This window comes from Pseudoalteromonas sp. JC28 (assembly GCF_013319255.1).
In the GTDB taxonomy this organism is placed as follows: Bacteria; Pseudomonadota; Gammaproteobacteria; order Enterobacterales; family Alteromonadaceae; genus Pseudoalteromonas.
In genome coordinates, this window is the sequence record NZ_QOKX01000004.1 from 117844 (window position 1) to 233186 (window position 115343).

93 protein-coding genes and 1 tRNA gene (1 of these 94 running past the window's edge) are annotated in these 115343 nt (G+C 42.8%); 43 read left to right on the forward strand and 51 right to left on the reverse strand.

The window, feature by feature from the left end; translation table 11 throughout:
• The first annotated feature begins 143 nt into the window (after nt 1-143).
• Nucleotides 144-671, forward strand: coding sequence for a chorismate lyase (locus DS891_RS10395; RefSeq protein ID WP_254605827.1), 528 nt, complete (start codon nt 144-146; stop codon nt 669-671).
• Nucleotides 664-1527, forward strand: coding sequence for a 4-hydroxybenzoate octaprenyltransferase (gene ubiA / locus DS891_RS10400; RefSeq protein WP_174169750.1), 864 nt, complete (start codon nt 664-666; stop codon nt 1525-1527). The genes DS891_RS10395 and ubiA overlap by 8 nt, the downstream gene beginning before the upstream one ends.
• A gap of 54 nt (nt 1528-1581) precedes the next feature.
• Here the strand turns inward: ubiA and DS891_RS10405 are convergent, their stop codons facing one another.
• The 3 genes from DS891_RS10405 to DS891_RS10415 all read right to left on the reverse strand — a co-directional run bounded on the left by DS891_RS10405 (nt 1582) and on the right by DS891_RS10415 (nt 4573).
• Complete coding sequence (locus DS891_RS10405; RefSeq protein WP_010607627.1) at nt 1582-2484, reverse strand: LysR family transcriptional regulator; 903 nt, start codon at nt 2482-2484, stop codon at nt 1582-1584.
• Between the two features lie 108 nt (nt 2485-2592).
• Nucleotides 2593-4116, reverse strand: a complete 1524-nt coding sequence (locus DS891_RS10410) for a DUF3369 domain-containing protein (RefSeq protein WP_010607628.1) — start codon at nt 4114-4116, stop codon at nt 2593-2595.
• A gap of 58 nt (nt 4117-4174) precedes the next feature.
• Nucleotides 4175-4573, reverse strand: a complete 399-nt coding sequence (locus DS891_RS10415) for a DUF2721 domain-containing protein (RefSeq protein ID WP_010374626.1) — start codon at nt 4571-4573, stop codon at nt 4175-4177.
• Nucleotides 4574-4682: 109 nt separating this feature from the next.
• Between DS891_RS10415 and DS891_RS10420 the strand changes: the two genes are divergently transcribed.
• Genes DS891_RS10420 through tsaD form a run of 3 tightly spaced genes read left to right on the forward strand, consistent with a single transcriptional unit; the run spans nt 4683 to nt 6670 of the window.
• A complete protein-coding gene (locus DS891_RS10420; protein ID WP_010607629.1) occupies nt 4683-5030 on the forward strand; it encodes a DUF2007 domain-containing protein in 348 nt (115 codons plus the stop codon).
• Nucleotides 5014-5607 carry a YjaG family protein gene (locus tag DS891_RS10425; RefSeq protein ID WP_174169751.1) on the forward strand — a complete coding sequence of 198 codons (594 nt, stop codon included), beginning with the start codon at nt 5014-5016 and terminating at the stop codon, nt 5605-5607. The genes DS891_RS10420 and DS891_RS10425 overlap by 17 nt, the downstream gene beginning before the upstream one ends.
• 49 nt (nt 5608-5656) lie before the next feature.
• Complete coding sequence (tsaD, locus tag DS891_RS10430; RefSeq protein WP_010607631.1) at nt 5657-6670, forward strand: tRNA (adenosine(37)-N6)-threonylcarbamoyltransferase complex transferase subunit TsaD; 1014 nt, start codon at nt 5657-5659, stop codon at nt 6668-6670.
• 261 nt (nt 6671-6931) lie between these two features.
• Here tsaD and plsY read toward each other — a convergent pair whose 3' ends face one another.
• Entirely contained in the window at nt 6932-7522 is a 591-nt protein-coding gene (plsY, locus tag DS891_RS10435) for a glycerol-3-phosphate 1-O-acyltransferase PlsY (protein ID WP_029215929.1), read from the reverse strand.
• A gap of 124 nt (nt 7523-7646) precedes the next feature.
• Between plsY and folB the strand changes: the two genes are divergently transcribed.
• From folB to DS891_RS10450, 3 genes are read left to right on the forward strand one after another with little or no spacing between them, the layout of a single operon-like run.
• Nucleotides 7647-7997, forward strand: a complete 351-nt coding sequence (gene folB, locus DS891_RS10440) for a dihydroneopterin aldolase (RefSeq protein WP_010607633.1) — start codon at nt 7647-7649, stop codon at nt 7995-7997.
• A gap of 7 nt (nt 7998-8004) precedes the next feature.
• Nucleotides 8005-8493, forward strand: a complete 489-nt coding sequence (folK, locus tag DS891_RS10445) for a 2-amino-4-hydroxy-6-hydroxymethyldihydropteridine diphosphokinase (RefSeq protein WP_095729838.1) — start codon at nt 8005-8007, stop codon at nt 8491-8493.
• Complete coding sequence (locus tag DS891_RS10450) at nt 8490-9290, forward strand: undecaprenyl-diphosphate phosphatase (protein ID WP_010607635.1); 801 nt, start codon at nt 8490-8492, stop codon at nt 9288-9290. Before folK ends, DS891_RS10450 begins: the two co-directional genes overlap by 4 nt.
• A gap of 67 nt (nt 9291-9357) precedes the next feature.
• Here the strand turns inward: DS891_RS10450 and DS891_RS10455 are convergent, their stop codons facing one another.
• Nucleotides 9358-10314, reverse strand: a complete 957-nt coding sequence (locus DS891_RS10455; RefSeq protein ID WP_174169752.1) for a methylenetetrahydrofolate reductase — start codon at nt 10312-10314, stop codon at nt 9358-9360.
• A 271-nt stretch (nt 10315-10585) separates the two neighbouring features.
• Between DS891_RS10455 and DS891_RS10460 the strand changes: the two genes are divergently transcribed.
• Nucleotides 10586-13462, forward strand: a complete 2877-nt coding sequence (locus DS891_RS10460; protein ID WP_174169753.1) for a pitrilysin family protein — start codon at nt 10586-10588, stop codon at nt 13460-13462.
• Nucleotides 13463-13537: 75 nt separating this feature from the next.
• Here the strand turns inward: DS891_RS10460 and DS891_RS10465 are convergent, their stop codons facing one another.
• A complete protein-coding gene (locus DS891_RS10465) occupies nt 13538-13945 on the reverse strand; it encodes a diacylglycerol kinase (protein ID WP_010374636.1) in 408 nt (135 codons plus the stop codon).
• Between the two features lie 243 nt (nt 13946-14188).
• Here DS891_RS10465 and cysE point away from each other — a divergent pair, with 243 nt between their 5' ends.
• Nucleotides 14189-15010, forward strand: a complete 822-nt coding sequence (cysE, locus tag DS891_RS10470; RefSeq protein ID WP_010607638.1) for a serine O-acetyltransferase — start codon at nt 14189-14191, stop codon at nt 15008-15010.
• A 48-nt stretch (nt 15011-15058) separates the two neighbouring features.
• Here the strand turns inward: cysE and xseA are convergent, their stop codons facing one another.
• Complete coding sequence (xseA, locus tag DS891_RS10475; protein WP_174169754.1) at nt 15059-16396, reverse strand: exodeoxyribonuclease VII large subunit; 1338 nt, start codon at nt 16394-16396, stop codon at nt 15059-15061.
• Nucleotides 16397-16527: 131 nt separating this feature from the next.
• On the opposite strand from xseA, the gene guaB reads away from it, so the two are divergent.
• Together guaB and guaA are read left to right on the forward strand one after the other, a co-directional pair.
• The gene (gene guaB / locus DS891_RS10480; protein WP_174169755.1) at nt 16528-17997 is read left to right on the forward strand and encodes an IMP dehydrogenase; all 1470 of its coding nucleotides are present in this window, start codon (nt 16528-16530) and stop codon (nt 17995-17997) included.
• A 105-nt stretch (nt 17998-18102) separates the two neighbouring features.
• Nucleotides 18103-19677 (forward strand): glutamine-hydrolyzing GMP synthase, encoded by a 1575-nt coding sequence (gene guaA, locus DS891_RS10485; RefSeq protein WP_102057462.1) that lies wholly within the window; start codon nt 18103-18105, stop codon nt 19675-19677.
• A 412-nt stretch (nt 19678-20089) separates the two neighbouring features.
• Here the strand turns inward: guaA and DS891_RS10490 are convergent, their stop codons facing one another.
• The 3 genes from DS891_RS10490 to DS891_RS24710 form a co-directional block, all read right to left on the reverse strand.
• Nucleotides 20090-21925, reverse strand: a complete 1836-nt coding sequence (locus DS891_RS10490) for an ATP-dependent endonuclease (RefSeq protein WP_174169756.1) — start codon at nt 21923-21925, stop codon at nt 20090-20092.
• On the reverse strand, nt 21922-23574 hold the full coding sequence (locus DS891_RS10495; RefSeq protein WP_025768383.1) for an ATP-binding protein: 1653 nt from the start codon (nt 23572-23574) through the stop codon (nt 21922-21924). The genes DS891_RS10490 and DS891_RS10495 overlap by 4 nt, the downstream gene beginning before the upstream one ends.
• 286 nt (nt 23575-23860) lie before the next feature.
• Nucleotides 23861-23989: a hypothetical protein gene (locus DS891_RS24710; RefSeq protein WP_010374643.1), complete on the reverse strand. Its 129-nt coding sequence runs from the start codon at nt 23987-23989 to the stop codon at nt 23861-23863.
• A gap of 555 nt (nt 23990-24544) precedes the next feature.
• Here DS891_RS24710 and DS891_RS10500 point away from each other — a divergent pair.
• The 3 genes from DS891_RS10500 to rimI all read left to right on the forward strand — a co-directional run bounded on the left by DS891_RS10500 (nt 24545) and on the right by rimI (nt 25418).
• Nucleotides 24545-24621: transfer RNA gene (locus tag DS891_RS10500), tRNA-Trp, on the forward strand.
• Nucleotides 24622-24685: 64 nt separating this feature from the next.
• Entirely contained in the window at nt 24686-24982 is a 297-nt protein-coding gene (locus DS891_RS10505; RefSeq protein WP_174169757.1) for a hypothetical protein, read from the forward strand.
• On the forward strand, nt 24972-25418 hold the full coding sequence (rimI, locus tag DS891_RS10510) for a ribosomal protein S18-alanine N-acetyltransferase (protein ID WP_010605967.1): 447 nt from the start codon (nt 24972-24974) through the stop codon (nt 25416-25418). Before DS891_RS10505 ends, rimI begins: the two co-directional genes overlap by 11 nt.
• Here rimI and DS891_RS10515 read toward each other — a convergent pair.
• The 3 genes from DS891_RS10515 to DS891_RS10525 form a co-directional block, all read right to left on the reverse strand.
• Nucleotides 25410-28091, reverse strand: coding sequence for an ATP-binding protein (locus tag DS891_RS10515; protein WP_174169758.1), 2682 nt, complete (start codon nt 28089-28091; stop codon nt 25410-25412). The two genes, rimI and DS891_RS10515, sit on opposite strands and share 9 nt — an antisense overlap.
• Before the next feature lie 185 nt (nt 28092-28276).
• Nucleotides 28277-31240: a TonB-dependent receptor gene (locus DS891_RS10520; RefSeq protein WP_174169759.1), complete on the reverse strand. Its 2964-nt coding sequence runs from the start codon at nt 31238-31240 to the stop codon at nt 28277-28279.
• 463 nt (nt 31241-31703) lie between these two features.
• On the reverse strand, nt 31704-32804 hold the full coding sequence (locus tag DS891_RS10525) for a tRNA nucleotidyltransferase (RefSeq protein WP_174169760.1): 1101 nt from the start codon (nt 32802-32804) through the stop codon (nt 31704-31706).
• Between the two features lie 90 nt (nt 32805-32894).
• Here DS891_RS10525 and DS891_RS10530 point away from each other — a divergent pair, with 90 nt between their 5' ends.
• Nucleotides 32895-33809, forward strand: a complete 915-nt coding sequence (locus tag DS891_RS10530) for an ExeA family protein (RefSeq protein WP_174169761.1) — start codon at nt 32895-32897, stop codon at nt 33807-33809.
• Nucleotides 33810-33817: 8 nt separating this feature from the next.
• Nucleotides 33818-34801 (forward strand): general secretion pathway protein GspB, encoded by a 984-nt coding sequence (locus tag DS891_RS10535; RefSeq protein ID WP_174169762.1) that lies wholly within the window; start codon nt 33818-33820, stop codon nt 34799-34801.
• Here the strand turns inward: DS891_RS10535 and DS891_RS10540 are convergent.
• On the reverse strand, nt 34798-36009 hold the full coding sequence (locus DS891_RS10540) for an HD-GYP domain-containing protein (protein WP_010605973.1): 1212 nt from the start codon (nt 36007-36009) through the stop codon (nt 34798-34800). The genes DS891_RS10535 and DS891_RS10540 overlap by 4 nt on opposite strands.
• Nucleotides 36010-36137: 128 nt before the next feature.
• On the opposite strand from DS891_RS10540, the gene DS891_RS10545 reads away from it, so the two are divergent.
• Entirely contained in the window at nt 36138-37451 is a 1314-nt protein-coding gene (locus DS891_RS10545) for a M20 family metallopeptidase (RefSeq protein ID WP_010605974.1), read from the forward strand.
• Nucleotides 37452-37511: 60 nt separating this feature from the next.
• Here DS891_RS10545 and DS891_RS10550 read toward each other — a convergent pair whose 3' ends face one another.
• On the reverse strand, nt 37512-38852 hold the full coding sequence (locus tag DS891_RS10550) for a peptidoglycan DD-metalloendopeptidase family protein (RefSeq protein WP_174169763.1): 1341 nt from the start codon (nt 38850-38852) through the stop codon (nt 37512-37514).
• A 151-nt stretch (nt 38853-39003) separates the two neighbouring features.
• Between DS891_RS10550 and tyrS the strand changes: the two genes are divergently transcribed.
• Nucleotides 39004-40203, forward strand: coding sequence for a tyrosine--tRNA ligase (gene tyrS / locus DS891_RS10555; RefSeq protein ID WP_102057449.1), 1200 nt, complete (start codon nt 39004-39006; stop codon nt 40201-40203).
• Between the two features lie 62 nt (nt 40204-40265).
• Here tyrS and DS891_RS10560 read toward each other — a convergent pair whose 3' ends face one another.
• The 7 genes from DS891_RS10560 to DS891_RS10590 form a co-directional block, all read right to left on the reverse strand.
• A complete protein-coding gene (locus DS891_RS10560; protein ID WP_174169764.1) occupies nt 40266-41222 on the reverse strand; it encodes a cobalamin biosynthesis protein in 957 nt (318 codons plus the stop codon).
• Nucleotides 41222-41929: a 5'-methylthioadenosine/S-adenosylhomocysteine nucleosidase gene (gene mtnN, locus DS891_RS10565; protein ID WP_010605978.1), complete on the reverse strand. Its 708-nt coding sequence runs from the start codon at nt 41927-41929 to the stop codon at nt 41222-41224. The genes DS891_RS10560 and mtnN overlap by 1 nt, the downstream gene beginning before the upstream one ends.
• A gap of 108 nt (nt 41930-42037) precedes the next feature.
• The gene (locus DS891_RS10570; RefSeq protein WP_010605979.1) at nt 42038-42628 is read right to left on the reverse strand and encodes a DUF2726 domain-containing protein; all 591 of its coding nucleotides are present in this window, start codon (nt 42626-42628) and stop codon (nt 42038-42040) included.
• A gap of 144 nt (nt 42629-42772) precedes the next feature.
• Nucleotides 42773-43279, reverse strand: a complete 507-nt coding sequence (locus DS891_RS10575) for an NYN domain-containing protein (RefSeq protein ID WP_010605980.1) — start codon at nt 43277-43279, stop codon at nt 42773-42775.
• 40 nt (nt 43280-43319) lie between these two features.
• Complete coding sequence (locus DS891_RS10580) at nt 43320-44009, reverse strand: hypothetical protein (protein ID WP_174169765.1); 690 nt, start codon at nt 44007-44009, stop codon at nt 43320-43322.
• Nucleotides 44010-44081: 72 nt separating this feature from the next.
• Complete coding sequence (locus DS891_RS10585) at nt 44082-44594, reverse strand: NUDIX hydrolase (RefSeq protein WP_010605982.1); 513 nt, start codon at nt 44592-44594, stop codon at nt 44082-44084.
• A gap of 86 nt (nt 44595-44680) precedes the next feature.
• The gene (locus DS891_RS10590) at nt 44681-45733 is read right to left on the reverse strand and encodes an aldo/keto reductase (protein WP_174169766.1); all 1053 of its coding nucleotides are present in this window, start codon (nt 45731-45733) and stop codon (nt 44681-44683) included.
• Between the two features lie 152 nt (nt 45734-45885).
• On the opposite strand from DS891_RS10590, the gene dinB reads away from it, so the two are divergent.
• The 3 genes from dinB (at nt 45886) to DS891_RS10605 (ending at nt 50420) form a co-directional block, all read left to right on the forward strand.
• Nucleotides 45886-47010, forward strand: coding sequence for a DNA polymerase IV (dinB, locus tag DS891_RS10595; RefSeq protein ID WP_174169767.1), 1125 nt, complete (start codon nt 45886-45888; stop codon nt 47008-47010).
• Nucleotides 47011-47132: 122 nt separating this feature from the next.
• On the forward strand, nt 47133-48818 hold the full coding sequence (locus DS891_RS10600; RefSeq protein WP_010374688.1) for a carbon starvation protein A: 1686 nt from the start codon (nt 47133-47135) through the stop codon (nt 48816-48818).
• A gap of 69 nt (nt 48819-48887) precedes the next feature.
• Entirely contained in the window at nt 48888-50420 is a 1533-nt protein-coding gene (locus DS891_RS10605; protein WP_174169768.1) for a leucyl aminopeptidase family protein, read from the forward strand.
• Between the two features lie 222 nt (nt 50421-50642).
• Here the strand turns inward: DS891_RS10605 and DS891_RS10610 are convergent, their stop codons facing one another.
• The 4 genes from DS891_RS10610 to DS891_RS10625 form a co-directional block, all read right to left on the reverse strand.
• Complete coding sequence (locus tag DS891_RS10610; RefSeq protein ID WP_174169769.1) at nt 50643-52793, reverse strand: M3 family metallopeptidase; 2151 nt, start codon at nt 52791-52793, stop codon at nt 50643-50645.
• Nucleotides 52794-52910: 117 nt separating this feature from the next.
• Entirely contained in the window at nt 52911-53828 is a 918-nt protein-coding gene (folE2, locus tag DS891_RS10615; RefSeq protein ID WP_174169770.1) for a GTP cyclohydrolase FolE2, read from the reverse strand.
• Between the two features lie 285 nt (nt 53829-54113).
• Nucleotides 54114-55448 (reverse strand): dihydroorotase, encoded by a 1335-nt coding sequence (locus tag DS891_RS10620; protein ID WP_174169771.1) that lies wholly within the window; start codon nt 55446-55448, stop codon nt 54114-54116.
• A gap of 11 nt (nt 55449-55459) precedes the next feature.
• The gene (locus tag DS891_RS10625) at nt 55460-55951 is read right to left on the reverse strand and encodes a Fur family transcriptional regulator (RefSeq protein WP_227386879.1); all 492 of its coding nucleotides are present in this window, start codon (nt 55949-55951) and stop codon (nt 55460-55462) included.
• A 66-nt stretch (nt 55952-56017) separates the two neighbouring features.
• Here DS891_RS10625 and DS891_RS10630 point away from each other — a divergent pair, with 66 nt between their 5' ends.
• Entirely contained in the window at nt 56018-58411 is a 2394-nt protein-coding gene (locus tag DS891_RS10630; RefSeq protein WP_174169772.1) for a TonB-dependent receptor, read from the forward strand.
• 140 nt (nt 58412-58551) lie between these two features.
• Nucleotides 58552-59958 (forward strand): alkaline phosphatase PhoX, encoded by a 1407-nt coding sequence (locus tag DS891_RS10635; RefSeq protein WP_174169773.1) that lies wholly within the window; start codon nt 58552-58554, stop codon nt 59956-59958.
• A gap of 131 nt (nt 59959-60089) precedes the next feature.
• On the opposite strand, the gene DS891_RS10640 is transcribed toward DS891_RS10635, so the two are convergent.
• Nucleotides 60090-61061: a YihY/virulence factor BrkB family protein gene (locus DS891_RS10640; RefSeq protein WP_174169774.1), complete on the reverse strand. Its 972-nt coding sequence runs from the start codon at nt 61059-61061 to the stop codon at nt 60090-60092.
• A 134-nt stretch (nt 61062-61195) separates the two neighbouring features.
• Here DS891_RS10640 and DS891_RS10645 point away from each other — a divergent pair, with 134 nt between their 5' ends.
• Complete coding sequence (locus DS891_RS10645) at nt 61196-62305, forward strand: mechanosensitive ion channel family protein (RefSeq protein WP_174169775.1); 1110 nt, start codon at nt 61196-61198, stop codon at nt 62303-62305.
• Between the two features lie 100 nt (nt 62306-62405).
• Here the strand turns inward: DS891_RS10645 and DS891_RS10650 are convergent, their stop codons facing one another.
• Entirely contained in the window at nt 62406-62837 is a 432-nt protein-coding gene (locus tag DS891_RS10650) for an Lrp/AsnC family transcriptional regulator (protein ID WP_128725236.1), read from the reverse strand.
• Between the two features lie 168 nt (nt 62838-63005).
• Here DS891_RS10650 and ctlX point away from each other — a divergent pair, with 168 nt between their 5' ends.
• From ctlX to DS891_RS10665, 3 genes are all read left to right on the forward strand, one after another.
• Nucleotides 63006-63917, forward strand: a complete 912-nt coding sequence (gene ctlX / locus DS891_RS10655; RefSeq protein WP_174169776.1) for a citrulline utilization hydrolase CtlX — start codon at nt 63006-63008, stop codon at nt 63915-63917.
• A gap of 82 nt (nt 63918-63999) precedes the next feature.
• Nucleotides 64000-65430, forward strand: coding sequence for a sodium:alanine symporter family protein (locus DS891_RS10660; RefSeq protein WP_174169777.1), 1431 nt, complete (start codon nt 64000-64002; stop codon nt 65428-65430).
• A gap of 204 nt (nt 65431-65634) precedes the next feature.
• Nucleotides 65635-66297 carry an outer membrane beta-barrel protein gene (locus DS891_RS10665; protein ID WP_102057433.1) on the forward strand — a complete coding sequence of 221 codons (663 nt, stop codon included), beginning with the start codon at nt 65635-65637 and terminating at the stop codon, nt 66295-66297.
• A gap of 149 nt (nt 66298-66446) precedes the next feature.
• Here the strand turns inward: DS891_RS10665 and DS891_RS10670 are convergent, their stop codons facing one another.
• Complete coding sequence (locus DS891_RS10670) at nt 66447-67058, reverse strand: TIGR04211 family SH3 domain-containing protein (RefSeq protein ID WP_227386883.1); 612 nt, start codon at nt 67056-67058, stop codon at nt 66447-66449.
• A 298-nt stretch (nt 67059-67356) separates the two neighbouring features.
• Between DS891_RS10670 and DS891_RS10675 the strand changes: the two genes are divergently transcribed.
• On the forward strand, nt 67357-68877 hold the full coding sequence (locus DS891_RS10675; RefSeq protein ID WP_174169778.1) for a CYTH domain-containing protein: 1521 nt from the start codon (nt 67357-67359) through the stop codon (nt 68875-68877).
• Nucleotides 68878-68987: 110 nt separating this feature from the next.
• Nucleotides 68988-69833, forward strand: coding sequence for an HDOD domain-containing protein (locus DS891_RS10680; protein WP_174169779.1), 846 nt, complete (start codon nt 68988-68990; stop codon nt 69831-69833).
• 62 nt (nt 69834-69895) lie between these two features.
• On the opposite strand, the gene metK is transcribed toward DS891_RS10680, so the two are convergent.
• A complete protein-coding gene (gene metK, locus DS891_RS10685; RefSeq protein ID WP_010606001.1) occupies nt 69896-71047 on the reverse strand; it encodes a methionine adenosyltransferase in 1152 nt (383 codons plus the stop codon).
• A 260-nt stretch (nt 71048-71307) separates the two neighbouring features.
• Between metK and tkt the strand changes: the two genes are divergently transcribed.
• Nucleotides 71308-73302, forward strand: a complete 1995-nt coding sequence (gene tkt, locus DS891_RS10690) for a transketolase (protein ID WP_010606002.1) — start codon at nt 71308-71310, stop codon at nt 73300-73302.
• Between the two features lie 116 nt (nt 73303-73418).
• Here the strand turns inward: tkt and DS891_RS10695 are convergent, their stop codons facing one another.
• The 7 genes from DS891_RS10695 to lptD form a co-directional block, all read right to left on the reverse strand.
• Nucleotides 73419-75434 (reverse strand): methyl-accepting chemotaxis protein, encoded by a 2016-nt coding sequence (locus tag DS891_RS10695; RefSeq protein ID WP_174169780.1) that lies wholly within the window; start codon nt 75432-75434, stop codon nt 73419-73421.
• Nucleotides 75435-75857: 423 nt separating this feature from the next.
• Nucleotides 75858-76655, reverse strand: coding sequence for a symmetrical bis(5'-nucleosyl)-tetraphosphatase (locus DS891_RS10700; protein ID WP_174169781.1), 798 nt, complete (start codon nt 76653-76655; stop codon nt 75858-75860).
• Between the two features lie 99 nt (nt 76656-76754).
• The gene (gene apaG / locus DS891_RS10705) at nt 76755-77144 is read right to left on the reverse strand and encodes a Co2+/Mg2+ efflux protein ApaG (protein ID WP_010606005.1); all 390 of its coding nucleotides are present in this window, start codon (nt 77142-77144) and stop codon (nt 76755-76757) included.
• Nucleotides 77128-77934: a 16S rRNA (adenine(1518)-N(6)/adenine(1519)-N(6))-dimethyltransferase RsmA gene (rsmA, locus tag DS891_RS10710; protein WP_010606006.1), complete on the reverse strand. Its 807-nt coding sequence runs from the start codon at nt 77932-77934 to the stop codon at nt 77128-77130. The genes apaG and rsmA overlap by 17 nt, the downstream gene beginning before the upstream one ends.
• Nucleotides 77931-78923 (reverse strand): 4-hydroxythreonine-4-phosphate dehydrogenase PdxA, encoded by a 993-nt coding sequence (gene pdxA, locus DS891_RS10715; protein WP_174169782.1) that lies wholly within the window; start codon nt 78921-78923, stop codon nt 77931-77933. Before pdxA ends, rsmA begins: the two co-directional genes overlap by 4 nt.
• Before the next feature lie 5 nt (nt 78924-78928).
• Nucleotides 78929-80221 carry a peptidylprolyl isomerase SurA gene (surA, locus tag DS891_RS10720; protein WP_010606008.1) on the reverse strand — a complete coding sequence of 431 codons (1293 nt, stop codon included), beginning with the start codon at nt 80219-80221 and terminating at the stop codon, nt 78929-78931.
• Between the two features lie 15 nt (nt 80222-80236).
• Nucleotides 80237-82483, reverse strand: a complete 2247-nt coding sequence (gene lptD / locus DS891_RS10725) for an LPS assembly protein LptD (protein WP_174169783.1) — start codon at nt 82481-82483, stop codon at nt 80237-80239.
• 112 nt (nt 82484-82595) lie between these two features.
• Between lptD and DS891_RS10730 the strand changes: the two genes are divergently transcribed.
• Genes DS891_RS10730 through djlA form a run of 3 tightly spaced genes read left to right on the forward strand, consistent with a single transcriptional unit; the run spans nt 82596 to nt 85127 of the window.
• Complete coding sequence (locus DS891_RS10730) at nt 82596-83591, forward strand: aminoglycoside phosphotransferase family protein (protein ID WP_174169784.1); 996 nt, start codon at nt 82596-82598, stop codon at nt 83589-83591.
• Between the two features lie 8 nt (nt 83592-83599).
• Entirely contained in the window at nt 83600-84292 is a 693-nt protein-coding gene (gene murU / locus DS891_RS10735) for an N-acetylmuramate alpha-1-phosphate uridylyltransferase MurU (RefSeq protein WP_174169785.1), read from the forward strand.
• Entirely contained in the window at nt 84282-85127 is an 846-nt protein-coding gene (gene djlA / locus DS891_RS10740; protein ID WP_174169786.1) for a co-chaperone DjlA, read from the forward strand. Before murU ends, djlA begins: the two co-directional genes overlap by 11 nt.
• Before the next feature lie 9 nt (nt 85128-85136).
• On the opposite strand, the gene DS891_RS10745 is transcribed toward djlA, so the two are convergent.
• The gene (locus DS891_RS10745; RefSeq protein WP_174169787.1) at nt 85137-85982 is read right to left on the reverse strand and encodes a DUF3530 family protein; all 846 of its coding nucleotides are present in this window, start codon (nt 85980-85982) and stop codon (nt 85137-85139) included.
• A gap of 120 nt (nt 85983-86102) precedes the next feature.
• On the opposite strand from DS891_RS10745, the gene DS891_RS10750 reads away from it, so the two are divergent.
• Complete coding sequence (locus DS891_RS10750) at nt 86103-87038, forward strand: DUF368 domain-containing protein (RefSeq protein ID WP_010606014.1); 936 nt, start codon at nt 86103-86105, stop codon at nt 87036-87038.
• Between the two features lie 37 nt (nt 87039-87075).
• Here DS891_RS10750 and DS891_RS10755 read toward each other — a convergent pair whose 3' ends face one another.
• Entirely contained in the window at nt 87076-87765 is a 690-nt protein-coding gene (locus tag DS891_RS10755) for a 2OG-Fe(II) oxygenase family protein (protein ID WP_174169788.1), read from the reverse strand.
• A 146-nt stretch (nt 87766-87911) separates the two neighbouring features.
• Here DS891_RS10755 and nhaD point away from each other — a divergent pair, with 146 nt between their 5' ends.
• Nucleotides 87912-89360: a sodium:proton antiporter NhaD gene (nhaD, locus tag DS891_RS10760; protein ID WP_029215836.1), complete on the forward strand. Its 1449-nt coding sequence runs from the start codon at nt 87912-87914 to the stop codon at nt 89358-89360.
• A gap of 58 nt (nt 89361-89418) precedes the next feature.
• Here the strand turns inward: nhaD and DS891_RS10765 are convergent, their stop codons facing one another.
• The 4 genes from DS891_RS10765 to DS891_RS10780 form a co-directional block, all read right to left on the reverse strand.
• Nucleotides 89419-90429: an ATP-dependent 6-phosphofructokinase gene (locus tag DS891_RS10765; RefSeq protein WP_174169789.1), complete on the reverse strand. Its 1011-nt coding sequence runs from the start codon at nt 90427-90429 to the stop codon at nt 89419-89421.
• Nucleotides 90430-90579: 150 nt separating this feature from the next.
• The gene (locus tag DS891_RS10770) at nt 90580-90975 is read right to left on the reverse strand and encodes an MmcQ/YjbR family DNA-binding protein (RefSeq protein ID WP_010606018.1); all 396 of its coding nucleotides are present in this window, start codon (nt 90973-90975) and stop codon (nt 90580-90582) included.
• A gap of 822 nt (nt 90976-91797) precedes the next feature.
• A complete protein-coding gene (locus tag DS891_RS10775; protein ID WP_174169790.1) occupies nt 91798-94035 on the reverse strand; it encodes a bifunctional diguanylate cyclase/phosphodiesterase in 2238 nt (745 codons plus the stop codon).
• 264 nt (nt 94036-94299) lie between these two features.
• A complete protein-coding gene (locus DS891_RS10780; protein ID WP_174169791.1) occupies nt 94300-96969 on the reverse strand; it encodes an insulinase family protein in 2670 nt (889 codons plus the stop codon).
• A 286-nt stretch (nt 96970-97255) separates the two neighbouring features.
• Between DS891_RS10780 and sixA the strand changes: the two genes are divergently transcribed.
• From sixA to DS891_RS10805, 5 genes are all read left to right on the forward strand, one after another.
• Complete coding sequence (gene sixA / locus DS891_RS10785; protein ID WP_010606021.1) at nt 97256-97717, forward strand: phosphohistidine phosphatase SixA; 462 nt, start codon at nt 97256-97258, stop codon at nt 97715-97717.
• Nucleotides 97718-98274: 557 nt separating this feature from the next.
• Nucleotides 98275-100557 (forward strand): TonB-dependent receptor, encoded by a 2283-nt coding sequence (locus tag DS891_RS10790; protein ID WP_174169792.1) that lies wholly within the window; start codon nt 98275-98277, stop codon nt 100555-100557.
• Nucleotides 100558-100640: 83 nt separating this feature from the next.
• Nucleotides 100641-100940, forward strand: a complete 300-nt coding sequence (locus DS891_RS10795; RefSeq protein WP_010606023.1) for a hypothetical protein — start codon at nt 100641-100643, stop codon at nt 100938-100940.
• Nucleotides 100941-100967: 27 nt separating this feature from the next.
• A complete protein-coding gene (locus DS891_RS10800; protein ID WP_010606024.1) occupies nt 100968-101621 on the forward strand; it encodes an HAD family phosphatase in 654 nt (217 codons plus the stop codon).
• A gap of 187 nt (nt 101622-101808) precedes the next feature.
• Nucleotides 101809-102648, forward strand: coding sequence for a DNA ligase (locus DS891_RS10805; RefSeq protein WP_174169793.1), 840 nt, complete (start codon nt 101809-101811; stop codon nt 102646-102648).
• 80 nt (nt 102649-102728) lie between these two features.
• On the opposite strand, the gene yeiP is transcribed toward DS891_RS10805, so the two are convergent.
• Together yeiP and DS891_RS10815 are read right to left on the reverse strand one after the other, a co-directional pair.
• Nucleotides 102729-103298, reverse strand: a complete 570-nt coding sequence (gene yeiP, locus DS891_RS10810) for an elongation factor P-like protein YeiP (protein ID WP_010606026.1) — start codon at nt 103296-103298, stop codon at nt 102729-102731.
• An 83-nt stretch (nt 103299-103381) separates the two neighbouring features.
• Nucleotides 103382-104713 (reverse strand): tetratricopeptide repeat protein, encoded by a 1332-nt coding sequence (locus tag DS891_RS10815; protein WP_174169794.1) that lies wholly within the window; start codon nt 104711-104713, stop codon nt 103382-103384.
• Nucleotides 104714-107088: 2375 nt separating this feature from the next.
• Between DS891_RS10815 and DS891_RS10820 the strand changes: the two genes are divergently transcribed.
• Nucleotides 107089-107688, forward strand: coding sequence for a glutathione S-transferase N-terminal domain-containing protein (locus DS891_RS10820; RefSeq protein ID WP_174169795.1), 600 nt, complete (start codon nt 107089-107091; stop codon nt 107686-107688).
• A gap of 526 nt (nt 107689-108214) precedes the next feature.
• Here DS891_RS10820 and yghU read toward each other — a convergent pair.
• Entirely contained in the window at nt 108215-109087 is an 873-nt protein-coding gene (gene yghU / locus DS891_RS10825) for a glutathione-dependent disulfide-bond oxidoreductase (protein ID WP_130163505.1), read from the reverse strand.
• Nucleotides 109088-109450: 363 nt separating this feature from the next.
• Nucleotides 109451-110629 (reverse strand): multidrug effflux MFS transporter, encoded by a 1179-nt coding sequence (locus DS891_RS10830; protein WP_174169796.1) that lies wholly within the window; start codon nt 110627-110629, stop codon nt 109451-109453.
• 164 nt (nt 110630-110793) lie between these two features.
• Between DS891_RS10830 and DS891_RS10835 the strand changes: the two genes are divergently transcribed.
• Nucleotides 110794-111264 carry a hotdog fold domain-containing protein gene (locus DS891_RS10835; protein ID WP_174169797.1) on the forward strand — a complete coding sequence of 157 codons (471 nt, stop codon included), beginning with the start codon at nt 110794-110796 and terminating at the stop codon, nt 111262-111264.
• On the opposite strand, the gene DS891_RS10840 is transcribed toward DS891_RS10835, so the two are convergent.
• From DS891_RS10840 to hppD, 4 genes are all read right to left on the reverse strand, one after another.
• The gene (locus tag DS891_RS10840) at nt 111261-111656 is read right to left on the reverse strand and encodes a polymer-forming cytoskeletal protein (protein ID WP_174169798.1); all 396 of its coding nucleotides are present in this window, start codon (nt 111654-111656) and stop codon (nt 111261-111263) included. The two genes, DS891_RS10835 and DS891_RS10840, sit on opposite strands and share 4 nt — an antisense overlap.
• A gap of 37 nt (nt 111657-111693) precedes the next feature.
• Complete coding sequence (locus tag DS891_RS10845) at nt 111694-112776, reverse strand: M23 family metallopeptidase (RefSeq protein ID WP_174169799.1); 1083 nt, start codon at nt 112774-112776, stop codon at nt 111694-111696.
• A gap of 141 nt (nt 112777-112917) precedes the next feature.
• Nucleotides 112918-114231 carry a fumarylacetoacetase gene (fahA, locus tag DS891_RS10850; protein ID WP_130125832.1) on the reverse strand — a complete coding sequence of 438 codons (1314 nt, stop codon included), beginning with the start codon at nt 114229-114231 and terminating at the stop codon, nt 112918-112920.
• A gap of 132 nt (nt 114232-114363) precedes the next feature.
• Nucleotides 114364-115343, reverse strand: the 3' portion of a protein-coding gene (hppD, locus tag DS891_RS10855) for a 4-hydroxyphenylpyruvate dioxygenase (RefSeq protein WP_010606040.1). 67 nt of this gene lie beyond the right edge of the window; only the last 980 of its 1047 coding nucleotides appear in the window; the start codon falls outside the window, past its right edge — the gene reads right to left on this strand; the stop codon is at nt 114364-114366.

The window sequence follows — 115343 nt, forward strand, 5'->3', positions numbered from 1 at the left end:
CCTAATGCAAGTTACTTTTTACTTAGTTTATACATAATTGCGTTGATTTTACAGTTGGCTTCAGCACAAACATAAACTTTTTAGAAAGCCTCTGCTCTGCTATTATGACCGCGGATTTTTAAAACGGAAATAGAACGTTGCCTTTGCAATTACCCTTAGAGCTCCCCTGGCTGAAGAGCACACAGTTGGTGGATGTTGAGCCAGCACTTTCTCCTTATTTACTAGAGACCCAATCTCTAACCGCAAAATTGAAAGAAACTTGTGATAAATTTTCTGTGACTGTGCTTGCTAATGAACTCAGAAACGCTCCAGATGCGTTACGTACAGATCTTTCTGAGCAGGTTTGGTGCCGAGAAGTAACGCTAAATTGTAGCGGTAAAGCAGCTGTATTTGGACAAAGTTGGCTCAATGAGGAGGCATGTACTGTCGGAATGGATACAATTGGTGAGACGCCGTTAGGTGAGTTACTGTTTACTGATTCAAACTGGCAGCGCGGGACCCTTGAGTATCTTCGTTTAGCTACTTCCGACTATCCGACGCTGATTGAACTTATTGCACCCACCACTGGCGTCGTCCCAGAGCGTTTATTTGCCAGAAGAAGCTGGTTTAAAAACGGTAAAGCAAAGATTTTAGTTTGTGAAGTCTTTATATCGGAAAGCTTTTATGATTGAACACCAGAAATGGCAGGCTTACAGCCAACTTATGCGATTAGATAAGCCAATCGGAACTTTACTATTATTGTGGCCAACACTTTGGTCACTGTGGTTTGCAGCTGAAGGTATTCCAAGTATCTGGCTTATTGTTACTTTTGCACTTGGTGTATTTCTAATGCGAAGTGCGGGCTGTGTTATCAACGATTTCGCCGATCGCAAGGTTGATGGGGCTGTAAAGCGTACGGCGACAAGACCGCTTGCAAGGGGGGCCGTGACGAGTAAAGAAGCGCTAGGACTATTTGCTATTTTGGTAACGCTAGCTTTTATTCTGGTGCTTTTTTTAAACTGGCAGACTATTGCATTATCGTTTGGTGCACTTGTGTTGGCTTCTGTCTATCCTTTCATGAAGCGTTATACAAACTTACCTCAAATCGTACTTGGGGCTGCTTTTAGCTGGGCGATACCGATGGCCTTTATGGCAGTAAATCAGAATGTGCCAGTACTTGCTTGGGTGTTGTTTGCTGCGAATTTAATTTGGACGGTCGCTTATGACACCATGTACGCCATGGTAGATAGGGATGATGATTTGAAGATTGGGGTAAAGTCTACTGCGATTTTATTCGGAAAATGGGATCTCCACATTATTGCGTTGCTCAACATCACATTTATCGCGATGATGGCGGCAGTTGGTGTAACGTTTGATTTAAACCTCGCTTTTTGGTGTGGCTTACTCGCAGCCTCTGTGCTGCTTGTTAAACAACAATATGCCATACGCAATAGAGATAGAGATAGATGTTTTTGGGCTTTTTTAAACAATAATTATGTTGGCTTGGCGATTTTTGTAGGGGTCGTGTTGGGGTTTTTACCGCTTTAAAGCCGGTTATTAAAAACGGGCAAGTAATACAGATTATTTGCCCGTTTTTTGCAACTAATAAGTTACTGTTTTTTTGCTAGATGAAGATGCTGCATCCTCAATTAGCTCAAGCAAGTGATTTATATGTGCATTTGAACCAATTTGGTGATTGGTTTGTACAATCAATTGCTCTCTATCCAATGCCTTATTGGTTTTTAAGAAAACTAAGTTAGGATCTTGTGCGATGGTTTTGGAATGCTCAATGCTAGCAATTGCGAAACTGTTGCTATTCTTTAAGCCATCAATTACTTGCTCAATATTACCAATTTTAACGCTGGTTGATTTGTTTAGCGAATCAACGGCTTCATTAAGCATACCTTGAACTTGCTTTGATTGGGAAAAGCACCCATACATAGGATATTGCGTTAATTCAGCTTTTCTAATGCTGTCTTGGTTTGCTAGAGGGTGGTTTCTAGAAACAAACAAAACTAGCTGATCGGGTAGGTGAATATCGCTCACTATGCTATTTGCGCTTTGTAAATATACGCTAATATCAATTTCACCAAGTTGCAGCTTGCGAGTAAGCTCCAACTCATCTTGTAACTGCATCTCGATTTTTACATTAGGATACTGAGCTAAAAACTGACCGCAAGAAACTGGCACAATGCTACTTGCTTGTGTTGTATAACCAATAATTAACTTCTGGTTATCGCGACCAAACAAACTTTGCTTGATGGTTTTCTTGGTTAGGTCGAGTTCTGATAGCGTCGTTTTACAATACTTTAAGAACAGTTCACCTTGCTCAGTTAATTTTACTGAACGCGTTGAACGTTTAACGAGTTCACAACCTATTTCATCTTCAAGGGTTTGGATGCTTCGGGTAAGCGCTGAAGTACTGATCTGGGTTTGTTCTGCGGCTTGTCTAAAATGTCTTAAATTACCTAATGCTACGAACTGCTCGAGTTGTTCAAATCTCATGTGAAATTCCTTTTAATTTCAACTAAAACACATTTACTACGTCTTTTCCCAATAGTAATACACAAAACGAGAAAAAGAAAGTGAAGTTTTTACATTCTGATTACAAAGTTAGTCAGGGTACCTGTCACGTATCTCAATAAATTGTTCCAGATTATTTAGAAAAAGGTCAACTAATTTGGGGTCAAATTGTTTTCCTCTTTCTTTATTGAGTAATTCAATTATCTTTTCCAGCGGCCAAGCGGGCTTATAACAACGCTCGCTGCCCAGTGCATCAAAGACATCCGCCAGTGCTGTGATCCTCCCGACAATGTTTATTTGCTCAGCTTTCAAGCCGTTTGGATACCCAGAGCCATCCCACTTTTCGTGATGTTGATGCGCAATTAACGCACCACATTGCAGAATCTCATTTGTTGAATTTTTTAAGATTTCAAACCCTTGCTGTGCGTGAGTTTGCATAATTATCCATTCTTCATCAGTGAGTTTTCCGGGTTTATTCAGGATTTGATCTGGAATACTGATTTTGCCAATATCATGGAGCGGAGAGGCGAGTTTGATAATTTCTGCATGGTAGTGAGAAAGTCCATAAAGCTGGGCTAAAAGCATACTATAATGTGCCACGCGTTTTACGTGGGAGCCTGTTTCTTTCGAGCGTTTTTCGACGGCTTCACCCAAAATATAAGAAAGCTCTTTTTGAGAGTCTTTGACGGTTTCACGCAACTTTAAGTTGTCGTAGGCTAGCGCTATATTGTTTGCAAAAAATTCAAGTAGCTGGAAATCCATGCTATGAAGATCGCTATCCTTACTCACATAAATCATCGTTTCACTGCCTTCTCGGGAAGGGAAGTAGCCGATATATTCATTGCGGGTCTTCATAGATGATTTTTTGTTGTGCGTTTCTATAAATAAATTTTGTACATTCTCTGGCAAAGTTACATTACTTGGCTCTACGCCTGCACCAGAGGCTGCTAGTAACTTAAATTTTGTGGGCTCATTAGCTTGATGATTTACTGCTGCTGCACAGTATATTTCCGAATCTGATAATCCCATTACAGCGGATACATGGGATAATATAGTTGATGCAAAATCCTGAATATTGCTACACTTTAAAAAATTCGAAGATGCATCAATAATGCGTTCGAGTCCCATTTTGTGCTTTTCGATGGTTTGAATATCCCGGTGAGCGCGTAAAGCAGAATAGAGCAGCGTTTTTAACTTGACGGCAGTGAGCTCGGTTTTGTTCTTATAGTCATTAATATCGTAATCGCGAATAACCGATTCTTCCGGTGCTTCACCTGGCTGCCCTGTGCGCAGCACAAGGCGAATATCAAAGTTTTCTAAGTCATCACGGATATATCGCACTAAATCAAGCCCTGCATGATTACTTTCCATCACGACATCAATAAGGCCTACAGAAATATTCTGCTCCGTGTCCAAGATGACTTTTGCTTCTTGTGCTGAGTAGGCATGATGAAATCTCAATGCTTTATTCTCAAACTTAAAGCCGGACAACACCAGCTTAGTCACTTGGTGAATGTCTTCTTCATCGTCTACAACCAGAATATCCCAGTAGGTATCGGCCATTTGATTTATTGGGCTTTCTAGCACTTCATCTGAGAACAAAAATCCGCTCACAGATTGCTCCTCTTTTTATGCTGACTCAACGTTAGTATAGTCGGCAGTAACAAGGCCGCTAATCTTGTTGAGGTTTTTTCTCGATATTTTGCAATTCTAGTTCGATTGCATCGCAAGAAATGTGGATTTCATAAAGAGAAAGTAGCAATGATAAGGTTAGGCTACAGAGACTCGCACCAAATAATGTTACGCCAAGTAAGGATATTTCAAGGAACAAGGCAAACATTGAAGACGTACAAAGTAAAAACGCAATTACGCCCCATACTTGCATTCGTCTGATTAATCTAATTCGTTTCCTTAAGTTTTCGATTTGCGCTTTAACCAAAGATCTTATGGTGTCGCCTTCTCGAGCGTTTAATTCACGGATCAATTGTGCGAGTACCAAAAAGCGATTGGTGTAAGCGAGCAGTAATAAAGAAATTGCTGGGAATAATAGGCCCGGTGTTGTTAGAGTCATAATCGTATTTTAATGGAATAGCTTGATGTTTAAGTGTGATGATAATGAATGATTTTATCAAGAAACAAATGAGCACATTGAGTGCTAATTCAATAGTGAAGATAATGCAATGAGTGAACAATCTTTTCATTGGGTGCAATTGTGCGCTATCAGCGGCTTTGTTGAAGCGCATTTACTCAAAGGTCAACTAGAACAAGCGAATATTCAGGTTCGCTTACAAGGTGAGCATTTGTCAGGTGCTATTGGTGAAATTCCAGCAGAGCAAGCTGCCATCAAGCTCTTTGTTTATGCAATAAAGTTACCCGAGGCTCAGGAAATATTGGTAAACTATAACAAATCACGTCATCGCAGTGCCGCCGAGCTGTCGGATTGGCTATGTAACCACTGTGCAGAATTAAATGGACCAGCGTTTGAATATTGCTGGCAATGTGGAAATAAGCATGAGCAAAGCAAATAACTTTCAAAGAATTAGAGAGTTAAATTATCTTCAAAAGGCAGTCTTAGGTGCTGCTATTATTGAGCGTATGTTGCCAAATTATTCATTATTTAGTGAGGCTACGGGTTTTGGCGACGAGCAAGTTCTCAGAAATACGCTGAATTTAATCTGGGAGAAAATATTACTGCCAAAGAGCAAAATTAGCTTAGAAAAGCTGGTTGAAAAGGTTGAACCAAATGTACCTGAGCTCAGTGAGTTCGATATGTTTGGTACCTATCCCGCAATCGATGTAGCGACAGCGCTGTTAGGCATGTTGCAAGGCCTAATGACAAAAGATGAACATGAGTTTGTAAGCGTTGCCAAAATTTCTCAGGCAACGGTAGCTAAATACATCGAGTTTATGTTGATGGCGGAAGATATATCTCCAACAAATGAGTTAGTGCGTGAACACCCGCAGATGCAGTATGAAATTGAAATCCTCGCTGAGCTTATCGAACACGTGGAAAATATGGGGCGTATTAGCAGCGACTCGGTGAAGTCGCTAAAGGCCTTGGCACTAGCTGACGGCCAAACAAATATTGGTTTGGAACTTGAGTAGCTGATTTCGTATAATCAGCGGCTGCAGTAAAGAGTTTGGAGAAAGTAACTTGCGTATTTTGGGTATAGAATCCTCATGTGATGAGACGGGTATTGCTATTTATGATGATGAGCAAGGGCTGTTGGCACATCAATTATATTCTCAGGTAAAAGTACACGCCGATTATGGTGGGGTAGTGCCTGAACTTGCTTCTCGTGATCATGTACGCAAAACGATCCCTCTTATTGAAGCTGCTTTCGCGCAAGCGGGTTGCGGTCCTGAAGACCTTGATGGCATTGCTTATACCGCAGGGCCGGGTTTGGTCGGTGCTTTGTTAGTTGGCACCTCAATTGGTCGCTCGTTAGCATTTGGTTGGGGGATCCCAGCCGTTGCCGTACATCATATGGAAGGCCATTTGCTTGCCCCTATGCTTGAAGACGATAAACCAGAGTTCCCATTCGTCGCGCTGCTAGTCTCTGGTGGTCATACCATGATGGTCAAAGTCTCAGGTATCGGTGAGTATGAGGTACTTGGTGAGTCAGTGGATGATGCTGCTGGTGAAGCATTTGATAAAACCGCAAAGCTACTCGGCCTTGATTACCCTGGCGGCCCAATGCTTGCGAAAATGGCGACACAGGGTCAAGCAGGGCGATTTACTTTTCCAAAACCGATGACAGACAGACCAGGTCTGGATTTTAGTTTCAGTGGATTAAAAACCGCAGCGGCAAACACGATCCGTAATGAAGGCGATGATGAGCAAACGAAAGCAGATATCGCTCATGCCTTTCAAACTGCGGTCGTAGAAACACTAGCGATTAAGTGCAAGCGGGCACTGAAAGAAACAGGCATTAAAAGCCTTGTGATTGCAGGTGGCGTCAGCGCCAATACAGAACTTAGGCAAAAGCTTGAGCGCATGATGCTTGGTATGAAAGGGCGAGTTTATTATCCGCGCACTGAATTTTGTACAGACAATGGGGCGATGATAGCTTATGCAGGAATGCAGCGCCTAAAAGCAGGTCAGCATGCGCCACTTGATATGAAAACTAAGCCACGTTGGCCGCTGGATAGTCTAGAAAAAGTCTAGGGTCTGTTGATCTTTGCTGTTTGATTTTTGTTCTCCTGAGTGTGTTTTGGTCGCGACGCTCGACTTGCCGCCTAGTAATCTAGGCAAAAGTTGAGCAACAATGAACAAAGCGCACTCAGGTGAACCCAAAGGGCAGCGCTTGATCAGCATTTCTACTGTGTTATCGCCTGACTCACATAGAATAACTATGCTACGCAGGCTCTGCCTTGTACAAATACCAATCAAACTGCTGCAAAAACAAACTTGAAAGGTAAACAGGCCCTAGTCTTTAGACTTTTTCCCCACCTTGGGCTCTTTACCACTCAAGAGCCTTTTAATATTTGCCCTATGACGAATAATAATCACCACAGTTAAAAAGCTTACCGGCACCGTATAAAGCGGTTTTATCCACCATGTGTAAAGTGGAGCTGCTGCGACTGCGACAATCGCTGCGAGTGAAGAATAGCGTGTTAGCGCTAGCACCACGAGCCACGTACTAATCAATAGCCCACCCAATGACAAGCCGATGGGTAATAGCGCACCAAATGCCGTTGCTACCGCTTTACCACCGTTAAAGTGGAAGAAAATAGGATAAATGTGACCAAGGCATGCGCTTACGGCTATTGCACCTAACCACACAGGTTCTATTTTCAGAAAGTAGGCTCCCCACACCGGGATGGTTCCCTTTAAAATATCGAAGACGAGCACCAGCGCAGCTGGGATCTTTCCTCCCAATCTTAATACATTGGTTGCGCCTGGATTATTAGAACCATTAAAGCGTGGATCTGGTAGATTGAATAACCGACAAACCAGAATCGCTGAGGAAATCGATCCCAATAAATAAGCACATACGCACATTAAACTGATTAACACTGTCTTCCTTATTTTTTATTGCGTTGTTTTGGGCTATGATCGGCGGTCTTAAGTCCTGCACAGATCGCGAATTGCGATTAGAAAATGCGGGTGAATTACAGCGATAAACATGTTTGGAGTTTACATGGATAAAGTCTATATCTCACAGCTACACGTCGAAGCCATAATAGGAGTGTACGACTTTGAAAAAGAAAGTAAACAAAGCCTTTACTTTGATGTTGAGATGTTGACCGATATTAGCGCTGCCGCTCGCCATGACGATATTAGTTTGGCGGTTGATTATGCTAAAGTGAGTGAGCGTATTATTGCGCATACCCAAGCAAAACCAGTTGAGCTATTAGAAACGTTAGTTGAACAGCTTGCCGCAATGATCCTAAATGAATTTAATGTACAACAAGTGCTTATAAAAGTGAGTAAACCTGCTGCCGTGCCACAAGCACAAACGGTTGGTGTAGAAATTGTGCGTAAGAAGTAGAATTATCATGGCACAAATTTTTATCAGTCTCGGCTCAAACATAGAAAAAGAAAAAAACTTGCTGAGTGGCTTGAGCGTATTGATAGAACACTTTCCGGATTTTCAACATTCGAGTGTTTTTGAGAGTGAAGCCGTCGGGTTTGCTGGGAATAATTTCTATAACTCGGTCTTTGCGGCACAAACACAGCTGTCTTTAGACGAAGTGTATAAACTGCTCAAGTCGATAGAATACGATCATGGTCGTCGCTGTAGTGAAAAGAAGTTTAGTCCACGCACTTTAGATCTCGATATTCTCTTTTATGACCACCTTATTTGTTCATCACCCGCTCAGTTGCCTCGGGATGAAATAACCAAAAATGCCTTCGTGCTTCAGCCATTAGCTGAACTAGCTCCTGATTTTATCCATCCTGTTGAGGGTAAAAGCATTGCTCAGTTATGGCAGGAGTATCACAACCCAACTCAAAAATTATGGAAAGTGGAGTTTCCCAAGCAATGAGCTTTATTGAGATTGTCGTCCTTGCAATTATTCAAGGTCTCACTGAATTTTTACCTATTTCGAGTTCTGCCCACTTACTGCTACCTTCACAGGTACTAGGTTGGCAAGATCAGGGTCTTGCCTTTGATGTTGCTGTTCATGTTGGTACTTTGCTGGCTGTCGTTATTTATTTTCGACAAGACATTGTCAGCCTATTGGCAGGATGGTTCAAATCATTCTCAGGTACGCACTCGAAAGAAAGCCGGCTGACTTGGTGTATTGTGGTTGCCACTATTCCATTCGTGATCTTAGCTCCACTGCTTAAGGATATCGTAGAAGTTTATTTACGTAGTGCTTGGGTGATTGCAACATCGACGATAGTATTTGGTTTACTGCTTTGGTATGCCGACGTGAAAGCGAAACAAATCAAAGACGAATTTGCCTTAAACTGGAAAAGCGCATTGATACTGGGGCTTGCGCAAATTACCGCTGTTATTCCCGGCACATCGCGTTCAGGTATTACCATCACCGCAGGTTTATTACTCGGGCTTGATAAGAAAAGTGCGGCGCGCTTTTCGTTTTTAATGTCTATTCCAGTCATTTCGATGATGGGATTGTATTACAGTTTAGAGCTTGCTACCGGCGATGAAGTGGTTGATTGGAATGCGTTATTAAGTGGTGCAGCACTGTCGTTTATCTCAGCTTATGCCTGTATCTTCTTTTTCCTGAAAATCATAGAGCGCATGGGCATGATGCCATTTGTCATTTACCGCTTGCTACTTGGGGTGGGATTAATCGCTTTCTTGAGCCTAAGTTAATCTGGGCTTTGGATAATTCAGCAAGGTTAACAGAAAAGCCAGCTTGATGAAGCTGGCTTAGACTGCATTAAGCAATTTGCTTTTCCGCAAGGCATAATTCCATGGTCGCCTTCAACAGTCGATAAAGGTTTATAGATGCATCTATTTCTTCTTTACGGTTTGTTAAGCTCTCAATATTTAAGCCAAGAGAAATATCTAGATGTGAGCAGCTTTTTAAGATTTGATCTAGATTTTCTCTACAAATACGAATTGACTCACTTAGTGTATTGTCTGCATCTAACATGCGCCATTTGGTTGCTTCTGGTACTGAAATCCCCAGCCACTCCATAAACTGCAAGGTTTTTTCTCCACCACATGGAGTAAAGGTAAGAATAATGCGTTTTGGTGTTTGCCCTTGCTGTTTACAGGTGCGAGCATAGCTCGTAATAAGATCTATGGTTGCTTGAGCGTCATACACTGCTTGGGAAACAAAGAATTGGCAGCCTTGCTCTGTTTTATCAATTAATCTTTCGTGTTCATTACGCTTACTGGCGTGGCGCTCTGCGATAGTTACACCACCTAAGAAAAAGTCATCTTGATGATGCTTCAATACCTTATAGGCTTCAGAAAGCGGCAACTTAATATCGCCTTGTGAAGACGGATTGCCCACTAATACTAGATTGTTTAACCCATATTGCTGTTTTGTGCTGCTTAACCAATCGCCAAAAGCTTCACTATCGCGCTGTGCCACACTTTTATACGTAATTACATCAAGGTGTGATAATTCGCGGATCAACTGACTATATTCACACGGATCAACGGTGTGCTTAAAAGGGAATGGACGTGGTACTTGAGTACGGCTGCTTTCATCTTGAATGTCATAGATGATCACGCCGTCGTATTCAATCTCATGTAAACGGCCCAAAAGCTTAGCGGCAATTGATTTTAGCTGCTCTGGGTCGGTGCCAATCTTAGGTGGTGTGGTACCAATTAAATATACCCCTTGGTTAGGGTCAATGATTTTCTCTTGAAGCGTTAAAGCCATAATCCTCATTCCACAAAAGCATTTCTGTATCTCTTTACTAATATAGCAGCCATTTAGACGTCTAGATAGATTTTTTTTAATGAAAGAATTTCAATAATTATGAATTTATCTCAAGTGCTCAAACCAAAATTTCATATTTGTTTACACATTAGGATGGTAAATCACCTTGGAAATTAGCGAATTAGTATGGCTTTGGGGCATAATCAGGAGGTTTACTAACGTAAGTGAACACGACTTACTTAGAATAAAAAATATGATTAGGACCAAATTCATGAAATTCAAATTACTAGCAACCAGCTTTGCCGTAAGCTTAGCGCTTAGTGGCTGCGCAGCGACGAATTCAGACCAAGCCCAACAGTCAGCTGAAAGTACTCAAGCTGCCCAATCCAATAAAGTATTCGCCCAAGATTATGTTTTGGAAGAGCTAGAAAATGGCCTTCGCGTCATGGTAGTTAAAACTAACTATCCTGATGTGGTATCGCTACAGATCCCGGTTTCTGTTGGTTCGCGTAATGAAGTCGAAGCGGGTAAAACCGGCTTCGCTCATTTCTTTGAGCATATGATGTTCAAAGGCTCAGAAAAGTATCCACAAGACGTTTATTCGGACATTTTGAAAAATTCAGGTGTTGATAATCGCGCTTACACGACCAATGACTACACGAACTACCACCTAAATTTCTCGAAGCAGCATTTAGATAAAGTATTAGAAATCGAAGCGGATATCTTTCAGAACCTGACTTACAGTGAAGAACAGTTTCGTACTGAAGCACTAACCGTGAAAGGTGAATACCTTAAAAATAATGCCAGCCCAGTTCGAAAACTGCTTTCTGCGGTAAGAAAAGAAGCATTTGATAAACATACCTATAAACACACAACGATGGGCTTTTTTGAAGACATCGAAGCAATGCCAGATCAAATGGCCTATGGTAAAACCTTCTTTGAACGTTTTTACAAGCCAGAATACGTATCGCTTGTCATTGTGGGTGACGTAGATCCAAAAGAAACCATGGCTATGGTGAAAAAGCACTGGGGTAATTGGAAAAAGGGTGATTATCAAGCTGATATTCCAGTTGAGCCTAAACAAGAGAAAGCACGTTACGTTCATGAAAAATATGATGGCTTACCTGGTCACTGGTTGCTTGTTTCATATAAAGGCACTGCATGGGAGCCGAAGAAAAAAGACCGAGCTGCGCTTGATTTGATCTCGCAGTTATACTTCTCTCAAAACTCTGAGTTATATCAAGAGCTGGTGGTAGACAAACAGCTTGCAAGCCAAATGTTTACCTACAACCCTGAAACCAAAGACCCTGGTCTTCTGCATGTTTTCGTTAAAGTTGAAGATGAAAAAGATCTGGCGACAGTGCGTGATGCAATCAATAACACTTACGCAAAAGCACGCACAGAGCTGGTAGATGAAAATAAACTTGCTGCACTTAAATCAAACCTAAAGTACAGCTTTATTAACGGCCTTGACTCATCACAATCTATTGCTTCGACACTCGCAAGCTACATGCATTTTGAGCGTGACCCTGAAGTGGTGAATGCGCTTTATGCAAGTGCAGATAAAGTCACTGCGAAAGACATTCGTGATATTGCCAATAAATACTTTGTGGACAGCAGCCGCACAACGGTGACTATGTCTGCACTTGAGTCTGTGCCTGGTTTTGATAAGGAAGTTAACTTAGACAAGTTAGTGGCAAAAATGGACAAGCCAGTAACGCGTCATTTCAACGTATTAGACAAGACCAATAATTCACCGCTGGTGGATGTGAACTTTCTTTTTTACACAGGTGCTGCCGCAGATCCTGCAGGTAAAAAAGGTCTTGCTGCGCTTACTGCGGCTATGATTGCCAATGGTGGAAGTGAGTCGCAATCATACAAAGAAATTCAAAAGGCGCTGTATCCTATTGCTGGTAGCTTCGGTTATCAAATCGATAAAGAAATGATTTCTTTACGTGGTCGTATTCATAAAGATAACGCTGATCAATGGTATGGCATTGTGAGTCAGCAGCTTTTGAGCCCAGGGTTCAGAGAAGATGATTTTAAACGTCTGAAAAAAGAGCTAATCGACGGCATTAAGGCTGGTTTGAAAGCGTCAAATGATGAAGAACTAGGTAAAGAAGTGCTTTATCACGAGCTGTACAAAGGCCACCCATACGAAAGCTATAACTTTGGTGATTTATCAGACTTAGAAGCAATCACACTGGATGACGTTAAGGCTTTTTACGCTCAGCAATTTACTCAAGCTAAACTTAACGTGGGTATCACAGGTGCACTCGATAAACAGCTAAAAGAAACGATGTTTAACGATCTTGCGGCTTTACCTAAAGGCGAAGAAGCGCGTTTACAAGTGCCTGATGCCCCTAAACTGTCTGGCCATCACGCAACCATCGTAGAAAAGAATGCAAAATCAACAGCGGTGTCTTTTGGTTTCCCAATCGACACGGTTCGTAGCAGCAAAGACTGGGCTGCGCTTTGGTTAGTGCGTTCATACTTTGGTGAGCACCGCAGTTCAAACAGCCACTTGTACCAGCGTATCCGTCAGGTACGTGGTATGAACTATGGTGATTATGCATATATCGAATACTTCCCTCGTGGTATGTTCCAAACTAAGCCGGATGCAAACTTAGGTCGTAGTGAGCAAATTTTCCAAGTGTGGTTACGCCCACTTCGTTCTAATAACGATGCCCATTTTGCAACGCGTACTGCATTGTTTGAACTCGATAAGCTGATCAAAGAAGGGATGAGCCAAGCAGACTTTGAAGCAACACGTAACTTCTTAATCAACTTTGTGCCGCAAATGGTGGCGAGCCAAGATAGACAGCTAGGTTATGCACTTGATAGCCAGTTCTACAACACCGATGAGTTTGTTGCCTATGTGACAAAGCAGCTAGCGTCGCTGTCTGTTGAAGATATCAATCGAGTTATCAAAGAGAACTTGCAGACCGAAGATATTCACTATGTGTTTATCACTGGTGATGCAAAAGATATGGCGAAGCGCCTAAGTGCTGAGCAGCCATCTCCTATGACTTATAACACGAAAAAGCCTGATGTATTGCTGGCAGAAGATGCTGAAATTGCTACATACCCGCTAAATATTCCAAGTAAGAATATTAAAACGTTGGATGTAGAAAAAGTGTTTGAATAACGATTATTCAGCTTAATAAAAAATGGCGGCTAAAAATTTAGCCGCCATTTTTTTGTATCAAAACCACGCGTAATTTTAGGTTATGGTGTTGAACCACTCCACTGCGGCAGCTATCCAAATTAACGAGCTAATTAATAATGTCAGCGTAACGGCCGCTGATGCCATATCTTTTGCACGACCAGATAGTAAGTGATGCTCGGTACTCACTCGATCTGTCAGCGCTTCGATTGCCGAGTTGATAAGTTCTATGACTAATATCAACAGTACACTACCGACCAATAAGGCCCACTGAGCAATACTTTGCGCCAATATGATTGATAAAGGAAGACTTGCCACCAGTAACCACGTTTCTTGTCTAAATGCCGACTCTTCTTTATAAGCCGCTTTCATTCCTTTCGCCGAGCAATGCGTTGCTTTGATTATCCGCGCAAGCCCTGTGCCATTTGGTTTGTTGGTATCCGTTGTCTTGATCTTTATCGACATATTAGCGATCCCGCGTTGGTAGTATTCAATGGGGCGTTATTATACGAAGATCTACTCAGTTCGACAGTGCTAAATTGTAAGAATCTTTGGTCCAGCTGAGGGTATTTAAAACCAGGCTAAAATATGTTGGTTGGTTATTAGATATAACCAAGTGTTTGAAGCCTGATTTTTTATAATACATGACACTCAATGACTCTAAGCGTTACACTATGAGAAGTATCAGTATTATCGGAAGTTCGTCACATGAGACATGAGATTTGGAATAAGTTACGCGAAGAAGCCAATGAGTTGGTTGCTCGCGAACCATTGCTTGCTAGTCACGTTTACTCGAGTATTTTAAATCACGAGTGTCTTGGTTCTGCATTAAGCTTTATCGTTGCAAATAAGTTGGCGGATGCTGTGGTGTCAGCATTTACAATCCGCGAGCTGTTTGATCAGGCCTTTGTGCACTGCGATACTATGCTGACTCATGTTGCACATGATATAAAAGCTGTTAAAGATCGTGACCCAGCTGCCGATAGTTATCTCAACGTAATTTTAAATCTGAAAGGTTTTCATGCAATCCAAGCACATCGATTGGCATACTGCTTATGGCGTCAAGACAGAAAAGAGCTGGCTCGCTTTATACAGAGCAGAACCTCTGAAGTATTCGGTGTTGACATCCATCCTGCTTGTAAAGTCGGTCATGGTATTATGTTTGACCATGCGACTGGTATAGTCATTGGTGAAACAGCGGTTATTGAAGATAATGTTTCTATTCTGCAATCAGTCACACTTGGTGGTACGGGTAACGAGCAGGGTGACCGTCACCCGAAAATCCGCGCCGGTGTATTGATTGGTGCTGGTGCCAAAGTACTTGGCAACATTGAAGTAGGAGAGGGCGCTCGAATTGGGGCTGGTTCTGTTGTACTCAGCCCTGTAGCACCGCACACTACGGTAGTGGGGATCCCTGCTAAGGTGGTTGGTAAGCCATCATGCCCATGTCCTGCAGAGAGTATGAACCAAAACTTCCTAGAAGACGATGATAGGCTCGAAAATGAGTCTATCACTTCTGCGATGTTGTAGGTTATTAGATTAAAAATGGGGAAATCACTTCCCCATTTTTATGTCCGCTTACTGGGTTGCTTTGACCATAGACACCACCTCCCCATCAGCCAGTTGCGTAATTATCGGCTTTTCTGGGTCGACATCCGCCACTGACTTAATCACGTTATCTTCCTGCTTGGCAATACTATAGCCCCGAGCTAATACCGCCAGTGGGCTGACACTGTCTAGTTTTGCGCTTGATACCGCGAGTTGATGTCTTTGTGTATTAAGCTTTTGCTCCATTGCATACTGCAACTTATCACTGAGTTGTGCGACTAATTGCTTGAACTGGGCGATCCTTTGCTCTGGATGTAATCGATCAAATCTATGCTGCAACAGATGGAATTGCGATTGCTTTTGACGTAAGTGATGGGCTTGGGCACGAATTAATCGCTGCTCCAATTCATCAACTCGCTGTGTTTGCTGCATAAGTTGATTCTTAGGGTGTTGTAGCTGCAGTCGGGCTTCAAAGTTTGCTAATCGCTGTGATGCACCTTCAAGGCGACGTTTAAAAGCCTGATTGAGATATTGTAGCAACTGTGAAGTACGCTGTTTTAGCGCTTCTGAGTCTGGGCTCACTAATTCGGCAGCCGCCGATGGGGTTGGTGCTCTTACATCTGCAACATAGTCGGAAATGGTAGTATCTATTTCATGGCCGACTGCGCTTATCACCGGAATTGAGCTGGCAAAAATGGCCCTTGCGACGGGCTCCTCGTTAAAGCTCCATAAGTCTTCTAATGAGCCGCCACCTCTGCCAACGATCAATACGTCTACCTCGCGTCTAGCATTCGCCTGAGCGATTTGTTTGCAAATCTGCTGCTTGGCTTCATCGCCTTGCACTAGAGCTGGGTAAATTACAACTTGTAACTGTGGGGCACGACGTTTGAGTACAGTCAAAATATCCTTGATGGCAGCGCCAGTCGCTGAGGTGACGACCCCCACGCGATTAATGACACTTGGCAAAGGCTTTTTGTGACTAGCCGAAAACAGGCCTTCTGCGGCCAGCTGCATTTTAAGGGCGTCAAACTGTTGCTTGAGCAAGCCTTCACCAGCTGGGACCATTTGCTCGACTATCAATTGATAGTCGCCTCGCGGTTCATACACTGACACTCTAGCTTGTACCATTACCTGCTGACCGTTGGCAGGGCGGTGGTTACAGTATCGATTATTACCTCGCCACATGGCCGCTTTTATCTGTGCTTTGTCATCTTTTAGAGAAAAATACCAATGCCCTGAGGCCGGAGCAACAAAGTTTGAAATTTCTCCGGTGAGTTGTACAGAGGCAAAACCTTGCTCTAAGAGCGAGCGTATTTCTCTGTTAAGTCTTGATACAGAATAGGTTTTATTATTATTGGGGTATCCCATGTTGGCCTCCATAAAAAATTCACAGTCACTTTATCACATTTTTTGCTAAATTTTATTTACTCCCATAAGGAACGCTGATAAAATTCGCACGCAATTCCTTATACTCAGTTCACTTGAGAGAAGCCGCGAACATGCTAAGAATTGCAAAAGAAGCCCTTACCTTTGACGACGTACTTTTAGTACCAGCTCATTCAACTGTTCTTCCTCACACAGCAAACCTGAAAACGCGTTTGACTCGTGGGATTGAATTAAACTTACCGCTTGTTTCCGCTTCAATGGATACAGTGACAGAAGCGCGCTTAGCGATCGCTCTGGCACAAGAAGGTGGTATTGGTTTTATCCACAAAAACATGACTATCGAAGAGCAAGCTCGCAACGTGCGTAAAGTTAAGACGTATGAAGCGGGTATTATCTCTTTCCCTGTGACGGTTACTTCTGATCTTACGATTGCAGAAGCAATGGAGCTTGCACAGGACAAAGGGTTTTCAGGTTTCCCGGTTGTTGGTGCAAACAACCAACTTGAAGGCATCGTGACTAGCCGTGATATGCGTTTCGAAACTAAGCTAGAAAAAGCAGTTTCAACGGTAATGACTAAGAAAGATGACTTAGTGACAGTAAAAGAAGGCGCATCTCGTGAAGAGATCCTTGGCCTCATGCACGAACACCGTATCGAAAAAATCTTAGTGGTTGATGACGCATTTGCACTAAAAGGCATGATCACCGTTAAGGATTACCAAAAAGCGCAAGATAAACCAAACGCGTGTAAAGATGAGCAAGGCCGTCTTCGTGTTGGTGCTGCTGTTGGTGTTGGTGCTGGCACTGATGAGCGTATTGCTGCTTTGGTTGAAGCGGGTGTTGATGTACTACTAATCGATACTTCTCACGGCCATTCTCAAGGTGTTATTGACCGCGTTAAAGCCACGCGCGAAACTTATCCAGAGCTACAAATCGTTGCAGGTAACGTCGCAACTTCAGAAGGTGCAATTGCATTGGCTGATGCTGGTGCAGATGCCGTTAAAGTGGGTATTGGCCCAGGCTCTATCTGTACTACTCGTATCGTGACTGGCTGTGGTGTACCACAAATAACTGCTATCTCTGATGCAGTAGAAGGCCTAAAAGGTCGTGATATTCCAGTGATTGCCGACGGCGGTATCCGTTTCTCTGGTGATATCGTAAAAGCGCTAGTTGCTGGTGCTGCATGTGTAATGGTGGGGTCTATGCTAGCGGGTACTGAAGAGTCTCCTGGTGAAGTTGAACTATACCAAGGCCGTTACTACAAGTCTTACCGTGGTATGGGTTCTCTTGGTGCGATGAATCAAAAAGAAGGTTCGTCTGACCGTTACTTCCAGAAGAGCGATGCTGCTGACAAACTAGTACCTGAAGGTATCGAAGGTCGCGTAGCATACAAAGGACCAATCGCAACGATTATCCATCAGCAAATCGGTGGTATTCGCAGTGCAATGGGTCTAACAGGTTGTGCAACCATCACTGAATTAAATACTAAGCCGCAGTTTGTTCGTGTGACTTCTGCGGGTATGGGTGAGTCTCACGTACATGACGTGCAGATCACCAAAGAGGCGCCTAACTACCGCATGGGTTAAGCCTCAAGGCGTGTTTCTGGGCTAGCAAGTTGCTAGCCCTTATTACTTTTGATAGAGGCGCAATGCGGCTTTATCCTGTTTAGTTCCTAACTAACGAGATTATCAATGAGCAAAGATATCCACGATTCCCGAATTTTGATCTTAGACTTTGGTTCGCAATACACTCAGCTAATTGCACGTCGTGTACGTGAAATTGGTGTTTACTGTGAACTTTGGGCTTGGGATGTGACAGAAGAGCAAATCCGTGAGTTCAACCCTCAAGGTATCATTCTATCAGGTGGCCCAGAGTCAACGACGCTTGAAGGTAGCCCAAAAGCACCAGATTATGTATTCGAAGCAGGCGTGCCTGTACTGGGTATCTGTTATGGTATGCAGACGATGGCAATGCAGCTTGGTGGTCAGGTACATAGCTCAGATAAAAAAGAATTCGGCTACGCAAAAGTAGAGAAAGTAGGCGACTGTAAGCTATTTGAAGCGATTGAAGATCACATCGAAGATGGTGCTGGTTACCTAGACGTGTGGATGAGCCATGGCGATAAAGTTGCTAAAATTCCAGATACATTCAAAACTTCAGCGAGAACGGATACTTGTCCTCATGCGGCAATGTCTTGGGAAGAAAAGCGCTTCTACGGTGTACAGTTTCACCCAGAAGTAACGCATACTCAGCAAGGTTTGCGTTTACTAGAGCGTTTTGCAATTGATATCTGTGGGTGTGAAAAACTATGGACGCCTGAGCAAATCATTGAAGATGCAATTGAGCGTATCAAAGAGAAAGTAGGGGATGACGAAGTTATCCTTGGCCTATCTGGTGGTGTTGATTCGTCAGTGGTTGCAATGCTTATTCACCGTGCGATTGGCGATAAGCTAACCTGTGTATTTGTTGATAATGGCCTACTACGCTTGAATGAAGGCCAGCAAGTAATGGATATGTTCGGTGATAAGTTTGGTCTGAACATCATCAAGGTAGAAGCTGAAGATCGTTTCCTTAATGCGCTTAACGGTTTAAATGACCCTGAAGACAAACGTAAAGCAATTGGTCACACCTTTATTGAAGTATTCGATGAGCAAGCCAGCCAGCGCGTGAATGCAAAATGGTTAGCACAAGGTACAATTTACCCTGATGTTATCGAATCGGCAGCATCTAAAACCGGTAAAGCACATGTGATCAAATCTCACCACAACGTGGGTGGATTACCTGAAGATATGGAGCTAGGTCTGGTTGAGCCACTACGTGAACTATTTAAAGATGAAGTTCGCAAGATTGGTCTAGAGCTTGGATTACCGTATGACATGCTTTATCGTCACCCGTTCCCAGGTCCAGGTCTTGGTGTTCGTGTGCTTGGCGAAATCAAGAAAGAATACTGTGACTTACTGCGCCGTGCTGACGCTATCTTCATTGAAGAGCTACATAAAGCGGACCTATACCACAAAGTATCTCAGGCATTCGCCGTGTTCCTGCCGGTACGCTCTGTTGGCGTGATGGGCGATGCACGTAAATACGATTGGGTGATCTCACTACGTTGTGTTGAAACTATCGACTTTATGACAGCACGTTGGTCGCATTTACCATACGAGCTACTAGGCCACGTTTCAAACCGTATCATCAACGAAATTGATGGTATTTCTCGCGTGGTTTACGATGTATCAGGTAAGCCGCCAGCGACAATCGAGTGGGAATAGGCTTGGTTGTAAAAACCTAACCTAGCTTTCGTTAGATTAATAAAAGGCCAGTCAGTATTTCTGACTGGCTTTTTTTATGAATTCTTACTTTCTTAAAAAACCTTGCGGAGGTATTTGGTTTCTTCGCAGTGATGTTTATAGTGATGCTGGCCTGCTATTTTTTGGAGCCGTGGCTACACAGCACCTCATTTCACATATATCAAACCGATTATGGTGAAGCTGTAACTTGTTTTTGGACATATCCGAGTTAAAGCATTAACTCTAGCTCGTCAGTTTCGTATAAAAATTTCTATGGATTAACTCCGTTATGAGTGGTGAGTAATAGCTTGCTAAAATGTGAAACGAAGTGGAACCGAGCAAGCTGTTACGAATCCAACTTAATGGCCTTGTTAAATGGCCGATTCCAACCGAACTATTTCCGAATAAAATCAACTAAATCTTTCAGTTTATTTTCTAGGTCAAGAATCGAACAGTGTTTTTTATCGAGCTTATCGACTACCGCTTTAGCAATAGGTACTTTTTTGCTTGCATAACTTAAAGCAATATTACTCAATGAAAGGGCATCTAGCGGAGTATTATCATCAAATTGATAACAATCGGAAATAGCTTTATCGAATGAATCAAATTTTTTGAATATAAAGTCTGAAGCTTGAGTTGATTTTAACGACAGTTTCTTATGGTTATTTCGCTTGCCAATTGATTCACGCTTGAAACCTTGGCTAGTTAAAATGTCAAAGAGTAAATCTTTGCAAATATAATTCTCAATCTCACGACCTTCCGTAATCCACACTTTGACATAATCATCTAATGTTGAATCTAAACCAGCATTATTAGCATTGGCTGTTCGAAGTCTATTCAACATAGAGCTTAGATATGCTTTAAAACCCTCATCATCTCGGTCTATTTGCGAAGAACAATCAGAATCGGCAATCAAGCATGCCTTCCTACTGGTGCTAAAAATATTAATTAGATTTTCACCAATATCATCTAGTACTGTGAAAGAGGCTAAGTTTGTACCACCAAAGTACAAGAAGGAGTAGTCTTTTCCTTCTTTCAGTTCTCCGTCAGAATATATATCAATCCATTTTTTCAAGTAAATCCTATCACTAGGCCCTTCAACCCATAAAATAGTATTAGATTGAAGTATTTGAGAAGCTTTTACGCCCAATGAATCTAATGTTTCATAATACTTGATTATATTGTCATTTGGGGTAATTGAGCTTGCGCCATTGGGCGATTTTAAAGTTCTGTATACAGCCCAGTTTTCATTTAGGCAGTCAATAAGGGATGGAGAATGAGTAGTAATAAAGAATCTATGATTATTTAGCTCTTTCTCAAAAATACTTATAAGTTTAACTACTGCTTCTGGGTGTAAATTGGCTTCGGGTTCTTCGAGAAAAACGTTTAAATTGACTTCCTTGTTAATCCAAAGGTGTGATAGCAACATTACTATTTGAGAGACCCCAGTACCTAACTGATCTAAAGAAAAGGATAGTCCTGATGCAAATTCAAGATTTAAATCCTTATCTACAACTTCAATATTAGTTACTTCCTCAGCTAAAATATCAGTTAGCCACTGCTTAATTTGTTTTTTATATCCAGCCCAGTTTGATGGAGTTGCTCTGTCGAGTCTTAACTTATCAAGTTCTTCAATAATTTTTGCGCCATCAAAATAGTATCTTTGCTCATTATTCGAATTGCGCGAGTAATGTCGAATAGGGTCAACAAACACCAATGAATTTAAGAAGCTTCTCCAATAAAATTCATTATCACTAAACCCTGCTACATCGTCTGTCGGGTCTATCCATGTATTTGCTTCCAAATCAGAACAGATTAAATTACTATCATTGAAGATCGGCTTACGATTAACCTTCATGTTTAAAACAGATATATTAGAACTAACATCATGGTAGCAATCTAGCGTAACTTTATTCTCATTTGCCGTATAAGAAACTTTATCATCTTCCGTGAAGATATTATCGTTTGAAAGTGAAATTTCACAGTTAATTTTCTCCTTTCCCCAACCCCATGTTTGGCTTTCATCAAGTTCAGTGGCAACTGAAATCGCAGTTCCAGTAGTCAGATTTTCACTAGCTATACTTTTTAAGTAATTAAAATATTTGGCCAAATTAGATTTTCCTGAGTTATTTGGTCCAATAATTAGGTTTATCGACTTTAATCCGCTTATATAAACGCCATTTAAATCATATGAGCGCCAACCACAAAGTTTTATAGAGTCAATCTTCATTTAGATTTGTCCTGCTTATGCCAAGAGTCAACTAAAGCTTTTAAAGAATAGGTTTCAGGCTTCCCTAGTTTCCAAGATTTATGATATCTAACGTCATTACTTCTAGGCATTGGGTTAGGCACCCTAAATTGAACTTTTCTTGGTAAATTAATTGAGTCTCCAGAAACAAATGCCTCACCGTCTCTAAGACTAGGTAAGAAGTCAACTTGACCAGCTAATGTATCTGGCAACAACCTTTTAATCTTGTTTTGGTCTAGATCATTGGTAAGTCGAAGGGTTATATATGTTCCGCATTGAGATAAGACAGTTGTTGAAACATTTGATGGGCGTTGAGTAACAACGGTCAAACCAACACCATACTTCCTCCCTTCTTTTGCAATTCTCTCAACTCGTTCTTTTGCTATATTGAACTTTGAATCGCTATCTTCTGGAATATAGGTGTGAGCCTCTTCTAGTATTAAGTTAAGAGGGATGTTTTCAGGGTCTAAATCCCAATATTTAAAGTCGAAACATAATCTTGAAATAACGCCAACACAAACAGCTCTTACTTCTGCGGGCAAGCCACTTAAATCTAATATGTTTAAATATGCTTCAGATTCAGATAAGCCTAAAATAAATTCAAAATATTCGACTATTGATGTTTCATCATCAATTTTTCGATGAAGAAATGAGTAACGAGTATCATGACGTACAGCTTGGAGTTTAAGAATAATACTCTCATATGGTTTCTTATTAGTAGCATTATTTTGAGAATCCTTTTCAGCTATTATTTCATCTAAAAGAGTATCAATACTGAAAAAAATTGGTGTGTCTGCAGAAACAACTACACCATCGATATTTTGCTTTTTAGCTTCTATTTCTTTTTGTTTCGTTATAAGCCTTTTTATTATAGCTTTCTGATTAGAACCAGGTTCAAGATTATAAACACCGAAGAACTCTTCTAAATCTAAAAACCAGTATGGAAGTGTAAAATCATTCCAAGGAATTGCATTTGTTCTATTTTTAAAGTCTTCGTTTGGTGCTTTATCGTTATAGCCAAATGCTGAAGGGTATTCATTATGAATATCAAAAAACAATATTCTAGGACACTCATAGCTTGATAATATTGATTGAACTATCGATGCGACGGTGCAACTTTTACCACTACCTGTAGTACCTAATATGGCGGTATGCCGCCCCATTAGCTTATCTAAGTTTAAATACGTTTGATCGTCATCGTTTGGATCAGTAACACAAAAGTGCTCTTTGTCTTCATTTAGGTCTATGCCTATTAATTGGTTTACTTGGTCACTGCTAAGAAAATATGTATCACAATTTATTGTGGGAAGACGTTTGGTGCCTCGATTAAACTTACCATTGATAGCACAACCCAATATTGAGAGCGTTACTACTTTCCTCTCTTCCCTAACAATTTCAAGCCCATCATTTGATCTTTTTGTTCTCTCAACTTCAGTGATCTGAACTTTGCTTATGGTACAAATTGTATTACCGTGCGCTCCGCCACAGTTAACATAAGCACCAACCTCAGCGCAGTGCTTTATACTTTGAAACTCGCGCTCTAGAACATCTGCATGAAGTATAATTGCGGCACCGTCAACTTCTTTAATTTTACCAAATTTTAAAGCTTGTTCTCTTAATGATGTTGTCAATTTATAACTTCCTTCATTGTCTTTATAATATCTTCAGAAAATATAGACACCATAGCAGCACCATACTGTTCTAGAGGTCTCATTCTTCCTTCCACTCATAAATTGCAGAACATGTCTGAATAATCATAAGTGCTCAACTAGGCTCATAATCTGCTATTAGTATATGTATGTCAAAGTTAACTGATATTCAATGTTTGAACTTTGGTTCAAAACTCATTTTGGCGCAGAAGCGGGTTTTAGCAACAAGAGTCAGTACCGCTTACACTGACCCGATATTGAGGTAGAGTTACTTGCTCGAGGATTTACTCGGCTTTAGGCCTGGCGTGTTTCCTGGAGTTTTTTTGTTGTCACGTCGACGTTGATCTGGCTTGCCTGTTGATTTGGCTTTTGGTTTTGGTCCTGGTTTCAAACCCATGATTTGATCCTTTTATTTTACGAGGTTATTCCTCGTTGTGTGATCTTTGAGCAGTATTGATGGTTTTCAAGGTGTGTATGAAAAACAATCAAAAAAATATCCTCTAAGTTCTCTGCTGGTAACTCACGTTTTGACGAACCACTTAAGGTGTATGGTGACCGGTTGGAGACACAAGATGGATAGAATTGCCTCGGGTCCGCGACGGCTGAGTGTTGAAGAGATACAAGAGCTTCGTCGTGATATACAAGAATCTTTGGCCTAGGTTAAAGCTGAACTAAAGCCTCGACGATCAGTAAAAAATCAAAAAAGTTCTGCGCATGGTATAGGTGATGGTATCGAGAACAGCTAGCTTTCTAACTAGCTGCTATGTAGATATATTTTCTTCTGTTGATCTTCAAGTGGGAATAATGACTCTAAAATGAGTTAGCATCCGCTTAAGAAAATGGCGAATATGATAAATATTCGCCATTTTGCTTGTTTTAGAAGCAGTTGAATCAAAAAAGTGATTTTTCACTTTACCTTTCAAAAAAGCGCTTTATAATGCGTCGACATTGCAGGGGCGTAGTTCCAATTGGTAGAACAGCGGTCTCCAAAACCGATGGTTGCGGGTTCGAGTCCTGCCGCCCCTGCCACTTCTTATTTTGCACTTCGCATTTTTTCAAAGTAAACTTCCTTAAAAAATTAAACTGCTTAGCCATGAATCCGATTTACGCAGATATTCTTGATATTGTACCGCTAAGGCTAAATTCTACATTTGCACATCTTGATCCCAACGCAGTTGTTGCTACTGATGTGAATGAGCTTCAGCAAATAGCTTTACCGACTGTTTTGTTGCAGGACTTTGAATTGGTAATGGGTAGAAAAATTGAGGTTGTCACGGGTAACACGATTGCACTTCAGGATAACCAATTGAGTTTACCGAGTGCACAACTAAGTACGGCTCAAAAGCGTGCGTTGTGGCAATTAATTTGGAGTCAACAAGATGCAAGTTAAGCAAGGTGGCTTACTACAATTTCCACTTAATGAAATAATGCAAGTAGAACAAGCCTGTCATGCTTTTCCTTGGAGTGAGAAAACCATGCAGTCCTGCCTTCATGGTCGTTACTTTAATACAGCTATTGTTGATGGTAATACGCTAGTGGGTTTCTACGTTGCAGAGCGTGCGGGCCCAGACTTAACCTTGATGGATATTTGTATTCGTCCTAATTACCAAGGTAAGGGCTACGCGAAGCCATTAATGGAAGATTTGTTAGCGCAAGCAGAGACCTTGCAGGCAGAAAATATCTTCCTTGAAGTAAGAGCGTCAAACGCTTCAGCAATCGCGTTATATCATCGCTATGATTTTGTCGAAATGGGCTTGAGAAAAAACTACTACCCGAGCACTCATGGTCGTGAAGATGCAATGCTCATGGCCTTACCATTAGCCTAAGTGACTATTATCCGTGGGCTGGTCTATCGATAGGGTGTAGCGCATAGCCTCAGTGAGCTTAAGCAAATAGTAATGGCGATTACTGTTTTGTGTTTTTTGCAAACTGGTTTCTAGTTCCCCTGCGGCTTCATGAATATTCATAAAGCCAAAGCAACCCGCGCTGCCTTTGATACTATGTGCTAGTGCCCTTAAAGATTCCCATTCCTGTGTATCATAAAGCTTTTGCAGCTCAACTAGCTGTGACGGTAGCTTTTCAACGTAATTTCGGCTTATTTGTAAGAACTTTTCGGTTTGTAACAAGGCATCCCATGAAGAGGACTTGCCATTTTGAAGTTCAAGGTACTCAAGTAGTAATTTACCTAGCAATTCTTTATCTATCGGCTTGCCAAGAGTGGCATCACATCCTGCTTTAATATGGTTGTCTATGTCGTGTTTCATTACGTTGGCGGTAAGTGCGATGATTGGTCCATCATAGGCGGCATGTCTGAGCATTTGCGTTGCTTCTTCACCACCCATGACTGGCATTTGCATATCCATTAAGATCAGTTGATAGTCTTCAACCAGCGCCATTTCAACCGCTTCAGCACCGTTATTAGCAATATCAGGAACTATGCCCCAGTTAGACAGTAGCAGCGTAATAAGCTCTTGGTTATCGGGATTGTCTTCCGCAACAAGCACTTTGGCATCAAGCTCTTTTACTGCTGCAATATGGGTTTTACTGTTATCCGGTTGTCTTGGTCGCTCAAGTGCGTTTAGCCAAGAGTAAGAGCGCTCTTTGAAATTACCCGAGACTTCAACAGAAAATAGACTACCTGCGCCTTGTTGGCTTTGAACATTTACGTCACCGCCAAGCAGTTGTGCTAGATTCTTTGATATACAAAGACCTAGTCCTGTGCCACCGAAGCGCCGAGTTGTTGTTGTATCAGCTTGCTCAAAAGGCTTAAATGCGCGCTCTAGCTCATTTTGCGACATGCCAATTCCGGTGTCTTTGATACTAAAAATAAACTTTTCAGATTCCGGTCTAAACTCCACCTTTAAATGAACGCCACCGTACTCAGTAAATTTCACCGCGTTTGTTGCGATGTTAAGCAAGATTTGTTTTAAGCGAGTAATGTCGGTGTAAAGCTTGTCAGGCAACGGTAGAATAAATTCTGTGGAAAAGTTCAGTAGTTTTTCATTTGTCATCGGCTCAATGATGGATTCAATATCATTGATGAGTGGCATTACCAAGACCTCTGATTCCTCCACATCTAGTTTTTCAGCCTCAATTTTAGAGAGGTCTAAAATATTATTGATAAGTTCTAAAAGGTGTTTAGAGTTTCTTAAAATTGTGTCTAGGTGCTGTTTTGAGGCAGGTGAATTAGGATTCTGTATAAGCTGCTCGGTAAACCCCATAATAGCGGTAAGCGGGGTACGTATCTCATGACTCATGTTAGCTAAAAAGCGACTTTTAAGCTGGTTTGCCTGCTCGGCTTCTACAATAGCAACTCCTAGCTTGCTATTAGTTTCTTCTAATTCTTTGGTTCTGTCTTCAACTTTCTCTTCCAAGTGCTCTTTGTAATCCTCAAGCTCTCGCTGAAAGGTCCGAATTTGGCCGATCATATGGTTGAAATCTCTGAAAAGAATGCCAACTTCGTCACTATTATGCTCTGGTAGCGCCACCATTAGATCACCATCTCCGACCCGGTGGCTCGCTTCGCCCAATAACTCTATTGGATTTAACAACAGGTTACGAACCACGATAAAAATCAAGATCGGTAGTGTAATCACAGATAAGATAACGATCAGTGCTGTGATCAGACTAATAGTTTTACCTGAGCGATAGAGTAGTGATTTGGGAATTGTCGAAATATAAAAGTAACCACCACTTAGTTGCGCGCTGTAGGTCATCCTTTCTACATTATCAATGCTATGAATAACGGTAGAGTCTAATTGCCCAAGATCAGCAATATAGCCTATTTTTTCTATTTCACTGGCGCTTAAATAGTGGCCAATGAGATTTGTATCTGAGCTGAATAATACCTCACCATCAATGCTCACCAAGAGGTTTAGCGTATTATCATACGGAGCTTCAAGTATGCTAGTACTTAAGAGAGAGGGAGAAACTTGTACGACGATATAGCCTTGTTGTCTAGGCTGCTTAAGTTCGTAATCTACACTGTAGATCTGCTGGACAAAATACAGTTGCGTACCTGCACTTGAGGCAACCATAAATTGATGTTGGCGTAAGTTACTTTGCATGATTTGTTTGGCAAAGGGATAAAGGTTCGGTGCTCCCCCTAAGTTACTAGAGTAAAATGCGGAGCTTCTGCCATTGGGAGATAAAAGATTGATACTAATGATATCAGGGTAGGCTTCACTATAACTGGCAAATACATCCATCAGTGCACCTAAACGCTTGGTTTTTTCCATCTTTTCAAGGTTGGCCGAATTAAGAAAATCACTGAGCACGGGAGAGGTTGAAAGCAGTTTTGTCGTGGACTGGTAGATCTCAATATAATTGAACATCTTCTGCTGTTGTTGTTCAACGAAACGACTAACAATGAGCTTGGCTTGTTTTTGCGTTGAGCTAGTTACATTCGTGAGCGTAAATCCGCCAAGAAACAGCAAGGGTAATATCACAAGCGGGGTGATATACCAAAGGAGTCGAATACTTAACTTGCTTGTTTTCATGGATAACTAGCTGCCTTGCTACACGAAATTCAAATTACAAAAAAATTAACATGAGTATTAAATCATAAGCTGGGGGAGGTGAATACTCAAGTTTGCTCAATCGCGGCGAAAATAAGATAAAAGGTGGGGATAACGTAAAAAAGCCTCCAAAAGGAGGCTTTTTTTGAATCAAATTCTAAAGAAGATTAGAAGTTATACTTCATACCTACTGAGAATCTACGACCATTAACATCATAGAACTCGCCTGAGTCGAATGTTGCTGGTGTACGAGGAGGTTCTTTATCAAATAGGTTACTTACACCTAGACGAAGTTGTAAATCCTCTAACACGTATGACTTATACATGAAATCCACAGTTGTATATGATGAAACTTCGTTGAAGTTATTAGCTTCAATAGTCCAATCTTTGTCATCAACCGTACTATGGCGGTAATTAACCGTTAACGCGTAAACTGATTCATCTTGCGAGTACACTGCTGTAAAACGGCCTTTCCAGCGTGGTGAATCGTCAGTTAGTCCAGTAAAGCTACGTAAGTCGTCAGCACGGCCTGTTGAGTTTTGAGTGTCTTTTTGAATGTAAGTCGCGGCTAATTTTAAAGCAACCTCACCACTCATGGCATCAAATCGATATGCCGACTCTAGATCGTAACCTTTCTTTACTATTTGTGCAGAGTTAATTGGGCGTTGATAGAAGTGTTCAATATCGCCATTTTCACCGCGAACTAAGTTTTTACAAAATAAGTTGTCAATTGATTCACTTTCATAACAGTATTTGATTATGTCTGCACGACCAAAGTATTGAATTGCGCCGTCAATTTCGAATGACCAATAATCAACAGTAAAATCTAGACCTTCGATAAATTCAGGTGTATAGATAAGACCTACAGTTAAGTCATTAGACACTTCGTTCTTAAGTTCGGTGTTACCAACGATTGAACCTTCAAGACTGCCGCCCGCAAGCCATTCTGAAGAAGGCATCCAACCTTCTGGTAAGCCGTCAGCTTGGCAGTTTCTAATAATGTTTTGTTTGTACTTGTAATCGTCACTTAGCTTTTTAATGCTGTCAGCACGACAGATGTCAGCACGGCCAGAGCTGTATTGTGTTGATGACGGTGCAAATAGATCACCTAAGCTCGGTGCTCTGACTGATTTTGAACGGTTAACGCGTAGTCTTAACTCTTCAGTTATACCCCAATTAAGTGCTAGCTTCCAAGCATCATCTCCACCAGTCACTGAATAATCCATATAACGATATGCACCTTCAAATGTTAAGTCTAATGCAAGAAATTCGTCCACGAGTAATGGTACAGATAGCTCCATTGAAAGCTCGTCAACTTCAATTTCACCATGCATTGGTAAGCTAGAATTACCGAAGATTAAGCCTTTTTCCATATTTTCAGATGGTGTCTTTTCAGCAACTTCGCGACGGTGCTCGGCGGTAAATGCAGCACTCACATAACCAGCAGGAAGCTCAAATAGAATACCATCGACGGTGGCTGCAAAAACAGCTTGATCATGTCTTGCAAAACGGGTCGCTACAGTCGAAATATAACCCATTTGCTCTGCAGTTGCTGATGTTGCGCCCATAGGATTAAATGGTACACAGCCTGCGATTTGGCCAATGATCTTACCTTTACTATCACGGTCTACACATACAGTTTGACCATCGATAACGGCTGAGTTAACTGCGTTTAGTAAGTTTTGTTCAAGAACTTCACCTGTCCAAGTTGTATCTTGCTCTACGCGGCCAAATTGGAAATAGGCACTGTAACTCCAATCATCATTGATAATCCCTTCGGCACCAATAGATGAACGGAAGACTTCACGCTCTTGTTCGTAGTTACGGTCACCCCAAAGGTTTGAGTTCGCTTGATATAAAGTTACGCTATCAATACCTTTGACTAAATTACCATCTTTATCTTTGTATTCTACGCTATCCATGATATTGCCCATTTCATCGCTCACAAAGGCATTATCACGATAGATCTTATAGGCGAAGAATGTTGGACCGCTTTCAGTTGTCGAGTCTGTTTTTGACCAAGTTGCGTCAAATGTCAGAGCATGCTCATCATTCAGTTCGTAAGTACCATACGCAGAAGCGATTACTCGCTCTAGAGGTGTTCTAAAATAACTTTTTGATCCTTGAGTAAATACACCATCACCTTTGTTGTATTCATCGTGGAAGTAGCGGCCAGCAGCTAAGTTTGAAATAGCTGAATTTGGATCTGGGATCAAACCTAACCCATAGTTAAATGGTTGTAATGAACCATCTTCTTGAAATGCAAAGTGGTTATTTAAATATACATCACGAGTTTTATCTGCACCCGGAGCGATAGCAAAGAAATCACCTTTTTCAGAATATCTAGCGAGGGCCGTTTGACCGTTTAGTACGATATTCCCAGGAATGCCATCTTTGCTTCCTGTGTCAGAAGGGTTGGCTATCGATCGCATTGAATTTCTGTAGAAATCGCGGTCAAGCTTTGCATAGCTTTCGTTTTTCGTATAATTCAACGAGGTAATGAATGAAAGCTTGTCTAGCTCTTGTCCGCCAGTAATTGAGAAAGAGTAATCTTCACCGCCACTTTGTTCAGGCTTCACGGTGGAGATATCAACTTCTACGCCATCAAATGACTTCTTGGTAATGATGTTTACAACACCAGCGACAGCGTCCGCACCATAGACTGCTGCTGCGCCGCCTGTTGCGATTTCTACACGCTCAATAATAGAAGTAGGGATGTTGTTTAAATCTACCGCAGTGTCACCAACAGATCCTGGTACAAAGCGACGGCCATTAACTAATACCAGTGTACGTTCTGAGCCTAAACCACGCAGATCAGTAGTATTTAAACCTGATGCATAGATGTAGCTGGTGGTATTTTCAGGAGATAGGCCAACACTAGCTTGAGGCATTTCAGCTAAAAGGTCATTTACGTTGGTGATGCCTTGGTTTTCAAGCTCTACACCACCAATTACAGTAACTGGTGTAGGTGAAGTTAGGTTCACACGTTTGATTCGTGAACCGGTAACTTGAATACGCTCTACTGATTTAGCTTCTGTTTGTTCGTTTGCAACAGCTACTGAACTGCTTACGGCACCAGCGACTAAAGCAACTTGGATTCCAGCGGTAACTAGATTTAACTTCTTCAACATTTTGACCCTTATTTACTTTGTTTATAACGATGGCCGACCCTTTCCATACTTTGGAAGGCGGCGTATCGCAATATAGGTGCTGCGTTTTTACCATAAACAATTGTTAAATATGGGTTTTGTCTAAATGTGTATGATGTTTAAAAAAGGTGTAATGTGTGATTTTGTTGTTCCTTATTTGGTTTTCTTTATTATAATCAGTTGGTTATGGTGGCTCTTTGTGTCATCTTTTATTTACGGTTAGTAAGTGTTTACAAATGCTGTTATTGTTTTGAGAACAATAAATTTAAATTTGATAGAAATGATATAAGTTTCAGTTTGAAATTTAAGCTTTTTTGTAGCTGGAATTGTAATTTTTATGTGGGTTTTGCTGTGCTAAAAGTGAGCACTTGATGTTTTGAGGGGAATTCGACAGGGAACTTTTTTAGATAGGCCGAAAATCAACCTATCTCTTTATGGAAAATAGCTAATTTTGCATAGCTTTTAAGCGTCTGAGTTTGAGCTGCTCTTGAATAGCCTTTCCTTGGTAGCCGTCTGCAATGATCTCTTGTACATCGATGTTGCGAGTTGCTAAAAAGTTCTGTGTAAGTTTGTCACAAAGAGCACGTAAATTATCACTTACCTTGCTACAAATATAACAAAAGCGCTCTAGTTTCTCAGGTCTGCGCCATGCGTCTATATTTTGTAAGATAATAAGCCATTCATCAGGGGTTTTACTTTCTTTGCTCAATAAATCGAGATTTGCGATAAGCTCTTTGCTGCTTTCTAAGTAAATATTAGGCACTTTAAATCGTTTTGCTTGCGCTAACTGAATCAAGCAAGTACCCGAAAAGTAACAGGCAAGGCTGAATTGTGCTAATCCATCCAACTCATCATTCTTTTCAAGTCTAGAGAGTGCACCTTGAAATTTTCCATATGCTGCTTGATCCCACTCTGGGATGTATGGAGAAACAAATTCACGTGCACCTAACGCTGAGATCGTATTTAGAAAGTGTCCTAATCCGTTATCTTGTATTGTTTTTTCTATTTCTAGCCAAATACGCTCTTTGGTTAAGGTTTTTAATTCATCGTTAGCGACCATGGTTTGCATAAGGTGCCAAGTTTCAGTTGCAATGGTGAAGTTGTATTCTTTATAGCGAGCTGCAAAACGCGCTACTCGCAGCACTCTAAGTGGATCTTCACTAAAAGCGCTGCTGACATGGCGTAATATTCGGTTTTCTAAATCTTTTTGACCGCCATAGGGGTCAATAAGCGAACCATCATCATCTTTAGCAATTGCATTAACGGTAAGATCTCGGCGAAGTAAATCTTCTTCCAAGCTTATTTCTGGGCCAAAATCACAAATAAACCCAGTGTATCCTTGACCACTTTTACGCTCGGTGCGCGCAAGAGCGTGTTCGTCTTTTGTGATGGGGTGTAAGAATACAGGGAAGTCGCTGCCAACTTGCTGATAGCCCAGCTCACTCATTTGCTCTGGTGTGCTGCCAACGACCACATAATCTCTTTCTTTTATTGGGCGCCCTAGCAGTTCATCTCTAACTGCACCGCCGACGAGATAGATTTTCATTTGCTATATTCCATTTTATGCGATTCAAGGTTTTATCTTGAACCGGATTTTGCCATTATAGAGCGCATCATAACAATAAAGAGACAAGTCGTGTATTTACGCTATTTTGGGTTAACTGAAAAACCCTTCTCGATTGCACCAAATCCTGAATTCTTATTCCTTAGCGAACGTCACAAGGAAGCACTTGCACATTTAACCTATGGGTTGGGTGACGCGGGTGGCTTTGTACTACTGACTGGTGAGGTTGGTACGGGGAAAACCACAGTTACACGGAGTATGCTGGCTCAGTTGCCTGAATCAACGAAGGTTGCTTTTATACTTAACCCATCGCTATCGGAGCTTGAACTGCTTGCGACGATTTGTGATGAGCTGGAAATTGACTATGACAGCAACAACGCCACGTTAAAATCGCTTACCGATGTGATTAAGCATAGATTGTTAGAGAACCATCATAGTGGTGGTCATACAATGTTGATCATTGATGAAGCTCAGCATTTAGCACCGGAGGTACTTGAACAGCTTAGGCTGCTGACTAACCTTGAAACAGATCATAAAAAATTGCTACAAATAGTATTAGTGGGTCAACCAGAGCTACAGCATTTGTTGCAGCGCAACGAGCTGCGGCAATTAGCACAAAGGATCACGGCGCGTTATCACTTGCTGCCACTTAGCGAATCGCAAGTGTTTGCTTATATACAGCATCGTCTGCAAAAAGCCGGTTGTCAGCAAGCTTTGTTCCACCATGATGCGGTAGCCTATGTACATCAAGTGACAGCAGGGATCCCAAGATTAATAAATTTGTTGGCCGACAGGTGTTTATTAGGGGCATACTCGGCATCGCAAACTCAGGTAACGAAAGCAATCGCTGTTCAAGCAGCAAAGGAGGCGCTACCCACTAATTTAGTGCCAGTTGCAAGCCAAGAAAAGAGTCGCGTGCCATTATTTTTTTCGGTTTGGCTTGGTATGTTATTTGTTGCGGGCTTTGGTTTGGCAAAATTGGTGTAGAGGGAAACATGTCGTATTTAACAAGAGCTATGAAACAGTCGCAGCAAGGTGCAGATGCCGAACAGGATTATTTGAGTCAACGCCAAGACGCCCAACTCATTTTCTATAAAAAGCTCGTTACCTATGCCGGTGCGGGTCTCTTGTCTTTGTCTTCACTTGGGGTGGGGTATTATATCGGTAAGATAACGACCCCAGCAGAAGTGCAACCAGCAGTAACGACTAAAGTGGAGGCGAAAAAAGAAGAGCAAGCTGAGCTTTCTACAGATCTTGCGGTGGAGAATAATCAGCAGGTGAAAAAGGCTAGTGTTGCTAGTCAAGAAGTGAGTACACCAGCGGCTACTTCAGCGACAAACAACACTGTTAATTCTAATCTAGAGGCACAAACTGCTGAGCCTGAGCAGCACTTCCAGTGGGTGTCTGTGCAAATTGGCGTTGATAACCAAGGCAAGCCTTTATATCAACAACAATTGGTACCGGTAGACTCTGTTAAAGCTGTACCTGTCGTGTCAATCCCTACATCGGATGTCATTCAACCTAATCAGGTTACTCAAGACTTATCCCCAGGAGAAGTCCAAACGGCTGGGGAGTACGCGGGCTATCGTGTATTTGGCGCTAAGCCAAAACCACAAGATGATGAACTTGCCGGGGTATCAGAAGAACTTAAAAAAGCCTTTGCAGAGGCGGTAAAAGAAACAGCACCGCATGAAGAGCCAGAGGTGCTTGCTACTACTAAGGAGTCTGCTTCAGCTACGCCCATCGCGCTGCTTCCTGCCCAATTGCAAAATAGTATTCCAAGCTTGCGCTATCAAGCACATATTTATGCTACCGACTCCCATGAGCGGTGGATAAAAATAAACAATAGACCTTTATATGAGGGTGATAGTCTAGGGGCTTTGACCGTTGTAGAAATTACACCAGAGCAAACACGTTTTGATTTCGACGGTATTGAATTCAGCCTTGAGGCAATGGAGGACTGGCTGCCTTCATATTAAGGCAGCATTGAATGTTTAAAAAACCGAATAAGATCAAGCTTGAATTCTTCGGGCTTGATCGCTGACTCTAGCTCATCGTTTGCTTTTTTCGCGCTTAAATCGATATCTTGAACTTCAATGTAATGCATGTGCTTAGCGTGATAAAACACTTTAACAACGGGTTTTAGTGGCGTTTTGGGATTGCTTTGGGCAATAACACCGACCTTCCCACTAGTGAGTTTTACTAAAGTACCCACAGGGTATACGCCAATGCAAGCAATAAACCGGCTTAGTAGTTGTTCGTCAAAATGGTGAGGGCAGCCTTCACGCATTAACTTAAACGCTTTAATTGGTGTCATGCCCTCTTTATAGACGCGCTCAGCGGTCAATGCGTCATAAACATCAACGATAGCTGCCATTCTCACATGCTGAGGAAGTTCGTCCGCAGTTTTGCCATAAGGATACCCTGTGCCATCTAGGCGCTCGTGGTGATAGCCTGCTATTTCACAAGCAACTCGTCCAAGACCTGCATTGAGCAAAATATCAAAGCTATATTTAGCATGAGACTTCATGATGTGATACTCATCGAGGCTCAGTTTTCCAGGCTTATGTAAAATATCGTCGGGAATTTCTATCTTACCAATGTCGTGGAGTAGCGCGCCTGTGGTCATCTCCTCGGTTAACTCTCTCGAATAGCCTAGGTGCTTACAGAAAATAGCCATTAAGATAGAAACATTAATAGAGTGCTCCAATAGATAGGCGTCTTTTTCTCTGATCCGCGCGATACAGGATAGTGCATCTTGATTGCGAAATACGGAGTCAATAAAGCCGCTTGCTGTTGCTTTAAAAGCCTCTATTTCTATCGCTTTACCCGCTTTAATATCCGCGAACGCTTTGCTTTGAATTGCTTTTGCTTCGTCGTAAAGTGTCACTGCGTGTTGCATTTCTGCATCAACACTACACTTGCTCTGCCATGGATCATGCTCTGGTTTATGCGGCTCTTCTATATTTTCATCATGAGGTGGTTCGTCGTGAGGGTCGTGTTCTGAAAGGCGCTTACTGGGATCGACCGTTACCTCTAAAACACCACTCTTTTGTAGTTTTGTAATGCTTGTTTTCGTTCTCACCCAGCCTTTGGTTTTAATCGCAACTGAGCCTGTCTGCTTTGTCACACCGACAACAAACATACCTGGCTCTAAATCACTGATATTAATGTTAATCTCTGGCATGAAGGTTCCTTAAGTTGTGTCTTTAAGCGTAGCAAAACTTGGTAAAATAGAAAGGATTAAAATATAAATATGATTGATTTTCCCCCAATAAACCCGCATCCTGAAAGAAACAAAAAGGAGTCTATCTTATGCGCTTATCTCCCTTGGTATTAGGCCTCATTGCCACGTTGTCTTGGCATGCGAATGCCAATTTGAAACAACAAGTTGCAGAGTCTATGCCTGAACTTGAGTCTTTGTACCTACATTTACATCAAAACCCTGAGCTCTCTTATAAAGAAGAAAAAACAGCAGGGCGTTTGGCGGATGAAATGCGCAGATTTGGTTATGACGTGACTGAAAATGTGGGTGGCTTTGGTGTTGTTGGCATGCTGAAAAATGGTGATGGTCCAACGGTGATGATCCGAGCCGATACCGATGGTTTGCCAATTATTGAAGAAACAGGGAAGTCGTACGCGTCAAAAGTTAAAGTGAAAGATGATGCGGGGAATTTGGTTGGTGTGATGCACGGTTGTGGTCACGACATCCATATGACCAGTTTAATCGGCACGGCAAAACAGCTAATGGCTAACAAGGAAAAGTGGCAAGGTACATTGATGTTAGTTGCTCAACCCGCTGAAGAAGTGGGTGGCGGCGCAAAAGCGATGTTGAAGGAAGGGTTGTATACTCAGTTTGCTAAACCCGATCATGTGCTTGGTTTGCATGTAAGTGCTGCGGTTCCTGCCGGTAAAGTGGCGATCGCACCGGGTTATGCATTGGCGAATGTTGACTCAGTTGACATCATTGTCAAGGGTAAAGGGGGGCATGGAGCCTATCCACATACTACCATCGACCCTGTGGTACTAGCATCTCGAATTGTACTAGGACTACAGACCATTACATCACGAGAGATCTCTCCGTTAGAGCCGTCGGTGATCACTGTAGGCTCTATTCACGGTGGTTCTAAGCACAATATCATTTCAAACGAAGTGAAGCTTCAACTGACGCTACGCTCTTATAATCCGGATGTGCGTGAGCAACAAATTGCGGCGATAAAACGCCTGACTGCAGGCATAGCAAAAAGTGCAGGATTGGAGGACAGTCTTGTGCCTGAGGTTATCGTTCATGAAAGCGAAAGCATTCCATCTACGTATAATAATCCGGAGTTGGCTAAGTTTGTAACTAGCGCTATTAAGCAGGAAATTGGTGCAGAAAATGTTGAGCAATCTCAGCCGGTGATGGCTGGTGAAGATTTCGGTTTATATGGCCGTACTGACGACAATGTACCAATTACAATTTTTTGGCTAGGTGGTGTTAATCAAGCGGTATTCGATGCGGCACAAAAAAGCGGAGAGCCTTTACCTTCATTGCATTCTAGTCACTTTGCGCCAGATTACCCTATCGCCATCGCAACTGGAGTTAGAGCGATGACTAATAGTGCACTTGCTTTGTTTAATCAAAAATAAGCTTTATCTAGCATTTTTATCTAGCATAGTAAAAAGGTAGCCTTGGCTACCTTTTAGTTTTTAGTCTTTGTTTGCTGCTGCAAGCATTAACTCTCTATTGCGCTCTAGTTTTACCAGCATCGCATCTGCAATGGGTTTGAACTTAGCGAGCTCAGACTGAGGTAATGGTTCAGACTTTGGCAGTTTTACCGTTTTAGGATTTCGGTGTACGCCGTTCACCAAAAACTCATAGTGAAGATGAGGACCTGTCACGCGGCCAGTTGAGCCGACAGTACCAATTTTCTGCCCTTGCTTCACTTTTTGACCTGTCTTAACAGCACGCTTATTCAAATGTAAGTACTTAGTCACATACTTACTGCCGTGCTGAATAAACACATAATTACCATTGAGTTTATTGTAACCAGACTTTAGTACTTTACCATTACCAGAGGAAACCACCGGCGTGCCTACGCGTGCCGCATAGTCTATACCATTGTGAGACGATACTCGGCCAGTCACAGGGTGAAGGCGACGCGGATTGAAGCTGGAGCTGATATATTTGAAGTTAACTGGTGCTCTTAAGAAGGCTTTTTTCATGCTACGGCCTTCAGGGGTATAGAACTCGTCATCAGTATGACGAACCGCACTGTAACGCTCGCCCTGATTGATAAATTCTGCGGCAATAATTTTACCATTACCGATTTCTTCACCGTCTACATAGTGCTTTTCAAACACTAAAGCGAAAGAGTCACCCTTACGAATATCGTTTGCAAAGTCGACATCCCAACCAAAAATATCGGCGAAGTTCATTATTTGGCGTTCGCTAAGACCCGCTGAAATACCAGCGCTCCAGAAGCTGGAATTGATCTTGCCACCTGCCGATTTTTCGCGACTTTCGATTTCCTTGCTTTCGATTTTGGTTTCGTAATTACCCTCGTCGTTTAGGGTGACCAATAAGGTATCCGTTTTTGACAAGATGTATTTTAATTGAGCTAATTCACCACCATCATTGCTAGCAAAGCTAAGCACTTCTCCCGGGTGGATTTTAGTCAGCTTGCGGGTTTCTGCGTTGGTATTGACCAGATTGTGTAACGTTTTGGCAGAATAACCTGCGCGCTTAAAAATCACGGCTAGGCTGTCGCCAGACTTCACTTCGTGGTCTTTAAATTCAAATACAGGTTGTTTAGGGGCAGACTCAGGCGTGATGACTGGCGCTGCATCTAATTCAGTAAGTTGCTCTGTTTTTTCTGATATTTTTACTGGCAACTCGTAACGTTTCCCAACTTCTAAAGCTTTTCCGTCATTGTCTTTTGAAGCCGTTGCTTTTTCAGAGGGGATCAGGGCAATTCCGACCATCGCAGATAGGAAGCCGATGATGAGCACTTTGTGCTTTTTGGGGAGCTTATGAACCACATGAACCATAATGCGCCTTTTCTGCTGTCAAGAATTATTGTAGATAATATTGCAGGATATACGTAATAAACCCGTAATACCAGCGTTTTGTGCATTTAAACTCGGATAAATATAGGCTAGAATCGAGCGATTACAAGTTATAGCTGTTGGAGTGAGAATAGTGGATTTAGAAACTGCATTTGCAGAGATTAGCCGTGGTGCAGAAGAAATTCTGTTGCAGGATGAATTAAAAGAAAAGCTGAAGTCAGGTAAAAAACTACGTATTAAAGCGGGTTTCGATCCAACAGCGCCTGATTTGCATTTAGGACACACAGTGCTAATCAATAAAATGAAAACCTTTCAAGACTTAGGCCATGAGGTGATTTTCTTGATTGGTGATTTCACCGGTATGATTGGCGACCCAACGGGCAAAAATGTAACTCGTAAGCCACTCACTCGTGAAGATGTACTGGCAAATGCAGAAACATACAAAGAACAGGTTTTCAAAATCCTTGATCCTGCCAAAACCACAGTTGCATTCAATTCTGAGTGGATGGAAAAGCTTGGCACAGCCGGTATGATCAAGCTTGCTGCACGTCAAACTGTGGCACGTATGCTTGAGCGCGACGACTTTAAAAAGCGTTATGCAAATGGCCAAGCAATCGCAATCCACGAATTCTTATATCCACTGGTTCAAGGTTGGGACTCGGTTGCACTAGAGGCGGATGTTGAGCTCGGTGGTACCGATCAGCGCTTTAACCTATTAATGGGTCGTGAGCTACAAAAAGACGAAGGGCAAAAGCCGCAAACAGTACTGATGATGCCGCTACTTGAAGGCACCGACGGCGTACAGAAAATGTCTAAGTCACTAGGTAACTACATCGGTATTACTGATGCGCCAAACGACATGTTCGGTAAAGTGATGTCGATTTCTGACGATTTAATGTGGCGTTACTACGAATTGTTAAGCGCAAAAACACTGGATGATATCGCTGCACTTAAAGAAGAAGTTGCAGGCGGCCGCAACCCTCGTGACATTAAGATTGAATTTGCAAAAGAAATGATTGCTCGATTCCACAGTGAAGCTGACGCTGAAGCGGCGCATCAAGACTTTATCAAGCGTTTCCAAAAAAATGCCTTACCTGATGAGATCCCTGAAGTCACCGTAACTATTGAGGGTGAAAGCACGTTTATCACTAACTTGCTAAAAGAAGCCGGTTTAGTGGCAAGTACTTCAGAGGCGATGCGCATGATCAAGCAAGGCGCGGTTAAGCTAAATGGCGAAGATAAAGTAACAGACACAAAATTAGAAGTTGCGAAAGGTTCTTGTGAAATCTACCAAGTAGGTAAGCGTAAGTTTGCGAAAGTTACGGTAAACTAAACAAGCTAATCTACTTGTTATAGCCGAAGAGGTCAGTGTTTTACTGGCCTTTTTTGTGGTTGTTACAACATTAAGCTAGCAAAATTTATAATCACAAGCAGTAAGGCGGAAGTAGCAATAAATAGCCAGCGCATTTGATTAAGTAGCCCGAGTAAATGCTGAATATGCTCAGCTGAGGGTTGCGCTTTTGCACCTACCCGCATCACATCATAACGTTCACCAAAATAAAAGCGCGGCCCTGCGAGCTGTGTATGTAAATTTGCGGCAAAAAAGCTCAGTGCCCATCCGGTATTCGTTTGGCTAAAGTGACGGCCGTAGTATTTAATGTAGTGCCAAGTTTGCTTTGGTCTAAGTAGCAATGAAAAGCAGGTAATTAATAATCGAATGGGTACAAACTCAACGAGCCAAATCACGCGGGAAAGGCTTGTCATAAAACGGGCTGAGGGGAGCATTACTTGCCGCCAAGCATGGTCGCATAGCAGTAACAGTTTATAAAATAGCGCGAGATAGGGGCCTGCCATTAGATACAGTAAAGCAATGACAAAAAAATGGCGCAGGGTATTTAATGCGGTGCTATCTATGGTGGCTTTACAAATACCAAGCTCTGTTAGCTTCTCTACATCTCTTGCTACCATTCCTTGCAACACGGCTCTTGCGGTTACTTTTTGCTTTGACTTTATCAGCGCGGAAATACGCTTAGCACGGCTTTCATGGCTAATATCTAAGCATAAAAACAACACCAGCCCACCGAGCCAATTAGGATAAAAAGCAAAGCTAATAATCGCATAAGTTAATACGGTGATGGTTAATATAGGGAGGAGGAATCCCAGTGTGCCTGATAACAGTTGATAACTAGAAGCCGCTTTGGGGCGATAAACTTTTTCGGCAATCGCTTTAAATATAAGGCTAAGAATAAGATTAGGGTGATAAAGTGTTGATAACCTTACCCCTAGACTGGCAAAAATCGCCAGTAAGAAAATGATCAGGCCCTCATGGGCCTGAAGCAAGCTGTCGAGCACTAAAGCGTAACCTTATCCAGCTTATTAAGTAGTGCCATCACCATTTTAGAAGAGTTAACAGAAGCGACTTCTAGATACTCTTCGAATGATTGCGGTGATTCTTTGCCGGCGATATCAGATAGCGAGCGGATCACAACAAATGGCGTGTTTAAAGAATGACAAGCCTGCGCAATTGCCGCACCTTCCATTTCTACTGCTAACATCGTAGGGAAGTCTGCACGCGCCTTGTCGATGCGTACTGGGTCGCACATAAATGAGTCACCCGTACAGATCAAACCAACCATAGTTTGAATGCCTTCAAGCGCATGTACGCTTTGCTCTGCAGCTTCAACTAATTTTGTGTGCGAAGTAAACGCAGCAGGCATTTGCGGAACTTGACCAATTTCATAGCCAAACGCAGTAACATCTACGTCGTGATGACGTACTTCATTTGAAATCACCACATCGCCGACGTTTAGTGATGGTTCAAAGCCACCTGCAGAACCCGTGTTGATCACGCAATCTGGCGCAAAGTTGTCGATAAGCAAAGTTGTCGCAACCGTCGCTGCCACTTTACCAATGCCAGACTGTACAAGCGTTACGTCAAGACCAGCCAGTTTGCCGGTATAAAAAGTAAAGCCACCTTTGGTCAATGTTTGCGGGTTTTCCATGGTGTTACGCAAAATGGTAACTTCTTGCTCCATTGCGCCGATAATGCCTACTTTCATCAAAAGATTCCTAATTTGTGGTGGGGAAAGCCCCAGTGTCAAAATTGCTTTTATTATACGAAAGGGGTTTTGATAGGTAAAACAAAAAACGGGCTGACGCCCGTTTTGCTAGATTTCTGCCAACTGAGTTGACTGTGCTTTTGCCTGTGAAGGAGACAGTACCGCAGGTTTGTAGGTGCGGTTTCTGGTTTTCTTTGGCATCTCCACTTTTTGGCCAAGCTTGAATAGGATTGCCGCACGGACCTCAGCGCTTTGGTAGCCACTTTTGATTTTCATACGAATGTGTGGAATACCCGCAGATTCCAGAGCGCCACTTACAAACCAATCTTTTTGTGCTTTATGGCCGTTTTTATTGGCGTTATTGACCAAGTCAACAGCGGCAACAATTTTCAGTGTCTCTTTGTCTACCAAGACATAATCCAACTGCTTATTTTTAGCTTTAGTTACCGCAGCACGACGTGCTTTTGGAGAGATACCCGGCTTGCACTCAATCACATCAATGAGCTTAATGCGGCTAACGATTTTATATCTATCGCCAACGGCACGTTCTAATAAATGTAGAAACGATGCTTCAACGGTGGTAAAAACAGATTCTTTACGATTAAATGGATAAGGATTGCCACCCACATCGGTGTACTTAGAAGCGACAATGGAAGCAACGACCACTAGAGCCAAAATAGCAAGTAACGCAAATTCCATACAAAACTCCAAATCAAAAAAATGACATCTGTGGTTTTATAAGCAATAGCTGTGCCATAAAATTACTTTACGGCAAGTCATAAGAATTTGTGTGGTTGGCTATGGAGGTGGACTATTTGTCGTATAGGAACGTATCTGACAGTGTTAATCGCCGTGATGTATTTCAGACCTGCGTCGACTAATTAATAGTTTACTATCAATAGGAATAAACTCACTAGCGGCACGGATCAGTGAGGCGGCGGTAAGCTGCGGCACGCCGTAAACTTCGACTCGGGTATGGTATTTATCTCTGAGTTTATTCGCGAGTAAATCAAAATCACCATCGCCAGTTACTAGAATTATTACATCGGATCCTGACGCGCATTCCATGGCATCAATGGTAATGCCAACATCCCAATCACATTTTGCGGAGCCATCGGCACGTTGAATATAAGGCTTTAACTTCACCTCAAAGCCAATCGCTCGCAGGATATTTTGGAACTGCTTTTGTTTGTCGTCACCCCGTTCGCTGGAATAGGCAATGGCTTGATATACCTCGCGATTAGCCGTTGCTTTACGCCAAAATGCGTTATAGTCAAAGCCTGTTTGGTAGGCTTGCTTGGTGGTGTAATAAACATTTTGGGCGTCAACTAAAATGGTGACTTTTTCCATAATGGACTCTTAGCAATAAATTTGCTTTATGATAGCAAGATTAGCGTTTGTTTAGCCATTTACTCATCGCGGCATCATAGGCTTTTTTAATGGCACCGCCATCGCAAGGGCGAGGCGGAGTACGCCAGTTATTACTTAATCCCTCTGGTGTAGGAATACTCGGATCGAGTCTAACCTCAGTATAGCACAGGCCATTTTCACGGTAGACTTTATAATGTGGTGTGGATGCGAGTAGCTCTCTTGGCTTGCTCGCAGCACTGGTTTGATGCGCTTTAGGCACGGTGATCTGCTGCGGCTTTTTTTGGTTTTGGCTGAGTACAACGTCACTGGGAGTGCGCTCTAAAAGTTGCTGACGAAATTGAGAGATTGCTTTGCGATGGTCTAACTTTTTAGGTTGCGTGACGACTGCTGCTTTGGCTATGTGCTTGGTTGTACTTTCAACCGTAGGCTTTTTTGGTTCCGTTTGCGCAGTTTTTAGTACTTCAACCGTATCGTCCTTCAGCGTCGGTTTTAACTCCTTTACTGGCTTATCTTCAGTTATCGCTGGTGTCTCAATATGCTCCACCTTGGGCTTGGCAGGCTCAATAACCAAATAGGTTTTCATTGCCTTAATTTCTAAAGGCTTTGAGGGGATATAAATACTTTGCTGCAAATACCAGCCGAGCAGTAGATGCAGCACAATAGAGCCAATAATGGTGAAACTAATTAGGTTGTTTTGGAGCGGCCGCATTATTCTTATTAATCCTTGAGTTATGCAGAGTTAGAGCTTAATCAACGTGTAAATGTTCCCTCAATAGACGAATTATTCTGTGATTAGTTGCGCCGATATGTGTTTCAGTAAAGTTAATTCACGCAAAATGGACATCCCTTTGTTATTTGCATCAGCAAGTTTAGCTTCATTGTGGGCTATGGCTTGATTTATGTTAATCCACAAAGGTTTCATACCATTAGCAAGTTCGTAATTCTCCATTGTTGGCAGATCAAATTTGCCACATATCTCACAAACGTAGCAATAAGAAATAATATGTACATTATCATGATCTGGTTTATACCAAGGACGATACTCTTCATAGCGACCAAAAGGAGTGAGACCTGTAATGGATACTGCACCAGTTTCTTCTTTTAGCTCGCGCTCTAATGCTGCTTCTAAGCTTTCCCCCTCGTTAACGCCACCACCTGGTAAGGTGTAATCGTCATAACGTTTGGTGTAAAGCATAAGAATGTCGTTGCCTCTAAGGACTATGGCGCGAGTGGTCTCTCTGGTAAAGCAGCTGCCTTGAAGCGGAATGACTGGGGTGTTGTTTAAGCTTTGCATGGGGGTTTTAACTTCAATTTAGGTAACAAGAATGGGTTTACAAAACGATACGCCTGCGTAAAAGCGGCGTATCGCGAATGAAGATATTAAAACGGAGCAGGGTACGCTTTAAATACAGTATCAATCTCGGCTAAAGATTCTGCACATAGCGGTTGTTCAAACGCTTGAATATTTTCTTTAAGCTGTGCCATGGTTGTCGCGCCGATAATAGTTGAAGTCACGCCATCGACTTGGTTGCACCAAGCTAGCGCCAGTTGCGCTGCAGTCATATTAAATTCTTTGGCGATTTCTAAATATTTTGCAACGGCTTCTTGTGCTAGTTGCGTATCTCTAAATAAGCCTTGTCTTTGCACTAAGGTAAAGCGGCTGCCTTCAGGTCTTGCACCCCCTAAATATTTACCGCTCAACATCCCACCAGCCAGCGGCGACCAAGGTAAATAGGCAACATCTTCGTTTACGCAACTCTCAATCAAGTAAGGCCAATCTTTGGCATGTAGCAAGCTAAACTCATTTTGAATTGAAACCGGCTTAGGTAGGTTGTGTTGCATTGCCAAATTAAGGTAAGTGTGAATGCCCCAAGGCGTATCATCAGAAAGGCCCCAATGGCGAATTTTACCCGCTTGAATACAGCTCGCTAAGCCTTCTAAAATATCTAGCATACCAGCGCGTTCTTCGTCGCGGTCAAGCGCACTCAAAGGCACCATGCCAGGCCATTGTTTACCAAAATGCGGTGAAGTACGGTTTGGCCAATGTAGTTGGTAGAGGTCGATATAGTCGGTATTCAGGCGCGCTAAAGAATCGTCCACCGCTTGGATCACAGATTGTCCCGTAATAGCACCGCCTTCACGGATCCAAGGTAATCCGCTGCCTGCAATCTTGGTTGCAAGCACGAGCTTTTCGCGCTTTTCTTGGTGCCGCTTTAGCCAATTGCCAATGATGGCTTCGGTTTTACCATAGGTTTCAGGTGAGGGAGGGACCGCATACATTTCAGCGGTATCAATGAAGTTAATACCACGGCTTAGTGCATAATTGATTTGCTCGTCGGCATCATGCTGGTTGTTTTGTACGCCCCAAGTCATGCTTCCTAAACAAATGCGCGAAACTTCTAATGGGCTACTACCAAGTCGTGAGTACTTCATGCAGGCTCCTGATTGATTGCTGAATGGTTAAATATAGCCAAAGTAACGGATTTAGTACTTTGAACTGTATTGATATTGTTAGCATTATCTCTGTTTTGCAGTGCAACTTGCAACAGACATCAACACAAGTATAGCCCAGAACACTAAGGCCTATGTTCAAGATTGCAACAGTTGGAAAATTAGCACATAATAAACACTGTTTATTTAGACAGTGTTTTAACGTGCGTAAATTTATTCATATTGATATGGACGCGTTCTATGCATCGGTAGAAATGCGCGATAACCCCGAGCTTGCAAAGGTGCCGATGGCGATTGGTGGGCAGAGTCATCGTGGGGTGCTATCCACGGCTAACTATATTGCTCGGCAATATGGCGTGCGATCGGCCATGTCGAATTATCAAGCGAAAAAACTCTGCCCTCAGCTGGTGATTGTACCGGGGAGAATGGAGGTCTATAAGGCAATATCGCAACAAATTCGCGCTATTTTTACCCGCTATACTGAGCTAATTGAGCCACTGTCTTTGGATGAAGCCTATCTAGACGTCACTGAGTGTCAGCAATGTAATGGCAGTGCAACGCTTATCGCCGAGCAGATACGAGCGGATATAGTTGCAGAAACGGGCCTTACAGCTTCGGCGGGAATTGCGCCAATCAAGTTTTTAGCCAAAATTGCCAGCGATGAAAACAAGCCCAATGGTCAGTGTGTGATCCCGCCTCACCAAGTGAGCGCTTTTATTGATGTGTTACCTCTTAAAAAAATTCCAGGTGTAGGTAAAGTGACTCAACAGCGTTTGCTAGCCATGGGACTTGAGTATGGCCGAGATATTAAGGCACTGTCTGAAACTCAGTTACGCCAGTCATTTGGCAAGTTTGGCGCTGTATTATGGCGGCGTTGTCAAGGTATTGATGAGCGCCGAGTTGAGACCGATAGAGTGCGTAAATCGATAGGCGTTGAAACCACATTTGCAGAAGACACGCTCGACCTTGATACCTTAAAACAAGTCATAAAAGAAAAGTTGTTACCTGAATTGACTCGCCGAGCACAGCCTTATTTACAGCGTGGCTTTAATAAGCTTGGTGTTAAAGTGAAGTTTTACGATTTCACCCAAACCACCAAAGAATGCCAATACCAGCATATTGATTTGCCCGTTTTCGAAGAGCTATTGATTGAAGCGATGGCACGGCAAAAGTTTAAACCCGTGCGCCTCGTGGGCTTGCACTTAGGGCTAAATGAAAAGTCTAACACACAAGCTCAACTGGGACTTTTTGATGGCTAATTCAGACCTACCTAGACTAAAAGATAACTGCAATTAGTTTATTTTGTGCTAGCTTCGAAGTTGTCGTGCAACAAACTAATCACGCGAACTGCGTGTAATTAAAACAACAAGAGGTAAGCATTATGCAATCCATAATGATCGTACTCTTCGGCATCATAGGGATGTTATTTGGATGGTTTGTCTATTCCAAATTTATTGCTGAAAAAATATTTAAAATGGATGACAACTTTGTCACGCCGGCTCATGAGCTTGAGGATGGCGTGGACTATGTTCCCACTAACAAAGTGGTATTGTGGGGGCATCACTTTACTTCAGTCGCAGGTGCTGCACCAATTGTAGGTCCAGCCATCGCTGTTTATTGGGGCTGGGTGCCTGCAGTGCTTTGGGTTGTATTCGGTACCATATTCTTTGCGGGTGTTCACGATATGGGCGCGCTGTGGGCAAGTGCTCGCCATAAAGGCAAGTCGATGGGCGCGTTGTCTGAAAGCGTAATTGGCAAGCGCACACGTTCATTGTTTATGATAGTGGTCTTCCTTGTACTGCTCATGGTAAATGCCGTGTTCGGCGTGGTGATCGCAAACTCCTTCGTGGGTAACCCAAATGCGGTATTCCCCGCTTGGTCTGCTATCGTCGTGGCACTTATCATCGGCCAATTGCTGAAACGAAAAGTGCCGCTAGTACCGCTCTGTATTATCGGGGTTATTGTGCTCTACGCGACCATTTATATGGGCAGTAGTATGCCGATTACCTTACCAACCGAAATGTTTGGTTTAAGCGACAAAGCCAATTGGATCATCATTCTGTTTATCTATGCTGCCGTAGCGTCATTGTTACCGGTTTGGATGCTATTACAACCTCGTGACTTTATTAACGGCATGCAGCTGTTAGTGGGGTTGATCCTGCTTTATGGTGCGGTATTTGTTGTCATGCCAGATATCACTGCGCCTGCGTTTAATACCCAAACGGTAGAAAACACCCCGAGTATTATCCCCTTGCTGTTTGTGACTATTGCTTGTGGTGCGGTATCAGGTTTCCACGGTATTGTTTCGTCGGGAACGAGTTCAAAACAACTAGACAAAGAAAAAGACGGTCGTTTTGTCGGCTACTTAGGTGCAGTTGGTGAAGGCTCACTAGCACTTATCACTTTGGTCGCCGTGAGTGGTGTGATGCTCGCAGTATCACCTGAAGAGTGGCACGAAATTTATAGCCACCTTGGTGCTGGCAGTGTATCAGCCTTTATTAACGGTGGCTCAAATCTTATCAGTACAGGTTGGGGACTACCAGTCGAGATCGCATCAACTTTACTTGCCGTTATGGTTGTACTTTTTGCAGGCACTACCATGGATTCTGGCGTTAGACTTCAGCGTTATATTATTCAAGAGTGGGGTGAGATCTATAACATCAAGTTCCTGAACAACGGTATCATCGCGACTTTGTTGGCCGTTGCATGTTGTTTGCTACTCGCCTTTGGCGCTGGTGGCGCATCGGGTAGTGGTGGTATGGTGATTTGGCCGCTGTTTGGTTCAACCAACCAAATCTTGGCAAGCTTAACCTTGTTGGTTATCTCTGTGTATCTTATCAAACTAGGGCGTCCCGCTAAGTACACCTTGATCCCTATGGTATTTGTGCTGGTGATGGCGTTTTTTGCCGGAGTGATCAAGCTAGGTGAATACTATCAAAAAGGCAATTGGCTGTTGGTTGTGCTTGACGTTATCGTGCTGGTGGTCAGTATTTTGGTGATGTTAGAAGCTTGGTCTGTGATCAGCAAAACCAAAGCGAAACCAGATGAAGCCCGTGATATGTCGTAGTTCCCTTGGAACTTGACCACAAATCACCTATAGTCGGCCCTAATTCTAATATAGAAAAGGGCCGTTTTTATGTCTTTTCCAATCGCATTACCTTGTAACACCCTATTTGAAAGCGATGCAGATGCTATCGTTGTTGTTACTCATGATATTCAAAACCTTGGCAGTGCGGAGCTTGACGAAGTTGCTGCACCATTTTTAACTGTAGATGCGCGCATTGCGCAAAAGGCAAGCCTGCTTGTTTCAGACAAAGTACCTGGCAAGCGCTTGGTGATTGCGCCAACCGGACCAATCGACAGAGATTACGATGACGTTCGCCGTTACTTTGAAGCGGCAAAGGCTGGTATTTTAGAAGCGAAAGCGGCTGGTGCGGTAAAACCTGTGCTTGCTGTTGTAAATGTGCCTGCCGATGCTCGTTACGAAAATGCGCGTGCAGTCAGCTTTTTAGGTGCTTGCCAAGGCTTATGGCAGCCATTAGAAGCACGTGAGTACCGTGGCGAAGTGATTGAACCAATCGAAGCGATTTATGTTTTTGAAGCGTCATCACAATGCTGCGATCAACTAAGCGCAATCGCTGCAGGCCAATATGCTGCGCGTGATCTGTGTGGCACAGAACCTGAGCGCATGGCACCGCCTCGTTTTGCTGACTACTGTGTTGAGCTGTTCCAAGGTTCAGCGGTAAACGTTGAGGTTATCGCTGATCGTAAAATTATGGATGAACAGTATCCACTCTTAAGCACGGTAGCGCGTGCCTCTTACGCCGTTGAGCGCCACCATCCTCGTGTTGTAAAAATGGCATACGAGCCTGAAGGTGACGTCGAACGTACTCTTATCTTTGTTGGCAAAGGTCTTGTGTACGATACTGGCGGTGCAGACTTGAAAGTGGGCGGTTTTATGGCCGGCATGAGCCGTGATAAAGGCGGTGCGGCGTCAGTGGTTGGTTTTATGGAAGCGGTTGCTAAGTACCAACCAAAAGGTATTAAGGTAATTGCTTATCTTGCCGTGGTTCGTAACTCGATTGGTTCTGACTGTTTCGTGCCGGATGAAATCATTGAGAGCAGAGAAGGCGTTCGCGTTCGTATTGGTAACACTGATGCGGAAGGTCGCTTGGCGATGGGTGACTTACTCAGCGAAGCGAAAGACTTAGCTCTGGGTGAGAAAAACCCTGAGATCTTTACGGTTGCAACACTGACAGGTCATGCAGCGCGCGCCATGGGCCCTTACAGTGCCTATGTTGAGAATGGTCCTGCACGAGCAGCACAAGTATCTCGCAAGATTGCAGATATGGGCGACCTATGGGCTGACTGCGCGGAAGTATCGCGTAGCCGACGCGAAGACTATGACTTTGTAAAACCACGCACCCTTGCGGATGATGTGCTATCGAGCAACAACGCTCCATCGGCGGTTACCGCTCGTGGTCACCAATTTCCAATGGCATTTTTGGCAATTGTTGGTGGCTTAGACAAGCATGGTTGTAATGCAGAATTGCCAATTCCGTATGTACATATGGATATTGCAGGTAGCGGCGTTGAAGGTGGCGACTGGCAGCATGGCAAACCAACCGCTGCAACCGTTGCAAGCTTGTTTGCTCGGTATTGTATTTAATACCAATTGAATTAATTCTCTAATCAATTTGAAGGGTGAAATAGCGTATTAGCTTCGTTAAAAATTTCTCATTTAGAACAACTAAATAGCAAAATTTTTGCCTTGCTACTAAAGCTATTTTCCTGCTTCAAGATAGATCATTTACTTAATACAACTGGTATAAGATTGATAAAAGGGAAGCATTGCAGCTTCCCTTTTTGGTTGGGTAAACTAAGTAGTGGGTTATTTAGGGGCTAGTCCTCTGCGTTTTAATAGCGCTTCAGTCGTTGGCTCTTTTCCGCGGAATGCTTTGTAAGAGTCGATTACAGGTCTTGAGTTACCAACCGATAAAATATGTTTACGATATTTTTCGCCATTTTCAAGTTTAAGGCCACCGAGCTTTTGTACGTATGCATAGGCGTCGGCTGCTAATATTTCACTCCACATATAAGCATAGTAACCAGCAGAATAGCCGCCTCCCATAGAGTGCGCAAAAAATGCTGATTTATAACGCGGTGGAACGTAATCGAGGGCGACTCCATGCTTCTTCAGTGCCGCTTGTTCAAATTCATTGATATCAGTGGGTGCATGCTCAGGTGAAATTGTATGCCACTCCATATCTAAGAGCGCAGATGCCATGTACTCCAATGTATCGTAGCCCATATTAAAAGTTCGTGAGCGGATCACTTTATCAAGCAGTGTTTTTGGGATAGGTTCCCCGGTTTGGTAATGCTTTGCATAGTTACTGATAACTTCAGGGTGTGCAGCCCAGTCTTCCTCAAAGGTTGAGGGAAACTCAACAAAATCACGAGAAACAGCGGTTCCAGCAAGACTCGGATATTTTACGTCAGAAAACATCCCATGTAAGCCATGTCCCATTTCGTGAAACATAGTTGTCACTTCACTGTAGCTTACAAAGGTTGGTTCACCATCAGGTGCCTTTGCAATATTCATGACATTGATAACCACAGGCTTTTGGTTTAATAACTTAGATTGCCCTACAAATGAATTCATCCAAGCTCCACCACGTTTACCTTCTCTTGCAAAATAGTCGGCAAAGAATATCGCGAGGCTTTCACCATTGTTATCGATCAGTTCATAAGCCTTAACATCTGGATGATACACGGGTAAGTCAGGGCGAGCTTTGAAACTTACGCCGTACAGCTTATTCATAGTATAAAAAACACCATTTTCTAAGACGTTATTAAATTCGAAGTACTTTTTCACTTCTGTTTCGTCTAAGTCATAACGAGATTGACGAACTTTTTCAGCGTAGTATGCCCAGTCCCAAGGTTTGATGTCGAACGAGTGCCCTTCGCTTTGAATAAACGTTTTAATATCTGCTGCTTCCTTTTCCACGTTGGAAACAACGGCCGGCACCATGCTGCCAAGCATGTCATAAACTGCTTTAGGGTTTCCAGCCATTTGCTTTTCTAGGCCGTAGTCTGCCCAGCTTTTATACCCTAACAGCGCTGCTTTTTCGGCCCTTAACTGTGCCAGCCGGATGATAATTTGAGTATTGTCATTATCACCTGACTGAGCACGATAAGCAGAAGCTTGCCAAATCTGTTGCCTAAGTGCTCGGTTGGTTAAAGACGCTAAAATAGGTTGGCGAGTTGTGTTGGTAATACCGATTAAGTACTTGTCTTTATGTCCTGCAGCTTCAGCCGCACGTTTAGTGGCAAGAATTTGTCTTTCTGTTAAACCGTCCAATGCGGCTTTATCATCAACAATCACTGATATGGCAGACGTTTCTGCTAATAGGTTTTGTGAAAACTGGGTAGTCAGAGATGAATGCTCTTCATTGATTTTGCGAATTTTCTCCTTATCTTCAGCACTTAGTTTTGCGCCAGCTCGCACAAAGTTGGTGTAGTAAACATCCAATAAACGCTTTGATTCTGAGTCTAGTTCGAGTGTGTTGCGATTATCATAAAGCGACTTTATACGATCAAATAATGCGGCGTTCAAATTGATGTTATCGCGGTGTTCTGCGAGCATTGGGGCTAGTTCTTTTTGTAATTGACGACGCTTTACTGAGCTATCAGTGCCTATTAAGTTAAAAAATACGCTACTGGTTCGCTTTAGCAGTGCACCACTTTTTTCCATTGCAACTAAGGTGTTTTCAAACGTAGGCGTTGCAGGGTTAGTTGCAATACGCGCGATTTCTTTGAGGTGCTCTGCCATACCCAACTTAAATGCAGGCATAAAATGTTCATCTTTGATCTGGTCAAACATTGGGGTTTGGTAGATTAAAGTACTGGCGTTGAACAGTGGATTGTGATGGACTGATTCACTTTTCTTAGGCACGCTAGATGCCACCTCCGTTGTATAATTTGAACAACCAGAGACAAAAAGCGTGGAGTAAATCGCAACGGCGATGATGGTCTTTTTCATAAACTTCTCAGTATTTGTTGTAATGTTATAGTGTATCTATTGTGTGTTTGTAGTTGTGTTTTATCGCATAATAATGGCAGTATCATGATTCTTGCATCTTAGGCAGATAAGTGTTTCTTAAGTCAGTTTTTGGGCCGGAAACTTATTATCAATGGCGACAGCATTGTGAGCATGCAAACTTTCTTGGTGTTCAATTTTGAACCAATAATCAACAAACTGTGTGTTTTGCTCTAAAAATTGTTTGACTCGTCGTGCGGCATCTTCACAAAACATTAGATTTTCTGCATTTAGCTTCGCAAATGCTTGTTCATCTTCACGTTTTACCGCAGTTTGAACTGGCGTGCCAATGGCCTGTTCTAGCGCTTTTATAAGGTTTGGAATGAGTGGCAACGTCCGTTCTGTTAGTTTTACTGTTACGTAAGCGAAAGAGCGCTGGCTATGAGGTGTGGCAATGCTCCCTTTTAGAGAGGTTATCCACGTCATTAGTTCGTGTTTTGAAATCACCTCTTGGGAAAACTGTTCTTCGATCTCTTCACTTAATGCTTGTCTAGAAAGCGCCGCTGAACAAGGGCAGGTACTTGAATAGGCAATAGTAAGTGATAACTCATAGCTAAGCTCTGAGTTTATATACTCACAATTAAGCGTGATAGGGTAACTTTGATAGCCGAATTGATCGCTCAACAATGCTGGTTTATCTATAGTTACTTCAAACTGTAACTCAAGCTTGGCTGCTTTGCTCAACCCTTGTTGAGATTGAACGGACTCCTTTAATAACGCTTCAATCGTTTTAATATTCAAAGGAGTCGTACTTAGTATCTCTCTCAAGCGAATGTATAACCGGGACATATGGATCCCTTTTGCCTCAGGTTTATCAAGGCTAACAAAAATATTTGCAAGAGCGTTAACCCTTTGGTGAGAGGTGCTTGATATTTCCACTTCTAAAGGTATGGCAATTTTTTCCATACCCACCCACTTTAGCGGTAAGGCTGTTGTTGCAAGCTGCCCAGAGGCAACATCAGGTAAAGATACTGTCATATTTATTTCCGACGAGGTTTCTAGGGCCTGTTGATCTTTGCTGTTTGATTTTTGTTCTCCTGAGTGTGTTTTGGTCGCGACGCTCGACTTGCCGCCTAGTAATCTAGGCAAAAGTTGAGCAACAATGAACAAAGCGCACTCAGGTGAACCCAAAGGGCAGCGCTTGATTAGCATTTCTACTGTGTTATCGCCTGACTCACATAGAATAACTATGCTACGCAGGCTCTGCCTTGTACAAATACCAATCAAACTGCTGCAAAAACAAACTTGAAAGGTAAACATGCCCTAGCGATTAAAAATTAGTGGCATAGCGGCTGTGGGTGTATTAAGCGGTTGTTGGCCGTCATAAACGAGACTGCCATTCACCCAAGTTTTTAAAACTTTTGCTGAAAAACGGTGACCGTCGAATGGGGTCCAGCCACAGTGATAGTGTGTTTTCTGATGGCAAGTGGGTGTTTCGTGATGAGGGTTCACGAGCACTAAGTCAGCATAGTATCCTTCGCGAATAAAGCCTCTATCTACAATGTGATACCTTAACGCTGGATTATGTGCAATTTTCTCAACGAGCTGCTCTATAGATAAACGCTGATGATGCACATGGTCGAGCAAGCTTAATAATGCATGTTCAACTAAAGGCAAACCCGCAGGTGCTTGCTGGTAGGGGAGTTGCTTTTCTTGCCAAGTATGAGGCGCGTGATCAGTAGCAATAATATCTATTTGATTATTTCGCACTGCTGCTAACAAAGCATCACGATCGCTTTTCGCTTTAATCGCTGGATTGCATTTTATTAGGTTACCCTGCAGTGCGTAATCTTCTTGACTGAACCACAAATGATGAACACATGCCTCTGCCGTAATATGTTTGTCGCGAATATCGCCTGAAGGGAATAAGCTCAATTCTTTTTCTGTTGTGATATGCAGTACATGTAAATCGCTACGATATTGTTTCGCTAAAGATACAGCGTACGAAGAGGATGAATAACACGCTTCGGCGTCACGAATGATGGGGTGATCTTGAATTGTTAAACTGCCACTGCGTCCTATGCACATGGATAAGTTCTTTTCAATCACTCTTCCATCTTCACAATGGGTGACAATTAGGGTTGGACTTTCTCTGAAAATTGCGTCGAGTGCTTGTGGATGCTCAACGAGTAGATCGCCTGTTGATGCCCCCATAAAAACTTTAACACCGCAGTACTTCTTCGCATCTAAACGTTTTATTTGTTCTAAATTATCTTCGGTTGCCCCTAAGTAGAAACCATAGTTTGCCAGCGAGCTTCTAGACGCAATCGCGTATTTCTGTTCAAGAGCTTCAATGGTTGTAGTCGCAGGGCTTACGTTTGGCATTTCCATATAGCTGGTGATACCACCTGCCACAGCAGCTCTGGATTCTGAGGCTATATTACCCTTCTGTGTTAAGCCGGGCTCACGGAAATGTACTTGGTCGTCTATCATTCCAGGGAGTAGAAAATAACCTGTCGCATCCACAATATAGTCATTTGGCTGCGCAGTTATTGAGCTTGCAATTTTATTTATTCTGTTTTCAACGATAAGTACATCACATACTTGTGATTGATTCTCGTTGACCACAATTGCATTTTTTATCAGTGTGTTTTTCATATTATAGGGACCTATTTGTCAAGTTTGGCTTTGCAAAGGTTACATAAGCCAGGCAACTCTAAGCGTGCATTTGCAGCTGAAAATCCAGTGCTTTCTACCGCTTTAAATAGATGCTTAGCAGCCTCTTGAACAGAATCTATTTCTTCTATTTGATGGCAGGATCTGCAGACCAAGATCACGGATAGATGGTGATGGCACGCACCATCTAGACTCTTACAGGCTATATATTTATTTGCAGAATGGATCCGGTGTGCCAGATTGACTGATTCTAAGAATTCAAGAATGCGGTACACGGACATTGCTAGAATAGGAGAGTTGGTGCTTTTATTGTATTTGTCAGTAAGTTCATACGCTGATAGCGGCTCGACTGTTTGCAATAATATTTCTAGCACGCCCTGTCGTTTTTCAGTTAAACGCAGCCCTAACGATTGGCATTTTGCTTGAGCCTGTTTGAGAATAAAGTTTCGTTGAGTTTTGTTCACGGCAATGACGACATAATTCATTCAACTATTGATACAATATAACATATCAAGCATAATTGATACAATATAACATTTATTGGAGTCGTTATGTCTAAACTATCAACAATATCCTTGCTCGTTGCTGCACTGTTACCACCAAGTCTTGTAGCAAAGTCTATAGAAGGTACAGTCGTCAATAAAGTTGGTAAAGGGATTGCAAATGCATCAATTGAGGTCGAAGGAACTGATATTCGCGTAGTCACAGATAACAATGGTCATTTTCAAATTTCGGGCGTTGGGCTTGGAAATCAACAAATCCATGTAAGAGCACCTGGTTTTGCTCATCTGCATAAGGCGCTCACTCTGGATCAAGGTGGCGTTAAAAACGCAATGCTAATGTTAAATCGTTCTCCAATAGAAGTTATAGATATTGTAGCTACCCCTGTACATATGTCGGCGATGGAATCTGCGGTTCCAGTTAGTGTTTTGTCAGGTGAAACATTGCGTCGACAGCAAACCGCTACGCTAGGGGATAGCTTAGAAAAATTGCCTGGCGTCAACACAAATTTCCACGCCAAAGTAGCGAGTACACCAATTATTCGAGGTTTGAGTGGCCCGCGGGTGTTGGTGACGCAAAATGGATTAGATGTCAGTGATGTATCTAGAGTTGGTCCTGATCACTCAGTCGCCTCCGAAGCCTCAACGGCTCAACAAATTGAGGTATTGCGGGGACCTGCAACTCTTTTTTATGGTAGCGGTGCGATTGGGGGAGTGGTTAATGTCGTCGATACAAGAGTTCCAACCGATAATGCAACTCGCGGAGAATGGAATCTGGAAAGTAACTCTGTTGATGACCAAAATACAGCCTCGTTTAATGCGACATCGGGTATTGGTTCTGTGGCTTTATATGTTGATGCATTCTGGCGAGAATCTAATGACTACGAAGTACCTGTTCCTGCTGAAATTCATGAGCATAGTGAAAGGAATAACAGTGGTGAACATCACTATAAAGTAGCAAATAGTGCTGAAGAGTCTGATGGTTTTACGGTTGGCTCAAGTTACTTATTTGACCAAGGTTATGTCGGTGTGGCTGTTGAGAAATTTAACCGCAAATACGGCATTCCGGGACATACGCATGGTGATGAAGAAGCACATCATGAGGCTGAAGAGCAGGTTTTTGCGGACTTAGCACAAACAAAAGTGCAACTATTAAGCGAGTACAAGTTTAACAAAGGTTGGCTTGATAAAGTGAATGTGCGTGCTGGTTTTACAGAGTATGAACATGCTGAAGTTGAGCACGGCATGGTTGGAACAACATTTAAGAATGATACCAATGAGTTAAAAGTTGATTTACTACATCAGCCTCTGTCTGCTTGGACTGGTGGCGTAAGCTTACATTACAAACACAGTGATGTTGAGGCTCAAGGTAGTGAGGCGTTTACGCCGCCATCTGATACCCAAACACTTGCGATAGGGGTAATGGAGGAAAGGAGGTTTGGTGATTTTTTAGTGCAGTTAGGTGGTCGTATTGAGCAAGTGGAGATCACCGCAAGTAATGTGCCTTTACCAAGTATTGATGCCCACTCGCATGATACTGAAATGCATGACCACATCGGTCACGATTCAGAAGCAACAAAGGTATATGCGGTTGAGCATCAGTTTACCCCTGTCAGTTTATCTTCGGGTCTTGTATGGGACTTTGCGCAAAATTATAACCTTGGGTTATCTGTTTCACACTCTGAACGAGCTCCTTCTTCATCGGAGTTATTTTCCTTTGGTCCTCACATAGGAACCGGCACTTACGAGGTAGGAGCGTTGTTCAAAATGGATGAGCACGGTCATTTTGAACTCGATGAGCAAGGCATAGCGCTAGAAAAGTCGCACAATATTGATATTACACTGCGAAAAACCCAAGGCGATATAGGCTTTATTTTTAATGCTTTTTACAACCAAGTAGATAACTACTACTATCAAATAGAAACTGGGTTGTACGCCGAGAGCGGCGATAGTCACGACCACAATCATGAACATGAGCACGATCATGCTTCCGAATTACCTATTTATTTATTCAAGACAGATGATGTGGTTTTGCACGGTTTTGAAGCGCAAGTTGCTTGGCAATTGACCGACGAGTTGAAAGTTGATGTTTTCTCTGACTTTGTGCGCGCCAGATTAGAAGAAGGCGGCGATTTACCTCGTACACCACCTCTGCGCTTTGGGTCGCAGTTAAGCTATCAGACGGATAATCTCAGTGCACATATCCACATTACTCGATATCAAGAGCAGGACCGGATTGCACCAGAAGAAACCGCGACCGACGGATATACCTTAGTTGATGCTAGCATCTCTTATGATCTTTCTGTGTTAAATCAAGATCTCTCTATTTATCTTAGAGGGAGCAATCTGACGGATACAGAAGCACGAGTACATAGTTCATTCTTAAAAGATATAGGCCCTCGTCCGGGACGCAGTTTCGCGCTTGGTATTCGCGGCTATTTTTAGTTTTAGCAGGTTAAACCATTGTGTACCTGTTAGTTAAAGCCACACAGGTACACAAGTAACTGAGTTTTACAACAACATAAATCTTATCTATATGTAGCACGAGATTATTACTGACACGACTACGATCAGCAGGAGAAATTATGGTTTCACGTCGAGGGTTTTTAAGGGGGGCTGGCACCCTCGCATTTATCGGCCTTTCTAAAAGCGCATTTGGCAGAGTGTCACTATTAGACTTTAACACAATGATAGCTGGGTATGGACCGTTGATCACCGACCCCAATGGTTTACTCGATTTGCCCCAAGGTTTCAGTTATCAAATAGTATCAAGCCTTGGAGATAAAATGTCCGATGGTTTTACTGTACCTGATAAAGCCGATGGTATGGGTTGTATTGCTTTAGATGAAGAACGGGTTGCATTGATCCGCAATCATGAATTGAAACCAACAGATTTAGCAAAAGCCGAGGACAGTATTCGTCACCATAAAAGTGAGCTTGCTTTTGATACAAATGGCTCAGGCATCGCGCTTCCTGGTGGCACAAGTCATATTGTGTATAACCTAAAAACACGCCAAAAAGAACAAGAATATTTATCCTTGGTTGGCACTATTCGTAACTGTTCTGGTGGAATAACGCCTTGGGGGAGTTGGCTTACTTGTGAAGAAACAACTGCAACTAAAAATGATGGTTTTACACAAGATCACGGATATATTTTTGAAGTACCAGCGACTGCAAAGGGTTTAATTAAGCCACAACCTCTAAAAGCAATGGGGCGGTTTAATCATGAAGCCGCTGCTGTTGATCCCAAAACAGGTATTGTTTATCTCACGGAAGACAGGGGAGACAGCGTTTTTTACCGCTTTATTCCAAACGAAAAGGCAAAGCTCCACAAAGGAGGGAAATTACAAGCGATGGTAGTGAAAGAAAGCCCGCAATTTGATAGTCGAAATTGGAATAAAAAAGCGATGCCACTTCATCAGGAGTTTACTGTTGAGTGGATAGATTTGGACGACCCACAAAGTGCTAAAGACGATTTACGGATCCGTGCTTATCGAAGTGGAGCTGCGCTATTTGCTCGAGGTGAAGGGATCCATTGGGGTGAAAAAGAGCTGTACTTTTGCTGTACCAATGGCGGAAAAAAGCAGCTAGGGCAAATCATGAAGTATCAGCCATCTGAGTTTGAGGGAACAGAAAAAGAACGCCTCAATCCAGGAAAGTTGTCTTTATTTGTCGAAAGCACTAGCCAGTCTCTCTATAATTTTGGTGACAATCTTACCGTGTCGCCACAAGGACATTTAATTGTTTGTGAGGATCAGTATTCCGATGTTGTAAATAACTACCTAAGAGGTGTAACACCAGAGGGAGAACTCTATAATTTTGCGCGGCTAGCTAAGCAAACTGAGCTCGCCGGCGCTTGTTTTTCACCAGACGGCAAGACTTTATTTGTTAATGTGTACTCACCAACGACAACATTGGCGATTGTGGGACCATGGGAGCACTTTAATCAAGCAAAAATAAATAGCCTCTCTAATTTTAATTTGTTGAATTAGGGCTTGTTGACCTTTTCGCTATTTGGTTTATGTTCTCATAAGTGTATTTTGGTCGCGAAGCTCAACTTGCTGCTGAGTAATCTAAGCAAAATTTAAATCGTGAAAGTGAGCTATTAATATTGATGCTATTATCAATGAGGCTCCTTTTCTTTACGTTGTCTTGTAGTTAAATTATCAGCCACAAATGCACCTCGTTGCCCTCTGGTTTTTGCTGGTCCAACGGTACTATCTTTTAAAGTTTGTAGCTCAGTACTGGCATTTAGTGCGGCACCAAAAATAATGATATATGCGCTCAAATATAACCACATCATCATAATGACGACGCCTCCCAATGAACCATAAGTTTCATTGTAAGAAGCGAACTGCGCGACATAATATGAAAATCCCAATGACGCCAAGATCCATAAACCGGTTGCAGTAAACGAGCCGAGTGTTATCCAGCGCCATTTTGCGGCTCTGCGATGAGGCGCATAACGATAAACAAACGCCAAAGAAAAGTGAAATAGTGCTGCTAAAATAGACCAAGTGATTAGTTGGATAATCGAATCGAGTGCTGTGGTAAATCCTACGAGGTTAAGCACAATCGGTAAAATTCCGATAATAGACAACGTCACAATCGCGACGAAAATCGCCCCCACAGAAAACAAAAAGCGTACCACTAGCGCTTGTAAAAACTGCCTTTTATTATGCTCATGATACGTAATGTTGCAGGCTGTGATCAACGCTTGGCAGCCTTTACTGCTACTCCATATTGTTAAAAAGAGGGTAAAAATAGCACCTAAACTTAGGCTTGCCTGCGATTTTTGAGTGAGCGCTTTGAGTTGTTGCAACATAATTTCTTGACTGGATGGTGGTAAGAGTTCAATAAGCGGCAGTAGCTGGTCAACCATTTCTGCAGGAGAAGAAAAATAGGCATAGATAGAAACAACGGCCGCTAACGCAGGAAATATTGCCAGCAGGGCATAAAATGCCACTCCAGCGGCAACCAGAGATAAATTATCTTGGGATAAGCTGTGGTATAGCCGTTTACTGACATCCCACCAACCGAGTGCTGGAATATCGCTTGGCCTGTCTGCATTAAAGCCATGTTTATGAGCTGCCATTGGTCTTTCCTAAATCAATTCTGGGCCTGTTGATCTAAAGTGATATACAGCAAAAGGTCTGCCAATCTCGTTTGGCGTTATATTTGCTACTAGTCAACTCGTGATCTTATGAATAAAAACCCAAAGAGTGCAATATGGAAATCAATAATCTTATTAAAAATCAAATGACTAATATGATTCAGGCGGCAGCTTCTCGCGAAGTGACTGAGGCCGTGAGCACATCAGATACGCTAAGTTTAAGCGCACAGGTTGTGCACTTTTTACAAACCGCATGGCAATTATTACCTGCTTTGGCGTTGGGAATTGTGGTTATTGTGCTTTGTTATTATTTAGCACGGCCAATCTCTTATCTTTTGATTAAACCCATAGGTTATGTCAGTAAAAGTCGATTATTACATCTCGTCACTCGCCGTTTTATCAGTGTGTTAGTCATATTTTTTGGTATTTATATCTTTTTGCGCTTGGCCGGGTTAAGTGAGTTTGCCGTCGCAGTAATGAGTGGTACTGGGCTTGTCGGTCTTATTCTTGGGTTTGCGTTTCGTGATATCGCCGAGAACTTTATTTCGAGTATGCTAATTAGTGTCCAACGCCCGTTTAGAATTGATGACGTTATTGAAGTGGATAACCGTTTGGGGATCGTTAAAAAAGTCACCGCCCGCGCAACCACCTTAGTTGATTACGATGGTAATCACATTCAAATACCCAATGCTACCGTCTACAAGAATGTAATTAAAAACTTTACTGCCAACCCCAAAACACGTGGACACTTTAAGATTGGTATTGGCTATGACAACGATATTCGCCTGACGCAGCAAATTGCAATTGACTTACTTAAAGAGCAAAGTGCGGTTTTAAACGACCCGCCACCTCAGGTTCTACTTGAAGCCTTAGGCTCCGCGACTATCAATCTTACCATTTATTTTTGGGTCAATAGCGAACAACATAGCCCGATCAAAGTGGCGTCTCAACTCATGCGAGAAACCGTTAATTGCTTTACAGAACACGGTATAAGCATGCCTGATGATGCTAGAGAGCGGATAATCATAGCTGCGAATACTGAAACACAAGGAGTAAACAAAGAAGCGACCAGTAATTCGAGTAGCAGAGCGCCTGTGAAACAAAAGAACAAAACCACAGCAAGTGCAGTAGATGCGGATATTGACGATGTGAGTAGCGATGCGGATGAGATCAGAGAGCAAGCAGAGCGCGCTCGAAGCCCAGAAGAAGGGGACAATATAATTTAGCAGTAAATTAGGTTAAGTGTTGAAATGTGTCATGGCTGATTTAGATTATTTCGGACTGTCGACTCATCACCCTAATCTAGATGAACAACGCTATCGAGCTTTACGTACTCGATAGCAAAATACTGGTTTCACTATTTAAAATGCCATCAATCTCTCGAACTTGCCTCAGTACACCATCGAATTCACTGAGGTTAGCGGCTTGTACTTCAGCGATTAAATCCCATGCCCCGTTCGTGGTATGAATTTTACTGAGTTCGGGGATCCCACGCAGTGCATTGATCACTTGAGTAGTGGATTTACCGATCACTTCTATCATCATGATAGCGCGCACCAGCTCGGACTCGATATATTCATGAACCCGCACTGTAAAGCCTAGAATTGCACCACTGGAAATGAGTCTATCTAAACGGTTTTGTACGGTTCCGCGAGACACATCGAGCGTAGTGGCTAAAGTTGAAATGGCTGCTCGGCCATCTTTGCGCAATTCAGCAATCAAGGCTTTGTCAAGCGCATCATATAAGTAAGGAGTCATAGTACAGCTTTGTGGTTTTTGTCATGATTAGTCTATTTGTATAATTCAACTTAGCAAAGTGATAGAAAATTGCACTAATTGTATAAGATTTTGGCATTTAAATCGTCTTATGGTGTGGTTACACTGATATTGTGTAAGACAACGCCCAAATCAAATAATGAGTGCAGTATGACAACGATATTTCAAGCACCACGAGCGGTGGTGATGATCCGCCCACACCATTTCACTTCGAACCCGCAAACCATGCAAGATAACGCCTTTCAGCAAGCATGCAGTGAAAACAACCCTAACAACAGAGCCTATGTTGAGGTCAGCAACGCCGTGCAAGCGTTAGAATTGGCTGGCGTGAAAGTACACTTATTTGAAGATACCTCCACAGACACGCCTGACTCGGTCTTTCCAAATAACTGGTTTTCGACCCATAGCGATGGTCAGTTGACGATTTACCCTATGTACGCCTTGAATCGACGATTGGAGATCCGTCGCGATATTATCGATTTTCTGAGTGCTCACTATCAGGTGACAAACATCAACGATTATAGTCACCTAACTGCTGAAGAAATATTCCTTGAAGGCACCGGCTCTGTGGTTATCGATCATCAAGCTAAAGTGGCCTATGCGGTAGAATCCAAGCGCACCAACGCCGTGTTAGTTAATCAAGTTTGCGAGCAGTTGGGACTACAGGCAGAGATATTTAATGCCTATGATAAGAATGAAGTGCCTGTTTATCACACTAATGTCTTAATGTGTGTCGCCACCGATTTCGCCATGATATGCCTAGATATGGTGCCAGAATATCAGCGGGCACAGCTTATTAACCGTTTTACGCAAAGCGGCCACACCCTGATTGCGCTATCTTATCAGCAGATCCAACATTTTTGCGGCAACGCGATTGAGCTACAAGGAAGCATGGGACACATACTTGCGCTTTCCACAACGGCTTATCAGGCGTTGTTGCCTGAGCAAATTGCTGTCATTGAAAAGTCAGCTAAGCTAGTTGCTATTGATATACCGACAATTGAAGCCGCAGGTGGCTCAGTGCGTTGTATGATTGCTGGAGTCCATTTAAATAACCGTTAAATAATACTAGGGCCTGTTTATCCGTCAAGAAGGTCAACAGGCCCTAGATAAACGGCAAATAATAATAAAACAGGAATCGCCTATGTTTGAAAGTGCAGTTAAGAGTATTAATGGGCTTTTATGGGGAGAAGGCCAGATACTTATTTATATCCTGCTATTTGCAGGGTTTTGGTTCACTATTCTTTTGCGAGGGATACAAATTGTAAAGTTTCGCCATATGTTTAGCCTGTTACGGGGCAGCAGTCAGGGTGATGACAATACCATCAGTTCTTTTCAAGCGTTATGCACGGGGCTATCAGCTCGAGTTGGAACCGGTAACCTTGCAGGTGTTGCAGTTGCTATTTCTCTTGGTGGCAGTGGTGCGATATTTTGGATGTGGATGATAGCCATTTTGGGGATGGCAACAGGCTTTGCCGAAAGTGTACTTGGGCAAGTCTATAAAGTGCGAGATAGCCAAGGTGAGTTTAGAGGTGGTCCTGCTTATTATATTCACATGGGATTGGGAAGTCGGGCGTTTGCAGTATGCTTCGCCTTTTGCTTGTTTTTGGGATATGGATTTACCTTTAGCGCGATGCAAACCAATACCATCACCGATGCGCTCAATAATGCGTTTGATATTCCAACCTTATATTCAGGTATTGTGATCACAGTCCTTGCCGGCTCTATTATTCTTGGTGGCTTCAAAGCGATTGCGCGATTTGCTGAAAAGGTAGTGCCAGTAATGGGATTAGTCTTTGTCCTTGCGGCCATTATTATTACCGTGATGAATTACTCGCAAGTCCCTGCCATGATCAAAGATATTTTGCTTTCAGCTTTTGGTTTGCAAGAAGCGGGCGCAGGCGCACTTGGCGCAGCTATCAAAAATGGTATTCAGCGTGGGCTCTATTCTAACGAGGCGGGAGCGGGTAGTGTGCCGCACGCATCGGCAAGTGCGTCGCCAATTCCCAATCACCCCGTGACCCAAGGTTATATCCAAATGCTAGGCGTATTCTTTGATACCATCGTGTTGTGTAGTTGTACTGCTGTCATAATTCTATTGGCAGATATAGATATTAGCAGTGAGATGGAAGGCATACGGCTGACGCAATCTGCGATGACCGCGCATTTAGCAACTGGGGGCGTGTACTTTGTCGCTGCGGCGATCACTTTGTTTGCTTTCACCTCTGTAGTGGCTAATTACGCCTATGCTGAAAGTAACTTACACTTATTCCATCTGGACAATAAAGTTGGCCGTTCAATTTATACCGCATGCTACTTGTCTATGATGTTGTGGGGCGCTTCGGCAACGCTAAAACAGGTATGGGATCTTGCCGACATCGCATTGGGTTTAATGACGGTGGTGAATGTTATTGCCATCGTGCGCCTTACACCCACTATCTTGGCGGTTACGGCCGATTATCATCTGCAAAGAGCAAAAGGGAAAGAACCTGTATTCGAAGTCGATAAGGTCAAAGTGCAAGGAGTTACTGAGTCTGGCATTTGGGGTAATATTAATGCGAAGAGTTCAGCCTAATACGTTTTAGATGGAATAAATAAAGGCCGAATTTTCCGGCCTTTATTTATTTTTGATATTTTTAAGTTAAAAAGTATCTCCAAACTTTCAATCATACGCCTTGTTTAAATTTTTTATATTCTGTGTATACTTCCTCCCGCTTTTCTCTTCAATATTTCAAACTAAATATTGCTTCCTTTTTAATCTTTAAACACTGATGTGATAATGAAAAAACAATTATTTGGACTGGCAGTACTATCGTTGCCTATGTACGCGAAGGCTGATATTGCCATATTTTCAGAAGTACTTTTTGGTAAAGCCAATAATGAATTTTATGCCGAGCAAGAATCTGACTTAGGATATAGGCGTGCGTCATCCGCTAATTCTGATTCATGGGGGCTGAGGCTCGGTGTTGGGCTTACAGATCATTTAGCTCTTGAAATCGCACAGCATTTTCATGGTGAGTCACTAGCTGAATATTCCGTTCACGTTTCTAACACACTCTCTGGAATCTATCAAAACCCATATGACTACTCATATCGAGTCAGGTTTCCTATTGATACCGAATCTCTGAGGTTGGGGATTAAGGGAGAGATTGAGGTGTCTACCAATATTAATGCAAATATAAGAGTTGGAATGGCACATTGGCAATACAAAGATGTGATCCCTGCACAATTGGTTCCTACAGGCAGCACTAGTTCAGGTGATAGCGGTAATGATATTTATACCTCGATAGGTGTTGAGTATCGACTAACAGATAATCTCTATGTTGGTTTGGAATACTCTCTTTTGAATATTAAAGAATCAAAAGAATATGACTACACAGGCGTAGTTCAATATGAGCATAATTTGCACGATATATCCATGTTACTTGGTTGGGCTTTTTAATACGCTGATATTCATAGTAGAGAAAGGTTATTTTCAGAACTGTATTTAGAGTGGGGCGAATTGAGCAATTCACCCCATCAATTTTGACAATAGAGTTTAGATGAACCGTCAGTGACGAAGTTATCTAACCTCAATAGGTATATAACCACTTACCAGCCGTCGTAACGCTTTCTACGAGATAAAAATAGCGTCAGGATCACACCGATAATAATGCCACTGATCCCGATGATGCCACCGTAAGTGAGCAACTGGTGTTGCTCTTTTTGGACTTTTTGCTGCTGTGCTAAACGCTCATCTTGTAGTTGCTTTTCAAGCCCTGAAATAGTGTCTTGAAGTGAAGCATTTTCAGCTAGCAAATTGGTATTGTTTTGCTGCAGCATTGGAAGCTGCTGCTGGGCGTCGTTCAGCGCCTCTTGGGTTTCCACCAAGGTTTGGTTAACCGCCTCTAATTGTTGCTTTAAACCTGGCTCCGTGGTGACAAATTTACTTTCTACCCAACCTTCTCTTGCTTTGTCGTCTTTAATTTGGACAAACTCGTCATTAGCGCCACTCAAAATAGTGATTGGCGTACCAGCATCAACAGAACCTAAAATTCGATAATTTTTACTTGGACCTGTATGCATGAAAATAAAAAGATTGTCACTAATATAGCCGTTTGGTGTTGCCGTGTTTACTGTGCTATTTTCGTCTGGCTCTTCGGCAAAGCTTATAAAGCTGGTGAAGAGCAGGCTCGCAATGATAAATTGCTTAAAGTTGAACATGCGTGGGCCTTTTATTCTTTGGGTCGTAAAGTTTACAAAATAGTAGGGATTTCGCGGCCTAATAGCAAGGCTTTGTTTATTTTGAATGGCGCGAAATAATTGATTACATAATGAAAATTGCAGCATTTAACGCAATGATTCGGTGTTATTAATCCGCTGACGTTCAGCGAAATTAGCCCGACTATCTATTGATTTAGCGCATATTTGGTGCACTTCTCATCGGATAAAAAGATTGCAAACTTAGCCTCCTTTGTATATTTTGATCCTCCCTTAGACAAATAGGTAAAACACTGCCCTAATGGACACTGAAATAGAACTGAAATTTTTGGTTTCAGATAATGAAGTTCCGCTGATCCCTGCACTCATCACACAGTTTGCAAAAACGGTCACTAACAAGCCTGCTAAAAACTTAACTAACGCCTACTTTGACACGCCAAATCGTGAATTGCGTGCGCTAGATATCGGCCTAAGAACGCGTTGTTGCAATGATGAATGCGAGCAAACGATTAAGCTTGCGGGAGAAGTTGTAGGAGGGTTACATCAACGACCAGAGTACAATTTACCTATTCAATCAGGACGTCCTGACTTGTTAGCGTTTGACGCGAATATTTGGCCTCACGGCATGCAACTTGAGTCTATCGCAGAAAACATATTCCCGATCTTCAGTACGAATTTCATTCGTCGAACTTGGTTAATCGAAACGGATTCAGGAACCAAAATCGAAGTCGTGTTGGATAAAGGGGAAATAGCAGCCCAAGGGAAGATGGAGCCAATCAATGAGCTTGAAATAGAGCTCATTGAGGGAAACAAAGAAGATCTTTTCTTATTAGCCGATCACCTAATTAAACAGGCTGGTATGCGTTTGGGACTATACTCAAAGGCCGCCAGAGGGTATCGAATTGCCGATGATAAGCCTCTAAAACCAAATAAGTTTATAGGGTTTGTACCGCTCAAATCTCAGGTAACGCAAGAACAAGCGCTAATTGCGACAGTCAGTTATGGTATTCAGTTCGTCCAGAAGCATGAGCAGTGTTATTTTAATAAACCAAGTCTCAAGACATTAAAACGTGTTATTGATGGAGTCTCGCTTATCCGCCACGCGTTTTGGTTGTTCGATGACATCGTTGATAAAAGCTCGACTGAGAGTATTCGTAACGAATTAAAATGGTTGTTGTCAGAACTTGCCTGGGTCGAAAATGCAATTCATTTAAAAACCTATACCTCAAAGCGTCATGCTTATCATAAGAAACTTAATCAGTTTCCCGAGTTGGCGCAGGTCATTACCGATTTGCAAGATGTTCAGCCGACACCGACGGACATTGAAGATTTATTTCATTGCACCCGCTATAACCGTTTGATCCTTTCACTTACTCGCTGGCTGGTTGATAGAGCGTGGCGTAAAAACTGGGATCAAAAAGCACTGAGTGCAGCAGAGCTACCTGTCACAGAAATCGCAAGCCAATTATTTGATAAAGACTGGCAAGAGCTGAAAAACTTGCTTCCACAGGATAAATCGCTTTCTGAAAGAGATTATTTACATGTGAGAATAAAGTTAGAAAACACGCTACTAAGCGGTAACTGTCTGGGCAAGCTTTACGATAAAGAAGCGCGCAAAGTGTTTAGAACGCCTTGGATTGATATCGTTTATGGTATTTATGAGCTAGAAACACTGGCGTATTTATATCAACTTTGCCAAAGCCAAAACGCAGACGAGCTGCAAGAAGTGCAGGCATGGCTTAAGCAAAAATCTGACTTTTTGATAAGTGCTATGGAGCAAAGTCGACAATCTTCCATGCATAGCGAACCATATTGGTTCTAACCAGATTAAGCGGGGTTTTATCCCGCTTTTTTGTACCACTTCATTACAATCAATACTGCAAATATCAGGTGATGAACTAAACTTGGGTGTATCAATTCTGAGGTAGCCCAATGATCGATATTGACGATAAAGTGCTGAATGATTTGCGCGGCGGATTTAACTTACCTGCTAAGCCTGAAATATTACAAGCCTTACAAAATGAATTATCACAACCGGAGCCTGAGTTATTTACCGTGGCGGATATTATTGCGGCAGATGTTGGTGCGTCAGCTGCGGTGTTAAAGGTAATTAATTCACCCGCTTATGGTCTTGCCCGTACAATCACAGATATAAAACAAGCAGTGATGTTTTTGGGCGTTAACTGTATTACGCAGCTAGTGACTGGGTATTTGCTTAAAAATGCGTTTGAGCAGTCAAAGTGCTGTATCTCACTGCAGCAGTTTTGGGATAACGCTGCGGATATTTCAAAAGCGGCGATGGTGGTTGGACATCATTTGAAGGCATCATTACCGATGGAGAATTTGCAGCTGCTCGGACTGTTTCATGATGCCGGGATCCCAGCAATGGCCGTAAAATATCCTGACTACGCTGAGGTAATAAAGCAGTCTATAGAGCGACCTGAGCAAACGCTTATTTACTACGAGCAGCAAAAGTATCCAGTGCCTCACACTGTGATAGGCTACTTTCTTGCGACGTCTTGGCACTTACCTAAAGAAATATGCCAGATGATTTTGCGCCACCATGACGTTAGCTATCTTGAAGAGCAAAAAGATGCACAGCATGTGCAAACCTTTGCGGCACTTAAACTGGCTGAAAATCTCTGTTTCGAAGCAAAACACTTTAGAAGCGCAGCGGATTGGTATTTATTTAAAGACAAGGTGATGATTGAGCTTAATCTGCATGAAGATGAGTATCAAAACTTAAAAGATGATGTCGACGAAGTATTTATCGGGTAGGGGATTATCCGTGGTATTAAAAAAGGCGCTCTTGGCGCCTTTTTTACTTTTTACAGCAGGGGTTATAGGCCTGCTGCTGCACGTAGTGCGTCAGCTTTATCTGTTGCTTCCCAAGGGAACTCTTCACGACCAAAGTGGCCGTAAGCAGCAGTAGGCTGATAAATTGGACGCTCAAGGTCTAGCATAGTGATTAGACCGTAAGGGCGTAAGTCGAAGTGCTCGCGGATAAGTTCGATTAAACGCGACTCATCAAGCTTAGCTGTACCGAAAGTTTCTACGCTGATAGAAGTAGGCTCAGCAACACCGATTGCGTAAGACACTTGGATCTCACACTTGTCAGCAAGGCCAGCGGCAACAATGTTCTTTGCAACGTAACGCGCTGCGTAAGCTGCAGAACGGTCAACTTTTGATGGATCTTTACCTGAGAATGCACCACCACCGTGACGTGCCATACCGCCGTATGTATCTACAATGATTTTACGACCAGTTAGACCACAGTCACCCATAGGACCACCGATAACGAAACGGCCAGTTGGGTTGATGAAGAACTTAGTTGCTTCAGTGATAAGCTCTGCAGGTAGTGTAGGCTTGATGATAGTTTCCATCACCGCTTCTACAAGGTCAGCTTGTGATACCGAATCACAGTGCTGTGTAGATAATACGACCGCGTCGATACCTACTGCTTTACCGTTTTCGTACGCGAATGTTACCTGAGACTTAGCGTCTGGACGTAACCAAGGTAGCGTGCCGTCTTTACGAACTTGCGCTTGGCGCTGAACTAGACGGTGTGAGTAAGTGATAGGCGCAGGCATAAGTACGTCAGTTTCGTTACACGCGTAACCAAACATTAGGCCTTGGTCACCAGCACCTTGCTCTTCTGGACGAGTACGGTCAACACCTTGGTTGATATCAGGTGATTGTTTACCAATCGTGTTAAGGATTGCACATGAATCAGCGTCAAAGCCCATGTCTGAATGTGTGTAACCAATTTCACGCACGGTCTTACGAGTTAATTCCTCGATATCAACCCAAGCGCTAGTCGTGATTTCACCACCAACCATAACCATACCGGTTTTAACGTAAGTTTCACACGCAACACGTGCTTTTGGATCTTGCTCAAGGATGGCATCTAGAACCGCATCAGAGATCTGATCGGCGATTTTATCCGGATGACCCTCAGAAACAGATTCAGAAGTAAATAAATGTTTAGCCATTGTATTTATGCTCACAAATATTGCGCTTCACAAACATCAGGAACAGCGCGAAAAATTAAGGGGCGTATTCTAACCAAAAAACCTAGGCATTGACTAGTTATTTTACGCCTAGACGTCCAAAATTGTGCAAACTTTTTTAATGGTCGGAAAAAGTCCGTCTGTACCCGTTTTTTTATGGCCTTTGCCGTTGCAGTTAGCCATATAAATAAGTAAGAATGGGCTCAAACCCCCGCGAAACACATTTAAAGGTAGGAGAATTCATGCCATCTCGCAAAGAACTTGCTAATGCAATTCGCGTTCTTTCCATGGACGCTGTACAAAAGGCCAAGTCTGGCCACCCTGGAGCCCCTATGGGCATGGCGGACATCGCAGAAGTACTTTGGCGCGATTTTTTAAAGCACAACCCAAGTAATCCTGAGTGGTTCGACAGAGATCGCTTTGTATTATCAAACGGTCACGGCTCGATGTTAATTTATTCATTGTTGCATTTGTCGGGTTATGACTTATCAATTGATGACATCAAAAACTTCCGTCAGCTACACTCCAAAACACCAGGCCACCCAGAATATGGTTATGCGCCAGGTATTGAAACGACTACAGGCCCATTAGGTCAGGGTATTACCAATGCGGTAGGTATGGCGATTGCTGAAAAAGCATTGGCTGCACAGTTTAACCGTGAAGATTACGACATCGTTAATCACTATACCTATGCATTTTTAGGTGATGGCTGTTTGATGGAAGGTATCTCACACGAAGCTTGTTCACTTGCGGGTACCCTTGGTCTTGGCAAACTGATTGCATTTTGGGATGACAACGGTATTTCAATCGACGGTGAAGTTGAAGGTTGGTTTAGCGACGATACACCAAAACGCTTTGAGTCTTATGGCTGGCATGTTATCGCCGGTGTTGATGGTCACGATAGCGATGCGATTAAAGCGGCAATCGAAGCGGCGCAAGCAGAGTCTGACAAACCAACCCTTATCTGTTGTAAAACGGTTATCGGTTATGGTTCACCAAACAAGTCAGGTAGCCATGATTGTCACGGTGCACCGCTAGGTGATGATGAAATCAAAGCAGCACGTGAATTCCTTGGTTGGGAGCACGGCGCATTTGAAGTACCGGAAGATGTGTACGCGAAATGGGACGCAACAGCGCGTGGTCAAAATCAACAAAGTGACTGGCTGATTAAGTTCACTGAATACCAAATGCATTATCCTGAGCTTGCTGCTGAATTTGAGCGTCGCATGAAAGGCGAGCTTCCAGCAAACTGGTCTGAGAAAACAGAAGCGTATATCGCAGAGCTTCAAGCGAATCCTGCAAACCCAGCAACTCGTAAAGCATCACAAAATGCATTGAATGCCTATGGCCCAATTCTACCTGAGTTTATGGGTGGCTCTGCTGACCTTGCGGGTTCTAACTTAACACTTTGGGATCAATCTAAAGGCTTAACGGCAGAAGATGCTGCGGGTAACTACATTTTCTACGGTGTGCGTGAATTTGGTATGTCTGCCATTATGAATGGTATTGCACTGCACAGAGGCTTTATCCCTTACGGTGCGACATTCCTAATGTTTATGGAATACGCGCGTAATGCGGTACGTATGGCTGCATTGATGAAACAAAGAAGCATCTTTGTGTATACTCATGATTCAATCGGTCTTGGTGAAGATGGTCCAACACACCAACCAGTAGAACAAATGGCGAACTTACGTACTACGCCAAACCTTGCGAGCTGGCGTCCATGTGACCAAGTTGAGTCAGCAGTTGCTTGGCAGCAAGCGGTTGAACGCGCTGATGGCCCATCTGCACTTGTATTTACCCGTCAGGGCCTTGCGCAGCAGCCTCGTACCGCTGAGCAGGTTGCAGCAATTAAGCAAGGTGGTTATGTACTATCTTGTGACGGTGAGCCTGAAATCATCCTTATTGCCACCGGTTCTGAAGTGCAACTTGCGGTTGAGTCTGCGGATAAGCTTCGTGCAGAAGGTAAAAAGGTACGTGTTGTTTCTATGCCTTCGACTGACATTTTTGATGCGCAATCTCCAGCATATAAAGAAAGCGTACTACCAAGCTCAGTAACACGTCGCATCGCTATCGAAGCGGGTATTGAGGACTTCTGGTACAAATATGTAGGCCTAAATGGTGCTATCGTTGGTATGACAACGTTTGGTGAGTCAGCGCCTGCTGATGAGCTATTCAAGCTATTTGGCTTTACGGTAGAAAATATCATTGAGAAGGCAAACGCATTGTTTGCATAATCAAAGAAAAGAAACAAAAAAACCCATGCCATGCATGGGTTTTTTTGTGTTAGGTGGTTTGGCTAAACCACCTAAAGCTTTGAGATTGCTTCCTGCTCAAAGCTCAGGTTAGAAAGTTAAACCTTAAACTGCTCTACCGATAAGCGTAACTCTTCGGCGAGTTTAGCAACCTCAGAACTAGAGATTGAGGTCTGGCTTGCGCCTTCAGCTGTTTGCTCTGCGATTGTTACAATCGATTCCAAACGTTCACTAATTTCCTGTGCCACCTGCTGTTGCTCATTCGCCGCGTTTGCAATCTCTTCACTCACATCATGGGCCTGAGAAACGGCTGCAGTGATAGAGTTTAATGCTTCATTAGCAAGGTCGCTCTGATTTACGCACGACTCCGCCTGCTGCTTGCCTTTTGACATTGCGCCTACCGCTTCTTCGGCACCGGCTTGTAAGGATTCAATCATTGCTTGAATTTCTTGAGTCGACTCTTGAGTTTTACTTGCAAGCGAGCGTACTTCGTCTGCCACTACAGCGAAGCCACGACCTTGTTCACCCGCACGCGCAGCTTCGATTGCAGCGTTTAGTGCAAGGAGGTTAGTTTGCTCGGCAATGCCACGGATAACATCCAAAATACTGCCTATCGAAGCGCTGTCTTGGTGTAGTTTGTTAATCACGCGAGAGGCTTCATCCACTTCCCTTGCGAGTTGCTCAATAGTGTGTTTGTTCTCATGTGAGATGCCTTTAACACGCTCAGCTTCTTTATCAGCATTTTTAATTTCCTGTAGTGCTTGATGTGCGCTGTTGCTTACACCGTGAGACGTGCTACTCATCTCAGTTGTAGCGGTAGCTGCTTGCTCTACCTGTGCTTGCTGATTCTTAATTGCTTGGCTTGATTCTGTAGTGATAGTCGATGTTTCTTCGGACGCTGCAGCAAGCTGTGTCGAACGAGAAATGATGCCAGTAATAAGCTCACGTAAGCTAGAGATTAGGGTGTTACAGCTTCTAGATAATTCACCAAACTCATCTTTTGCTGTGTCATCTAAGCGCTGTGTCATATCGCCACTGGCGACAATGTTTAAGACTCGATTTACTTCCGATAGCGGTTTTGTGATACGACTAACGGTAATGTAGGCAACACCGACGGCCATTAACGTTGCTACTATCATACCAATCCAAGTCCATAGGTTTGCTGTGCCTACATCGGCACGTACGCCTTGTTGTAAGTTAAAGGCGACTTGGCTCGCTTCAGAGAGTAAATCATCTAGCTGAGATAGGGCTGCTTTTGTGGTTTTTTCTGCATTGGTTAGTTCTTTACGTGTCTCGGCTATCGCATTGATCAAGCGTTTTTGATTTTCCGCGATGCTGTTGCTGCCGGTAACTGCATCTTTCAAATTAGTGTAATAGTCTTCGAGATCAGCAAACAAACTACTATCAAGCGCGCTAACGGGGCCACGCATCAAATCAATATTGCGACCTAGCTCTTCAACGAGGTAGCTTTGATCCCTACTTACGATTTCCAGTGTATTGATGTCTTCAACAGTAACAATATCATTGGCGCTAGTCACAACAGAAGAAAAGTTATTTTCTAAGTTATTTGCAGCTTGAAAAGCACGTTTGTCAGCCTCTTCTAAGCCATCCAAATCAATGATATCAACCGTCACCATAGTCGCATCTTCTGCGGCAACATCGATAGTTGATAACTGCTCTTTTAATTTATCCCGTAACGAAAGCTCAGTTGTTTTCTCGTTTACCAAGCTGTTCATGGCTTTTACGAACGCATCATAACTTTTGCCAACATCACGACTGCTTGAGGCCAATTTATTATTAGCAGCAACGACCTGTTGCAGCTCTGAATAGGTTTTGTCGAAGATCTTCTGGCGCTCTTTAAATTGCTGTTTTAGCGTCGCCAGTTCAGTCTCTGTACGCGCGTAAAAACTTCCCTGAGCCATTTTGCTCATTAAAGTAAACTCTACTTGCAGCGCAGAGCTTTTAGAGAGTGCTGGTAAAGACAGGTTATTAACCTGTTGAGTTGAGTTGTCAATGTTTGCAATTCTTAATAAAGAATTGCCCCCGATAAGAAGAAGCAACAAGGTGATGGTAATAAAACCACCCCAAATACGTTGGCTAACAGTCAAATTCATAGCTGTCCTACAAAATTTACAAAGCAATACGGATACTTATCGGATTTATTGCGGATAAGTTAAGTATTTTATAGCAGATGTGACAAAAAAATTCAGTAAAAAAGGTCGGATTACAAAAAATAGCAGCTCAACGGATAAAAAGTATAAGCTTCACGTTTTCTTCGAGTGTAGCTTAGTTTTGTAAAAATTAAAGTGGGTGATTACCCTAGATTCGACTTAGGAAAGTTAAATAACCTGAGCTTCGGATAATTAATGCTTTTCTAGCAGCCAGTTTTAGCGCTAACTGCGTTGAATTCACTTCCAATAGCCAGCTATTGGTGCGTAAATTCGCCTGGTTATCCCCAAAACTCTCTGGCTAGATAAGGAAATAATTTAAAAACAACGAGTTAGCTCATTTCTTATCCAAACCTCAGGTTAAATAGCTTAATTGTGCTGGTACTTTTCACCACTGTTGATATTTATCATCGTCATAGGACCTCCCCACACGCAGCCAGTGTCTAAGGCTATAATATTTTTCTTGTTGGTTTCGCCTTCCAAAGCAGCCCAGTGGCCGAAAAGTAGGGTAGTTTCGGCTGGTGTTTGGCTGAGCTCAAACCACGGAGTGAGACCTGCCGCATCTTTTAGGCCAGATTTGTTCTTAAGATCCAGTTCGCCATTTTGTTTTAGAAAGCGCATTCGAGTGAAGACGTTAACAATGGCTTTAAATTTATCTTGTTCACTGAGCTTGTTGTGCTCAAGTCCTGGGTGAGCACCGTACATATTGGCGTAAAACTCAGGGGCTTTTGTTGATTGATAAATGGTTTCGGCAAAGCGTGCATATTCTAGCGCTTGCGTAATATTCCAGCTTGGATGAATACCTGCATGAGAAATAAAAGTTTGCTGTGTTTCAAGCCAAATAGCGAGGGGCTGTGCACGTAATAAGTCAGCATATTTTTGGCATTTAGGGCTGGCAAAAACCGCATCTAATTTATCTTTTGGGTTCGGAGCGACACCCAAAGCAAGACATGCTAAAAAGTGGAGATCGTGATTGCCGAGTGTAATGCTAATAGAGCCTGCGTGTTGATAGAGAAACTCTAGGCAAGCAAGTGAATCGGGTCCTCTGGCGATGATGTCACCGACAAAGTATAAATGGTCTTGGCTTGGGTTAAAGTTGACTTGATCGAGTAGCCCGATGAGTGGAGTGAAGCAGCCTTGCAAGTCTCCAATTGCGTATTTTGCCATTTATTACCTGTGGTTTTTTATAACTCAATGTTTTTATTCTGATGTCTAGCATGTATGAGGAACGCGGGGTAAGCCCGCTTCCGCAAAATAAAAATGGTATTAATGCAAAATATTTGGACAGGAAAGTCTAAATACATTGATTGGCGCTTTAAACTCAGTGCCAAACTCATTACGCATTAAATAAAACCCTTCCATTGTACCAACGGGAGTATCGAGCACCGCGCCGCTGGTGTACTGATAGCTCTCGCCAGGACGAATAGTGGGCTGCTCACCAACGACACCTTCACCTTCGACTTCAGTCTCTTTGCCATTAGCGTCGGTAATGAGCCAATAGCGGCTATGTAGCTTGGCATTACATAAGCTATGGTTTTTGATGGTAATTGTATAGGCAAACACATATTTATCCTTTTCAGGCTGTGATTGCGCTTCAACGTAAAAGGTCTCCACCGATACTTTGATAGGTGAGCCAATATTAGTTTGAGTTGTCATATATCCAATTTGCAATTTCAATAAACTGGTTAAGCGACAGGTTTTCAGCGCGAAGTGTAGGGTCGATACCTAAGTTTCGCAGCTGCTCTTCGGTTAACAGGTTCGATAAGCTATTTCTTAGTGTCTTACGACGTTGGTTGAACGCTTCTAAACAAACAGTGTTCAAAAGCTTAGTGCTCTTAGCTGTACGTTGCGACGGATCTTTTGGGATCAATCGAACAACGGCCGAGTCAACTTTAGGTGCTGGTTTAAAGCAATGTGGTGGCACTTCGATCACAGGAATAGCGTGACAATAGTACTGCGTCATTACGCTTAAGCGACCAAAGGCCTTGCTGCCAGGGCCTGCAACCATACGGTTAACCACTTCTTTTTGCAGCATAAAGTGCATATGCTCGACCTGATCTGCAAACTCAAATAAGTGAAATAGCAAAGGGGTTGATACGTTGTAAGGTAAGTTACCAAAGATCTTCAGTTTTTCCCCTTCTTTGATTAAAGAAGAGAAGTCAAACTTCATCGCGTCGCCTTGGTGAACCGTTAATTTAGGTCCCAAGAATGGGTGATGGATCAAGCGCTCGGCAAGATCTTTATCGAGTTCTACAACGGTTAGGTGGCCACTTAAATCACAAACAGGTTCAGTGATAGCACCTAAACCAGGACCGATTTCAACCAGATTGTCTTCAGGTTTTGGGTCGATAGCAGTTACTATCTTGTCGATAATATTGTTGTCATTTAAGAAGTTTTGACCAAAGCGTTTACGCGCTCTGTGTCCGAGATGTACTTTATCTGTCATGCATTCTGTGCTTTTTTGGTTGCGAGCTTAATTGCTTCGCGGATCGCTAATTCAAAACTACCCACTTCAACATCACCAGAGCCGGCTAAATCAAGCGCTGTACCGTGATCAACCGATGTGCGAACAAAGGGTAATCCTAGGGTGATGTTTACTGAGTTTCCAAAACCTTTATATTTTAACACAGGTAAGCCCTGATCGTGATACATTGCGAGCACAGCATCAGCATTATCTAAATATTTAGCTTGGAAAAGGGTGTCAGCTGGCAGCGGTCCAACCAAGTTCATGCCTTGTTTATTCAGCATTTCCAGTGTTGGCTCAATGGTTTCTATTTCTTCACGACCAAGATGACCACTTTCTCCAGCATGCGGATTTAATCCACAAACTAATACCCTGGGTTGTTCAATACCAAACTTGGTTTGTAGGTCGTGATGTAAAATATGAATGACTTTGCTGAGACGCTCAGGCGTAATTGCCTTTGATACGTACGCCAGTGGGATATGCGTAGTTACTAGCGCTACACGCAGCCCTTCGGTTGCGAGTAGCATTACGACATCAGCGGTATCAGACTGTTGTGCAAAGTACTCAGTATGGCCGCTAAACGAGATCCCAGCTTGGTTAATAATGCCTTTATGAACTGGGCCCGTGACTACCGCTGCAAATGTCCCATCCATATTCTTTTCAGAGGCAATGCGCAAGGTTTCGAGCACATAATGGCCATTGGCTTCATCTAATTGACCAGCGACCACTTCAGCACCTTTGTCTACTTGAAGGTAGTAAATGGCACCAGCAGGTGCCGCTTCAGGCGCAGCTTCGCTGTCAAATGGCAGCAACTTGATTTGCTCACCGAGTTCTTTGGCGCGTTTTTCTAGAATACTTTTATCAGCCACCGCAACCAACTGAGCAGGCCATGCGTGCTGAGCCAGTTTGATAACAAGATCTGGGCCAATACCTGCAGGCTCACCCGGTGTAATTGCGATTCTGAGTGTCATAGCCGTTATTCCGCTTCGATAATTTCAATATGCGCTTGGTCACGCATTTCTTTAATCCATTTAAAGCTTTCTTCTTTAAATTTACGGTTAAACAACAGACGGTGTGCGCGATTTAACTTGGCTTGTTCTGTTTTATCGGCTACGCGTTTATCTAGCAGTTGTACAATATGCCAGCCAAATGTACTTCTAAATGGTTCACTGATCTGATCTTTTTCTAGCGACAACAGAGTGTCTCTAAACGCAGGTACGTATGTAGTTGGATCTGTCCAATCGTACTCACCACCTTTAAGTGCAGAGCCTGGATCTTCAGAATATTCTTTAGCCAGCGCTGCAAAGTCAGCGGTACCTGCGCGCAAGTCTTTTACAAAGCCAGTTAGCATTGAGCGTGCTTTTTCTTCACTTAGGATAATAGACGGCTTGATTAAGATATGACGTGAACGCACCTCAACAGTTTCAACGACTTCACGACCACGAATATCTTGTACTTTTAGAATGTGGAAACCTGCACCTGAGCGCAGTGGACCAACTATGTCGTCTTTTTTCGCACCTTTTATGGCCTCAGCGAACAAGGTTGGCATTTCGTTAATTCCCATCCAGCCTAATTGACCACCATCGAGCGCTTTTGAGCCGCTAGAAGAAGCAATTGCGATGCGCTTGAACTCTTTACCTTCGTTCAAAAACTTAATCACGTTATCAGCGCGCTCACGAGCGTCTTCAATTTCTTCTGGAGTCGCTTTATTTGGGATCTTAATCAAAATATGGCCGATATCATACTCTTCCGAGTTACCCGTTTGCTCACTCAATATTTTTTGCAGGTTAGTCACCTCTTGAGGGCTAATATAAATACGGCGGTCAACACTGGCACGGCGCACTTGGCTTGTGGTTATTTCTTTACGGATCTCTTCTCGGTATGCCGGGAAGCTTTCGCCGCTAGCTTCAACTGAGCGACGTAAATCAGCGATAGTACCACCTTGGTCTTGGGCAATATTCGCAATGGTCTGATCCAATTGAGCATCTGAAATTTGCATACCCATACGGTCACCCAGTTGCAACATTAAAGATTGCTCAATGAGTTTATCGATGGCTTGTAAGCGTAATGTTCTATCGCTAGGAAGTTCGGTACCTTGCTGCTCAGCCTGTTCTTTTACACGATTTATTATTTGATCGACTTCGCTTTGTAAAATTACACCATCATTTACTGTGGCAACAACTGTATCTAGCTTTACACGCTCAGCATGTGCTTGAGTAAACAGGCCTGCACTTAAGGAGGCCACTAATAACAACTTTTTTAAATTCATACGGCTTTCTAAATTCTATTTATTCAAAAAATACGGTCTACGGTAACCAAAAATACCCTGTCGAAGGAGTTTACTCGCATCACCACTGCTTTGGCTTCCAAGCCCTGTAAGGACAAATTTCAGGCTGAAGCCAGAATCAAACACTGCTTCATCATTTGTAAGTGTTTGGTTTAAGTTTGTTTCAATTTGACGATTCGCAGTCACCTGAATAGCCCAACAACAAGACTGGTATTGAACACCAACAAAGGATTCAACACTTCTATTTGCCGTCATATCTCGGTGATAGCTTGCTACAAATTGCCAGTTATCGTCAATTGGTAAACTTGTAAAGAGACCGACTTGGTCAATTTCATAGTCTGAGACATCATTAACATAACGATGGTTCAATTGCACTAACTGCTTATCGTCACCTTTATAGTCCAAAGTAAAGTGAGACTGCACTAACTCTTTGCTATCCACATCATATTGCACCCCACCTGAGAGGTACCAGCGCTTATGCCAATGTAACATGGATTCAGCGGCAAATAGTGCATTATAGTTGGTATCATCAGTAAATAGCTGTTCAGAAGGCTTTACAGATGACTCAAGATAAATGATCTGACCTGCACTGAAGTTAAAGCGTTCGACATTACTGTTATCGAATACACGCGTGGTTGCACCCACGGTGAATTGATTGGCTTCTGCAATCCGGTCATAACCAGAGTAACGGCGTGCTCTAAACAGACCAATAAAGTCATCTTGTAACTTAGCGGTATCGTACCAGCCAATTTGGCTTTGTTCTCTGTGAGGTGTGTAAAGGTACTGAATTTGTGGCTCAAGCGTTTGCGTACCTTGTTCAAAAAAGAACTCGGTACTGCGTTCAAAATTCAGTTGTCCGTGTACCCTTAAACTAGGCAATGTACGCGTGACAGACTCCTCATACTCTGTATCAGGCATATCTATATTTTGTTCATAACGCGTGTGAAGTAGGCGTGCCTCGGAGGTAAATGACCAAGCGTAGTCGCTGCGTGAAAAAGACACGCGAGGCTCTAGGTGTAATCGCGACGCCTCTGAGATTGGCAAAGCATCATTTTGAAAATAGGCAAACTCACCCTCAAAGTCCCAATCAAGGCCAACAAGTTCATAGCTGTCCCGTGTACGGAAGCTAATTTGCGGTAGTGCAGTGTAGGATTCTCTGTGGTCACCCAACACTTCAAAATCTTGCAACTTTAAGTCGACTAACCAGTCTTCACCAAGGTAACTTAGACTGCCGGTGCGATATAACTGAGTGTCAGTTTCATTGGCGTATTCGGATGTTAAGTCAGTGAGATAGTTATCGTCACTCACATTTGTAACATCAACAAACGCACGCCATTTATCACTTAAATAGCTTTTTTGTTGCCAATGCACTAAATAGCGATCGTCTAGCTGTGGCTCGGAATCATCCTTACTGAGGTATTCGACGCCAATTTTACCTTGATGTTGTTCAGTTAAATATCTGAACTCGGTAATAAGCTGAAATCCTTTATTAGCCATGTACCTTGGTGTTAGGGTCGCGTCGTAGTTAGGAGCTAGATTGAGATAATAAGGGGTGATCAGCTCCAAGCCAAACTTATTTGAGCTGGAAATTGTCGGTGTCAGCAGGCCAGATTTTCGTCTATCATCGATTGGAAACGTAAAGTAGGGTAAATAGATAATTGGCGTGTCCATAATTTTGAACACCGTATTATAGGTTTCACCCCAACCGTCTTCTCGAGAAAGTACAATACTGCTTGCCTCGATACTCCAAAATGGGTCATCAGCAGGACACGTGGTGAAGCTAGAGTTGTCGAGTGAAATTTTGCTGCCAGAGGCATGCAACTTCTCTGCACCACCGCGCCCCAGCTGGTCTGTTAATTCGTATTCAGCACCAAGCAAGCTCACGGTGTTAGCATTTAAATCCGCGAATAGCCCATTGCTGTGAACTTTGGTAAATTGGTCACGATAGAGTAGTGGTCCAGAAGCGCTGAGCAGGCCTTCTTTTTTATCGATTAGCGCACGTCTAGCTTCTAAGCTCATGGTTTCAGTGTTAATCACCACATTACCCGAAAACTCAGCACTATCAGTACCTTGTAGTTCTAAGTCATCGGCAACGATATCAATGGCATGTTTGGGCAGCGAGGCTAACGGCTTCCAGTTTTCTGGCTGCATATAGTCTTTACATTGTGCGGCGACAATGTTCGTATTAGCAAAAGCTGTAGAATGAATCGCGGATAATACAGCCAAGCCCCAAATTTTGCGCATTTAATAACCTATTAGCTGAGCATTTAATAATAAGCTCATCATGATAAATGAAAACTGTCGGAAATACAGTAGCATTTAAATATTTACAAGTAGAAGGTGTAATAGTTAATCCATGAATAGTCAAAACCAGCGCGTCGAGTTTATACAGCAAGCAATACATAGCGACGATTTTACGTGTGAGGCTATCACCTCGGATGCCAGTTTCCGGCGTTATTATCGCGTCAAACAACAAACGATGTCGTGGATCTTAATGGAGACACCGGTCGATAAACTCGATAATGCCCCTTTTATTGGTTTAAATACAGTGTTTGCAGAGCAAGACCTTAATGTGCCAGAAATTCTTGCGAGTAATGAAGAACAAGGGCTGTTACTGTTACAAGATTTAGGTTCTGAGCATTTGGCCGATAGGTTAGCATTGCCTTCTCGGCTAGAGGATTATCGTGCGTTGATAGCGCTTATTCCAGAAATAGCCAAAACACCAAAGAGTGAATGGATGAAGCCCTATGATGCTGAGTTCGTTGATATGGAACTTAATATCTTTTACGAGTGGCTTGTAACAAAATGGCTTGGTTTAACACCCACCGAATATCAACAAGTGCAATGGCATAATGTGAAGTTGAAACTCGTTGATGCGATGACTCGTCAGCCGCAGGTCACGATGCATCGAGATTTTCATAGCCGCAACCTGATATGTCATCAGTCTCAGTGGTATCTCATTGATTATCAGGATGCGGTACAAGGACCTGTCACTTATGATGCGGTTTCTCTGTTGCGGGATTGTTATACTCGTCTTGATGTACATGAGTTTACCGAGCTTCAGCAACATAGTTTTGATTGTTTAAAAGCGGCAAATTTATTAGGCGGCATGGATTTTAGCACCTATCAACATTACTTTGACTTAACGGGGATGCAAAGGCACCTTAAAGCTGCCGGGATTTTTACTCGCCTATTGCAGCGAGACGGCAAAGGCGGGTACTTAGAAAATATTTTGCCAACGTTACGCTACCTCGTTGAAGTAGCGAATAAGTATAAAGAATTTCAGTGGCTTGCAAGCTGGCTAGAGAATGACATAATGCCTCAAGCGCAGGCCAAATTAGGCACAAAATAGAAGTAACAATGAAAGCGATAATTTTATCTGCTGGTCGTGGTAAACGCATGATGCCACTGACCGCGAACCAACCAAAACCTATGCTTAACGTCGCAGGAAAACCACTACTTGAGCATCATATCGAGCGTTTAAAAGCGGCTGGGATCTGCGATATCGTGATAAATCTTGCATGGCAAGGTCAGGTGATAAAAGACTATTTCGGCAATGGTAGTCACTTCGGTGTCAATATAGAGTACAGTGATGAACCTGAGGGTGGATTAGAAACCGCAGGTGGAATCATTCAAGCACTGCCGATGTTATGTGAACAGGATGACAGCTTTATTGTACTCAATGGCGATATTTTTACGGACTATGATGTCAGCAGCCTAATGCAGTTACAGCTCGGCAGCACAGCAGAGGGCCATTGCGAGGCGCACATTGTGTTGGTTGAAAATCCCGAACATAATCCTGAAGGCGATTTTTGCCTTGCCCATCAACCGCTCAATCAGCAAAAGTATACCTTGTCTGGTATTGGCAAATATCACCAAAGTTTTTTTGCCGAGCTTGGGGCTGGCTTTATAAAACTAGGGCCGTTGCTGCGCAGTGGGCTTGAGCAGCATAAGGTTTCTACTGAACTGTATTTGGGCGCATGGGACGACATCGGCACGCCAGAGCGACTAAAAATGATCAACGAAAAGTTAGGATATAGCGATGTGGGGTAAATTATTAGGCACAATTTTCGGCTTTTTATTTGGTCGTTGGCTAGGTGCTATTTTAGGTTTTTATCTCGGCCATTTATTTGATAAAAGTTTGCGTCAGGATTTTGATAAAGTCGGTGGCTTTCAAGGTTTCATGAAAGGTGAAGATCTGCATGAGCGCCAAGCCTTGTTCTTTTCCAGCTGTTTTTCTGTGATGGGACATATTGCGAAGTCTAATGGTCGAGTCAGCGAAATCCACATTCAAGCTGCGTCTGCGTTTATGAGCGAAATGGGCTTGCAGGGTGAAGAGCGAAAAGAAGCACAACATGCGTTTACTGCGGGAAAAAGCAGTGACTTTTCGATAAAAGAAGCGGTTACCGATTTTAAAGAAGCTTTTGCCAGACGCTATGACTTGAGGCAGCTGTTTTTAGAGATTCAAATTCAAATGGCATTTTGTGATGGTCATGTGTCTGATGCGGAGAAGGCCTTACTTAAACAGGTGAGCAAGTATTTAGGCTTTGCAGAAACACACTTTTTATTCCTGCTAAAACGCTACCAAGCAGAATTTGAGTTTCGCCGCTCACAGGCGTCGGGGAGATCGCAACATCAACACCAGCAACAGGGCGGCCGTCAACCAGCATCACAAGATAATGGCTTAAACCGTGCTAAAGCCTTGGCTGTACTGGGATTGAGTGAAGAGGCAAATGAACGTGATATCAAAAAAGCTTACCGTAAACTGATGTCGCAGCATCACCCTGACAAATTGGTGTCTCAGGGATTACCTAAGCATATGATGGAAGTGGCAAAGCGTAAAAGCCAAGATATTCAGTCTGCCTATGAATATTTAAAAAAGAGCTAACCTGAAAAGCTATAAGACGCGTAAAAAGCCGAGTAACTCCTTTCTGAGCCTTTGATGTTGGAGTGGATCGGTTTTTTCTCCAAAAAGCTCCCGTTGGCGATAATCTAATTTACTGTTTTTTCTCGCCCAGCGCGCTCTGTCCGGCGTATTGTCGACCACGATAGGATTGTCAAAACTGTAGTAAACATCCAGTAAAGCAGGGCTTATCAGAGAAAGGTTGGATGCTAAGTGCTTTTGCCGCGTTGCATTAGGCAGTTGTGGGCTAACAACGGCAAAGGCATCGATACGTAGATTGGGCAGGGTAGCTAAGTGCTCACCGAATAAACCTGCGCTATTACCAAATGCGACAACCACCAACTTTTCTGTTTGAGTCATGGACAGGGTGTTGTAAAGCACCTCAAAGCGGCTGATCAGGGCCATTTTATATTCGTCGAGATTAGATTCTGAAATGGGTGCAAGCGTTTGCTGAGCCGGTTTTTCAGCATCGGGGAGCGCGATGTCTTGCTCTAGCAGACTCGGTGCATAAGAAAGGTCCGGCGGAGTAAGGGTATAGGTGTCGTAGCCATCATCGCTTAAGCGCTTTGCAAGAAAGCTTATGCCGCTGTTATTGAGCGGTGGAGTTTGCATGTCTGGTAATAAGATCACGATGCCTTCACGAGCAGCTGCCATATATTCTTGATGAAATACATAAAAGCTTTCGTTTTCGCTTTCCAGTTTCATCAGTTGCGATGGCTCGTAGAAGCGATTAGCGTCTTGCTGATAAAGAGAACCAAGTGGTGCTGCGTCAATATGTTCTGCTGCAAAAGTCGTCGCGGGTAAAGCGGTAACAAGTAATAAAAGCGTTCTGATGATCATGGTACAAGCGCGTAAAATATCATAATTGGTTATCGACCAGTTAAGTGAAAGCTTTAGCTGTCGCTATTTTTTAGCGTTTTAAGTTAAACTGCTCGGCAGTGGAAATGAAAGGAGAAATTTGTGCAGTATAAAGATAGCAAACGAGACTATCTCTTTATGTTTTTAAAAGGGGCCGGAATGGGGGCTGCGGATGTTGTCCCTGGCGTTTCTGGCGGTACTATCGCTTTTATTACCGGTATCTATGCACGTTTTTTAAATGCCATCAAAAGTGTGAACTTACAGGCTTTGAGCACATTGCGTCGTGACGGCCTAAAAGCAACGTGGCAGTACATTGATGGTAGCTTTTTACTGGCGGTATTTTCTGGTTTGCTCATCAGTGCAGCGTCTTTGGCGAAGGTGATCACTTATTTATTGGAAGCACACCAAACACTGGTATGGTCATTTTTCTTTGGTCTTATCGTCGCTTCTTTTATTTATGTTGCAAAACAGGTCTCTCATTGGAACGGCCAAAATATTATCGCCTGCGCAGTTGGTGCTGTCGTGGCCTTTGCTATTACTTCCCTTTCACCAGCTGAAGCACAAGCATCTCATTGGATGTTTTTTATCTCAGGTGCTATTGCCATTTGCGCGATGATCTTACCTGGGATCTCAGGGAGCTTTATTCTACTGTTATTGGGTATGTATGGCCATGTACTCAGTGCGGTGAACCAGCTTGAATTTGGCTTAGTGAGTCTATTCTTACTAGGTTGTATTGTGGGGTTAATGTCGTTTTCGCGTCTACTCAGCTGGCTATTGGCGCACTATCAGCAAGTAACGTTTTCGCTACTAGCTGGCTTTTTACTTGGCTCGCTTAATTTATTGTGGCCTTGGAAACAAGTGCTTACGACTTACGTGAATTCCAGTGGTATAGAAAAGCCATTGAGTCAGGCCAATATTTTGCCAGCACAATACAGTACGCTGTATGGTCAAGACCCGAATACGTTGGCATGTATTGCGCTTGCCATTGCAGGCCTTGCGCTGATCTTAACCATTGAAAAGATAAGCGAAAAATATTAATAACATAGACATCTAGAACAATAGATACGTGTTGAGCTTACGTGTCTATTGTTCTAAACCACCCAGTCACAGAAAGTCGCGGCGCTTTTGTAAATGGCGCGACGTAAGTCACAGAATGAATTTTACTTACATCAAAAACCACCAGTGAATTGAACTTAGGTGCATAACTTTTAGTGGGTGTGCCATCACGTTCAAAAAACTGCAGTAGCCCGCCCCAGTCAGGGTGCCAACTTTTGCTTAGGCTAAGTACATAGGCATAAACCCGGCCCTCAGCTTCAACAATATCATTATGTCGCGTTAAATACTGACCACCAATAAATCGTGTTGCTTGGGCAGAGGTACGGATAATGTTCTGTCCAGATATCGCGGAAAAGCAGGACTGTACAGCGCTACTATTGAGGTTATTGTAGAGCTTTTTCAGCGCCTCAGGGCTCGTCGATTCTATGGAGTGGCGGCCATACATAAAACCAACGCCACGTGATGCATAGCTATGTATATCTTCGAGCAAGGCTTGCTGCTCTTGCGGTGTTAAGGCAAGAATATCACTGTCTTTGACTGATTTTGCTGCCCCGTTATGAAAAAGTGCGAGTTGGTAGTCTAGGTTACAGAGGCACTCATGTAGTTGTTGAGCGTTTGTATCGTCTAGAATATTTTCAATCCGTGCAAAGCCTTCGTTGCTCAATTTTTGCTGTAATTCAATTTGTTGTTGCTGCGAAAGTTGAAGCATAAATACCTACTGCTGATGTATGGGCCTGTTTGTAATATTGTAAACAGCCTGCCTTAGACTTCAGTCCAATGCTGATTATTTTTTATCTATGCTAAAGTGAGTTTGGCTGAAATGCCATCCCTCTGCACTCATCGATAGGCAAAAAAATGAAAATCAATGGACTACTGCTATTCTGTTGCGCATGGGTCATATCCGTGATCCCATCACCAGCCTTGGCGGCTCAAGGCACTTTAGATCTTACCAGCTCGACACTCGGCTTGGTTTGTATTGTTGTCTTCGTTTTAGCATACGCACTTGTAATGCTCGAAGAAAAACTCCATATGCGAAAATCAAAGCCAGTGCTCGTGGCGGCAGGCGTCATTTGGCTCATGATTGGGGCGTATTACGTCAATCAGGGGCAACCCGATGTTACCGAGCATGCATTTCGGCACAATTTGTTAGAATTTGCGGAGCTGATGTTGTTCTTGCTGGTTGCGATGACTTATATCAACGCACTAGAGGAACGCCGCCTTTTTGATGCGCTACGAGCGTGGATGATCCAAAAGGGTTTTAGCTATAAGAATCTCTTTTGGATTACTGGGTTTTTATCCTTTTTTATCTCTCCAATTGCAGATAACCTAACCACAGCCTTACTGATGTGTGCTGTGGTGATGAAGGTGGCTGAAGGTGACAAAGAGTTTATCAATTTAAGCTGTATCAATATTGTGATAGCAGCCAATGCAGGCGGTGCATTCAGCCCCTTTGGTGACATTACCACTTTGATGGTATGGCAAGCTGGTATGGTACATTTCAGCGAATTTTTAGCGCTATTTGTTCCTTCACTGGTCAATTACATCGTACCAGCACTCGTAATGAGTTATTTTGTGGCGGATAGAAAGCCCAGTGCAGTTTACGAAAGAGTAGAGCTTAAACGCGGCGCTTTGAGAATTTTAACTTTGTTCCTACTGACTGTCGCAACCGCTGTGCTTTCACACAGCTTGCTGCATTTACCACCGGTTCTTGGCATGATGATGGGCTTGGGCTACCTACAGTTTTTTGGTTACTTCCTAAGAATGACATTGCCTGGGTCATTAGCAAGAAAGCGAGCGATGGCCGAGAGAGAAGGGGATCAAGAGCGTCTCGAGAAGTTAGGAAGTGTTGTGCCATTCGATGTCTTTAGCAAAGTTTCACGCGCTGAGTGGGATACTTTATTATTCTTCTACGGCATCGTTATGTGTGTTGGTGGTCTTGGGTTTCTCGGTTATTTAAGTTTAATGTCAGAGATATTATACGGTGAATGGTCTGCAACCTATGCCAACGTATTCTTAGGCATTATTTCTGCGGTCATCGATAACATTCCAGTGATGTTTGCCGTGCTGTCGATGCAACCTGAAATGTCACATGGCCATTGGTTGTTGATCACGCTTACGGCTGGGGTAGGGGGAAGTTTACTTTCTATTGGCTCTGCGGCAGGTGTTGCGCTTATGGGGCAAGCTAGAGGCTATTATACTTTTATGGGGCACTTAAAGTGGGCACCTGTGATCTTGCTTGGTTATATCGCGAGCATTTTATGTCACCTGTGGCTTAACGAATCTGCTTTTAGCGTGTTTGGCTAGCGCTTACACAAGGTGTAGTGAGAGTGAATAATCAATATGTGCTTCACTCTCACTGCTTTTATTGCTCGGCGAGGTAATGCCGATAACGTTGTACCCATTCCTGTGATACTGGTTTATCCATATTCAGCACTTTCTCTACTTCAGTAATGACAATTGCACCATGTATTTTTCCTACCATAACGGGCGTCGCAACATCAGTGTTTGGTTTGATGCTACCATTAATCACTTCCACGGCCGCTACTCCTAATTCCGTGGCGAGCATTCTATCTTCAACAGATGGTGCCCCACCTCGTTGAATATGGCCTAACACGCAAAGTGCACAATTGATATCGTCATTGCTATTTAACTCTGTCTTAAGCGCTTGAGCGCCGCCTGGCCATAAATTTTCGGCCAGTATTATCAAAAAGCTACCGTGTTGATGTTGCTGCTCTATGGCATTTTTGAGATGAGTTAAGACCTGAGAGGTATTCTCTGCCGTGCAATTTTCAAATGAAATGATAGCCTCAGCACCTGTCGCAATACCTACATGGTAAGCAATATGCCCGTTATGACGACCCATCACCTCGGTGATAAAAACTCGCTCAAAGGCATTTGCGGTATCACGGATTTTATCTATTGCGGAGGTGGCAGTATTGATGGCTGTGGAAAAGCCAATAGTGTTGTCACACCCTGAAAGGTCGTTATCTATAGTACCGGGAATACCAATTAGCTGACCTTGCCAGTGAGCTGCCAGCGCCTGCATTCCCCTAAACGAGCCGTCACCACCAATCACAATAAGTACGTCAATATGGAGCTTTCTCAGGGCATTTGCTGCTTGCAGCACGCCTGAGGGTTCTAGCATCGCAGGGCAGCGGGCACTTTTTAGAATTGTGCCACCAAGTTGGGTGATATCGGTGACGGAAACCGCACTTAGCTCGGTGTACTCTTGATTAATTAGACCATTGTAACCATGAAAAAAGCCAAAGCACTGAAATCCAGACCTCAGGGCACTTAACGTGATAGCTCTAATCGCTGAGTTCATCCCCGGCGCATCACCGCCACTTGTCAATACTGCTATCCTTTTCGTCATGTCGTCATTCTAACATTGCTTGGTTATTCTTTTTGTATACTATCAGAGTGATTTGAAGACAAGTTGATCGACATTAAATATAGAGATTAAGTGCGAGGATATATATAGAAAGGTAAAACGGCATTTAGGTTTACCTAAATGCCGCTTTAATTAACGTTGCGTGACTTTGCTAGCAAGTTCTTCACGTTGTGCGGTCGGTAGGTTATCCACGACGATTTGATAAGAATCATCGATCATTTTCTTTATTTCGTCTTCTGGAATAGTGCCATCTAAGATGACTGTATTCCAAAGACGCTTATTCATGTGATAACCAGGCACAACAGACGAATACTTATCTCTAAGCAATAATGCTTCGTCAGGGTCGCATTTTACATTTAACCACCAAACAGGTTCACCATTTTCATTTACTTGCCCCTCTTTCCCCTCAGTCAGAGTTGCAAACATTTTATGTTGAACTTTGTACACATCTACGTCTTGCGCAAAAGGCTTAGTGATAAAGGTTGCAGGCTTGGCCTGCAAATATTCATGTACGCTTTTCTGATCCATAGCCCGTGTCCTTGAAGTAACAGTTAATACTACATGAGAGTAAGTTTAGCAGCTCTTGTGATAATACTGTAATCGTCTATCAGTAAAAACTATCAGAAAGTCTATACTATGGCGTTATAACGCAGACAATTATTGAATAACTGACCGTTTTATATCGGTTTAACTCACAGTTGACGATTAAAATAAGTACAGTGTGTAAAAGCACTAAAATTTCAGTCGTCTACAATATTAGAAAAGCTAACTTTTAATTTCCAGTTAAGGACAAAGTCTGCTCAACACAGTACGCTAAAAATACACTCATAACCTAAGTGGACTAAGCTAGGAAATCATTGGCATTTGACCGTAAAAAATTTCCCACTTGTCTCTATTTCCCAAATTAGGAAAGTTACGGCATAACACCCCTTGTGCAATGCTATACCTCTAAACAGTCCGCTATTAAATTAAATAATACAAAAATATGCAACAATAATTTCTTCATTGATTAAATATTGAACGTTGTGTAGACTCATCGCCCGCATTAGTAAATAGTATCGAAATGTGATGTTTCTTTCCCAATAAAGAATGTTTTAGTTTTCTTTTTGAATTAAAAAACCGAGGTGTATCAGTGGCTTTTGGAATTATTTCAGCTTTATGTGCGATGGCAATGTATCTTCAAACTCTGTGGACTGGAATGCCGAGAAAACGCTGGTTAAGTTTGGCTTTAGTGGCAGGTCCCGCGGCGCTGGTTCTTTTTCGAGTGCACTATCGCAGAGCGTGGATGCGTCGATGCGCAAATTTAGTTAGTTGGAAAGCATAAACGTAGTTAGGTCAAATGAAATAAGGCTATTGTACGAGCTGTAGGTTTGGTTTTTCACTCGGGGTGTGTTGCTTTAAAAATTGCTCAAATTCATTGCTTGAAAGCGGTTTTGAATAGTAATAGCCCTGAACTGTTTGGCAGTTTAACTGTTCTAAAATATTGAGTTGCTCTTCATTTTCAACACCTTCTGCGACAACATGAAGGTCTAAGTTGTGCGCGATAGTGACAATAGAGTCCACCATGTTTCTGCCGCGCTCGTTACCCATGTCATCGATAAATGCCTTATCGACCTTGAGTGTATTCAGTGGAAATTGCTTGAGATAAGCCAGTGATGAATAACCAGTACCAAAGTCATCCATGGCTAAGTGTATTCCTCTAGCACTGAGGGAGCGCATTATTGAAATTGCTTCTTTTGGATCGTCCATCACCGTTCCTTCTGTAATTTCTAACTCAAGAAAATAAGAAGGAAGTTGATTTTTTTGCAAGATAATGTCGATACGAGTGGTCAAATCCGGCAAGCTAAACTGTTTTGCTGATAAATTCACCGCAACTCTGCCATTAAACAATCCTTTATCAATCCAGCGCTTCACATCACGGCATGCTTTGTCTAAAACGACCTCTCCAATTTCGATGATCTGTCCAGTTTCTTCTGCGATGGGGATAAATACACCAGGACTTATCACCCCCTTTTTTGGGGTAATGAAACGTACTAACGCTTCCATACCAACCAGTTCGCCGGTTTTAATATTCATTTTTGGCTGATAGTAGACAACAAAGTGATCCTCTTTGAGGCCATAGCGCATTAAGTTTTCTATTTGCAGACGTTTAACCGCTTGCTCATTCATTGAATCATTAAAGAATAAATAATGGTTACCCTTTTGCTTGGCATGATACATAGCGGTATCTGCATTTTTCAGCAGGCTTTCAGGAGACTTACCATCTTCAGGGCATAGTACAATCCCAACAGAAGAGGTGATCACTAACTCGTGGTTAGCAATTTTAAAAGGCGTAGCAATCGCAGCTAGAAACTGTTTTGCAGTACGTGTAATAGTGTGAATATCATTGGTGCCTGAAATTACCAATGCAAACTCATCACCACCCAGCCGGTAAAAGGTATCTTGTTGGCGAGCAAGTTTATTTAGCCGCATTGCTAGTTTTGCTAGTAGCGTATCACCTAACTGGTGGCCCAGCGAATCGTTGATCTTTTTAAAGTTATCTAAGTCGAAGACAAGTAGGGCATGATGCGCCCCTTGTAACGATAGCTTTTGTAGATTGGTAAAGAACAGGTTGCGATTGGGGAGACCTGTCGTACGATCGCGATTTGATAAATTGTGGAGTTGTGATTCTGCTTTCTTACGTTCGGTTAAATCTGAGTAAACAACCACATAGTTGCTGATCTGGCCGTGATTATTTTTAATCTCGTCAATCGTAATTTCTATAGGCAAGAGTACGTCTGCTGCATTACGAAGTTTGAGTTCTTCTTGCCAATGCTCTGTTTGCTTTAGCTGAGCTTTTACTTGGGCGACAAACTTCTGATCATAACCCGGTAAGTTAAAGTGCTTATTCAGATAATGTTCCCGTTGACCACCAAATAGCTTCAAGTAGCTTGGATTTAGGTCGACTAAATTATAATGTTTGTCGTAAATTGCGATTGCGTCAGTAAGTGATTCAACACATTTTGCAAACAGATTTAACCTTTCTTCGGTACTCTTGAAGTGACTAATATCGCGAACCGTACCTGTCATTCTTAAGGGGTTGAGGTTGGCATCTTTCTCGATAATTTTGCCTCGGTCTAACACCCAATGATACTGACCTAGTTCATCTTTAATACGATAGCTTGCTTCAAAGAAAGGTGTCTTTTCTGCGAAATGCTGTTTCATCAGCTTTTCAACGATTAATAGGTCTTGCGGATGGATCCTATGCTGGTTGGGGATGATGCTGCCAGGCTTGGCAGAGTTCATGCCGTATTTGTCGTTGATCCGAACAATCTCACCTGATTGAATATTCCAGTCCCATAGTGTATCGCCACTGCCTTCAATCGTACTTTTAAATCGTTGTTCTGAGTGCTTAAGTTGAAGAGTGGACTTTTTGAGTTGGTGATTCGACCAAACTAAGTAAGGAATGCTGAGCAGAGCAATCACGCATGGTACAAGCCAGGCTAACTGGGCACCAGTTAATACACTTGCTTCACTGGCGTAAGTTATATGCGGAGTCAGTGATAAAAGTAGTGCATTGATTGTTATTGTTTTTATTTTTAGGCTCATATTATGCGTAATTCATAACTGCAATCTCTAATCTAAATCAAGCCATTGTAGTAGTCAAAAGGAAAACGTTGATTAAGGGTAAATTCAGGTTAATTGCGGTTTTTCACAACAGCGAAACAAAGTTTCAGATGAAATTCATTGCGCTAACGAATATGGTTGCGCATTTTTTGAGCTTCAGTTGAGACTTATATGGATGCGCTAGGTGAGGAAAGTCTTATTAGGTATCTGAAAACTTGATAAGCGCTCCTTGCTTACACTAAAGCATTAATTGCACTTTAAAATCAATCGTGGAGCATTTGGCTCTAGCATCTTATCTATATAGGCAAGGATGTCTTCTAGTTCCAAATCGGCCAAAGCCTGGATTAATCTTTGTTGCATATCAAACTGGTGAAAGTCATTGGTAATTGAAATCCACAAACGCTGCGCTCTTAGCCTCAGGTTTTTGTCTTGCTCCGAAATATGTAACAACAAGCTTTCTTTAGAGCGCTGCCAACTTTTCTCATCTAACTGATGTAATTGCTTTGCAAATTGTTTAAGAAATATAGCATGCCTTGTAAGTAGGTGCTTACTATCAAAGTTGGGGGATTGAATATAAAAAGCGATACCCGCACGTGTATTGAATGGTGCATATCCAGCGCCAACCAAATAACCAAGTTGTTCCTTCGTTCTTAACTGTTCAAAATAATCTTGATTTATGAGGTTATTAACCGCCATCATGGTGACTTTTTCTTCAACAGAATCGGTACGTGATTGAAAATATTCAATGAAGGCATAATCACTGCCTTCACGTTCGATATGTTGTTCCGTTAGTTGCGTCAACTCGTTTAAGGGACGTTTCAGATCTTCCAAGATTTCGCTGCTTGAAAACAGCCCGTGTACTGATGTTTTTAATTTTTCAGCATGTTTTAGTTGCCAATTACCATGCATAAAAGCTTTGACGTGAATGGCTGAAAAAAACTGCTTTCTGAATAATTGAAATTCGTTAAAGCTGGCACTTTTAAGTGCGCTGGCTAAATCTTCAGGACTTGGATTCCATGGCATCAAGTGAGCCCCAAGTCTGCTAAATAGTTCGCTCACTGGTTTATTCTTATTGTGATTTTTCCAGTGGCGGATAAGTTGCTTTTTATATTCTGCAAAGCGAGCTGCATGGATAGGTTGGTTCAGTAGCGCCTCGACTAGCTCTAAAACCAAGGTAATTTGATTACCTGTAAGTCCTGCAGTGTGCAGGGTTAAGCCTCCTTGATGAGAATTAATATGATAACTAAGGCCTGCCAATTCTGCGCTATAAAAACGCTCTGCAACAGCATCCATAAAGAGATCGGCAAACAGGCGAGATAGTGCCATATGTTTATGACAGGTGACGGACGGGGCGGAGTCTATTTCGAGATAAAAATGCCCCTTGGTAACTCTAAAAGTCAGATCTTGTTTAAACCAAAATTCAAATCCAGGCTGATCAGCAAGGCGGATCGGCGTATCTTGATCGCTCTCTACATCATGAAGTGGATTTTTCGCGCTAAGGTATGGATTAATCAATGGCAGTGACATTTGTGGCAAAGGCATATGCACATTATAAAGAGACTCAATCCAGTCTGTAGCTATCGGCGAGACACTATATGGCGTGTTGTACCACTTGGCCTTTTTATTTACCTCTACATTAGGGTGGATAAGCACAAGGCGCATATTGGTAGGGCACAAATGCATCAGTAGTTTTTCGTGTTGCTCTTGAGAAAAGCCATCCATGCGATAATCACCATAGAGAAAATCTTCTTCCTCATAGTGGTGCATATTAACGCTGATTGAATTTACCCAGTCTAACATGCGGCCAACTTCTTGGTTATCGAACGCGATATCCAGTAAAGTACTTTTGTCTTGGTAAAGGCGTGGTAGTGCGGCGGTATTTTGCTTAATTAATGCTATGTACTCGAACAGCATTTCCACTATGTCTTCATAGTATTCAATCCCTTCATCGGTAAGTGCAAAACTGATGTTAAAGTCTCTGAAATTACTACCCGTGATCCCACCACCAGCCGATAGTGCATTGATCCAACCTTGTGACTTGAGGATAGAGTACAGCGAGCCTTTACCTTCATACCCTAACAAATGGGCTAAAAAGCTCACACTCTTATGGCGGTATAAATCTGTAGGGTTGGGCATAGCAAAACTGACAATGAGTTTTTGCATATGCTTTCGGGGTTTGATTTTTAACTCCAATTGCAAGTCGCATTCACGATACATTGGAACTTGTATCGCTGGTTTTTCTTCTTTGGAGCCAATTATTTTCGCAAACGGTAAACTGTAGGATTCCAAGGCTGTCAACGGTTGTGGTCCGGCAACAACTAGTGTCATCCACTGAGCTTTATAATACTTATTAAAAAATGTGCGTAATTCACGGGCTATATTGCCATTACGATCCGCGAGAGTGTCTCGCGTACCAACAGAAAACTTGGCGAATGGGTGTTTAGGATTGATGGTTTCTTTATGAACTTGATAGATGCGACGGCCATCATCTTTGACTTTCATTTTAAACTCAGCGTCAATCGCCTCTCGTTCTTTTTCTGTGTCGCTATCACTCAATAAAGGAGATACAAAGAATTGGCTAAAACGCGCTAATGCTTCATCTAATCGTTCGGCGTCACAGTCAAAGTAATAGCTTGAATGCTCAGTACCTGTCCATGCGTTGCTTTGACCACCATATTGACTAATAAATTGCGAAAAACCACCTGAATCAGGGTGCTCAGTAGTACCAAGAAACAGCATATGCTCCAAAAAGTGCGCCATCCCTTGACGTGCTTCGGGGTCGTCAAAGTGGCCGACGTTAACTGTTAACGAAACGGCGCACTTGGCGGTTGAATCATCATTAATCAGCAAGACTCTAAGACCATTGTCCAGTGTTAGTAATTGGTACTGCCGACTATCATTATTACTCAGTTTCAATATGCTGCTGCCGATAAATTAGTTAAAAGATAACTGAAGGTAATTAGAATTTCATTTCATGTTAATCCTTCATTTGTTTTAATATAGCGAACAAACCAGTGAGATAGCTACCGGTTTAGAAGAAAATAATATCCAGCTGCATATATTGAGAAGTCAGCAAGCATAAGATCCTCTGTTGTGAGTGGTACAAAAGGGAAAGACCATTAGCGACAATAGTTTAAATGCGGATCTCATCACGCTTAAGTAAATATATGTAGGATGATATAAATAGAAGGTGCTGAACAGTATGAAGACTATCTTAATAATGCGTCATGGTGAGGCTGAACCTATGCAGGCTGATGATGCGAGTAGAAACTTAACCGAGCAGGGGCTAAAGCAAGCCAAGGATATGGGTCAGTGGTTGAAACAGTACTTTGAGATAGATGCTGCGCTTGTAAGCCCCTTCGTCAGAGCACAACAAACAGCGGAGCAAGTACTTGCACCTCAAACTCCCAAATTTATTGAAACCTGTTCAGACATAGTGCCGAGTGGTTCAGCACACACAGCTATCGATTATCTAGAAACGCTTATGTCTATGTATCCCGTATATCAAACTTGGATTTTGGTTGCACATATGCCGATTGTCAGCTATTTAGTCGATCGTTTGTGTCCTGATACGATGCCTATCTTCTCGACTGCTGCTGTAGCTATAATTGAATACAATGAACAGACTGGACGCGCCGAATTTACATCAATGCAGTTACCTTAAGCTTTTTATTCATAATTGGCATAGAAAGGCTAAAACTTCCCTTTAATCGGTCTAATGTCCTCTTTTTAATTTTGTTTGAACTTTATCATTACACCGGTGTCATATCATTGGCATTGCAATCATGGTTTCCGATATGGCCAATACGTTTGTTTGGGCGCAAATTTGTATTGTTTAGGTAACCGGCACAGTTTCGACCGCTGTGTTATGGTTCTGTTATCGGTAAAGGTGGTTTTTTTGAACTTATATACTATTAAGTTTAAAGGACAATTGTCCGCTTTTTTGTGTTTTTTGTTGCTAAATGTTGTAAACTGTCAGCTAACGTCGCTGAAAGTTGCAAAAAAATTGATTTTTTAGTTCGGTTTATAAAGCAAAGTAGAAATTACCTGCTATAATTACCGCCGTCTCGTTCAGCCTTACAAAGTTGTATCGCACTCTCGACTGTAAGGTCCGCGTTATTATATTCAAATCGCGAAAAATTGAACGTTCACGCCTAAGTGAAACGGCGCCCAAATTTTAAACCGTTGAACAAAGAGTGCACTAAAAGGTCGAAAACCAACATGAAAGCAATGAAAAGATCTACGTTAGCTACCCTTATTAATGCTACGTTGTTCTCTGCTGTGGCAGGTACTTCATTTTCTGCACTTGCTGAAGAAGAGCAAGCCAAAAAAAATCAACTAGAAGTTATTCAAATCACCGCACGTAAACGTGTTGAAAACGCACAAGAAGTACCTGTGTCTGTTTCAGCGCTCCAAGGTGATAACTTGAATGCTTACAGCTCAGCGGGTATGGACATTCGCTTTATGAATGCGAAGATCCCAAGTTTATCGGTAGAATCTTCGTTTGGTCGTACTTTCCCACGTTTTTACGTACGTGGATTAGGTAACACAGACTTCGATCTAAATGCTTCTCAACCTGTATCTTTGGTTGTTGATGAAGTGGTTCAAGAAAACCCTATTCTAAAAGGCTTCCCTGTATTCGATATTGCACGTATTGAAGTATTACGTGGTCCTCAGGGCACGCTATTTGGTCGCAATACGCCAGCAGGTCTTGTTAAATTTGACACAGTTAGACCAAGCCAAGAGTTTGATGGCTATGCTGCTGTTTCTTATGGTAGCCGCGGTGCGGTAGACTTTGAAGGCGCAGTAGGCGGCTCAGTAACTGACCGTGTATCAACGCGTATTTCTGCATTGTGGCAGGAACAAGAAGACTATATCGATGTAAAAGCGCCAGGCTTCGAAAAAGAAGATTCTCTAGGTGGTTACAGCGAGCAAGCCGTTCGTGTTCAATTCCTATATGAAGGCGATGATTTTAACGGCCTACTTAACTACCACTACCGTGATTTAGATGGTCGTCCAATTGCATTTCGCGCAAATTTAATTGAAGCTGGCACAAACAACATTAACCCATTGTATGACAACGATGTGGTATATCACGATGCAGCCTCTCGCTCAACGCAACAGGTTGAAACTCAAGGTTTGAGTCTAAAGCTTGAGTGGGATTTACCTGAGCATACTGTAACGTCAATTACTGCTTGGGAAAGTGCTGAAATCTATTCTCGTGCAGACGTTGACGGTGGTTACGGCCCAAATAATGCTGGCGTTTCAGGTCCTGGTTTGATTATTTTCACTTCTGAAACAGCTGATGTTATTCCTGAGCACAACCAGTATACGCAAGAACTTCGTTTATCAAGCAACTTTTCAGGCGACTATAACTATCAGGTAGGTCTCTTCTTATTTGAAGAAGATCTCATGATTGAAAGCTATAGCTTCGATACGAATGGCTATGATGCCGCGTATGCCCAGTATGGCGTGCAAAACGGTTACGCTTACCAAGATCAAGATACATCAGCATGGGCGGTATTCGGCTCTTTTGATTACACCGTATCTGATGACTTAAAAGTAACAGCTGGTTTGCGTTATTCTGACGATGAGAAAGAGTTTTACGCTAAACGTACTAAAAACCCAACACCTTGGAATGGCTCTCCTGATGTACTTGATGGTACCGCTAACCCAAGCGATAGCCATGTAAGCTGGGATTTAAGTGCCACTTACAAGCTAACTGATGACGTAAACTTGTTTGGTCGTCTTGCTAACGGCTTCCGTGCTCCAAGTGTTCAAGGCCGTATTTTGTTCGGTGATGAAGTAACTGTTGCTAAGTCAGAAACTACCAACTCGATTGAAGCTGGTATTAAGTCAGACGTACTTGATGGCCAAGGTCGTGTAAACGCGACGGTATTCTACTATCAGATGGACGACCAACAGCTAACGGCTGTAGGTGGCGGCTCAAACTTCAACCGCTTAGTGAATGCTGATAAAACAACAGGTTATGGTTTCGAACTTGATACAGAGTGGGTGTTAACGGATGAGCTAAATGCAACGTTTAACCTAAGCTACAACAAAACTGAGCTTGAAGATAAAAACCTTGCAGTTCAGGTTTGTGCTCAATGTACCGTCACAAACACAGTTAACGGTCAGGGCCTAGCAGTACTTGATGGTAACAGCCTACCTCACGCTCCTGAGTGGATTGCAAACGCAACACTTCGCTACACCAAAGAGTTAGAAGATGGCGAGTTCTTTGTATATGGTGATATGTCTTACCGTAGTGAAGTAGACTTCTTCTTATACAAATCAGTAGAATTTGAAGGCGAAGCGTTGTTTGAAACAGGTCTTCGTGCTGGTTATATGTGGTCTGAAGGCGATAACGAATATGAAGTATCTGCTTTTGTTCGTAATCTATTTGACGAGCAAGTGGTTATCGGTGGTGTAGATTTCAATAACAACACCGGTATGCTAAATGAAGCGCGCTTCATTGGTGCTGAATTCAAGGTGAAATTCTTCTAATTCACGCTACAGTGATTATAATAGAGTATCTAAAGCCCGCATTAAGCGGGCTTTTTAATGAAATTTTTATGTTAGGAGTGGATATGTCAGGTTTTTGGAATTATCGAGTGATATATTGTGAAGCAACAAAAGACGAAGCGGCTTTATATCAAATCCATGAAGTGGAATATAACTTAAATGGTAAGGTAACGAATTGGTCTGAAACGGGGGCTGCACCCTTTGGTCGTTCGATGGAAGAGTTGCAAGCGGACGCTGATAGACTGAAGTCAGCTTTCGATAAGCCAGTTCTAAAAGTGATTAGACAGCCACGAGGCTATACATTAGTTGAAGTTGATAGCGGTGAAGAAGCCACAGCTGAGCCACCAGCAGGGATCAATGGTTAATTAATACAACCAATTTAAGGAGTGTAAATGCGTTTTCAGGCAGTTTTATTTGATTTTGACGGTACATTAGTTGACTCAGAAGCACTCCATTACCAAAGTTGGATGAAGGTGTTAGCCCCGTATCAGATTACTTATACGGAGCATGACTTTTGTGATGAGTTTTCGGGTGTACCAACGCTTAAAGCCGCGCATATACTCAAAGAAAGACACCAACTTGCGCCTTCTGCCCGCGATTTATGTGATGAAAAAAATGTCGTCTTTGTCGCAACCGCTGCGGAAGTACTCCCTAGATTGATGCATTTTGCAAAGCAAGTCGTTGAATTAACCTCAATGCGTTGTCCAATCGCACTCGTGACAGGAAGTAGCAAAGCGGAAGCGCTTCCTGTTTTACAACACTATCGGTTATTAGAGTTATTTTCTGTCATTGTGTGCAAAGACGATGTCGAACAGCCGAAGCCTCATCCAGAACCTTATCGCAAGGCGCTCGCTGCGCTAAACATTGCGCCACACGAAGCGGTGGCAATAGAAGACACCTGCACAGGACTAACCTCCGCCAAGGAAGCTGGGTTAACTGCGGTTGTCGTACCAAATATACACTCTAATAAACAAGATTTAAGTCTTGCTGATCATTCATTTATCGATCTCGAAGCGGTTTTTGACTGGCTTTGCCCTGAAAGGTAATAGCAATTGGTATAAACAGGGACTGTTAGTCAAAGCTATTCGATTTTACAAACGTCGATTCTTATGCAATCTTTAAGCATGAAATTTGTTAATTTTTGATATCAGTGACTCTAAACGGCTCAAGAGTATGCCAATCGGTATTAGTACAGGGCACTGGTCTTAACTATCCACTGCAAAGGATTATGCTATGCGATATGTACCATTCTTGTTCTGTCTATTATTAGGTTTTTCCAATCTCCTTTATGGAAATGAAACCCACACAAAAATCCAGCTCGCTTCGGTATATCAAGGCGACGAAGATATTTCTAATTATCTTGTTAGTGAAAAATTCGATGGTGTTAGGGCCATTTGGGATGGCTCAAAACTGCGTACGCGTGGCGGTCACTTAATTAAGGCGCCAGACTGGTTTACGCAAGGGCTACCTGATACATGGTTAGACGGTGAGTTGTGGGCTGGGTACAATAACTTCGCTTTTGTGAGCGCGATAGCAAGACGCCATTCGCCTAATAATGAACACTGGCGTCAAGTGACTTATTATGTATTTGATGCGCCAAATTCTACAGAAATATTCTCTCAGCGTCATGAGCGTTACTTAAGCCTACTAAGCCATATTGAGTTATCACACATTAAACCCGTCAAGCAGCTATCATTTGGCTCCGTTGATGAGCTAAACGACTATTATCATGGTGTCTTAAAGCGAGGCGGTGAAGGGGTTATTTTGCATGCTAAAAATGCAAAGCACGAAGATGGAAGAACAACCAACGTATTAAAATACAAGCCGTACCTTGATGACGAAGCCATCGTGATTAAGCATTTACCCGGTAAGGGAAAGTACCAAGGGATGATGGGATCGCTATTGGTGAGAGATGAACAAGGTATGGAGTTTAAAGTTGGGTCGGGGTTTAGCGACGAAGAGCGCGCATCACCACCACCGATTGGTAGCCAAATTACCTATCGATATCAAGGATATACTAAGTTTGGTAAACCGCGTTTCGCGCGATTTTTAAGAGTAAGGCCAAAATTATAGAAAGCTACTACGACAGAGAAAGTTTGGGGATTTTTAGACGCTAGCGAGCACAAAGACTCGCTATCAAAAGTGCAATGGAGTTATTCTGCACGGCCCATGAACTTAGATTCAGCAGTGTTGATCTTAATTTTATCACCGCTTGAAATATGCTCAGGAACTTGAACAACAAGGCCTGTCGTTAATGTCGCAGGCTTTGTTCTCGCGCTAGCAGATGCTCCCTTGATTGAAGGAGAGGTATCTTCAATCACAAGCTCTACGCTGGAAGGCAAGTCGATAGAAACAGGCATGCCTTGAACTACGACGATAGATAAACCTTTAGTTGATTCATCGATAAATAGCAATTGCTCAGCAATAGACTCTTTATTTAGGTGGTATGGCGTGTAATCTTCATCATCCATAAACACATATTCATCACCATCTACATATGAAAGCATTGCAGGGCGGCGGTTAAGATCTGCAAGTGTCAGCATCTCTTCCGCTTTAAAAGTTTCATCTACTTTAGAGTTATCTACTACATCGTACATGCGCATACGGTATAGGCTACCACCAGCGCGACCTTGTGGTACTGAGCGCTCAATGTCACGAACAATCATTACGCGGCCGTTATACTCGATCGCGGCATGTTTTTTTATTTCACTTGCCTTTGGCATAGCTTAATTCCTAATACAAATAAAGTTGGCACAATATAATCATTTTTCGGCTTTTTGGCGAGTTTCAAAACTCATTCTAAGCTTTAAATACCGTATAAAGTCGTCATTTCTGAGTACTTGATCCCAAAGTGCTGGTCAAACCAACGGTTGATATAATCATGCTCGGGCTCAAGCTTGGCACAGCGTAGAATATTTTCACCTTTATTGGTGCCAAGTGCCTGTCCACAGTAATTTTGCTTCCAAGTCAGCGTAAGATCTTGAGAGAACTTTTTGAGTAATTCGTCAAAGGTCTTTTCTGTTATCTGTGAAAGATTAAGAAAGTCGGGAGACAGCGGGGTGATATCAAGTTGCTCAAAATCAGCCTGATGTGCACGTGTTTTATTATGCTTACTATCGCTTGCACTGCCTTTGATATAACGATAGGCTAAACTCGCCTCATAATTAACATTGATATCAAATTTCTCATCATAGATGGTCACCGGATAAGTAAATTCTCGTGTGACTTCGACAGTGTGTGTGTTATCTGAATTATTTGGGTCTGGTCGTTCAACTTCCTGCTGATAATGCTTACGCTGAATATATTGGTTGCTATTGCGGTAATAGTCCGCATCAACGTATAGTTCTAATGAAAGCTGTTTACTGCCTTCGCTATCAAACCAGAGGCTATTATTAAATGCCGTATTTAGGCTTGAGATAAATGCACTGTATTGTCCTCTGATTGAGTTGCCAAAGCGCAAGCCAATATCAACACGATCTCTTATGTTCATTGCAAAATAACGACTTTTATCTTGGTTATCTACACGTAAACGTTTTGGAGTTTGCCACGCTAAACAGTATTTTTCCGTAAAACTTTTTAAATAGAAGCGCTGTCCGCTGACTTGTCCTGCAATTTCATCACACTTTTTCTGCGCTTGCGTTCTTAGCGTGTCATAGTGGGTGCTCATGGCGCTTGCTAATTGCGCATTGCTGATCAGATGGCGATAATTATGTTCAAACAGCTTAAACTTGTCGGGATAGGGCGTGTTTGATAGCGAGCGGGCTTCGTCGAGTAGCCATTGCCTCACGTAATCCAGCTCTTCTCTTTGAGTATTTGCCATTGCGCCATTCGGTTTCATTTGCCATTGAGCTTGGTTTTTTACGATTTCTTCTAGCCTAGTTGCAGCTGCGGTGTAGTTATTTGCCAAACGCAGCATACGGACATCGATAAGACCTTTATCTATAAGCTTATCTCGCGCCAGTGTTAAACCTTGTTTCGCTTCAAGATCCTCAGGGTCTTCCGCGAGTGCTTGTGAATAGTATTCAGCAGCTTGGCGGTACATTCCTGCTTCGTAAAGTTTATTACCTTTATAAACCAGCGATTTACAGCCGCTAATAGCAGCCAATATTGCAATGATGATGGCGGTTTTCTTGATCATAATATCATTCCATTCGCGCAAAAAGTTCCATAAGCACAGTTATTGATTTTAGTATCCATTCGCTTCAATTACAGGCGCACCCGTTCCAAAGCTTTTAACTGGCTTATAATACAGGGTTCTGGCGAAATCTACATCACTGAATTGTTAAGATTTTGTTTTGGGAGGTATTGAATCATTATGCTCAACGTAGCCTAAAAGTTCAGCTGCTTAAGTAAGAACCGAGCTCACAAACTACAGCATTTTCCCTTCATCACACCCGAAAAACATAACAGCTCGGCGGGTGAACCACCTCCCACAAAGCTGTCTGCAATGCTAATTAGGAGGCTATGCTGATAGTTTTTGTAACCCTTGCAAACAGCTTCACCGTAAAAATCGTAGACGATCTCACAAGCAACTTATTCCCCCCCTCCATCACACCCGAAAAGCATAAGCCGATATGCAATGTGCCGACAGGATGTCGGCCAAGTCTTGTCTGGTATAGGGACGAGCCTTACAAGGCGGTTGCACTATATCGGCTTAGGGTTTGAGGGTTGAGTGTGATGCTGGGGCGACGTTTTCTTGGTTCGTTCTTTTTGGTCGTTTCAAAAGAATGAACGAGGAGCGCATGGATGCGCTTTGATATTAAACATGGAGGTTTATGTTGCTAACGGCTGGTAGCTCGAAATTTACCGTAAAGTCAGCCCGTCCTCCTGACAGGTTTCGACGCCCATCCATGGGCTACGACTATCTTTTCTTTGCTTGCCCAAAGAAAAGGTAGCAAAAGAAAGGGCACTCCCAACATCACTCTGACTCCTCAAGTAAATTGCCAATATGAACGTCACCGCTGTGTAAGGGACATCCCTGTCCCTGTCACAGCTTTTCACGCATCCATGCGTTGAAATGACTCATTGGCAATTTACTTTCGGGTGTGATGAGGGAGACACAAGGCGCTGATAAATTCTTGTGGTGCTTGTAAGCGACTTAGCTGCTTCAGGAGATAAAACCAGAACTAACAGACAGCGCGATTTCCCCTCCATCACACCCGAAAAGCATAAGCCGATATGCAATGTGCCGACAGGATGTCGGCCAAGTCTTGTCAGGCACAAGGACGTGCCTTACAAGGCGGTTGCACTATATCGGCTTAGGGTTTGAGGATTGAGTGTGATGCTGCGGCGACGTTTTCTTGGTTCGCTCGATCGCGTCGTTTAAAAAGAATGAACGAGGAGCGCATGGATGCGCTTTGATATTAAACATGGAGGTTTATGTTGCTAACGGCTGATAGCTCGAAATTTATCGTGAAGTCAGCCTGTCCTCCTGACTGGTTTCGACGCCCATCCATGGGCTACGACTTACTTTTCTTTGATGCCCAAAGAATCGTTGCGCAAAAGAAAGGGCACTCCCGACATCACACTGACTCCTCAAGTAAATTGCCAATATGAACGTCACCGCGGTGTAAGGGACATCCCTATCCCTGTCACAGCTTTTCACGCATCCATGCGTTGAAATGACTCATTGGTAATTTACTTTCGGGTGTGATGAGGGAGACACAAGGCGCTGATAGTTTTGTTTGGTGCTTGTAGGAAAATTAGCTGCTTTTGAGAGAAAAACTAGAACTTGCAGTCAATACTAATCCCCCTTTACCACACCCGAAAAACATAACAGCTCGGCGGGTAAACCACCTCCCACAAAACAATTTAGACTGTTAATTAGGAATTCACACCGATCGTTTTTGTGGTGCTTGTAAGCAACTTAATCATAAAAGCCGTAGAAGATCTTGAAAGCAACTTATTCCCCCTCCATCACACCCGAAAAGCATAAGCCGATATGCAATGTGCCGACAGGATGTCGGCCAAGTCTTGTCAGGCACAAGGATGTGCCTTACAAGGCGGTTGCACTATATCGGCTTAGGATTTGAGGATTGAGTGTGATGCTGGGGCGACGTTTTCTTGGTTCGTTCTTTTTCGTCGTTTAAAAAGAATGAACGAGGAGCGCATGGATGCGCTTTGATATAAGCCAAGGAGGGGGGCTTGATTAGGGCTGCTGTGTAAAATCAATTAGTTAACCTGCTTAATTGCTCAGGCTAACAGCCTCTGTACATGTAAAAAATATAATTGCTTATCTAGCCAAATTTAGGTGTAATGAATACACAATAAACGCTGGGCGATGCCTGGAAAGCTTAACACAATAATAGCTAAACTGAGTAGACTAGCTAAGTGAGCTAAAGCCTCTAAAAAGCCTATTTTTTCTAAGTAAGTCCATAGCATAAATAACACCAACTCTGACACATCGAGCGGGTAGCACTCAGTCCAACAAGCGATTATGCAACACAAACTGTGTGTCGCATAGATACTAAAATGTTATGCGACTTAAAATTTGCGCAATGGAGGTTCAAGTTAATGCAGTTAATCGTTGGTACTGATTCGACATGGTCTTTGAGAGCCTGGATATGTGGTCAAATCGCAAATGTCGATTTTGACGTAAATGTGATTGACTTAGCCAAGACAGACTATTGTGATTCGTTGGGTAAGGTTTCTGATACGGGATTAGTTCCTCTACTAATCGACGAAGACTTGAAGGTTCATGACTCGCTTGCTATTGCTGAGTATTTTAATGAACTGTCAGAAGGTACACTATACCCCAAAGCTCGTACTGAAAGGGCTGTTGCAAGGAGTCTCTGCTCAGAGCTACATTCTGGGTTTGTTAACCTCAGAAATGCCTGTCCTTTCACTTTAGTTTCAGTGGCTCCCCTGCAAAATATTGGTGATGCTTTCAATCGCGAGTTAGGAAGAGTCGAAGAGATTTTTGGTTCAGCCAAACTTCCGTTTATGTTTGAATCTGCCAGTGCTGTAGATGCATTTTATTCAATCCTAGCGTTTAGGTTGAAAAGTTACGGAATTACATTTAACGGTAAGGCGGGAGAGTATCAAGCGAGCATGTTGAGTTGGCCAGTGTTAGAAAAAGCGATCCAGTCGGCGAAAGTCTGGAAAGGCGCATAACAAACACATATAGGGGCGTTACGCCGTAATCTCTTATTGCGATCTCATCGCTGCCTAAATCAGTCGATACAACTTATCGTTTAGGGCCACTAGACATTCATCGGTTAACCTTAATCTTGCACTACTCAAGGGGATGGCTTATTCGTCCAGTTTAGTTAAAGGCTCAGCTAAGGTGTAAACGATTCAATTCATTGCTAAATAAATGCGCACCAGTGGGGTGTCTAATCAAGGCCAAAGAGCTTATTACTTCGACAACACTTACCTGTAAAATTCAGCTATTACTGACACAAACACAAATAATGCATGGTTTTTCGTGCTTCTCTAGTTAGGTGTAGAGCTCACCCCATTGTACGACTTAGCTTTTTAAAAAACGTTCATCGTCGAATACCGTTTTGTTCTTAAGCATAAAATAAACTAACACGATTCTTTTCTGATACACAGACAACCGGGTTTGATTAAATCTGATTAATCAAACCCGGAAGATAAAGCTAACCCCTGTTAAACCAAGAATTAAACCAAGATAAGGTTATGGTGCTAGTTTGTCTTGGGTGCTGGTATCAAAGTCGCTGGCGTCGTGCCTTTCATGAAGCTGCTCATGAGGTTCTCCCCATGTTTTATTTACCATTTTTCCACGTTTGACCGCTTCTCTTGAGGCGATGAGTCCAGCCCAGCGGATCACGTGTTCATAGCCATTGACGTCTAAAAACTCTGCCGCATCGTATAGGTGCCCTTGGGCTAGCACGCCATACCACGGCCAGATTGCCATATCAGCGATAGTGTATTCATCGCCACAAATATATTCTCTTGTGGCTAAATGTTGATTTAGTAAGTCCAGTTGGCGCTTCACCTCCATCGTGTAGCGGTTGATTGGATACTCGTAGTGCTCGGGTGCGTAGGCATAGAAGTGACCAAATCCACCACCAAGTAGTGGCGCAGCCCCCATTTGCCAAAATAACCAGTTGAGGCACTCTGTGCGTTTTGTAGGATCCTGAGGAATGAACTTTTGAAACTTTTCAGCTAAATAAAGCAAAATTGAGCCAGATTCAAAGATTTTGGTAGGTTCCTTGGTGCTGGTATCTAATAACGCGGGGATCTTAGAATTTGGATTAAGTGCAACAAACCCTGAGCTAAATTGTTCACCTTCCATGATATTAATTAAAAAGGCATCATATTCTGCTTCTTTTACCCCGGCAGCTAAAAGCTCTTCTAGCAAGATAGTCACTTTCACGCCGTTTGGGGTCGCGAGGGAGTAGAGTTGTAACGGGTGTTTGCCTTGCGGTAGGGACTTTTCGAATCTTGCGCCTGCAGTAGGGCGGTTGATATTCGCGAATTTACTACCATCGCCACTTTGCCATGGCCACTGCCAAACTTTAGGTGGTGTATAACCCGATGTACTCATTTCATGAACTCCTTCTGTGACTGTCCAAATCCATTATAGAGTGTAGAAGTGAAATGGAAATGAACAAATTTCTGTGGTCACAGATTTACCCGTTTTATCCAGATCTTAAGAGAGGGATCCGAACAAGTTATCAACAAAAGATGGGGGAGAGTAGTAGAATAAAAAATGCCGATCAAAAGACCGGCATTCTTGAATTGGTTGGGAGTTAAAACACAACAGTTTGTGTTGCTGAACAGGCCGCAGTGCTACCTTGTTCGCACACTTGGTAGCCGTATGTACCGCCGCCTTTAACACTGATGCTGTCTGTATGACTATTATCATTGCTAGTTGTGACAATTTTACTACCGTTACGATAAATAATGCTTAAGCTGCACTGTGAAGCTGGTGGCGATGCTTCGTAGCCAGCAGCAGTAAGAAAGGTAATGCGAGTAGTAAGTGCAACGCGAGTTGCATCGGGGCATCCAATGCCAGTGGTTGCGTCATGGTTGCAAGTACCCCCGCGCCACTCATCTGTAATACCCCAATCAACGCTGAAGCCGTCCCAGCTTGTTTCGCAAACCCAGATAACGCTTTACCTGCCGCTGCTCCAATCGTAAATGCAAAGCCGACTGACGCCATATACATAGGCAGTACAAAATGCGCTATTTTAGTTTGTGGCAAAGCCAGTAACAACAGGCCGCTAAAGCTAAAAACGGCAAGGCCAAAGGTGAGTGACTTCTGGCTATTGCGCTTGATGAAGTGGGGAGCAATAAAACTTGCGACAATACTCAGCGCCGCATTGCCAGTAAACCAAAACGTGAAGTCGGAAACACTGCCGCCCATTTTTGCCATGATCCACCCCGGAGCCGAAATCACAAATACCAGCATTGCAGCCATACCAAGCATCGCTAAGGCGGCATTGTAAATGAAAGTCGTGCTACTGAGCATCGGCTTAAAACGTCTCAAATCTAGGATATGACCGCTGTAATGTGTATCTTCGGGGCGAGTCTCTTTATAGATAAGAGAAACCAAGATGAGACCAACAATAGCAAAACCAAACAAAAAGCTAAAATTACTCTGCCAGCCAAATTCGACAGTGAGCCACGCACCTAAAAGAGGCGCTAACGCTGGGATAAAACATACAATACCGTTGAGGTAAGTGATCATTTGGCCACTGCCTTTGTGTCCAAAGCTATCACGAACGATAGCAAAAGCGCTGACGAATGTGGCACAAGCGCCTAGGCCTTGTAACACTCGAGCTACCATCATGAGTGGCCAAGTGGAGACTGTGCTTGCCATCACGGCGCCAAGCGCAAATAAAATTATTCCAACCAGTGCAACCGGCTTACGGCCATATTTATCCGCAAGCGGACCTGCTATCAATTGTCCAAGACCCACAGCTAACATATAAATACTCACGGTTTGCTGAATTTGACTTTCTGATACTTGAAGGCTGGACTGCATGTCCACAAACGCAGGTAGATAGAGATCGATACCTAAAGGGCAAAAGATAACAAGTAAAGCGAGAATAAAAATCAGTGCTTTTGAATTTGGTTGGGTCATGGCGTCTCCTTTTGGCCGTTATTGTATTGTGGAGAATGAGAAAAGACAGGACAAAGCGCCGATTTAGCAAATTTTTAAGATATTTTGTTCGCTGAGAATTGCAGACGGTTGATTAACTGGTCAGATGTGTTAATTTTAAGCAAAATCATTTTAGAAAAAATCTTATGTCTGCACCACTTTTAAAAATTTATAAAAGGATGAGTTGGTTGCCATTTGGTAAATGGATGTTCAGTAAGGCGGTATGTCGTAAGGCTCCTTACTTTGGCACGATTAAGCCTAAAATCACACAATTGAAGCCAGGCGTTTGTAGGGCCACAATTCGTAACCGTAAAGCCATTCATAACCACATAGGTACGGTTCACGCTATTGCTCAGTGTAATCTTGCGGAGTTGTGTGCTGGTGTCATGACAGACGCAACCATCGACCATAAAACCCATCGCTGGATCCCAAAGGGGATGTCAGTGCAATATTTAGCTAAAGCTGAGACCGATCTGCATGCCGTGGCGCAAATAGAATACCCGCGAGCATGGCAAGATAAAGAAGAGTTAGTTGTACCGGTGGAAGTTTTTAATACTGTGGGAGAGAAAGTGTTTCACGCCGACATTAACATGTATATCAGCGCGAAAAGATCTTAATTGTTTATGGTTTGATCACCGGTAGGGTCAATTGCCGTGACGTTATTGGTTCGCTCGTTACGGTGCGTCAGTTTACCATCGACATGCGCACCAGCTTCAATCGTTAAGGTCTCGTGTTCGATATTGCCAAACACTTGAGCGCTAGGAAGCAGCGTGACTTGTTTGGCATGAATATCACCTTCCACTTTGCCTAATATCGTCAGTTCATTGGCTTGGATATTACCTTGTACTAAACCTTTATTGCCGATGATTAGTTTTTCGATGTCGAGGTTACCATGGACGGTACCATCTAATTGCAGCTCACCTTCACAGACAATATCGCCCGTGACTTTAGTGCTTTGAGCAATAATGGCCGGGACGTCGTTTCGTTGGTTTTTAAAAGAATTAAACACGAATGCCTCACTATCGCAGCGTAATTGCAATTAGATGTTACTTATTGAATGCACGAGCGATTTTAATTGGGTTTAGGTGTTTTTTACCTTGAATCACTTCATAGTGCAAGTGCGTCGCTGTACTTCTTCCTGTGCTGCCCATTAGTGCAATTACGTCACCTTTATTGATTTGCTGGCCTTTTTTTACCTTGATGGTGTGAAGGTGGCCGTAGCGTGTGGTGATGTCATTGGCGTGCTCAATTTCAATAAAATTGCCATAGCCGCCATTTTTCCCAGCTCGTTTAACAGTACCAGAAGCGGGGGCTACTATCTGTGTTTTGTGCCAACCTGCGAGATCGATACCTTTATGATAGGCACGGCGGCCAGTGATTGGGTCTTTACGAAAACCAAAAGCACTAGAGACATAATATTTTTCCTGAGCGACAGGCAATGTATCTGGCAGTTGGCCAATCATCGTCGATAACTGCGCATAAACTGCGTATTGGTCAATGGCATTAATAAAGCTGGCTTCTACCAATTCTAAGTCGGCTTGGAAGTAGGGGCCACCTTGCGCTTCTGAGAAGTCAGATGATAGTTGTAATCCCGCACTGTCGATGGACTCTTGCATCGCTGCAATGTCAGCGCCGAACGATTGCCCAAGTTGTTCGCTGAGCTGACGTTGTTGAATGAGTAGGAGACTGGCTTGTGGAGCAAATTCGGTTGTGGTGCTTGGTTGTGAGCTACCAAGGTCTGTCGGTGTTTCTTCTAACTCGCCTTCCACCGCGCTGTTATCAGTTGTTTGAGTCGAGTCAACCAATGACTCAAGCACACTGTGCTGCTGTGACAGTTGGTCAAGCATGCTTTTTTGCTGTGCTAATTGCGCTTGAAGCTGTGATTTTTCTGTTTGCCACTTGGCTTGCAGCTGCGCTAAGTTTTGTTGCTCTTTAGTAAGCTTGTCACCGTTTTCTTGTAATTTGAGTGAGGCATTGGCTATCCACATAGCGACAGCGAGCAAAATCAAAATCGAGCAAGCTTGAACCCAAGATGGTAATTTTAACATCTTGACAGTTGCGTCTTGACGAACAATTAATTGAGTCGGCTTAAACAGCTTTAGATATAGGCGCTTGAGTACTTGCAACATTCAACCTCAGATTTAAATCAGCGCTACACTCTAACAATTTTTAGTCAAATTTCCAGTTTTTAGAACTAAAAAAGGCATGAAATCATCATGCCTTTGATTTAAAAGTAAATAAAATTGCGATTAACTCACGAATAATTGCGATTATTTTGCTGGAAGTACAGTGCCTTCAACACAGCCAAAACCGATACGGTTATAGCCTTGGGCTTCACACCAACCGCGCATAATCACTTTATCGCCATCTTCTAGGAACTTACGCTCTTCGCCGTTTGCAAGCGTGATAGTTTCTTTGCCGCCGCGTGATAGTTCGAGTAATGAACCCGCTTCTACATGCTCAGGACCAGATTGCGTGCCTGAGCCTAGCATATCACCCGGTAGGAAGTTACAGCCGTTCACTGTGTGGTGCGTAACCATTTGCGCAACCGTCCAATAGCTGTGCTTGAAGCTCGATTCAGACAGTTTGCTTGGTTTAGCGCCTTCGCTACGCATTTTTTCAGTCTCTAGTAAGACATCCATGCGAATATCAATAGCACCAGACTCGCGGTTTTGCGTTGATTCTAAGTATTCCAGCGGTTGTGGATCGTTTTCATCACGGTGCCATTGAGTACGATATGGTGCAAGTGCTTCGGTGGTCACAACCCAAGGAGAAACCGTTGAAGCAAAGTTTTTCGCAAGGAATGGACCTAGTGGTTGATATTCCCAAGCTTGCAAGTCACGTGCAGACCAGTCATTGAATAAACAGAAACCAAAAACGTGATCTTCAGCATCTTTAATTGCGATAGAGTCGCCAAGTTCATTACCTTTACCTAGGTAAATACCTAGCTCTAATTCGTAGTCTAGACGCTTACAAGGACCAAATGACGGCGTATCTGCATCTGGTGCTTTGGTCTGGCCTTTAGGGCGAGGGAACGTTTGACCTGAAACACCAATTGACGATGCACGACCATGATAACCGATTGGAACCCACTTGTAGTTTGGCAGCAGTGGGTTATCAGGACGGAACAGGCTACCTACCGCTGTTGCATGGTAGATTGAGGTATAAAAGTCAGTGTAATCGCCAATGTGGCAAGGTAGAGCGTATTCTACGTCATCCTGTGCAACCAATGCGCCTTCAAGGCTTGATTGCAGCTCAGAACCTTCACGTAATGCGCGAGACAGGGCAAGTCGAAGTGCTGACCAGTACTGCTGGCCCATACCCATAAATTCATTTAATGCTGGGGCATTTGCAGCTTCGGCGGCCTCAGCAGCGTCACCTGTAAATAGGTTAGCGTCAACAACAGCGCCAAGGTCTAGTACTTGATCGCCAATCGCAACACCGCCGCGAAATTCTTCGTTACTGTTCTTACGACGGAATACTGCAAAAGGTAAGTTTTGAATAGGGAAATCAGTTCCAGTCGCATTCGCACTAGCTACCCAACTTGTTAATTGGATGTCGTGTGTTTCATTAATTTGAGACATTGCCTTTCCTTTAATTTTGGCTTTCAACTTGAGTTATGGTCAAAAGTGAAAAACTCAAGTCGTAATAGCAATTTGATAAACCACAAAAAGCAGCTATCGCTAGCTGCTTTTTTATTAATTTGATGTGTGTGTTTAGATTACACCACGGCGCTCTTGGTCGCGTTCAATTGACTCGAATAACGCTTGGAAGTTACCTTCACCAAAGCCGCCATCGTCAACACGTTGGATCATTTCGATGAAGATTGGGCCAAACAGGTTTTTAGTAAAGATCTGTAGTAGGTAGCAGTCTTCGCTTTGGCTATCTACTAGGATTTGGTGCTGCTTGATCTTTTCTTTATCTTCTTTAACCCAAGGCACACGGTCAAAGATAGTGTCGTAGTAGTGATCTACGATATCTAAGGTAGCAATAGTGCTCTTGTCTAGTTTATCTAGTGAACTAACCAAGTCGTCAGTCAAAAATGCTAAATGCTGAACACCTGGACCATTGTACTCATCTAAGTACTCATCGATTTGGTTGTTGTTGTCGTCTTTACCTTCGTTGATTGGAATAGAGAAGGTGCCACATGGTGACTTAAGTGCATAAGAAAGCAGCGCCGTTTTTTGACCTTTGATGTCAAAGTAACGAACTTCAGTAAAGCCAAATACGTCTTTATAGAAGTTAGCCCAAGTTTCCATCGTCCCTTTGTAAACATTGTTTGTTAGGTGATCGATGCGCTTAAAGCCTTTGTCTTCAACAACCTTTTGCTCTTCTAGGTCAACGAAGTCTTGCTCGTAGATTGACCCTTTATCGCCAAAGTTTTCGATGAAATAGATAAGGCTATCGCCGATACCGTAAATCGCTGGGTATGGTAAGTCTTTGTGTGTTGAATCAGTCGCAGGTTTTGCACCACGCTCAACTGCGGTTTCAAACGCCTTTTGCGCATTTTCTACACGCCAGCCCATAGAACAAATAGCCGGGCCGTGACTTTTAGCAAACTGTGCTGAGAAGCCTTCACGCTCGTTATTCAACAAAAAGTGAATATCGTGCTGGTTGTAGTAAACGATATCTTTATCTTTAAATTTCTTTAGTTTTGAGAATCCAAAGTCAGTGAATACCTTATCCATGTAATCAG

Coding starts and splice junctions, on each gene's coding strand:
- DS891_RS10610 (WP_174169769.1), bottom strand. CDS start 52,793: ATGAAAAAGACCATCATCGCCGTTGCGATTTACTCCACGCTTTTTGTC.
- folE2 (WP_174169770.1), bottom strand. CDS start 53,828: ATGACAGTATCTTTACCTGATGTTGCCTCTGGGCAGCTTGCAACAACA.
- ctlX (WP_174169776.1), top strand. CDS start 63,006: ATGACAACGATATTTCAAGCACCACGAGCGGTGGTGATGATCCGCCCA.
- surA (WP_010606008.1), bottom strand. CDS start 80,221: ATGAATTTAAAAAAGTTGTTATTAGTGGCCTCCTTAAGTGCAGGCCTG.
- DS891_RS10650 (WP_128725236.1), bottom strand. CDS start 62,837: ATGACTCCTTACTTATATGATGCGCTTGACAAAGCCTTGATTGCTGAA.
- guaB (WP_174169755.1), top strand. CDS start 16,528: ATGCTAAGAATTGCAAAAGAAGCCCTTACCTTTGACGACGTACTTTTA.
- DS891_RS10635 (WP_174169773.1), top strand. CDS start 58,552: ATGGTTTCACGTCGAGGGTTTTTAAGGGGGGCTGGCACCCTCGCATTT.
- DS891_RS10605 (WP_174169768.1), top strand. CDS start 48,888: ATGTCTTTTCCAATCGCATTACCTTGTAACACCCTATTTGAAAGCGAT.
- DS891_RS10660 (WP_174169777.1), top strand. CDS start 64,000: ATGTTTGAAAGTGCAGTTAAGAGTATTAATGGGCTTTTATGGGGAGAA.
- fahA (WP_130125832.1), bottom strand. CDS start 114,231: ATGTCTCAAATTAATGAAACACACGACATCCAATTAACAAGTTGGGTA.
- DS891_RS10640 (WP_174169774.1), bottom strand. CDS start 61,061: ATGGCAGCTCATAAACATGGCTTTAATGCAGACAGGCCAAGCGATATT.
- nhaD (WP_029215836.1), top strand. CDS start 87,912: ATGAAAATCAATGGACTACTGCTATTCTGTTGCGCATGGGTCATATCC.
- DS891_RS10505 (WP_174169757.1), top strand. CDS start 24,686: ATGAATCCGATTTACGCAGATATTCTTGATATTGTACCGCTAAGGCTA.
- DS891_RS10665 (WP_102057433.1), top strand. CDS start 65,635: ATGAAAAAACAATTATTTGGACTGGCAGTACTATCGTTGCCTATGTAC.
- yghU (WP_130163505.1), bottom strand. CDS start 109,087: ATGAGTACATCGGGTTATACACCACCTAAAGTTTGGCAGTGGCCATGG.
- DS891_RS10700 (WP_174169781.1), bottom strand. CDS start 76,655: ATGGCAAAATACGCAATTGGAGACTTGCAAGGCTGCTTCACTCCACTC.
- DS891_RS10730 (WP_174169784.1), top strand. CDS start 82,596: ATGAATAGTCAAAACCAGCGCGTCGAGTTTATACAGCAAGCAATACAT.
- DS891_RS10645 (WP_174169775.1), top strand. CDS start 61,196: ATGGAAATCAATAATCTTATTAAAAATCAAATGACTAATATGATTCAG.
- DS891_RS10515 (WP_174169758.1), bottom strand. CDS start 28,091: ATGAAAACAAGCAAGTTAAGTATTCGACTCCTTTGGTATATCACCCCG.
- DS891_RS10450 (WP_010607635.1), top strand. CDS start 8,490: ATGAGCTTTATTGAGATTGTCGTCCTTGCAATTATTCAAGGTCTCACT.
- pdxA (WP_174169782.1), bottom strand. CDS start 78,923: ATGACACTCAGAATCGCAATTACACCGGGTGAGCCTGCAGGTATTGGC.
- DS891_RS10625 (WP_227386879.1), bottom strand. CDS start 55,951: ATGAATTATGTCGTCATTGCCGTGAACAAAACTCAACGAAACTTTATT.
- DS891_RS10770 (WP_010606018.1), bottom strand. CDS start 90,975: ATGGATCAGAAAAGCGTACATGAATATTTGCAGGCCAAGCCTGCAACC.
- DS891_RS10405 (WP_010607627.1), bottom strand. CDS start 2,484: ATGAGATTTGAACAACTCGAGCAGTTCGTAGCATTAGGTAATTTAAGA.
- ubiA (WP_174169750.1), top strand. CDS start 664: ATGATTGAACACCAGAAATGGCAGGCTTACAGCCAACTTATGCGATTA.
- DS891_RS10620 (WP_174169771.1), bottom strand. CDS start 55,448: ATGAAAAACACACTGATAAAAAATGCAATTGTGGTCAACGAGAATCAA.
- dinB (WP_174169767.1), top strand. CDS start 45,886: ATGTTCAAGATTGCAACAGTTGGAAAATTAGCACATAATAAACACTGT.
- DS891_RS10775 (WP_174169790.1), bottom strand. CDS start 94,035: ATGAGCCTAAAAATAAAAACAATAACAATCAATGCACTACTTTTATCA.
- DS891_RS10580 (WP_174169765.1), bottom strand. CDS start 44,009: ATGCGGCCGCTCCAAAACAACCTAATTAGTTTCACCATTATTGGCTCT.
- guaA (WP_102057462.1), top strand. CDS start 18,103: ATGAGCAAAGATATCCACGATTCCCGAATTTTGATCTTAGACTTTGGT.
- yeiP (WP_010606026.1), bottom strand. CDS start 103,298: ATGCCAAAGGCAAGTGAAATAAAAAAACATGCCGCGATCGAGTATAAC.
- xseA (WP_174169754.1), bottom strand. CDS start 16,396: ATGGGATACCCCAATAATAATAAAACCTATTCTGTATCAAGACTTAAC.
- DS891_RS10490 (WP_174169756.1), bottom strand. CDS start 21,925: ATGAAGATTGACTCTATAAAACTTTGTGGTTGGCGCTCATATGATTTA.
- DS891_RS10455 (WP_174169752.1), bottom strand. CDS start 10,314: ATGGCTTTAACGCTTCAAGAGAAAATCATTGACCCTAACCAAGGGGTA.
- DS891_RS10585 (WP_010605982.1), bottom strand. CDS start 44,594: ATGCAAAGCTTAAACAACACCCCAGTCATTCCGCTTCAAGGCAGCTGC.
- DS891_RS10845 (WP_174169799.1), bottom strand. CDS start 112,776: ATGTTGCAAGTACTCAAGCGCCTATATCTAAAGCTGTTTAAGCCGACT.
- DS891_RS10520 (WP_174169759.1), bottom strand. CDS start 31,240: ATGTTGAAGAAGTTAAATCTAGTTACCGCTGGAATCCAAGTTGCTTTA.
- lptD (WP_174169783.1), bottom strand. CDS start 82,483: ATGCGCAAAATTTGGGGCTTGGCTGTATTATCCGCGATTCATTCTACA.
- DS891_RS10570 (WP_010605979.1), bottom strand. CDS start 42,628: ATGGAATTTGCGTTACTTGCTATTTTGGCTCTAGTGGTCGTTGCTTCC.
- metK (WP_010606001.1), bottom strand. CDS start 71,047: ATGGCTAAACATTTATTTACTTCTGAATCTGTTTCTGAGGGTCATCCG.
- DS891_RS10545 (WP_010605974.1), top strand. CDS start 36,138: ATGCGCTTATCTCCCTTGGTATTAGGCCTCATTGCCACGTTGTCTTGG.
- DS891_RS10415 (WP_010374626.1), bottom strand. CDS start 4,573: ATGACTCTAACAACACCGGGCCTATTATTCCCAGCAATTTCTTTATTA.
- DS891_RS10815 (WP_174169794.1), bottom strand. CDS start 104,713: ATGATCAAGAAAACCGCCATCATCATTGCAATATTGGCTGCTATTAGC.
- tkt (WP_010606002.1), top strand. CDS start 71,308: ATGCCATCTCGCAAAGAACTTGCTAATGCAATTCGCGTTCTTTCCATG.
- DS891_RS10745 (WP_174169787.1), bottom strand. CDS start 85,982: ATGATCATCAGAACGCTTTTATTACTTGTTACCGCTTTACCCGCGACG.
- DS891_RS10535 (WP_174169762.1), top strand. CDS start 33,818: ATGTCGTATTTAACAAGAGCTATGAAACAGTCGCAGCAAGGTGCAGAT.
- DS891_RS10420 (WP_010607629.1), top strand. CDS start 4,683: ATGAGTGAACAATCTTTTCATTGGGTGCAATTGTGCGCTATCAGCGGC.
- DS891_RS10540 (WP_010605973.1), bottom strand. CDS start 36,009: ATGCCAGAGATTAACATTAATATCAGTGATTTAGAGCCAGGTATGTTT.
- DS891_RS24710 (WP_010374643.1), bottom strand. CDS start 23,989: ATGGGTTTGAAACCAGGACCAAAACCAAAAGCCAAATCAACAGGCAAG.
- rsmA (WP_010606006.1), bottom strand. CDS start 77,934: ATGACAGATAAAGTACATCTCGGACACAGAGCGCGTAAACGCTTTGGT.
- DS891_RS10795 (WP_010606023.1), top strand. CDS start 100,641: ATGTCAGGTTTTTGGAATTATCGAGTGATATATTGTGAAGCAACAAAA.
- folK (WP_095729838.1), top strand. CDS start 8,005: ATGGCACAAATTTTTATCAGTCTCGGCTCAAACATAGAAAAAGAAAAA.
- DS891_RS10755 (WP_174169788.1), bottom strand. CDS start 87,765: ATGCTTCAACTTTCGCAGCAACAACAAATTGAATTACAGCAAAAATTG.
- DS891_RS10460 (WP_174169753.1), top strand. CDS start 10,586: ATGAAATTCAAATTACTAGCAACCAGCTTTGCCGTAAGCTTAGCGCTT.
- DS891_RS10425 (WP_174169751.1), top strand. CDS start 5,014: ATGAGCAAAGCAAATAACTTTCAAAGAATTAGAGAGTTAAATTATCTT.
- djlA (WP_174169786.1), top strand. CDS start 84,282: ATGTGGGGTAAATTATTAGGCACAATTTTCGGCTTTTTATTTGGTCGT.
- DS891_RS10465 (WP_010374636.1), bottom strand. CDS start 13,945: ATGTCGATAAAGATCAAGACAACGGATACCAACAAACCAAATGGCACA.
- DS891_RS10695 (WP_174169780.1), bottom strand. CDS start 75,434: ATGAATTTGACTGTTAGCCAACGTATTTGGGGTGGTTTTATTACCATC.
- DS891_RS10830 (WP_174169796.1), bottom strand. CDS start 110,629: ATGACCCAACCAAATTCAAAAGCACTGATTTTTATTCTCGCTTTACTT.
- folB (WP_010607633.1), top strand. CDS start 7,647: ATGGATAAAGTCTATATCTCACAGCTACACGTCGAAGCCATAATAGGA.
- DS891_RS10590 (WP_174169766.1), bottom strand. CDS start 45,733: ATGAAGTACTCACGACTTGGTAGTAGCCCATTAGAAGTTTCGCGCATT.
- cysE (WP_010607638.1), top strand. CDS start 14,189: ATGAGACATGAGATTTGGAATAAGTTACGCGAAGAAGCCAATGAGTTG.
- DS891_RS10790 (WP_174169792.1), top strand. CDS start 98,275: ATGAAAGCAATGAAAAGATCTACGTTAGCTACCCTTATTAATGCTACG.
- DS891_RS10805 (WP_174169793.1), top strand. CDS start 101,809: ATGCGATATGTACCATTCTTGTTCTGTCTATTATTAGGTTTTTCCAAT.
- DS891_RS10670 (WP_227386883.1), bottom strand. CDS start 67,058: ATGTTCAACTTTAAGCAATTTATCATTGCGAGCCTGCTCTTCACCAGC.
- DS891_RS10525 (WP_174169760.1), bottom strand. CDS start 32,804: ATGAAAATCTATCTCGTCGGCGGTGCAGTTAGAGATGAACTGCTAGGG.
- DS891_RS10550 (WP_174169763.1), bottom strand. CDS start 38,852: ATGGTTCATGTGGTTCATAAGCTCCCCAAAAAGCACAAAGTGCTCATC.
- DS891_RS10800 (WP_010606024.1), top strand. CDS start 100,968: ATGCGTTTTCAGGCAGTTTTATTTGATTTTGACGGTACATTAGTTGAC.
- rimI (WP_010605967.1), top strand. CDS start 24,972: ATGCAAGTTAAGCAAGGTGGCTTACTACAATTTCCACTTAATGAAATA.
- DS891_RS10820 (WP_174169795.1), top strand. CDS start 107,089: ATGCAGTTAATCGTTGGTACTGATTCGACATGGTCTTTGAGAGCCTGG.
- apaG (WP_010606005.1), bottom strand. CDS start 77,144: ATGACAACTCAAACTAATATTGGCTCACCTATCAAAGTATCGGTGGAG.
- DS891_RS10630 (WP_174169772.1), top strand. CDS start 56,018: ATGTCTAAACTATCAACAATATCCTTGCTCGTTGCTGCACTGTTACCA.
- DS891_RS10675 (WP_174169778.1), top strand. CDS start 67,357: ATGGACACTGAAATAGAACTGAAATTTTTGGTTTCAGATAATGAAGTT.
- DS891_RS10575 (WP_010605980.1), bottom strand. CDS start 43,279: ATGGAAAAAGTCACCATTTTAGTTGACGCCCAAAATGTTTATTACACC.
- DS891_RS10600 (WP_010374688.1), top strand. CDS start 47,133: ATGCAATCCATAATGATCGTACTCTTCGGCATCATAGGGATGTTATTT.
- DS891_RS10680 (WP_174169779.1), top strand. CDS start 68,988: ATGATCGATATTGACGATAAAGTGCTGAATGATTTGCGCGGCGGATTT.
- DS891_RS10765 (WP_174169789.1), bottom strand. CDS start 90,429: ATGACGAAAAGGATAGCAGTATTGACAAGTGGCGGTGATGCGCCGGGG.
- sixA (WP_010606021.1), top strand. CDS start 97,256: ATGAAGACTATCTTAATAATGCGTCATGGTGAGGCTGAACCTATGCAG.
- mtnN (WP_010605978.1), bottom strand. CDS start 41,929: ATGAAAGTAGGCATTATCGGCGCAATGGAGCAAGAAGTTACCATTTTG.
- murU (WP_174169785.1), top strand. CDS start 83,600: ATGAAAGCGATAATTTTATCTGCTGGTCGTGGTAAACGCATGATGCCA.
- DS891_RS10835 (WP_174169797.1), top strand. CDS start 110,794: ATGTCTGCACCACTTTTAAAAATTTATAAAAGGATGAGTTGGTTGCCA.